Source organism: Asticcacaulis sp. AC402, from assembly GCF_000495835.1.
Classification (GTDB): domain Bacteria; phylum Pseudomonadota; class Alphaproteobacteria; order Caulobacterales; family Caulobacteraceae; genus Asticcacaulis.
Genome location: NZ_AWGC01000009.1, coordinates 54994 through 155837 on the forward strand (window position 1 = coordinate 54994; position 100844 = coordinate 155837).

88 protein-coding genes and 3 tRNA genes (1 of these 91 running past the window's edge) are annotated in these 100844 nt (G+C 59.7%); 46 read left to right on the forward strand and 45 right to left on the reverse strand.

All coding sequences use genetic code 11. The features are described from left to right. On the forward strand, positions 1-543 hold the 3' portion of the coding sequence (locus ABAC402_RS25340; protein ID WP_023448482.1) for a squalene/phytoene synthase family protein. The gene continues 132 nt to the left of window position 1, outside the view; only the last 543 of its 675 coding nucleotides appear in the window; its start codon lies off the left edge, out of view; its stop codon occupies positions 541-543. 65 nt (positions 544-608) lie between these two features. Continuing rightward, positions 609-1322: a hypothetical protein gene (locus ABAC402_RS25345; RefSeq protein WP_155847316.1), complete on the forward strand. Its 714-nt coding sequence runs from the start codon at positions 609-611 to the stop codon at positions 1320-1322. Positions 1323-1589: 267 nt separating this feature from the next. Here the strand turns inward: ABAC402_RS25345 and ABAC402_RS25350 are convergent, their stop codons facing one another. Further along, on the reverse strand, positions 1590-2372 hold the full coding sequence (locus tag ABAC402_RS25350; protein ID WP_031235243.1) for a DUF1353 domain-containing protein: 783 nt from the start codon (positions 2370-2372) through the stop codon (positions 1590-1592). Between the two features lie 10 nt (positions 2373-2382). Continuing rightward, positions 2383-3789 (reverse strand): methylenetetrahydrofolate--tRNA-(uracil(54)-C(5))-methyltransferase (FADH(2)-oxidizing) TrmFO, encoded by a 1407-nt coding sequence (trmFO, locus tag ABAC402_RS25355; RefSeq protein ID WP_023448486.1) that lies wholly within the window; start codon positions 3787-3789, stop codon positions 2383-2385. A gap of 153 nt (positions 3790-3942) precedes the next feature. Here trmFO and ABAC402_RS25360 point away from each other — a divergent pair, with 153 nt between their 5' ends. The 4 genes from ABAC402_RS25360 to ABAC402_RS25375 all read left to right on the forward strand — a co-directional run bounded on the left by ABAC402_RS25360 (position 3943) and on the right by ABAC402_RS25375 (position 7675). Beyond that, on the forward strand, positions 3943-4743 hold the full coding sequence (locus tag ABAC402_RS25360) for a hypothetical protein (RefSeq protein ID WP_155847317.1): 801 nt from the start codon (positions 3943-3945) through the stop codon (positions 4741-4743). A gap of 32 nt (positions 4744-4775) precedes the next feature. Next, positions 4776-5690 (forward strand): hypothetical protein, encoded by a 915-nt coding sequence (locus tag ABAC402_RS25365; RefSeq protein WP_023448488.1) that lies wholly within the window; start codon positions 4776-4778, stop codon positions 5688-5690. A gap of 167 nt (positions 5691-5857) precedes the next feature. After that, positions 5858-6778: a hypothetical protein gene (locus ABAC402_RS25370; RefSeq protein WP_023448489.1), complete on the forward strand. Its 921-nt coding sequence runs from the start codon at positions 5858-5860 to the stop codon at positions 6776-6778. A 48-nt stretch (positions 6779-6826) separates the two neighbouring features. Continuing rightward, positions 6827-7675: a hypothetical protein gene (locus ABAC402_RS25375; protein ID WP_023448490.1), complete on the forward strand. Its 849-nt coding sequence runs from the start codon at positions 6827-6829 to the stop codon at positions 7673-7675. Here ABAC402_RS25375 and ABAC402_RS25380 read toward each other — a convergent pair. Together ABAC402_RS25380 and uvrA are read right to left on the reverse strand one after the other, a co-directional pair. Continuing rightward, entirely contained in the window at positions 7661-8479 is an 819-nt protein-coding gene (locus tag ABAC402_RS25380; RefSeq protein ID WP_023448491.1) for a carbonic anhydrase, read from the reverse strand. The genes ABAC402_RS25375 and ABAC402_RS25380 overlap by 15 nt on opposite strands. A gap of 248 nt (positions 8480-8727) precedes the next feature. Further along, positions 8728-11637, reverse strand: a complete 2910-nt coding sequence (gene uvrA / locus ABAC402_RS25385) for an excinuclease ABC subunit UvrA (RefSeq protein ID WP_023448492.1) — start codon at positions 11635-11637, stop codon at positions 8728-8730. A gap of 235 nt (positions 11638-11872) precedes the next feature. Here uvrA and ABAC402_RS39140 point away from each other — a divergent pair, with 235 nt between their 5' ends. Beyond that, complete coding sequence (locus tag ABAC402_RS39140; protein WP_023448493.1) at positions 11873-12997, forward strand: hypothetical protein; 1125 nt, start codon at positions 11873-11875, stop codon at positions 12995-12997. Between the two features lie 24 nt (positions 12998-13021). On the opposite strand, the gene ABAC402_RS25395 is transcribed toward ABAC402_RS39140, so the two are convergent. From ABAC402_RS25395 to ABAC402_RS25410, 4 genes are all read right to left on the reverse strand, one after another. Then, a complete protein-coding gene (locus ABAC402_RS25395; RefSeq protein WP_023448494.1) occupies positions 13022-14254 on the reverse strand; it encodes a TadE/TadG family type IV pilus assembly protein in 1233 nt (410 codons plus the stop codon). Positions 14255-14329: 75 nt separating this feature from the next. Beyond that, on the reverse strand, positions 14330-14770 hold the full coding sequence (locus ABAC402_RS25400) for a hypothetical protein (RefSeq protein ID WP_023448495.1): 441 nt from the start codon (positions 14768-14770) through the stop codon (positions 14330-14332). Next, the gene (locus tag ABAC402_RS25405; protein ID WP_023448496.1) at positions 14770-15102 is read right to left on the reverse strand and encodes a rod-binding protein; all 333 of its coding nucleotides are present in this window, start codon (positions 15100-15102) and stop codon (positions 14770-14772) included. Before ABAC402_RS25405 ends, ABAC402_RS25400 begins: the two co-directional genes overlap by 1 nt. Before the next feature lie 2 nt (positions 15103-15104). Continuing rightward, positions 15105-16211, reverse strand: coding sequence for a flagellar basal body P-ring protein FlgI (locus ABAC402_RS25410; RefSeq protein ID WP_023448497.1), 1107 nt, complete (start codon positions 16209-16211; stop codon positions 15105-15107). A gap of 262 nt (positions 16212-16473) precedes the next feature. Between ABAC402_RS25410 and ABAC402_RS25415 the strand changes: the two genes are divergently transcribed. The 4 genes from ABAC402_RS25415 (at position 16474) to ABAC402_RS25430 (ending at position 18787) form a co-directional block, all read left to right on the forward strand. After that, positions 16474-16899 carry a flagellar assembly protein FliX gene (locus ABAC402_RS25415; RefSeq protein WP_031235245.1) on the forward strand — a complete coding sequence of 142 codons (426 nt, stop codon included), beginning with the start codon at positions 16474-16476 and terminating at the stop codon, positions 16897-16899. Between the two features lie 194 nt (positions 16900-17093). Further along, positions 17094-17522: an RNA polymerase-binding protein DksA gene (dksA, locus tag ABAC402_RS25420; protein WP_023448500.1), complete on the forward strand. Its 429-nt coding sequence runs from the start codon at positions 17094-17096 to the stop codon at positions 17520-17522. 63 nt (positions 17523-17585) lie between these two features. Beyond that, entirely contained in the window at positions 17586-18056 is a 471-nt protein-coding gene (locus ABAC402_RS25425; RefSeq protein ID WP_155847318.1) for a DUF6265 family protein, read from the forward strand. Then, positions 18053-18787 (forward strand): DUF1080 domain-containing protein, encoded by a 735-nt coding sequence (locus ABAC402_RS25430; RefSeq protein ID WP_023448502.1) that lies wholly within the window; start codon positions 18053-18055, stop codon positions 18785-18787. Before ABAC402_RS25425 ends, ABAC402_RS25430 begins: the two co-directional genes overlap by 4 nt. 10 nt (positions 18788-18797) lie before the next feature. Here the strand turns inward: ABAC402_RS25430 and ABAC402_RS25435 are convergent, their stop codons facing one another. Further along, positions 18798-19424 (reverse strand): TIGR00730 family Rossman fold protein, encoded by a 627-nt coding sequence (locus ABAC402_RS25435; RefSeq protein WP_235079913.1) that lies wholly within the window; start codon positions 19422-19424, stop codon positions 18798-18800. Between the two features lie 107 nt (positions 19425-19531). Here ABAC402_RS25435 and ABAC402_RS25440 point away from each other — a divergent pair, with 107 nt between their 5' ends. Next, positions 19532-20422: a hypothetical protein gene (locus tag ABAC402_RS25440; RefSeq protein ID WP_031235246.1), complete on the forward strand. Its 891-nt coding sequence runs from the start codon at positions 19532-19534 to the stop codon at positions 20420-20422. A 15-nt stretch (positions 20423-20437) separates the two neighbouring features. Here the strand turns inward: ABAC402_RS25440 and ABAC402_RS25445 are convergent, their stop codons facing one another. The 3 genes from ABAC402_RS25445 to ABAC402_RS25455 all read right to left on the reverse strand — a co-directional run bounded on the left by ABAC402_RS25445 (position 20438) and on the right by ABAC402_RS25455 (position 21565). Continuing rightward, positions 20438-21076 carry a 2OG-Fe(II) oxygenase gene (locus tag ABAC402_RS25445; protein ID WP_023448505.1) on the reverse strand — a complete coding sequence of 213 codons (639 nt, stop codon included), beginning with the start codon at positions 21074-21076 and terminating at the stop codon, positions 20438-20440. A gap of 63 nt (positions 21077-21139) precedes the next feature. Continuing rightward, positions 21140-21352: a hypothetical protein gene (locus ABAC402_RS25450; protein WP_155847319.1), complete on the reverse strand. Its 213-nt coding sequence runs from the start codon at positions 21350-21352 to the stop codon at positions 21140-21142. Between the two features lie 137 nt (positions 21353-21489). Then, positions 21490-21565: transfer RNA gene (locus ABAC402_RS25455), tRNA-Asn, on the reverse strand. Between the two features lie 363 nt (positions 21566-21928). Between ABAC402_RS25455 and ABAC402_RS25460 the strand changes: the two genes are divergently transcribed. Together ABAC402_RS25460 and ABAC402_RS40820 are read left to right on the forward strand one after the other, a co-directional pair. Continuing rightward, positions 21929-22294 carry a hypothetical protein gene (locus tag ABAC402_RS25460; protein ID WP_023448508.1) on the forward strand — a complete coding sequence of 122 codons (366 nt, stop codon included), beginning with the start codon at positions 21929-21931 and terminating at the stop codon, positions 22292-22294. A 326-nt stretch (positions 22295-22620) separates the two neighbouring features. Further along, complete coding sequence (locus ABAC402_RS40820; RefSeq protein ID WP_304412590.1) at positions 22621-22794, forward strand: methyl-accepting chemotaxis protein; 174 nt, start codon at positions 22621-22623, stop codon at positions 22792-22794. Positions 22795-23052: 258 nt separating this feature from the next. On the opposite strand, the gene ABAC402_RS25470 is transcribed toward ABAC402_RS40820, so the two are convergent. The 4 genes from ABAC402_RS25470 to ABAC402_RS25485 all read right to left on the reverse strand — a co-directional run bounded on the left by ABAC402_RS25470 (position 23053) and on the right by ABAC402_RS25485 (position 25864). Continuing rightward, on the reverse strand, positions 23053-23358 hold the full coding sequence (locus tag ABAC402_RS25470; RefSeq protein ID WP_023448510.1) for a hypothetical protein: 306 nt from the start codon (positions 23356-23358) through the stop codon (positions 23053-23055). Between the two features lie 269 nt (positions 23359-23627). Next, entirely contained in the window at positions 23628-24614 is a 987-nt protein-coding gene (locus ABAC402_RS25475) for a GSCFA domain-containing protein (protein WP_031235248.1), read from the reverse strand. A 140-nt stretch (positions 24615-24754) separates the two neighbouring features. Next, a complete protein-coding gene (locus tag ABAC402_RS25480) occupies positions 24755-25729 on the reverse strand; it encodes a glycerophosphodiester phosphodiesterase family protein (RefSeq protein ID WP_023448512.1) in 975 nt (324 codons plus the stop codon). A gap of 61 nt (positions 25730-25790) precedes the next feature. Beyond that, positions 25791-25864 (reverse strand) — tRNA-Cys (locus ABAC402_RS25485). Between the two features lie 239 nt (positions 25865-26103). On the opposite strand from ABAC402_RS25485, the gene ABAC402_RS25490 reads away from it, so the two are divergent. From ABAC402_RS25490 to ABAC402_RS25505, 4 genes are all read left to right on the forward strand, one after another. Then, a complete protein-coding gene (locus tag ABAC402_RS25490) occupies positions 26104-26733 on the forward strand; it encodes a protein-L-isoaspartate O-methyltransferase (RefSeq protein ID WP_023448513.1) in 630 nt (209 codons plus the stop codon). A gap of 153 nt (positions 26734-26886) precedes the next feature. Beyond that, entirely contained in the window at positions 26887-28371 is a 1485-nt protein-coding gene (locus tag ABAC402_RS25495) for a TolC family outer membrane protein (RefSeq protein WP_023448514.1), read from the forward strand. A 191-nt stretch (positions 28372-28562) separates the two neighbouring features. Beyond that, on the forward strand, positions 28563-29090 hold the full coding sequence (locus ABAC402_RS25500; protein ID WP_031235251.1) for a DUF2497 domain-containing protein: 528 nt from the start codon (positions 28563-28565) through the stop codon (positions 29088-29090). 130 nt (positions 29091-29220) lie between these two features. Next, on the forward strand, positions 29221-31911 hold the full coding sequence (locus ABAC402_RS25505; RefSeq protein WP_023448516.1) for a valine--tRNA ligase: 2691 nt from the start codon (positions 29221-29223) through the stop codon (positions 31909-31911). A 155-nt stretch (positions 31912-32066) separates the two neighbouring features. Here the strand turns inward: ABAC402_RS25505 and ABAC402_RS25510 are convergent, their stop codons facing one another. Continuing rightward, positions 32067-33158 carry a glycosyltransferase family 4 protein gene (locus tag ABAC402_RS25510; protein WP_023448517.1) on the reverse strand — a complete coding sequence of 364 codons (1092 nt, stop codon included), beginning with the start codon at positions 33156-33158 and terminating at the stop codon, positions 32067-32069. Continuing rightward, a complete protein-coding gene (locus tag ABAC402_RS25515; RefSeq protein ID WP_023448518.1) occupies positions 33155-34240 on the reverse strand; it encodes a glycosyltransferase family 4 protein in 1086 nt (361 codons plus the stop codon). The genes ABAC402_RS25510 and ABAC402_RS25515 overlap by 4 nt, the downstream gene beginning before the upstream one ends. A 117-nt stretch (positions 34241-34357) precedes the next feature. Here ABAC402_RS25515 and ABAC402_RS25520 point away from each other — a divergent pair, with 117 nt between their 5' ends. Next, positions 34358-35539: a glycosyltransferase gene (locus ABAC402_RS25520; protein WP_235079914.1), complete on the forward strand. Its 1182-nt coding sequence runs from the start codon at positions 34358-34360 to the stop codon at positions 35537-35539. 230 nt (positions 35540-35769) lie between these two features. Here the strand turns inward: ABAC402_RS25520 and ABAC402_RS25525 are convergent, their stop codons facing one another. The 3 genes from ABAC402_RS25525 to ABAC402_RS25535 all read right to left on the reverse strand — a co-directional run bounded on the left by ABAC402_RS25525 (position 35770) and on the right by ABAC402_RS25535 (position 37538). After that, on the reverse strand, positions 35770-36222 hold the full coding sequence (locus ABAC402_RS25525; protein WP_023448520.1) for a glycine zipper domain-containing protein: 453 nt from the start codon (positions 36220-36222) through the stop codon (positions 35770-35772). Between the two features lie 166 nt (positions 36223-36388). Further along, a complete protein-coding gene (locus ABAC402_RS25530) occupies positions 36389-36916 on the reverse strand; it encodes a hypothetical protein (RefSeq protein WP_023448521.1) in 528 nt (175 codons plus the stop codon). 157 nt (positions 36917-37073) lie between these two features. Continuing rightward, complete coding sequence (locus ABAC402_RS25535) at positions 37074-37538, reverse strand: hypothetical protein (RefSeq protein ID WP_023448522.1); 465 nt, start codon at positions 37536-37538, stop codon at positions 37074-37076. 224 nt (positions 37539-37762) lie between these two features. Here ABAC402_RS25535 and ABAC402_RS25540 point away from each other — a divergent pair, with 224 nt between their 5' ends. After that, positions 37763-39001, forward strand: a complete 1239-nt coding sequence (locus tag ABAC402_RS25540; RefSeq protein WP_023448524.1) for a class I SAM-dependent RNA methyltransferase — start codon at positions 37763-37765, stop codon at positions 38999-39001. 125 nt (positions 39002-39126) lie between these two features. After that, a complete protein-coding gene (locus tag ABAC402_RS25545) occupies positions 39127-39789 on the forward strand; it encodes a glycosyltransferase (RefSeq protein ID WP_040409833.1) in 663 nt (220 codons plus the stop codon). 344 nt (positions 39790-40133) lie between these two features. On the opposite strand, the gene ABAC402_RS25550 is transcribed toward ABAC402_RS25545, so the two are convergent. Both ABAC402_RS25550 and ABAC402_RS25555 read right to left on the reverse strand, forming a co-directional pair. Then, positions 40134-41993, reverse strand: coding sequence for a lytic transglycosylase domain-containing protein (locus tag ABAC402_RS25550; protein ID WP_023448526.1), 1860 nt, complete (start codon positions 41991-41993; stop codon positions 40134-40136). 182 nt (positions 41994-42175) lie between these two features. Continuing rightward, the gene (locus ABAC402_RS25555) at positions 42176-43012 is read right to left on the reverse strand and encodes a uracil-DNA glycosylase (protein ID WP_023448527.1); all 837 of its coding nucleotides are present in this window, start codon (positions 43010-43012) and stop codon (positions 42176-42178) included. Between the two features lie 108 nt (positions 43013-43120). Between ABAC402_RS25555 and ABAC402_RS25560 the strand changes: the two genes are divergently transcribed. Together ABAC402_RS25560 and ABAC402_RS25565 are read left to right on the forward strand one after the other, a co-directional pair. Next, a complete protein-coding gene (locus ABAC402_RS25560) occupies positions 43121-44803 on the forward strand; it encodes an electron transfer flavoprotein-ubiquinone oxidoreductase (RefSeq protein ID WP_023448528.1) in 1683 nt (560 codons plus the stop codon). Between the two features lie 173 nt (positions 44804-44976). Further along, positions 44977-46461, forward strand: a complete 1485-nt coding sequence (locus tag ABAC402_RS25565) for a DUF1796 family putative cysteine peptidase (protein WP_023448529.1) — start codon at positions 44977-44979, stop codon at positions 46459-46461. 111 nt (positions 46462-46572) lie between these two features. On the opposite strand, the gene ABAC402_RS25570 is transcribed toward ABAC402_RS25565, so the two are convergent. The 3 genes from ABAC402_RS25570 to ABAC402_RS25580 all read right to left on the reverse strand — a co-directional run bounded on the left by ABAC402_RS25570 (position 46573) and on the right by ABAC402_RS25580 (position 51859). Further along, positions 46573-47364 (reverse strand): thioredoxin domain-containing protein, encoded by a 792-nt coding sequence (locus ABAC402_RS25570; RefSeq protein WP_155847320.1) that lies wholly within the window; start codon positions 47362-47364, stop codon positions 46573-46575. An 18-nt stretch (positions 47365-47382) separates the two neighbouring features. Beyond that, positions 47383-48786: a M48 family metalloprotease gene (locus tag ABAC402_RS25575; protein ID WP_023448531.1), complete on the reverse strand. Its 1404-nt coding sequence runs from the start codon at positions 48784-48786 to the stop codon at positions 47383-47385. Between the two features lie 349 nt (positions 48787-49135). Further along, positions 49136-51859, reverse strand: a complete 2724-nt coding sequence (locus ABAC402_RS25580; protein ID WP_031235255.1) for a ribonuclease E/G — start codon at positions 51857-51859, stop codon at positions 49136-49138. A gap of 807 nt (positions 51860-52666) precedes the next feature. On the opposite strand from ABAC402_RS25580, the gene ABAC402_RS25585 reads away from it, so the two are divergent. Beyond that, on the forward strand, positions 52667-53929 hold the full coding sequence (locus ABAC402_RS25585) for an N-acetylmuramoyl-L-alanine amidase (RefSeq protein ID WP_235079915.1): 1263 nt from the start codon (positions 52667-52669) through the stop codon (positions 53927-53929). A 55-nt stretch (positions 53930-53984) separates the two neighbouring features. On the opposite strand, the gene ABAC402_RS25590 is transcribed toward ABAC402_RS25585, so the two are convergent. Then, positions 53985-54884: an ADP-ribosylglycohydrolase family protein gene (locus ABAC402_RS25590; RefSeq protein ID WP_023448535.1), complete on the reverse strand. Its 900-nt coding sequence runs from the start codon at positions 54882-54884 to the stop codon at positions 53985-53987. Positions 54885-55043: 159 nt separating this feature from the next. Here ABAC402_RS25590 and ABAC402_RS25595 point away from each other — a divergent pair, with 159 nt between their 5' ends. Next, positions 55044-57446, forward strand: a complete 2403-nt coding sequence (locus ABAC402_RS25595) for a penicillin-binding protein 1A (RefSeq protein ID WP_369751343.1) — start codon at positions 55044-55046, stop codon at positions 57444-57446. A 21-nt stretch (positions 57447-57467) separates the two neighbouring features. Here ABAC402_RS25595 and ABAC402_RS39145 read toward each other — a convergent pair whose 3' ends face one another. Continuing rightward, positions 57468-57815, reverse strand: coding sequence for a lysozyme inhibitor LprI family protein (locus ABAC402_RS39145; RefSeq protein WP_023448537.1), 348 nt, complete (start codon positions 57813-57815; stop codon positions 57468-57470). Positions 57816-57999: 184 nt separating this feature from the next. On the opposite strand from ABAC402_RS39145, the gene prfB reads away from it, so the two are divergent. Next, positions 58000-59122 (forward strand): peptide chain release factor 2 gene (gene prfB, locus ABAC402_RS0119875; protein WP_155847321.1). Its coding sequence is split into 2 segments (ribosomal slippage): positions 58000-58068 and positions 58070-59122, totalling 1122 coding nucleotides; the frame shifts between segments, so codons are not numbered across the junction. A 365-nt stretch (positions 59123-59487) separates the two neighbouring features. Here prfB and ABAC402_RS0119880 read toward each other — a convergent pair. The 4 genes from ABAC402_RS0119880 to ABAC402_RS25610 all read right to left on the reverse strand — a co-directional run bounded on the left by ABAC402_RS0119880 (position 59488) and on the right by ABAC402_RS25610 (position 63289). Continuing rightward, positions 59488-60501, reverse strand: a complete 1014-nt coding sequence (locus ABAC402_RS0119880) for a YihY/virulence factor BrkB family protein (RefSeq protein WP_023448539.1) — start codon at positions 60499-60501, stop codon at positions 59488-59490. Positions 60502-60892: 391 nt separating this feature from the next. Next, positions 60893-61441: a polymer-forming cytoskeletal protein gene (locus ABAC402_RS25600; RefSeq protein ID WP_023448540.1), complete on the reverse strand. Its 549-nt coding sequence runs from the start codon at positions 61439-61441 to the stop codon at positions 60893-60895. Beyond that, entirely contained in the window at positions 61425-62561 is a 1137-nt protein-coding gene (locus ABAC402_RS25605) for a M23 family metallopeptidase (protein ID WP_031235260.1), read from the reverse strand. Before ABAC402_RS25605 ends, ABAC402_RS25600 begins: the two co-directional genes overlap by 17 nt. Positions 62562-62797: 236 nt before the next feature. Next, positions 62798-63289, reverse strand: coding sequence for a peroxiredoxin (locus tag ABAC402_RS25610; RefSeq protein ID WP_023448542.1), 492 nt, complete (start codon positions 63287-63289; stop codon positions 62798-62800). Positions 63290-63392: 103 nt separating this feature from the next. Between ABAC402_RS25610 and ABAC402_RS25615 the strand changes: the two genes are divergently transcribed. Continuing rightward, positions 63393-67559, forward strand: a complete 4167-nt coding sequence (locus tag ABAC402_RS25615) for an AsmA-like C-terminal region-containing protein (protein ID WP_023448543.1) — start codon at positions 63393-63395, stop codon at positions 67557-67559. Positions 67560-67897: 338 nt separating this feature from the next. Here the strand turns inward: ABAC402_RS25615 and ABAC402_RS25620 are convergent, their stop codons facing one another. Both ABAC402_RS25620 and ABAC402_RS25625 read right to left on the reverse strand, forming a co-directional pair. Continuing rightward, entirely contained in the window at positions 67898-68803 is a 906-nt protein-coding gene (locus tag ABAC402_RS25620; RefSeq protein WP_031235262.1) for an NAD regulator, read from the reverse strand. 4 nt (positions 68804-68807) lie between these two features. Further along, a complete protein-coding gene (locus ABAC402_RS25625; protein ID WP_023448545.1) occupies positions 68808-69440 on the reverse strand; it encodes a YfbR-like 5'-deoxynucleotidase in 633 nt (210 codons plus the stop codon). A gap of 108 nt (positions 69441-69548) precedes the next feature. Here ABAC402_RS25625 and ABAC402_RS25630 point away from each other — a divergent pair, with 108 nt between their 5' ends. Both ABAC402_RS25630 and ABAC402_RS25635 read left to right on the forward strand, forming a co-directional pair. Beyond that, positions 69549-70373 carry a universal stress protein gene (locus ABAC402_RS25630; RefSeq protein ID WP_023448546.1) on the forward strand — a complete coding sequence of 275 codons (825 nt, stop codon included), beginning with the start codon at positions 69549-69551 and terminating at the stop codon, positions 70371-70373. Positions 70374-70404: 31 nt separating this feature from the next. Further along, complete coding sequence (locus ABAC402_RS25635) at positions 70405-71577, forward strand: 2OG-Fe(II) oxygenase (RefSeq protein ID WP_023448547.1); 1173 nt, start codon at positions 70405-70407, stop codon at positions 71575-71577. On the opposite strand, the gene ABAC402_RS25640 is transcribed toward ABAC402_RS25635, so the two are convergent. Further along, a complete protein-coding gene (locus ABAC402_RS25640; RefSeq protein WP_023448548.1) occupies positions 71565-73103 on the reverse strand; it encodes a tetratricopeptide repeat protein in 1539 nt (512 codons plus the stop codon). The two genes, ABAC402_RS25635 and ABAC402_RS25640, sit on opposite strands and share 13 nt — an antisense overlap. A 17-nt stretch (positions 73104-73120) precedes the next feature. On the opposite strand from ABAC402_RS25640, the gene ABAC402_RS25645 reads away from it, so the two are divergent. Next, on the forward strand, positions 73121-73765 hold the full coding sequence (locus tag ABAC402_RS25645; RefSeq protein WP_023448549.1) for a mismatch-specific DNA-glycosylase: 645 nt from the start codon (positions 73121-73123) through the stop codon (positions 73763-73765). Between the two features lie 44 nt (positions 73766-73809). On the opposite strand, the gene ABAC402_RS25650 is transcribed toward ABAC402_RS25645, so the two are convergent. Then, entirely contained in the window at positions 73810-75582 is a 1773-nt protein-coding gene (locus ABAC402_RS25650) for a tetratricopeptide repeat protein (RefSeq protein ID WP_023448550.1), read from the reverse strand. Between the two features lie 246 nt (positions 75583-75828). Here ABAC402_RS25650 and flbT point away from each other — a divergent pair, with 246 nt between their 5' ends. The 13 genes from flbT to ABAC402_RS25715 all read left to right on the forward strand — a co-directional run bounded on the left by flbT (position 75829) and on the right by ABAC402_RS25715 (position 90078). Then, positions 75829-76233, forward strand: coding sequence for a flagellar biosynthesis repressor FlbT (gene flbT, locus ABAC402_RS25655; protein WP_023448551.1), 405 nt, complete (start codon positions 75829-75831; stop codon positions 76231-76233). 33 nt (positions 76234-76266) lie between these two features. Beyond that, positions 76267-76662 carry a flagellar biosynthesis regulator FlaF gene (gene flaF / locus ABAC402_RS25660; protein ID WP_023448552.1) on the forward strand — a complete coding sequence of 132 codons (396 nt, stop codon included), beginning with the start codon at positions 76267-76269 and terminating at the stop codon, positions 76660-76662. Between the two features lie 299 nt (positions 76663-76961). Beyond that, positions 76962-77792 carry a flagellin gene (locus ABAC402_RS25665; RefSeq protein WP_023448554.1) on the forward strand — a complete coding sequence of 277 codons (831 nt, stop codon included), beginning with the start codon at positions 76962-76964 and terminating at the stop codon, positions 77790-77792. Positions 77793-78135: 343 nt separating this feature from the next. After that, on the forward strand, positions 78136-78960 hold the full coding sequence (locus tag ABAC402_RS25670) for a flagellin (protein ID WP_023448555.1): 825 nt from the start codon (positions 78136-78138) through the stop codon (positions 78958-78960). 114 nt (positions 78961-79074) lie between these two features. Next, positions 79075-79416 carry a flagellar protein FlaG gene (locus tag ABAC402_RS25675; RefSeq protein ID WP_040409837.1) on the forward strand — a complete coding sequence of 114 codons (342 nt, stop codon included), beginning with the start codon at positions 79075-79077 and terminating at the stop codon, positions 79414-79416. A gap of 145 nt (positions 79417-79561) precedes the next feature. After that, entirely contained in the window at positions 79562-80395 is an 834-nt protein-coding gene (locus ABAC402_RS25680) for a flagellin (RefSeq protein ID WP_031235267.1), read from the forward strand. 164 nt (positions 80396-80559) lie between these two features. Continuing rightward, the gene (locus ABAC402_RS25685) at positions 80560-83556 is read left to right on the forward strand and encodes a hypothetical protein (protein WP_023448558.1); all 2997 of its coding nucleotides are present in this window, start codon (positions 80560-80562) and stop codon (positions 83554-83556) included. A gap of 119 nt (positions 83557-83675) precedes the next feature. Beyond that, positions 83676-84365 carry a hypothetical protein gene (locus ABAC402_RS25690; protein ID WP_031235268.1) on the forward strand — a complete coding sequence of 230 codons (690 nt, stop codon included), beginning with the start codon at positions 83676-83678 and terminating at the stop codon, positions 84363-84365. Positions 84366-84380: 15 nt separating this feature from the next. Then, on the forward strand, positions 84381-84830 hold the full coding sequence (locus ABAC402_RS25695) for a hypothetical protein (RefSeq protein ID WP_023448560.1): 450 nt from the start codon (positions 84381-84383) through the stop codon (positions 84828-84830). Between the two features lie 222 nt (positions 84831-85052). Continuing rightward, positions 85053-85556, forward strand: coding sequence for a single-stranded DNA-binding protein (gene ssb / locus ABAC402_RS25700; protein ID WP_023448561.1), 504 nt, complete (start codon positions 85053-85055; stop codon positions 85554-85556). A gap of 228 nt (positions 85557-85784) precedes the next feature. Continuing rightward, positions 85785-88577, forward strand: a complete 2793-nt coding sequence (gene gyrA / locus ABAC402_RS25705) for a DNA gyrase subunit A (protein ID WP_023448562.1) — start codon at positions 85785-85787, stop codon at positions 88575-88577. Positions 88578-88595: 18 nt separating this feature from the next. Beyond that, positions 88596-89075, forward strand: a complete 480-nt coding sequence (coaD, locus tag ABAC402_RS25710; protein WP_023448563.1) for a pantetheine-phosphate adenylyltransferase — start codon at positions 88596-88598, stop codon at positions 89073-89075. Between the two features lie 124 nt (positions 89076-89199). Beyond that, complete coding sequence (locus tag ABAC402_RS25715; protein ID WP_023448564.1) at positions 89200-90078, forward strand: peptidylprolyl isomerase; 879 nt, start codon at positions 89200-89202, stop codon at positions 90076-90078. 185 nt (positions 90079-90263) lie between these two features. On the opposite strand, the gene ABAC402_RS25720 is transcribed toward ABAC402_RS25715, so the two are convergent. Beyond that, positions 90264-91370 carry a Ppx/GppA phosphatase family protein gene (locus ABAC402_RS25720; RefSeq protein WP_023448565.1) on the reverse strand — a complete coding sequence of 369 codons (1107 nt, stop codon included), beginning with the start codon at positions 91368-91370 and terminating at the stop codon, positions 90264-90266. 390 nt (positions 91371-91760) lie between these two features. On the opposite strand from ABAC402_RS25720, the gene hspQ reads away from it, so the two are divergent. Beyond that, positions 91761-92090: a heat shock protein HspQ gene (hspQ, locus tag ABAC402_RS25725; protein ID WP_023448566.1), complete on the forward strand. Its 330-nt coding sequence runs from the start codon at positions 91761-91763 to the stop codon at positions 92088-92090. A 188-nt stretch (positions 92091-92278) separates the two neighbouring features. Here hspQ and ABAC402_RS25730 read toward each other — a convergent pair. Then, a tRNA-Lys gene (locus tag ABAC402_RS25730) sits at positions 92279-92355 on the reverse strand. Between the two features lie 206 nt (positions 92356-92561). Between ABAC402_RS25730 and ABAC402_RS25735 the strand changes: the two genes are divergently transcribed. After that, positions 92562-93281, forward strand: coding sequence for a hypothetical protein (locus ABAC402_RS25735; RefSeq protein ID WP_052025262.1), 720 nt, complete (start codon positions 92562-92564; stop codon positions 93279-93281). Between the two features lie 66 nt (positions 93282-93347). Here ABAC402_RS25735 and ABAC402_RS25740 read toward each other — a convergent pair whose 3' ends face one another. The 7 genes from ABAC402_RS25740 to ABAC402_RS25770 all read right to left on the reverse strand — a co-directional run bounded on the left by ABAC402_RS25740 (position 93348) and on the right by ABAC402_RS25770 (position 99970). Then, a complete protein-coding gene (locus ABAC402_RS25740) occupies positions 93348-95561 on the reverse strand; it encodes a TonB-dependent receptor (RefSeq protein WP_031235271.1) in 2214 nt (737 codons plus the stop codon). 186 nt (positions 95562-95747) lie between these two features. Continuing rightward, positions 95748-96863 carry a tRNA guanosine(34) transglycosylase Tgt gene (tgt, locus tag ABAC402_RS25745; protein ID WP_023448569.1) on the reverse strand — a complete coding sequence of 372 codons (1116 nt, stop codon included), beginning with the start codon at positions 96861-96863 and terminating at the stop codon, positions 95748-95750. A gap of 31 nt (positions 96864-96894) precedes the next feature. Then, entirely contained in the window at positions 96895-97983 is a 1089-nt protein-coding gene (gene queA, locus ABAC402_RS25750; RefSeq protein WP_023448570.1) for a tRNA preQ1(34) S-adenosylmethionine ribosyltransferase-isomerase QueA, read from the reverse strand. A gap of 53 nt (positions 97984-98036) precedes the next feature. Next, positions 98037-98447 carry a hypothetical protein gene (locus ABAC402_RS25755; RefSeq protein WP_023448571.1) on the reverse strand — a complete coding sequence of 137 codons (411 nt, stop codon included), beginning with the start codon at positions 98445-98447 and terminating at the stop codon, positions 98037-98039. A gap of 160 nt (positions 98448-98607) precedes the next feature. Then, positions 98608-99003: a hypothetical protein gene (locus tag ABAC402_RS25760; protein ID WP_023448572.1), complete on the reverse strand. Its 396-nt coding sequence runs from the start codon at positions 99001-99003 to the stop codon at positions 98608-98610. A 76-nt stretch (positions 99004-99079) separates the two neighbouring features. After that, complete coding sequence (locus ABAC402_RS25765; RefSeq protein ID WP_023448573.1) at positions 99080-99547, reverse strand: peptidylprolyl isomerase; 468 nt, start codon at positions 99545-99547, stop codon at positions 99080-99082. 75 nt (positions 99548-99622) lie between these two features. After that, positions 99623-99970, reverse strand: a complete 348-nt coding sequence (locus ABAC402_RS25770) for a hypothetical protein (RefSeq protein ID WP_023448574.1) — start codon at positions 99968-99970, stop codon at positions 99623-99625. A gap of 220 nt (positions 99971-100190) precedes the next feature. Between ABAC402_RS25770 and ABAC402_RS25780 the strand changes: the two genes are divergently transcribed. After that, positions 100191-100844: RlmE family RNA methyltransferase (locus ABAC402_RS25780; RefSeq protein ID WP_023448576.1), on the forward strand; the 654-nt coding region annotated here is incomplete at its 3' end.

The window sequence follows — 100844 nt, forward strand, 5'->3', positions numbered from 1 at the left end:
CGCGTAACCGAGCCGCTGATGGGGGAAATCCGTCTGCGCTGGTGGTACGAAGCCTTCGAGGCGATCGGACAGGGGCGCACACCGCATTATCATCCGTTGACGGAGTTGTTTCAACGGTTGATCCCCCAGTATGACTTGCCTGTCGCGACCTTCCTCACCATGGTTGAGGCCCAGATGCCGTTGTTGGATAAGGGCCCGATGCTATTGCGCCAGGCCTTGGATGTGCTGGGTGGCGAGGAAGCCGTCTGGCGCCTGTCGGCACAAATCTTGGCCGCCGCAACGGAGACGGCCCAAGGGTTGCCATGCGCGCGGCTGTTCGGACTCCTTCAGTTGCAACGCGCCGGGCGCCTAAAAGCCGAGGAATTCGGCGATACTGAACTGGCGCATGTGCTGAAAGAGATGCGTGCCGACGTAAAACTTCTGCCGACGCCGCTGGCGCCGCTGGCCTTACCGGCGGTGGCTGCTCTGGGGCGGCGGCGTGGATTCGGACCTCTGCGCCTGCGTTTTAGCCTGTTGTGGACCTATCTGACCGGGCGCATTTGACACCGTTCGCGTCTTCGCGTGAAATTTCATCCTTTTCTGTCGTTTGACGTTGGTGGCGGTTGATCGTGTCCCTTGAGGTGGTGTACGGTCAGCAGGCCACCGATAATCCGGGGCAGGTCCGGATCATCGGTGGCCTGCCGAACCTACACCTTGCACTGGGACACGATCCTTTCATTTTCCAAGACCCGGTGTATCCAAAAGCCATCCAAACCAGATTCCTGATGCTTATGGTCGGGTATAGTGACGTCCGGACACATCAGCTTACATCATGTCACCGTAATCGGAAGCAAGGGAGCACCATATTGTCCGTAAATGCTGAAATGATCGCATTCGAAGGGCGTCTTTCGGTAATGAAAGCCGCAGGTACAGTGTTATTCATGATGTTTTGTTTTTATTCCGTTGCTTTTAGCAATGCTGATAACCACCAGTATTATAAATGGTTGTTTCAACCGTGGGCCCAACCGGTACGGTGGCTGCTCGGAATAGCAGCTGCCTGGCTGACAGTCACCACAACGATACTTCTGGTAAAATCTCTATCAGGTAGTCCTTTGATCAAAGTTGAAGATGGCTGGGTCGAAGTAAATGGTTTGAAGAAAGGCAAGTTCCCCGTTTCAGAAATTGACACTATTTCGATTAGATCTTCTCGCTATACCATTAAAGTAGGTAGGAAAAGGTACCACCTGCCTTTAGTTTTTTGTCGAGATAGAGGATGGTTGATGGAGAGAATGGGAGAACTGGCTGTTATTGTAAATAAAAGCAGCGCATTGGGCGACACATGACCCCAGCAAAGACCGTCTAACTAAAGGTGCGAGAAAGGGGCAAGGCGGTGAAAAACCTGAAGTGCAACACTCGCTTGGGCGCATGGAGCGTATTCAGATATTGATCTTAGACTTCTCTCGGGGTTTGGAAGTCGAGAATTTTTCGGGGGCTGGTGTTGAGTTTGTACGCGACGTCGTCGAGGTCGTCCAGTGTCAGGACGCCAAGGGTGTGCTCCTTTCTGGGAGGTGTTAAATCAGCCTGTTGCACTCGATTCTGGAACGTGACGGTTATTTCTTCTCGTCTTTTTTCTTCTTCGGCCAGGGCAGCTTGTCCTGGACCCAGGTCGCCGGTCCCTTGGTTTCGGTAACCGTGACCGGCGCTGGGACATTGATCATGGGCGTGTTGATCGGATAGGCCCGCCATCCGGTCTGGATCAACTCCTTGAAGCCATTGCACTTCGACATGACACGCACAGCCCCCGTCTTCGGCTTGGCAAAAGGCGCCGGCTGGACCTTGTCAGGCTGGGTCGGGTTTATGAACGACCAGTCGTCCTTTAGGCCGTACCCCTTTTCGCCGCCGGTACGCACGGCGGTGTAGGCTGTGCGGGCCGTCCATTCCGAGACGCCGAAATTGATCATGGCGCGGTAGAAGATGTCGTCGGCCTCTTCGCGCTTACCCTTCTCGCCGATGGCATACAGGTAGTCGTGGATAATAGCGGCGCGCGCTGTTGGCCCCTGCGGGTCGATGACGGTCTGGCCGAACCACGGCACCGAGGCGAAGTCGGTGACGTACCAGCGCGGCACCACGATGACCTTGCCGGTGCTGGGATCGCAATAGGGGAATTCCTCGTTCAGGGTGAACAGCTTTCGGCCGTTCTTGGTCTTGTTGAACAGGATGACCGGTTGCGGTGTCAGTGAACTGGGCGTGACAACGGGCGCCAGCGGTACGAAAACCGTGGTCTGGGTGGTCGTGGTGGTTGCGCAGGCCGTCAGGACCAGGGATGAAGCGGTGATGAGGAGCAGGGAACGCACGGGAAACCTGTGACGAGGAACGGGTACAAAAGCCTGCATAAGGGCAGATTCAGGCAAGATTTAGCCAGTCCTGAACATTGTTCAATGCCCTGAGTGACATAAGGCGTTTTTTGGCCCGGCCACGCTCCTTCAGGGGGATTTTCTGGCCATGTTCGTCGAGCTTGGGCGCTTCCATGGGCGGCAGAAGTCCATAATTGATGTTCATCGGCTGGAAGCTGCCGCCTTCGAGGTGGCCTATGGTGATGTGGTTGAGCAGCGCACCCAGGGCCGTAGTTTCTGGCGGTTCGGGTAAGGTGATGCCCAAGGCCTGAGCGGCGGCAAAACGTCCGGCCAGCAGGCCAATCGCCGCGCTTTCAACGTAACCTTCGACTCCGGTTAACTGTCCGGCAAAACGCACGGATTTTTCGGGTGCAAGCGCCTTGAGCCGCAATTGCCGGTCGAGCAGTTTCGGCGACTTGATAAAGGTATTGCGGTGCAGTCCGCCCAGGCGGGCGAATTGGGCGTTCTCCAGGCCGGGAATCATGCGGAAGACATCCGCCTGGGCGCCGTGCTTCAGTTTTGTCTGGAAACCCACCATGTTGTAAAGCGTCCCCAGGGCGTTGTCCTGGCGAAGTTGAATGATGGCGTGGGCCTTGACGGTCGGGTTGTGCGGATTGGTCAGGCCGACGGGTTTCATCGGACCATAACGCAGGGTTTCGCGGCCGCGTTCAGCCATGACTTCGATCGGAAGACACCCGTCGAAATAGGGGACGTGCTCCCAATCCTTGAATTCGGCTTTCGGTCCGGCCAGCAACGCGTCGATAAAGGCCTCGTACTGGTCCTTATCCATCGGGCAGTTGATGTAGGCGGCCGCGTCTCCGCCCGGACCTTCCTTATCGTAGCGCGACTGTTTCCACGCCTTCGACATATCAATCGAATCGTAGTGGATGATCGGAGCGATGGCGTCGAAGAAGCTGAGATGTCCCTCGCCGGATACGTCCAGCACATATTGTGACAGCGCTTCGGATGTCAGCGGGCCGGTGGCGACCACGACATTGTCCCACGGTTTGTCGGCGAGGGTGGTGACCTCTTCCCGAACGACTGTAATCAAGGGATGATTTGACAGGGTTTGCGTAACCGCGGCGCTGAAGCCGTCGCGGTCAACGGCCAGGGCGCCGCCGGCGGGTACCTGGTGCTTGTCGGCGCAGGCCAGTATCAGCGAGCCGCCGCGCCGCATTTCTTCATGCAACAGGCCAACTGCGTTGTATTCCCAATCATCCGAGCGGAACGAGTTGGAACATACCAGTTCGGCGAAGTCGCTGGTATGGTGAGCGTTCGTTGGTCTTACCCCCCGCATCTCGTGCAGGACGACGGGGACACCGCGCTGGACGATTTGCCACGCGGCTTCAGAGCCGGCCAGGCCGCCGCCAATAACGTGAATGGGTTGAGAACGTGTGGTCTGTAAAGAATCTGTCATGGCCGCGATCTATAGCAGGTGTGACAGCGTAACAAGTCCGGACAGAAATTTGAACGCGCCAACGAAATAAGCTTTTCAAGCGAATGGAATTGAGTCTCAGATCGCTGTAGGGCTGATAGGCGTGACAGCTGCATTCAGGTTGGGTGAATTTATATGCGTAGAAGCGCGTCATTTTCAGTGACGAAGGCGTTAGCGGCGGCCTTTTCGGGTCTGCCGGCGGCGTGGGCCGGCGCAGGTCTCGCCCTGTTGCTACTGTGGGCTCTGATGACCGGCGGGCCGCTGGTGGCAACGTATTTTCATACGTTCTGGGTGTGCGTGGCGTGGATTTTTGCCCTCTGCCTCGCAAAGCTGATGAGCGTCGGCGCACTTTATCGGACGGCCCTTTTCGGCAAGGATGCCCGCAAGGCAGGGCTGGGCATTGGTGGCCTGCAGATCGGCGCCCCGGAACTGCGCCTGGTCGTCGCCAGCCTGCTGGCCGGGGTGTTTTTCGCTCTGATCGCGGGCGCCATTGGCATCGTCTTCACCGTGATGCTCAGGATGAACGAGGTCGACCTTTATCATGGTGGCGCCTGGACCGTGGCCGGAGCCATTGTCGCCAGCGCAATCCTGCTTTTCGTTGTGCTGAAGTTCACACTTTTGCACGCCGCCAATATTGCCCAAAGCAAACTGGTCGTTTTGAATGCGCTGGGACTGAGTTCGGGCCAGGTTGGCAAGCTCTTCGCGGGCATTGTGATCCTGGTCCTGCCGTTCGCTTTGATCTGCGCCGGCCTGGCCCACCACTTCGCTCCTGAGATCCGGCTGGCCCACGCCTTGCCCTATCCTTGGATGAACCAGCGCATGACCCTGCTGCTGCAAGGCGGCCTGCTGTTCTTGAATATCGGACTGCTTCTGCCGCTGCTGACTGGTTTTTTTGCCTCAGCCTATAGGCAAATCGAGAACATACGGGCACAATAGCGGCGAAATTGCCAAAACCCCGGGGGACAACTGTGAACAAGCTCAATATTGATTTTGCGTTTGAAGGCTTCCGCATCATTCGCCAAAAACCCAGCGCTATCTTGTTCTGGGGCATCATTCTGCTTATCTTCAATGGGGGCAGCATGTACGCACTGGCGGCTCTTGCCGGAGACGCGCTTACAGGTTTCGACCCCCAGAGCAGTGATCCGCAGGCTATTCTTTCCCTGTACGCCAAGATGGCACCGGCCTACGCGATCATAATGCCACTGGCCATTCTGCAACATGCAATTTTATCCTGCGCCGTCTATCGTGGTGTCCTCGGCGAAACCAACAGCAGCTTTGGCTGGCTGCGGTTCGGTGGCGCGGAGTTGCGTCAGATTCTGCTGATGATCATCTTCTTCTTTCTGTTCATTGCTCTCTATATCGGCGTCGTTCTGGCGGCTACGATCGTTGGCGGCCTGGTGGCTTTTGCTCTTGGCCTTGTGTCCCAAAATCTGGCTTTTGTCGGCATTGTCGTCGGGGTTCTCGTAGCAATAGGCGCAATCTTTCTGATCATGACTCGGCTGTCGCTGTTTGGCGTTCAAAGCTTTGACCAGAAGAAAATCAACCTGTTCGGATCATGGAAGTTGACGGCCGGAAACGGTTGGGCCCTTTTCTGGGGCTACGTGATCATGGCCATCATGATCCTTTTGGTCTACCTGCTGTGCATGGTGATCTTCACTGTTGTGGCTATCGTGATGTCAGGTGGCAATTTCGCTGCGATGCAGCCGATTTTCAGCGGAAATCTTAACGTCGACATGTTTTTGCAGCCGCTCTACATTGCCTACATGCTGGTGCTGAATCTGTTGGTCATGCCGCTGATGATGGCATTGTCCCTGGGCGCGCCAGCAGCAGCCTACAAGCAGTTGATCGGCTCGACAAAGGCCAAGGTCGAGAACGTTTTTTGACACGCGACATCTAAAGCTCGATGTCAACCGCGCTTGAAGAGGCAGGGGGATGTTGGCGTTCGTTATCGCCGAAAATTCGCAGGCCGAGGCACTATCACCAGCAGCGGTCGCCGCGTGAAGCAGGTCGAAATTTTTTCTGACAGCACGGTCATGAGCAGGGGCAGACTATGAGACTCGATATTGAATTCGTATTCGAAGGGTTTCGCATCATGCGCAAGCGGCCCTGGGCCGTTGCCGAATGGGGGCTTGTTTTTCTTGTCGCTAACCTGATTGGGTTCGGCAGCTTCGCGGCTTTGGCCATTCCGGCCTTTATACAGATGTCAAACCTGTCGGGAACGCCGGATCCGGCTGTTCTCGCCGGGCTTTTCGGCAGTCTGATCCTGCCGTATTTCATTCTCTTTATCGTCATGATCCTCGCCGGCGCCATGGTGTCCTGTGCTATCTTCCGTACCACCCTGAGCGACGACAAACCCGGTTTCGGCTATTTGCGCCTCGGAGGCGACGAAATCCGCTGGATACTCAGCCACATTGTCCACGCCCTTCTGTTTTTCGCCGTCTACGCCGCCTTTGCCGTCGTCGGTGTCGCCCTGGGTTTTGTCTTCCGCCTCATCGACGAAAACCTGTTCGGCCTGGGTATATTTTTGGCTGTGGTTCTGGGCTTCGGCGTCACGGTCTGGCTGATGATCCGTCTGTCGCTCTTTTCGGCGCAAAGCTTTGCTGAGAAGCGGATCAATCTGTTCGGATCGTGGAAACTGACCAAGGGCAATGTCTGGATGCTTCTGGGCGGTTACCTTCTGGCCGGACTGCTGGCGGTCGTTGTTGAGACCGTCGTTATGACCGTGGTGTGGTTCTTCCTGGCGATCTTCATGGTTGCCAATATGGGCGCTCTGCAGACTCTGGGCAGCGCGCCAGGGACACCGGATCTTGCCGCTATCGCTTGGATGGTAGGGCCGATGATCGCGGGCTATGTTGCTGTTTTCAGCCTGGTTGCCTGGCCGGTGATGACGGCGATCATGGTGGGTGCGCCGGCGGCGGCCTATCGGACCTTGAACGGCGCGCGCGCGGGGGCGGTCGAAAAAGTCTTCTGATCTTGCCTGGCCTTGCGCCGGACTGCTGGTGCGTCTATGCCTTGTCGCATGGCCCTATCGCTCGACTTTGCCTTTGAAGGCTTCCGCAGTATTCGTGAACGACCAAAGCTCATCCTTTTCTGGGGAGCTGTGTCCCTGGCGGGCAGTCTCCTTGCCCTGAGCCTGCTGATTGGTGTGTCCGGCCCGTCGTTGGCCCAGATGATGGCGCTGGCGGCAGCTTCCGGTACAACGCCCGACCCCCAGGCCATGGTGGGGCCGCTCGAAGGGGCCTTGCCTGGAATGGCGCTGTTCGCAGCGGTCAACATGGTCACGAACGCCATCCTGGCGACCGCAGCGGCACGAAGCGCACTGACTGAGACGGATGACCGTTTCGGTTTTCTGGGTTTGGGCTGGGCCGAAGCGCGCATGGTGGTTATTCATGGTTTCATGGGCGTAATGACCTTGGTGCTGCTTATGATCGGAAGCGTTGTCGGCAGTATCGGCGGCCAGGCGGGTGCCGTGACCGGCATGGTCGCGGCTGCCGGCGTGATCGTTTCGCTGCGGCTGCGACTGTCGCTCAATGGGCCACAGAGTTTCCATCGCCAGGTCATAGATGTCTTCGGGAGCTTTGCACTGACGCGGCAGGAGGTCTGGCGCCTGGCCTTGGGGTACGTCATGGCTCTGCTGCTGGCTGCTGCTGTCTGGTTCCTGTGCCGGCAAGTCATTGAAACAACCGTGACGCTGGCCTTCGGTGAGATCGCCGCGCCGGATATCACCAGTTTGCGGGCCTATCTGACACCGACCAATGCGGTAATCGTCGTGTTCGGCGGTGCCGTCATCTCGCCCTTGATCGCCGCGATCGTCTACGGTGCGCCGGCAGCGGCCTATCGCGCTTTGAAACCGTCAGGCCCCGCCTGAGACGTGCAGGTAGTCGCGGTCGTGGCGCGCCTGCAAGGGCCGTGAATTGGGCCCGACCAGGCGGCTGAAGGCATCGGCCTGTTCGGCGCTGACGCTCAGCGGCGAAGAAAACACCATCCAGGTCACACCTTCCGAACACGGCGGCGTCGTTAGCGAACCGGCATAGACGTAGAAGTCTTCGGTGCCAGGCATCAGATCCTGCGCGTTGATCAGTATGTCGTTCAGAGGCAGGGCCTGACCGGGATCGGTCGGCAGGTAGGTCCACAACGAGGCCAGCATCGGATCGGCCGTTCCGATATCCGACATGACGCCTATGACCAGCAGTTCGCCACGTTCGTTCTGGTGCACAAAGTGGGTTTCGAGGGCGGTGCGCTGGCCGTTGATGGCATGCTCGCTGGGCGAATGGAAGTGGAACTGCTTCAATGTATAGACCGTCCCGTCGATAATGACGCCGCCGCTGTCTGAAGGCGCAACGACCACGGTGTGACCGTTGTTTTGGATGGTCGCGGTCGAAGATCGGTAGGCGAACTGAATTTTCGCCGCCTTTTGCGGTGTCTTGCCGGCGATGTCGATCGGTGACTGGCGCTTGCCAGCGCTGCACACGGTATTGTCGCCGCCCATGGCGCCCCAATGCTCCGGCCCTCCCTTACCTTCGTAGGTCCAGTGGGCGACGGCTTCGTGCCCCGGCTTGGCACCGTTCGGATCACCGTGTGAGTCGTGGGAGGCAACATCGCCGTGCGCCTCTTTCTTGGCGCAGGCCGACAGCAGGACAAGGGCGGAGCAGGCGAGGGCGGTGAGTCTCATGGCGCTACCCTGCCAAAGGATGGTTAACAGATATTGAGCGCCGGCGCAGCCGTATCAGAATTTACGGTTTTTCGGGTTGATCGCAAGCCGCCGTGCTGCGGCCAGACGGGTCATGGAACCACGGCTGTACACGGAAGAACACGGATTTCCAGGCCGTCCGAAAATGATGATGTCGGCACCAGAAATTCCATGAGTGCGGAGCGCGCGATCTATCCGTGTTTATCCGTGTTTATCCGTGGTTCAGGCCCTTACTGCGCCGGCTCAAGATGACGCTTTTTGTGTTTCGCCAGCATGCCCTTGAGGTATTTGCCGGTCCACGATCTCGGGTTTTCGGCCACTTGCTCGGGGGTTCCGATCGCCACGATCTCGCCGCCGCCATCGCCGCCTTCTGGTCCGAAATCCAGCAGCCAATCCGCCGTCTTGATGACGTCGAGATTATGCTCGATGACGACGGTTGTATTGCCGTGATCGGTCAGTTCGTGCAGCACTTCCAGCAGCTTGCGTGTATCTTCGAAGTGCAGACCGGTCGTTGGCTCATCCAGGATATACAGCGTCTTTCCCGTGGCGCGCTTGGAGAGCTCCTTCGACAGCTTGACCCGCTGAGCCTCGCCGCCGGACAGGGTCGTCGCCTGCTGCCCGATCTTGATATAGCCCAGGCCGACGCGTTTCAGGGTTTCCAGCTTGTCGCGGATCGTCGGCACGGCCTTGAAGATGTCGGCGCCTTCTTCGACCGTTATGTCCAGGACATCGGCGATCGAATAGCCCCGGAACACGATATCGAGCGTCTCACGATTATAGCGCTTGCCCTTGCAGACGTCGCAGGTGACGTAGACATCCGGCAGGAAGTGCATCTCGATCTTGATCAGCCCGTCGCCCTGGCAGGCTTCGCAGCGGCCGCCCTTGACGTTGAAGCTGAAGCGGCCCGGGCCGTAGCCCCGCGCCTTGGATTCGGGCAGGCCGGCGTACCAGTCGCGAATAGGTCCGAAGGCGCCGGTATAGGTGGCCGGGTTGGAGCGCGGTGTGCGGCCGATCGGAGACTGGTCGATCTCGACGATCTTGTCGAAATGCTCCAGGCCCTCGATCTTGTCATGGGCCGCCGGGTGGGCCGAGGCATTGTTCAGCCGCCGCGCCGCCGCCTTGTACAGGGTCTCGAGCGTAAATGTTGATTTGCCCCCGCCCGACACGCCGGTGATGCAGGTCATGACGCCGACCGGGATCTCACCCGTGACGTTTTTGAGGTTGTTGCCACGGGCGCCAATCACCTTCAGCATCTTCTTCTTGTTGATCGGCCGGCGTTCCTGGTCAGTGTCCTTGGAATAGAAGAGCGGGATCTCGCGCTTGCCCGTCAAGTATTGACCCGTCAGCGATTTGGCGCAGGCCTTGATCGCCTCAGGCGGCCCCTGAGCGATGATCTCGCCGCCATGGATGCCGGCAGCTGGCCCCATGTCGATAACGAAGTCGGCCTGCAGGATGGCGTCCTCGTCGTGCTCAACGACCAGCACGCTGTTGCCCAGGTCGCGCAGGCCCCGCAGGCTGACCAGCAGGCGATCGTTGTCGCGCTGGTGCAGGCCGATCGACGGCTCATCCAGGACATAAAGCACACCGGTCAACCCGGAGCCGATCTGGGATGCCAAACGGATCCGCTGGGACTCGCCGCCGGACAGGGTGCCGGAGTTGCGCGACATGTTGAGATAATCCAGACCCACATCATTAAGAAAGCGCAGCCGATCCTTGATTTCCTTGAGGATACGCCGTGCGATATCCATCTGCTTGTCGCTCAGTTTGGTCTCGACCTCGCTGAACCATTCGTGGGCGTGTTTGATCGACAGGCCGGAAATCTGCGAGATGTTTTTGGCGTCAATCTTCACGGCCAGGGCTTCGGGCTTCAGGCGCGCGCCCTTGCAAGCGTCGCACGGCGTTTCTGACTGATAGCGCGCCAGGTCTTCGCGCACCCACGAGCTGTCGGTCTCGCGCCAGCGCCGGTCCATGTTCGGGATGACGCCTTCGAACGGCTTGGTGACATCATAGCGGCGCGTGCCATCCTGATAGGTGAACTTGATTTTTTCGGTACCCGAACCCTGAAGGATGACCTCCCGAACCTTTTCCGGCAGGTCCTGCCACCTCTTGTCGACTGAGAATCCATAGTGGATTCCAAGGCTTTCCAGAGTTTGGGCGTAAAGCGGCGAGGGGCCTTTCGACCAGGGAGCTATGGCGCCGTCCTTCAAGGTCGCCTTCGGGTCGGCGACGATCAGGTCACGGTCAAATTTCAGCTTCACCCCGAGTCCGTCGCAGGCCGGGCAGGCGCCGAACGGATTGTTGAATGAAAAAAGCCGAGGTTCAATTTCCTCGATCGTGAAGCCGGAGACGGGGCAGGCGAACTTCTCGGAAAAGATGATGCGCTTTGGTTCGGTATCGCCTTCGACGACATCGGCAAATTCCGCGACCGCCAGGCCGTCTGCCAGACGCAGCGCCGTCTCAAGCGAGTCGGCGAGACGCGCCATCAATCCGCCCTTAACAACAACACGGTCGACCACAACGTCAATGTCATGCTTGAAGGTTTTTTCGAGCTTGGGTGCGTCCTCAATGGCGTAATACTGACCGTCGACCTTCAGCCGCTGGAAGCCTTGTTTCTGGAGCTCGGCGATCTCTTTTTTGTATTCGCCCTTACGGCCGCGGACATAGGGGGCCAGCAGCAGCAGGCGGGTGCCTTCGGGAAGGGCGACGATCTTGTCGACCATTTGCGAGATGGTCTGGCTTTCGATCGGCAAGCCGGTGGCCGGCGAATAGGGGATGCCGACGCGCGCCCACAGCAGCCGCATGTAGTCGTGGATCTCCGTCACTGTCCCGACCGTCGAGCGCGGGTTCTTGGACGTTGTCTTCTGTTCGATGGAGATGGCCGGCGACAGGCCTTCGATCAGGTCGACATCGGGCTTGGACATGAGTTCCAGAAACTGACGTGCGTAGGCCGACAGGGACTCGACGTAGCGTCGCTGACCCTCGGCATAGATGGTATCGAAAGCGAGCGACGACTTTCCGGAGCCCGACAGGCCGGTCAGGACGACCAACTGGCCGCGCGGGATGTCGATATCGACGCCCTTAAGATTGTGCTCCCGTGCCCCGCGGACCTTGATGAAGTCCTGATCGAAGTGCTTCGCCATACGCGTCCCGTCCCGAAAATTTTACAAAGCCCTGTATATAGGATGCTAAGGGCGATTTGCCAGTTGAAAGCAAGAACATTGTGGCAACATTACCGATTGATCGCTGCGCTACACTCCTGCCTATCGCGCGATGACAGGATTTGTCAGCAGGGTACAAAAACTCCGCACGTGACAAATCGGACAAAGTAAGGCCAATATTCGTGGTCACGGTCGCCATACGAGGGCCAGGCCATATATGCGCGTCACCATAGAGCAGATCAGGGATGAGATCAGCGACCGGCTGGAGGTTGTCAGCGTCTGGATCACATCACGTACGGACCGGCGGTCACGCTGGATCGGTTCCACGGTCATTGTTTTCGGCGTCCACCTGCTTTTTTTCTGGGTGCTGATGGCCAGTAATACCCAGACCATGCAGCTGCCGCCCTTCCAGGAGGAGATCTATCCCGTCGAGCTGTTTGATATCCCGCCGCCCTTGCCAGAGCCCATTCCCGAAGTCGAGCCTGTCGAGCCCGTGCCAGAGGTGGTCGAACAGGTTACCCCGCCGGAAATTGAACCCGAGGTCGAAACCGTGCCGCAGCCGCAGCCGCAGACGCAGCCTGTGCCGCAACCCCAGCCCAATGTCGTTGAGGCGCCACGGAAAAGTTTGACCGTTAAGCCGGTCGATATTTCTGACCTGACGCAAAAACAGTCTCCGACAGCGCGCACCGAGACCCAGCGTGACGTTCAGTTGGTTACCAGCGCCGCGCCGAAGATTTCGGCTGTGCCGGCGCCGAACCTGGGGGTCAAGAAGCGAAATCAGGACGACCAAGTGTCCGCCCGCACCGAGGAGACGGCGAAGACTGACTCGTCGACGCACAATGTCGCGAACCTGAACCTGCATGTGCCGGACAAGGTTATGGCCAATGCGCCGGCCTCGGGGCTTGCGCCGGCCGCCCGCAAACCGGCCGGCGGGGGCGGGGGCGGATCGAACAATGCCGGCTTGCCACCGGGTACGCTGCAGGGGTTAAGCGGCGGGCGATCGGGTGTCAGTCAGGCCATACTGAACCATAACAGCTGCGTCGAAATTCAGCGCAGCGGCAAGCCCATACCCGAAAACTGTAATATGAAAGACATGGCGTCCATGGGAAAGATGGGGCCTAAGCCTGACCGTGATTTCCAGACTGCCGCCAGCAAGCGAGACGCTAACCTGCGTTACAAGACATCGCCGGGCAGCACCGAATACTGGCAGCGGGTCAACAAGTCGCCGACGCCCGGCAGCGGCGGGCGTGATGACAATTTGCCGAAAAAGGGGACCTATGCCAGCGACAAGGACGCGCGGGTAATGGAGGGCGCCAATATCGACCCCATCAACGGCAACTGACGGCTGGGTGAAAGGTGTGGTCGGCTACTTCACCAGCCGGACATGGGTCTTGGCACCGTCGGTTCCGGAGCTTGCACCGCCCATGGGACCGAGGTTCCACGTCGTGTTGTTCAGGATCAAACGCCACACCACCAGGGTCAGGGCGTCTGACTGGACACCGGACTTGGCATTCAGGGTTAGTTCCCGCGATGGCAGCCAGATCAGTCCCGAAAGCTTGTTTGCCACCGAGTCGTTGAGGACAAACTGGGTCTTGGACAAGCCCGATGCCTCATACATCAGCAGATCCTTGTAGGTGCCGCTGGACGGTGCGCTCAGATCGGCGGAGATGCCACTGTTAAACTGTATCTTGGACGTGTCGGCGTAGTAGAAGGTGACGCCCGTGCCCTTCCAGGTGCCGCCATTGACGTTCCAACCGCCGTTCTTGATGACGTAGACGCCTGGCGCAAAAGTAATGTTCGCCGAAGAATTGTTGAAGTTGAACCACCCGCAATAGACGCCGGGCTGCAAGGTCTGGGTGGCTGCGCTGTAATTCTGGTTGGAATAGGTGCAGTTCGACGACGCCGGGGTTGGCAAGGTGCCGGAATAAGGGTCACCCGAGGCAGCGCAACTGGTTGCCAGGTTGGGGACGGTCACCGAATTCCTGATGACATTGGCGCCCTGGATACACAGTTTCTTAAAGTTGAGCGTGCTGCCGGAATTGAAGATAGCGGCCGGATTGGCGGTCGACTTGACATGGATTTCGCAGGTTGGGGCCTGGACATTGGCGCCGCTGTTGACCAGGAGGGCCTGGTTGCCGCTGGGGTCGAGGACGTAGATGCACGGCGCGCCCGATGGTGTCACCGTGGTCGTGCCCTGGGCGACAGATTTTACGCTGACCTTCAGATCGTTCAGCCCGATCAGTTTCATAAAGTAGGTCGGACTCTCCAGGCTGGCCGTCCCGGTGAGAGTCGTGGTGAGGTACGAAGATGACGATGCCGAAGATGAGGAAGCCGCGCTGCTGTAGGATTGAGACGCGCCGTCCAGTTCGTCGGGCACATTCTGCTTGAAGGTGTTGCTGGCCTGGACGGCCATCTGACTTGACGCCCGCACACCGGTCAGAACCGCGGCATCCAGTGCATTCTGCATGCCGTGACGCATGTTCGACGCATTGAAAAGGTCCAGTGTTCCACCGGCGGCAGCAATAACCAGGACGGCCGAAAGGCCGTAGACCATAGCGACGTTTCCGCGCGTATCGCGCCAGAAGTTATTGATCTTCATCCACACACTCGTATATTATTTTCGAGTATCGGATATCGCCGTAAAAATGCCGTTAAGCGGTTGGGTTTTCCGCGGTCAGGCCAGCCTGCCGAAGCTCAGCGACTGAGGGCCGGCGTCGCTGGTGCGGCCGCGGGCACCGTAGGTCGTGGTTTGATTGCGGATCGTGTTGAGGTCCTCGGCCACTGCGGCGATTATACCTTCGGTTACGGTCTTGGCAGCGTTGACGACATGTTCGTAGCGATGCAGACGTTCCTGGAAGAGGGCCGTCGCGTCGCGCAAGGCTGTCTTGTCAGTTGGCGTCATCCCGTCCAACAGGGACGGGTCGGCCTTGATACGCGCGGTCTCCAGACGGTAGAGGGTGGACAGATGCCGGGTTTCCTCGATGCGGTCGTGCAAATCCTGGGGCCGGTGGGCTTCGAACACGTCTATCTCGTGGGCCAGGCGGTCGCCCAGGCGGATGGTCAGGGCCAGAAGCTGGCGGGCGCGATCGGAGCCATTGTGCGCGGACAGAGCCATTACAGACCTCCTTCCTGAAGTTTCAACAGTTGTTTCTGCATCATGTCGGAGATGCCTATGCCGCCTTGGCGGGTAATGCCTTGCGCCATCGCGTCGATCTGGAATGACCGCATGGCGGCTTCGCCTTGGCCGCCGCCGAAGGGGCCGTCCGTCGTCAGGCCTTCGAACATCGGCTTGAGCAGGGCGGACAGGCACATGGCTTCGAAGTCGGCGCCGAGTTTGGCGTTCTGGTCGCCTTTGGCACTACGGGCCAGGGCGCTAAGACGCGTCTGGCCGACGGCACTGGCCTCGCTCTGGGCCGACTGAAGGGTAAGGAGGGCTGAACTGTCCATTATCACATCACCTGTATATCTGCCTGGAGAGCGCCGGAGGCCTTGACCGCCTGAAGGATGGAAATCATGTCGCGCGGACTGACCCCGAGGGCATTGAGGCCGGCGATCAGGTCGGCCAGGGTCGAACCGCCGCCAAGCGTCAACAGTTGTTTGCCCTTCTCCTCCTCGATGCTGATGTCGGTCGCCGGGATGGCCGCCGTCTGGCCTTGCGAGAAGGGAGCCGGCTGGCTGACATCGGGCCGTTCGTCGACGCGGATGGTGAGATTGCCCTGGGCAATGGCGACCCGCGAAATGCGGACATTTTCGCCCATGACGATCACGCCGTTGACCTCGTCGATCACCACCCTGGCGGGGACATCAATATCAACGGAAAGGGGTTCGATCAGGGTGACGAAGTTCATCATCGTCTGGCCCGCAGGCGGGCGAATGAGGACAATAGACGGGTTCTCGGCCACAGCGGTACCCGGATAACTCGCCGTAATGGCGGCAGCGATACGGTTTGCCGTCGTGAAGTCGGGGTTGCGCAGTGTCAGGCGCAGGACCGGTTGGCTGTTGAAGTCGAAGGCGGTCTGACGCTCGATAATGCCGCCCGATGAAATGCGACCTGCGGTAGGGACGCCCTTGGTGACAGAAGACCCGGAAGCGCCGCCCGCCGACACCGAACCGGTCTGGACCGTGCCCTGGGCGACCGCATAGACCTCGCCGTCGGCACCGACCAGTGGCGTCACCAGAAGCGTGCCGCCCAGCAGGCTCTTGGCGTCGCCGGCGGCCGACACAGTAACGTCGAGCCGGGAACCGGGCGCGGCGAAGGCCGGAAGTTCGGCGGTAACCATGACCGCGGCGGCATTCTTGGTATTCAGATTGGCGTCGCGGACATTGATCCCCATCCGCTCCATCATGGCTTCCATGCTTTGTTTCAACATGGGTGAGTTGCGAACCGTGTCCCCCGTACCATTCAGGCCGACGACGATGCCGTAGCCCACCAACTGGTTGCTGCGTACGCCTTCGACCTCGACGACATCCTTGATGCGCGACGCTGCCTGGGCGCCGCTTACGGCCGTCAGGCCCGTCAGGATGGCCGCAAAAGCCCACTTAAAGTTCAAACGCATCGTTCACTCGCCGGTTAACCACGTAAGGTGACACGTGTTTGCTATTTTCATGCCAGCCTGAGCACGGAAAATTTCGTCGTGTAGTCAAAGGCTTGTCGCATTTTGTTTTTCCGGCATGGCTCAGCGGGAAAATCTTGCCGGGCCGTTAAGGCTTCGCTTACCCTCACGCGGCAATAATGTCCTAATCACCAGCAGTAGGTCTGGTTCAGACGCAGAATTCGCGCCGATCATGTTATAAACGGCCCCATTCAACAGGTGCGTCATGAGCTTCAGAATAAATTCCGCGACCGGCATGAACATGCCTGCAGCGACAGGCGGCATGAAGCGCGCCGGCGGTGAGTTTCCCTTGTCGAAATCCGGCGAGGCGCCGAAATCAGCGGCTACGGCCCAGGCTTCCGCAACTTTCGGCATGATGGGTATGGACGCGTTGCTGGCGCTTCAGGGCGAGGAAGATGTCCTGACCGGTCGTCGCCGCCGCCAGATCAAGCGCTCGCACGACATGCTGGATGCGCTCGACGACATCAAGGTCAGCGTCCTGTGCGGCGATCTCAATGACGAGGCCCTGCTGCGGCTGCAAGCCCTGATCGCCCAGCACCGCGAAGACCTGGATGACGACCGTCTCCAGGGCGTTCTAAACGAGATCGAAACCCGCGCCTGCGTCGAGTTGGCCAAACGTCAATTGATGTAGAGGACACAAAAGCTTCACTAATCTCGCAGCGCAGCAAAACAAAATTCACTTCACAGGCTTTCGTGGCGGCACTATAAGCCGCGCACATCCAGGCGGCGGTAAGGGTGGTACTGTTCTTGCTTGAGTAGTTCGCAAAATGTGCGGCGAGCGCATTTTAGGGATTTGGTGTTCGATTTTTGGGGTCCGACAAGCTTATGCCGTCAAATAATGTGCCGGAATTGGTCACGAGTTACAGTCCTTCCGAGGACGAAGACTATATGAGCGCCCGTCAGTTGGCCTATTTCCGCTCCAAGCTGAACGCCTGGAAGGACGAGATCCTCCGCGGCGCCAAGGAAACTGTCAATATTATGCAGAAGGAAACGGAGAATCACCCGGACCTGGTGGACCGTGCGTCTTCCGAATCGGACAGGGCCCTGGAACTGCGCACCCGCGACCGCCAGCGCAAGCTGATCTCCAAGATCGACGAAGCGATTTCGCGCATCGATGACGGTTCCTATGGCTATTGTGAGGAAACCGGTGAGCCCATCGGCCTCGGTCGGCTGGAAGCCCGTCCAACGGCCACCCTGTCGATCGAAGCCCAGGAACGCCATGAGCGTTCCGAGCGAGTCCACCGCGACGACTGAGCCACTGGCTTGCCGCGACGATCAGGACATGAGAGATTGCGCTGCGCAAAAGCGGAGGCGATCGTGGCCCCTGGAAACTCAATTCTGATATCCATCGGCTTGATGGCGGCATCGGCGTCTGCTGTCCAGGCGGGTGACGTCACCGACCTCGGTTGGTTAGCTGGCTGCTGGGTGCAAAAGGCGAGGGGCCTGACCGTCGAGGAAACCTGGCTGTCGCCGTCTGGCGGTGCTCTGTTGGGTGTAGGCCGGACGGTCCGCGACGATGACGGGACTTTGCGCAGCTACGAATTCATGAAGATCGATTCGCCCAATGGCGTCCTCACCTTCACTGCCGACCCATCCGGCCAGAACAGCGCCAGCTTTCCCGTCAAGGCTCGGACCGCCGAAGAAATAACCTTCGAGAATCTGGCCCATGACTTCCCGCAGCAGGTGGTCTACCGTAAGGCGGCTACCGGCCTTCACGCCCATATCCAGGGCGTAATTGGCGACAAGATCAAAACCATCAACTTCGACTACGAACGGTGCCAACCATGAAAAAGGTCCTGATTCTCACCCTTTGGGCCGCGGCGACCGCTGCCTGCGCCCAAAGCGATTACGACAAGTCCCGTGCTACCGAGGTCTATGCGCCGGTCCCCAGGGCCGTTGACACGTCGGGGCCGGTACCTTCGGACGCAGTCGTCCTGTTTGATGGCCGCAACCTGGAGGCCTGGGAGGCGGTCAAGGGCGGTGCGGCCAAATGGAAGCTGGTCGACGGCGCTGTGGAGGCGACCAAAGGCACCGGTGATATCCGGACCAGACAGAGCTTTTGCGATGTTCAGTTGCATGTCGAATGGATGACTCCGGCAGTGCCGGCAGAGAATGCCCCGACCGGCCAGGCGCGCAATAACAGCGGCGTCTTCCTGCAGGAGCGCTACGAAGTTCAGGTCCTCGACTCTTACAAGGCCGAAACCTATGTCAACGGCCAGGCCGGATCGGTTTACAAGCAGTCGGTGCCGCTGGTGAACGCCTCAAGGCCGCCCGAGACCTGGCAGACCTATGACATCGTTTATAAGGCGCCGAGGTTTGACGCTGGCGGCAAGGTCAGTGAAAAGGCCCGCGTAACCGTGCTGCATAACGGCGTGGTAGTGCAGAACGGCTTCGAGATCGAGGGGCCGACCGCCTGGATCGGTCAGCCGCCGTACGAATCGCACGGTTGCGCCCCTATACGGCTGCAGGACCATGGTGATGCCGTGCGATTCCGCAATATCTGGGTTCGGCCGCTGTAAAGGCGCTTACCTACACCACCTTGCGGGTATCGATATCGACGTCGACCCTGGTCATACCGGAGATGGCAGGCAGGACGTCCTCGACCGTATCGACGCTTTGATAGGTATTGCGGAAATTGGCCGGGGTGAACTGCGTCGTCAGCGTATGTTCTATGAGGATAAAGAACGGGTCCCAAAAGCGGTTGACGTTAAGGAAAATGACCGGCTTCTTGTGCAGGTCCAGACGCCGCCACGACATCAGTTCGATGACTTCTTCCAGCGTGCCGACGCCACCCGGCAGCACGATGAAGGCGTCCGATTCCTCGAACATCATCATCTTGCGCTCGTGCATGTTGGTCACGATGCGGGTTTCGACATCGTCATACAGGATTTCGCGCGAGCGCAGAAACTGCGGCATGATCCCCAGGACCTCGCCGCCAGCATCATGGACGGCGCGGGCCGTTTCCCCCATCAGACCAACACCGCCGCCGCCATAGACTAAACGCAGCCCCGCGCCGGCCAGAACCTGACCCAGGTCAAGCGCTGCCTGGCGATAGGCAGTGTCATTGCCGAAAGAGGAGCCGCAAAACACACAAACAGATTTAATATCGGAAGAGTTGACCTCGACAGATTTCATATCGGACTTAGACAGAGACATTTTCGTTACTACCTCATTGCGAACCAGTGTAACTTGCATTGTTTTTTTCGCACAAGCGATATCTAAAGCTCTGGCTGTCAAAACAGAAAACGAATACGGTTGAGGACGTGAAAAGATTTGTTACCCTGGGTGTGCCGGTCGTCGCCGCTGTACTGGTCAGCTTGACGGCGTGCCAGCCGACGCAGAACAAGACGCAGGACAGCGCCGCCGCAGCTCTGCGTCAGGCCGGCTATGCCAGGGCCCCCGAGGTTACCGCAGTCGAGGAAGTTCCGACGGGTTTCATCGTGTCAGGCCTGGCGAACGAGAAGGGTCGCATTCAGATCGTCTATTCCGGGCAGAACGCCATTGGCCAGAACGTCACTTCGACGATCGGTGGCCCTGTTAACGGCAAGGGCCAGTTCAGCGCGCCAGTGCCCTCCGGTCGATACGGCGGGCTTTACGATTTGCAGGCGGATGACCCTGGGCAGCCTGTGGCGGCGGCAGCGAGGTCGCTATTCAGCGAAGCAGCCGACCCATTGCCCCCCCGCGAGGCCCTGGTTGGAGATCGGCGCGGCCGCTGGCTGCATGCTGAAGGCAAGCTTTTCGTACCGCTGGGCCATCCCGACAAGGCGGCGATTTTGCGCGCCGGCGGCGCCAGTTACATTCTCAGCGGTGAAAAATCGTTGGTCGGGGTTGTCGATTACGACGGAGGCGGCGGCCTGTCTGTCACCGGGCAGGTAACGCCTGGCACGACGGTTGAACTCTTGGTCGACAACACCATTATCGGCCAGACGCAAAGCAAGGCCGACGGCCGCTATCATGTCACGGGACAGATTCCAGTACCAAGTGACGCCTTGGCTGTGCTGGCCCTGGAAATCACCGCGGGCAAGGCCACGATGCGGCGCGTTATTCCGGTATCGCGTCCGCAGCCGGGCAACCGAGTTACACCGCTCTCGCCTGGTTGGCGAATCGATTGGGCGCTACCGGGTGGCGGTATGCAGACGACCATCGTATTTTGACGGTCGTCTCCGCCGCTACATCGTCTCGTTCTGCTTATGTTTGGTCGAGGAGAAAAGCTTTTTCAGGAATTCGGTGATGCCGTGGCGCTTGGCCTTGCGGGCGACGGCGTCTTCACTCACCAGCCAGGCAATCTGAACGACGCGGCGCTCGCCTTCGAACGGCGTGTGGCCGTGCCACGAATTGTCGAGGCGTGGGAAGGCGATGAAATGGCCGTAGCCCGGATTGACCTCTGCCGTGCCCGGGCCGTCCTGGTCCGGGCCTTCCAGAAAGCGCAGATTGCCGCCACTGGAGCCTTCACGGTTGAGATAGATCAGAGCCGAGGCCAGCTTGTCGGCGCCGTCGGTATGGGGGCGTCCGTCTTTCAGCGCCGACCATTTGCGCACGGTAACCCACGACGGCTTGCCCTCCAGTTCGACTCCCAGTTTCTCGCCGATCGCCCTGGCGAAGGCCGCACTGCGGACCTCCTCCAGAAGTTTTCTGAACGCAGGGCCCATGGGGAAGTCTTCGGGCCGCATGAAGCCGGTCTTGTTGATTTCGGGGAAGTCGCGCGCAATCTCGTCTTCCAGGTCGGGCGGCAGGATTTCCGAACCAATGATATTGCGAAAGGGGTAATCGGCGGCAGGGGTGGCAGCAATCGAGTCGTAGCGCAACATGGAATTTACCTGAAAGGAACACTGCGTCTTATAACACGGCCTCCACGGCGAATCCTAGAGCGTTCAGGCTTCTTGCCTGGCTTCGATGCGGGCGTCGACCACAGCCGGTTCGTCCGCCGCCGGGACATAAATGGTCTCGGTGTCGATCGTGGGCGCCGCAATCGAAGGCTCCGGCATGTTAATTATCAGGACGGCGGTCACAGCGATGACGACCACAGCCATCAGCGCGAAGACGGACGTTGCAGCAAAATGTTGGGACACGAAACGAATTGACATAGAGGCCTCCGAAGCAAATTCGCGAGCCATAGTGTCGTATTTGGAGCGGTAAATTTGAAATCGGTGGTAGCGACGCGAAATGCAAAGCAACGATGCTTCGCCTCGATCGGTGTGCCTTTCCGAGTAACGAAAAGGCCTGGCTCCCCGAGCAGGACTCGAACCTGCGACAAGTCGATTAACAGTCGACTGCTCTACCAACTGAGCTATCGGGGAACGACCTCAGGCCTTGGCAAGGCGCGCCCTATAGCAAGGGTTCGCGTCTCATGGCAAGCCTCAAAGCGAGATTTTCACAACAAAGATGCTTTTTGCTGTCGGGTTCAACGGCAAGAAAAAAAAGCCCGAACAACTGCCCGGGCTTTTGAGTTTGGTGATGGTGGGTGTCTTAAAAAAAGCAAAGACAACGACGTTATTGCTGGCGCCTGGTTAATGAAGGGTAAATTCTCCTGCTTGGTGAAAAATAAACTGGCGGGGGACCGGTTCATGACAAATTAACCGGGCGGGGAAGAATGTCGCCGAAACAAAACAGAGGAATCGCCCGTTCGTCTCTCCGCTCAAGTGTCTCGCTTTCGCGTCCTATTGGCAGCCGTTACGGCCTGCCTGGTGGTTCTGGGCGTGCTGGCGGTTTTCCCGTTGAAGCCGCTGAGTCTCCTGATGACCCTGGTTGTTATCGCCATCGCCGTTTTGGGCTTGAGTCTGTTGGCAAACCTGGCCAGTGAAGCCGGAGCGACCGACCGCGACAACGAAAGCTTACGCAATAGAGCCGAGGCGCAGGTCCTCCGTGAAGAAGACGCCGCACGCATGGCGGCGGCTTTGGACGATGAACGGCGGACGTCTTTGCAGGCCCTTGCCGGGCAACTGGAACTGCAGGTTTCGAGCCTGATCGAGGCACTGGCGCGCTCGTCCACCGCAATGGCCTCGTCGGCTGATACCAACCCTCGATGACCTTGACTCTTCGCGGGTTGGCAAGCGCGACTGCGCGCCCGAGCTTTTGCGAGGAGCCACGCGGCGTTTGAGCTGAAAAAATGCGAATACCAAGCGTCATTCTTTATGAGGCTTGGTATGAGCATATGAGTCAGTCAGTTTTCACAGCGTCGGAAAGCGCCGGAAAAGTGGCTTCCGTCGCAACTGAAACCTCGCGCAACGCCCAGAAGGTAGCATCGACAGTGATGGAACTGTCCCAGACAGCAAACGAGATTGCCTCATCGACTCACGAATCGACGCAAGTGTCAGCGCGCGCCTCTGCCGAGGCCGAAGCGACCTCGGTCATGATGACACGCCTGGGACGCAGCGCCGACGAAATCACCGCCGTGGTTGACATGATTACATCGATTGCCCAACAGACCAACCTGCTGGCGCTGAACGCGACCATCGAGGCGGCGCGAGCGGGTGAACACGGTGCTGGCTTTGCCGTTGTTGCCGCCGAGGTCACGGTCCCAGAATAGATGGACGATGTTGAAATAGCGGCCGTTGCCAAGTGTATTGATCAGGGTAGAAGGAAAAATCTCTTCACATGGGAAGGCAAACTCGTCCGATAAATAGTCGCTGAGGGCGCGGAAATCGTCGAGACGATCATAGACCTGTTGCCATTGGTCCTGCGCCGCGAAGAAGCCCTCGATCTCGTTGAGGGAGATGTGATCGAGGCCGAACTTCGATTCCACCATGTCCAGAAAGGCCGAGTTCTTCTTGACCTTAGGCCACCACTATGAGCCCGGTAGGTCGCGAATGGCATAGGTCCGTTTGTTGGGCATGGCGCCCTCGAGCTTTCTCACAGCTTCGCGGACGTCATACCGGCGCACGAACAGGTTGTTGGACGCCAGGGTGCAGAAATAGTCGAATTGCCCGATAACGTTCAGGGCAATCTGGAAGGATTCAAGATGGCCGATCAGAAGTGTATGGCCGACGACATGGCGCGGCGTGGCGCCATTGAAAATGAAGGCGCGCCCGGCCCAGTCCTTCGATTCCGGGGGAGTTGCCGGTCTGTCGGGTAGTTGACGACCAGGATACAATTTTCGTCGGTGAAGGCGACGAAATTGCGGACATTAGCCTGAAGGAACTCATCACTCTCGTTGAACAGGGCCGAGAACACTGTCTTGACAGTGGGTTCGGCCAGGACAGGTTTCGCTTTCATTGCAAATCTGTTGGTGCCGGGAGGGAACGCGGATCAACCTGTGGACGACTATTCTCGCCTTCACTCAAGATTCAGTACCATTGGGGTGTCAATCCGGTTAAGGCCGTGTGAAAAATCCGCCGTTAAAAAGCGGCATGGTGCGACAACTCAGTCCTCGAAGTAATTTCGCGAGAAAAAATCTACAACCCGCCCGACCAGTGCAGATTTTACGTGCGCGCCATCTTCTTCCCAGGCATCTTCACGACGCGACATTGTTACCAGTTCATAGGATGGCATGTAGTCGACAAAGTCATAGTTATCGGCCACGGCGACAGCCGCGCCCAACAGCGTACTCTTTGAATAGGCGTTGGCAGAAACCACATCCCTGTCGGTAAAGGTGCTGGCCAACGGGACGGGGGAGACCGTTACAATAATACGCGATTGCTTTTTCCCTAAACCGCGCAGTGCCTGAATGACCTCATCGACCTTGGCAAAGGTTTGCTGCGGCGTCAGGTTGTGGAACTCGAATCGCTCACCGCGCCGGGCTGTCTTGATTGAACTGCCCGGCGAGCGATTGACGTAGATCGAATCTTTTGTGTCGAACCAGCTCTCTGTCAAACCAAGCGTGATAACATGGACATCCGCCTGGGACGCTTCCCCATAGGCACGCAGAAGTGTAGCGCGGGCTGAGGCCAACTCGGCACCGTTAAGGCTGCGCAGCCCCCACAACATCATGTCGACATAGTCGTCGTCACCTACCTGAACCACACCCGCGGTTTCACGATCGTCCCGGTCGCCCAGGCGGATAACATCCAGCATGGAATTGGGCGTAAAAGCATTCAGCGCACCGTTGCGATCCTGTCCTCCCAAGTCGTAATACGGACCTGGAAACGTGTGGCGCAGGCTGATGCAGTCCATCCCTGCCTTGGCCAAATAGATTTCAATATTACGTGCGAAGCAGGATCCGATCGTGAATACCCGATCTGACTTGAGCAACTTGAATTTGGGCTTGACGCGTATATCAGGAAAGCCCGCATGGTAGGCGCGCTCATGTCCCGCGGCGACGCCCGCACTCGATTTCATATAATTACGGTACGGGTTCACCTTTGCAATCTGCAACGTTTTTTCGTACGATATGCGTGTTCCGGAAAACATGATCTTTTGCCTTCTGACTAATTTAGCCGCTTGTGCCTCTGCACTGTATATCTTGGAGCGAGAGTAAGGCCAAGACGGATCGCCCCTGACTTTGGCGTGAACCCATGACCCTGTCAAACCAAAGCGTGGGCGGCTTCCTCTTACCGGCCCTTGGCCAACGGCCCGATGATCTCAATGGAATCTGTGGCGACACCCATACGCCAAGATTTCGGCACCCTGGCGTAGTCTTCCGGCGTATTGATGCCGGGCAGGCCGTTGGTGTTTTGCATGGCGCCGACGAGGTAGATGTAGCTGCCGGCTTTGGCGAAACGGTCCTGCAACCGGTTGGGATAACCCCACATCACCCAGGTCAGATTCTGCGGCACATAGATCACGGTATTGCGGCAGGCCTTGGGCAGGTAGCCGCTCCAGCCCAGGGCGACATAGCGCAAACCGCAGGATCTTAACGACGACTTGCTGACAGGCTTTAGTTCGGGGCGAAGTTGCGCCAGTCGGTTGCCCGGCAGTTCGCCGGCAAAGACGTTCAAGCGCTGTGGCCGCGCCTCGGGATGGGCAGTCAGCCAGGCGTCGAGCTTTTCGGCCTCGCGCGGGCTGTTGCTCTTGATGTTGATCAGAAACGCCTTGTCTGGAAAGGCCGACAGGACTTCCGAAAAGGAAGGCATCTGGCCCTTGAAGCGGCCGCGGAAGGGGAAGGTCTTGCCCGCGTCATGGGTATAGCCGTAGCCGATATCGAGCGCCTTCAGTTGCGCCAGACTAAGCTCCCGCGTCGTGCCCTTGCCGTCGGTGCGGCAATCGACGGTCCAGTCGTGAAAGACGGCAAAGTCGCCGTCGGTTGTCGGATGGATGTCGATCTCGACCGCATCGGCGCCGGCGTCGAAGGCGGCCTGCATCGAAGGGACGGTGTTTTCAAGCAGGTCATGGGTCGGCTTGTAGATGCGCGTGGCCGTGCAGGTGTCGTTTTTCAGCCCCTCCCGGTCGTAGTGCTGATAGACGCCGCGATGCGCCAGCAGTTGGGGTTTGGTGTCAGGCGGCGACGCAAGCCAGGAGGCGTTCGCGAGGTAAAGTACAGCCGCCGCAGCCGTCACGACACCGCCCGCAATATATCTCTTGTGCATCACAGCCTCCCTCGATACGTCAGCTTAGCCGGCGAAGGGTCTAACTGTACAGAGGAGAGCGTGGAGGCCTGACCCGGAGTCGAACCGGGCTTCACGGATTTGCAATCCGGTGCGTAACCGCTCCGCCATCAGGCCTCAAAGGAGCGAGGGCGATCAGCTATCAGATCGTCCCGGTCATCGCAATTGCTTATATAGAATTTCCTGAGGAATATTTACCTCAGCCGCCAGTGGCGTAGTTTTTGTCGCGGCCCATAGTTTTTACCCGGGCAAGCAATTTGACGCCCGAATTACCTTCCCGGAACAATTGCAGTCTGTCGCGCGCATGCCTATAAGGAAGGCCAATGAGTCCGCGTCGCTATTAGAGAATTGCTCCCATGGATTTCCACGCTGCCCGCCAGAACATGGTCGAATCCCAGGTAAGGGTGAACGATGTAACCGATTCCGCGTTGCAACTGGCCATGCGTCATGTCGCCCGCGAACGTCTGTGTGCCCCATCCCAGGCCTTTGCCGCCTATGGTGATGTCGAGGTCGCCATTGCGCCTGGCCGGGTGTTGATGGCGCCGCGCGATATCGCCAAGCTTCTGCAGAGCCTGGAACCACGCGCCGGTGAAACTGGCCTGGCCATCGCTGCACCCTATGGCGCCGCTGTACTTGCCCATGCCGGGCTGAAGGTCACTGCCCAGGAATCCGATCCGCGTGCCATGGCGGTGATTGAGCCCTACCTCAAGGAGATGGGCGTCAAGACCGAGACGGCTCCGCTCAAGACGCCCGCGGGCCGCGACTATGACGTGATCGTCGTCGAAGGAGCTGTTGCCGAACTGCCGGCCGCCTGGCTGAAGGCGCTGAAGGTCGGCGGACGCCTGGCCGTGGTGCTGAAGGACAGCAGAATCGGCCGCGCCCGGCTTTACATCCGCCTCGAGTCCGGTTTCTCGGAACGCGAAGTTTTCGATTCTTCGCCGTCGACCTTGCCGGGCTTCGCGCGCACGCCCAGCTTCGAGTTTTGAATCTCTACTGCCATGTTTGTGGTACAGTGATGCAAGCATGCGACGGAACGCCATTCAGATACGTCTGAAACGGCAAATGAAAAAAGCTTAACTCGCCAAGGCAAAAATTGTCTGGCAGGAAGAGTACGACACGTTTTCGCAACCGCGGGCAGGATGGCCTGGACCATCCGCCCGATCTTCCGGCATCCGCCGGAGCTACTATCGGGGTACATGATGACCATGTTGAAGTTCGGCCGTTCCATTACCTTGCGTCTGGGAGCTTTGGCGACCGCGTCGGTGCTGGCCCTGGGTGCCGCCTCCGCGGTTCAGGCGGAGACGCTGAATGAGGCCATCCGCATGGCGTACAGCCAGAACCCGACCCTGGCGCGTGCCCGTGCCTCCCAGCGGGCTGCAGACGAGCGTTATGTCCAGACCCGGTCCGAATTCGGTCCGTCTCTGAGCGTCGGCGGCAGTGTCAACTACACGGATACCGACACGTCGTTTCAGCCGGGCAATCAGCGTTCCAACACATCCCTGTCGCTCAATGCCGACCAGAACATCTTTACGTCGGGAGGCCTGACCAATTCGCTGCGCGCCTCCGAAGCCAATATCCGGGCCGGCCAGCAGGATCTGCGTTCGACCGAATCCCAGGTTCTGCTCGACGTCATCCAGGTCTATACCGCGGTACGCCGCGACCAGCAGGCGCTGAAGATTTCACAGGACAATTACGATATCCTGAAGCAACAGCTGGAACAAACCCAGGCGCAGTTCGATGCCGGCCAATTGACCCGCACCGACGTTGCCCAGTCGCAGGCGCGCCTGTCGGCCTCCGCGGCTTCACTGGCCCAGGCCCAGGCCCAACTCGACGCCGACCGCGCGCAATACATCGCCATTGTCGGCCAGGCGCCGATCGGCCTGGAGGCGGAACCCGTGCTGCCGGGCCTGCCGGCGGACTTCAATGCCGCCCTTGACATTGCCGAGCGCAACAATCCTGATCTGCAGGCTTCACACTACGCTGAAGACGCCGCCAAGGCCAATCTCGGCGCCGCCCGCTCGGTGTTTGGCCCGACGGTAGCCCTGGGCGCCCAGTACAGCGGCACGACGCCGACCGATGATCTCGGTGGTTTCGGCGACTCCGCCGGGGCTACAGCTACCCTGCGCTTCTCCGTGCCGCTGTTCAGCGCCGGGCTGAACGGATCGCGCGTCCGCGAAGCGGCCGAGAACTACAATGCCCAAAAGATCAGCACGGAAATCACCCGCCGCGCGGTGGTGTCTTCGGTATCCCAGTCCTGGTCGCAGATGATCTCCGCCCGATCGGCCGTGTCGTCGAACCAGGAGCAGGTCCGCGCCGCTCAGGTCGCTGCCGAAGGCGTCAAGACGGAGCAACAGGTCGGCCTGCGCACCAATATCGAAGTCCTCAACGCTCAGCAGGAACTTAAGTCGGCGCAACTGCAACTGCTGGAGGCCGAGCGCACCCAGTATGTCGCTGCCAGCCAACTGCTGTCGGTCATGGGGGGGCTGACGGTTCAGGCCTTCGTGCCGGATATGGACGTCTACGATCCGCAGGAAAACTTCAACAACGTCAAGTCCAAGGGCTGGACGCCGCTCGAGCCGGTAGCGCGCAGCCTCGACGGTCTCGTCGCTGGCGGCAACAAGTAATTTCACTCTGGTTTGTCAGGCGAAACAGGACGGGTCAGCTTCGTCCTGTCATAGCTTAATCACAGAAAAATTAGCCTTTTCGACGAAATTCCGGCAGCAAAACGTGTGTTGAGAGTTGCCAAGGGCGGCGAACACGTGTCACGCTGACCACGACTTAAGTTTTGGAATCCGATTCGCAGGCGCTTAAAAACATGGCAGAACAATCCGCACACGAACCGACCATGGAGGAGATTCTCGCCTCCATTCGCCGCATCATTTCGGAAGATGACGCGCCGGAGGCCGAGAAGCCCGCACCGGTTGCCGCGGCACCCGAACCGGAGCCTGAGCCTGTGTTCGAGCCCATCGTCGATCCGGAGCCCGAGGAGGACGTCCTGGAACTCACCGACACCTATGACGCGCCGTCCAGCGTTTCGATAGGCGATATCGAAGCCTATGAGCCGATCAAGCCGACACCGGCGCCGGCTCCAAAACCCGTTTACAAGGCCGAGCCCCGCATGGAGTCTCTCGTCAGCGAACGCACCGAATCGAGCGCTGCTTCTGCTTTCGGTTCCCTGTCCTCGTCGCTGCTGGTCCCGCACAGCGACCGTACCCTGGAAGACCTCACCAAAGACCTGCTGCGTCCGCTTCTGCAACAGTGGCTTGACGCCCATCTGCCGGCCATCGTCGAAGAAGCCGTACGCACGGAAGTCGAACGCATTGCACGACAGGGCCGCCGGTAAAACTGGATTTCCATTGATCCACCTGATAAGAGCGGCGTCCTGTGACGCCGCTCTTTTGGTTTTCGCGCCTGATCCTTCCGCTTTTTTGCTTCCGCTTTTTTGCTTCCGCTTTTTGACCTCCTGAAAGACCATGCTGGAAAAGACCTTCGATCCCGCCGCCGTTGAACCCCGTCTGTATCAGATGTGGGAAAAGTCGGGCGTATTCGCTCCGATCGACGACCCGAAGGCAGAGGCCTTTTCCATCGTCATCCCGCCGCCCAATGTCACCGGCAGCCTGCACATCGGCCACGCCCTGAACAACACGCTCCAGGACGTTCTGACGCGCTTCGAGCGCATGCGCGGCAAGGCTGCCCTGTGGCTACCCGGCACCGACCACGCCGGCATCGCCACCCAGATGGTGGTCGAACGGCAACTGGCCGCCGCCGGCAATGTCGGCCGCCGCGATATGGGCCGCGAAGCCTTCGTCGCCAAGGTGTGGGAATGGAAGGCCGAGTCCGGCGGCACCATCGTCAATCAGCTGCGCCGCCTGGGGGCGTCGTGCGACTGGTCGCGCGAACGCTTCACCCTGGACGACGGCCTGTCGTCGGCCGTCCGCAAGGTCTTCGTGCAACTGCATCGCGACGGGCTGATGTACCGCGACAAGCGCCTGGTCAACTGGGATCCGCACTTCCAGACCGCCATTTCGGACCTCGAGGTCGAACAGAAGGAGGTCGACGGCCATTACTGGCACTTCGCCTACCAACTCGCCGACGGCATCACCTATCCGCACCCCGTCAAGGACGAGGACGGTAACGAGACCGTCGAGACGCGCGACTATATCGTTGTTGCCACGACCCGGCCGGAAACCCTGCTGGGCGATTCCGGGGTCGCCGTGCATCCCGAGGATGAACGCTACAAGGGCCTGATTGGCAAGGCGGTCATCCTGCCGATCACCGGCCGCCGCGTGCCGATCGTCGGCGACGACTATGCCGATCCCGAGAAAGGTTCGGGCGCGGTCAAAATCACGCCGGCCCACGACTTCAACGACTTTCAGGTCGGCAAGCGCCACGACCTGGAGCAGATCAATGTCCTGGACGAGATGGCACGGATCATCGTCGCGCCGTACGAAGGCCAGGACCGCTTTGTCGCGCGCAAGGCGATCATTGCCCGCGCCGAGGCAGAGGGCTGGCTGAAGGCCGTCGAAAAGACCCGCCACATGGTTCCGCACGGCGACCGTTCCGGCGTGGTGATCGAACCCTTCCTGACCGACCAGTGGTACGTCAATGCCGGCGAACTGGCCAAGGAAGCCGTTCGCGCCGTCGAGGACGGCCGCACCGTGTTCGAGCCCAGGTCGTGGGAAAAGACCTATTTCGAATGGATGCGCAACATCGAGCCGTGGTGCGTGTCGCGCCAGCTATGGTGGGGCCATCGCATCCCGGCGTGGTACGGTCCGGACGGTTCCATTTTTGTGGAAATGTCCGAATCCGACGCGCTTAAGGCCGCCCAGGCCCATTACGGCACGGCGACCCCGCTGCGTCAGGACGAGGACGTGCTAGATACCTGGTTCTCGTCGGCCCTGTGGCCGTTCTCGACCATGGGCTGGCCCGAGCAGACCGATGACCTGAAGCGCTTCTACCCGACCCATACCCTGATCACCGGCTTTGACATCATCTTTTTCTGGGTTGCCCGGATGATGATGATGGGCTTGCACTTCACTGGTGACGTGCCGTTCAAACGTGTCTTCATCAACGCCCTCGTCCTCGATGAAAAAGGCCAGAAGCAGTCGAAGTCCAAGGGCAACGTCATTGATCCGCTGACCATCGTCGACGAGTTCGGCGCCGACGCGCTGCGTTTCACCCTGACCGCCATGTCGGGGCAGGGGCGGGCTATCAAGCTGGCCAAGCCACGCATCGAGGGCTACCGCAACTTCGGCACCAAGTTGTGGAACGCGACGCGCTTTTCGCAGATGAACGAGTGCACCCGTGTGGTTGGTTTCGATCCGGCGTCGGCGAAACTCACCCTTTCCCGGTGGATCCGCGGCGAGGTCCAGAAGACCCAGGACGAGGTTACGGAGGCGCTGGAAGCCTGTGCCTTCGACGATGCCGCCAATGCGCTGTACAGGTTCATTTGGAATGTCTTCTGCGACTGGTATCTGGAACTGGCCAAGCCGATTTTGAACGGCGACGAAGAGGCCGACACGACCGAGGTCCGCGCCATGACGGCCTGGGTGCTGGACCAGGCCATGGTCATGCTGCACCCGGTCATGCCCTTCATCACCGAGGAACTGTGGCAGAAGACCGGCGGAAAAGGGTTGCTGATCGCGCATGCCTGGCCCAAGGCCGATCCGTCTGCCATCGATGCCGAGGCCGACGAAGAGATCAACTGGCTGATCGACCTGATCACCGAGATCCGCTCGATCCGCTCGGAAATGAACGTGCCGGGTTCGGCGCGAGCGCCTTTGGTGCTGACGGGGGCTTCTACGGTCACCCGGTCTCGGATCGCCACGCATGAAGACCTGATTCTGTATCTGGGGCGATTGTCCAAGGTCGAGGCGGCGGAAACGCCGGCGGCCGGTTCAGTGCCGTTCGTGGCCGGCGAGGCGACGGCCCATCTGGCCATTGCCGAGTTTATCGACATCAAGGCCGAGCAGGCGCGGTTGCAGAAGGACATTGCCGCCTTCGACAAGTCGATCGATGGCGTCCGGCGCAAGCTCGACAATCCGGAGTTCGTCAAGAAGGCGCCGGAAGAGGTGATCGAGGAAAACCGCGAACGCCTGGCCGAGGCCGAGAGTGGCAAGGCCAAGCTGGCTGCTGCGCTGGAGCGGTTGAAGGTGGCTCTATAGGTTTTTGAACCTTGGCCTGACACCCCAAAAAGGGGTGGAGGCTAAAGCGCAATACGATAAAGTGTGACGCACTTTTCGGATAAATTGCGCGACAAACTAAACCTTAGAGCGGGATTCTGATTCCATCAAAACTCATCCCGCTCTAGGGCTGGCGCTCAGCGTGCGTATGTCTTTTGTTTTGCCGTCGACGTAATCTCTTCCCGAACGTCGCGCAACTGAGCCGCACGGTGTTCGCGCGTGTGAACGACGCGCACGAAAGCCTGGCCCGATTGCGCCAGCTTCAGGAGCAGATCATCGTTCGCCAGGAGTTGCGCTAAAGCCGTAGCCAGCGCTGGCCCCGTCACGTCCGGGACATAGGCCGCGTGGTCACCCGACGCCTCACGCAGACCGCCGGTGCCCGACGATACCACAGCACAGCCGGCGGCGTGGGCTTCCAAAGCGACCAGGCCGAAGGGTTCCTGCCATACCGATGGCACCATGGCGATGGCGGCGGCCTTCATCTGCGCTTTGACGGCATCCAGCGGCTGATCTTTCAGCACCGTGACCCGTTCCGCCACCGCCGCGAGCTTGTCGATCTGGGCCTGGGCCCAGTCGCCATGGACATCGAAGCGGTTCAGGATCAGCACCGCCTTCCAAGCGGGATACTTCGGCAGAATTTCGGCCAAGGCATCGCACAGCGGCGCCAGGCCCTTTTCCGGCGCTGCGCGGCCGGAGAAGACAATCGTTTTGTCTTTTGCCAGCGGATCGCCCGGCCACAGCGACGCATCGATTGGATTGCCAACGGCATAGGTTCTGCCGGCATTTTGTGGATAGTTGCCGAGGAAATCGGCCTTGGCGGCTTCGCTGACGAAGATGAAGCTGTCGAACGAACGGTTGCGCCAGACATTGCGCCAGCGGTCAAACAGGTGTTTGGGCTTCTTGACGTAGTTGTGGCGGTACAGGCTGTTCGGAATCGCTTTCAAAGCGCCAGCAATCGCCGACGCCGAGATGGCGTGTTGATGGAATTCAACATAGTCGGGCGCGAAAGCCTTGACCGCCTCGATCATCCTTTGGCGCCGGACCAGACGGTTGCCACCGGGATCGATCTCGGTAACCGCAATATCGTCGCGGGCCTTGGCGCCGGTCTCGCAGAAGACGCGGATATCGTTGCGGCTATCGGCCGACAGGGTGCGGATCACCGTCTCGATCGAATTGGGCTCGACGGCGCAGAAGGTATAGCCTGGCGGCAGGACGATGGCGATTTTCATGACGCTTTCCGGGCGGCGACGGCGCCCTCGCGCAGCGTGTTCAGTTCTTCGGCCCGGCGCGGAATGGTGTGTTCCACGCGGGCGCGCGCCTGACCAAAGGCCGCCATTTGCCGGCGCAGGCCCGGATCCGCGATCAGCCTGTCGATGGCCGCGGCGACGTCCGGTCCTTCGACATGATCGAGATACAGGGCATGATCGCCGCTGATGTCGCGCAAACCGCCGGTGCCCGACGAGATCACCGCGGTGCCGGCGGCATGGGCCTCCAGGGCCGACAGAGGGAAGGGGTCCTTCCAGACCGACGGGATGACGGAAATCGCCGCCTTGGCCAGGGCGTCCTGGACGACCTGCAAGGGCTGGTTGGTCAGGATCGTCACCTGGTCGCTTAAGCCCGCCAGCTTGGCGACTTGCGCATGCGCCCAGGTGTTGGCGTCGTCATAGGCGCTCAGGATCAGGACAGCGCGCCAGTCGGGGTGCTTGGGCAAGGCCTCGGCCAGGCCGTCGCACAACGGCTCCAGCCCCTTTTCCGGAATGGCGCGGGCGGCGAAGACGATGGTTTGGTCTTTCGCTTCAGGATCGCCGGTCCATTTGACGGCGTCGATCGGGTTGAAGATCGAAAAGGCGCGCGGCTTGAACTTCGGGAAGGCGCTGAGGAAATGATCGCGGGTATCGTTGCTGACGAACAGGAAGCGGTCGAGCGCGCCATAGCGCCAGGTCTGGTCCAGGCGCTGGAAGATGTTTTTCGGCGGTTTGATATAGTTGTGACGGTAGAGAGCGACCGGAACGGCGGGCAGGGCGCGGGCGATCTGGCTGGCCAGGCGCGCCTCGTGGTGGACCTCGATATAGTCCGGCGCGAAGTCTTTCAACGCTGAGACGGCGGCCTTTAGCCGCGCCGGGCGGCCCGCTCCGGTCGGAAGTTCGGTCACGGCCAGGTCGCAGCGCGCCTCGGCGCCGCCGTCGCTGAAGATCCGCAACTCATGGCCCCACGGATTGTAGGCGGCAAAGGTGCGGATGACGGTTTCGATGGAATGGGGCCGGCGGGCGCAGAATTTGAACTCCGGCGGCAGGACAATAGCGATCTTCATATACGGTACCCACAGGCGCTGTTCTTCCTTAGCCGCCCGGCGTTGCCTGAGCAAGCAGGCCATTGTTTTCCGCCGCTGAAACCATTATGGAGCAGGACGCTTTTGATGGAGCCTTGTTTGTCGACCGATACGCTTGCCACATCCTCGTCTGTTCCGGTCGAACCGAACGCTCCCGACCTCAGCCTGATCATCTGTACGCTGAACGAAGGCGCTGCCATCCGCGCCGTCATCGAAGAAATCTGCGACACACTTGCTGGCATCAGCCACGAGATCATCGTGGTCGACGACAATTCCCAGGACAACACCCATGCCGAGGTTCGCGCCGTCGCTGTGATGCGTCCCAATGTCAGGTTGCATGTTCGCGTCGGTGAGCGCGGCCTGTCGTCGGCGGCGATCAAAGGCTGGGACATTGCCCGCGGCCGTTTCCTGGGCGTCATGGACGGCGACGGCCAGCACGATCCGGCCGCCATTCGCGAATTGGCCGAACTGATCCTGAAGGGCGACAAGGATCTGGTCTGCGTCTCACGCTATATCGGCAAGACCGAAACTGGTTTGAGCGGCCTGCGCGACCTGGGCTCGAAGGCCTTTACCTGGGCGACCGGACTGGTGCTCAAGGTGCCGCTGTCGGATCCGATGAGCGGTTGCTTCATGATGACGCGCGAGTACTATCAGTCGGCGCGCCCCAAGCTGACCGGCATAGGCTTCAAGATCTTGCTCGACATCGCCGCCTCCACCAAGGTCAAGCCGCGCTTTGCCGAGGTCAAGGCGTCCCTGCGCCAGCGCCAGGGCGGCGAGTCCAAGCTGGACCTGCGCGTGGTCATCGACCTGGTTGCCCTGCTGATCGAAAAGGCCACCAATGGCTTGCTGCCGGCACGTTTCGTCATGTTTGTCGGCGTGGGCCTGAGCGGCGTTGTCGTCTATACAGTTGTCCTGATCGCAGCACATCTGTTGTTCCGCAGTGGCGATTACCTGCCAATCTACCGTTTCCGCGTTCTGACCGACGATCTGGTCAGCTATAGCCTGGCCATCTGGTTGTCGATGACGTGGAATTTTTTCCTCAACAACATTCTGACTTTCCGGGACAAGCGGCTGCACGGCTGGGGCCTGGTACGCGGCCTGCTGGGGTTCTACCTTGCCTGTTCTATCGGTGCCCTGATCAGTCTCGGTCTGGCCCTGTTGATGCGCGGTCAGTTGAATATGCACTGGCTCCCGGCGGGTGTCCTGGCGGCAGTCCTGAGCTCGGTTTGGAATTTCTGGGGCGCCACGCTGCTGTCGTGGCGAACGCCAAAAAGCAAATAAAATGAAGCCCGATGCGCGGGGGCTGCATCGGGCTTCCAAAACCTCATGTCGCAAGGTGCCGCAGCGTTAAGCCGCCGGCCTTGGGGATCAGCACGAGGTGTTTCCAAAAAACCTAGAGCGCAATCCGATAAAGTGGACACCACCGCACGGGCGTTCCCGTTTTCGGAAAAATTGCGCGACAAAACAAAAACTTAGAGCGGGGTTTTGATGCCATCAAAACTCACCCCGCTCTAGTAGCTGCGGTCGTAACGATCGTAGCGGTCGTCGCGGCGGTCGTCGCGGCGGTCATGACGGCTGTGGCGGCGGTCATCGCGGCGATCCCAGCGGTCGTCGCGACGGTCATAGTGGTCGTCACGGCGGTCATCGCGACGGTCATAGCCGCTGTCGTAGTAATCATTGTAACTATAGTCATAGCGGCACTTGGTGTTGTTCTTGGCGATCGACGAGCCGACCGCCGCACCAACAACGGCGCCAGCAACTGTGCCAAGGCCCTTGTTACGGGTATTGGAGGCCGTGCCACCGACAGCAGCGCCGATAACTGCACCGGCAATGGCGCCGCTGCGCTGAGCGTCCTTCTTCTGGCCACGGCAGCTTTCGGCGGCGGCTGGCAAGGCGAAGCCGGCAATGGCGACGGCGGTTACAGCAGCGGCGATCAACTTGCGGGTCGCGGTCATGCGGATCATGGGGTGGGTTCCTTCCCGGTTTGCCGGGTCTGGTGACCTCACCTCCGGCTGATATAACCTGTATACAGGAGCCAAGATGAACAGCGCTTGATAGGTTCGTTCATCTTCGTTCAGAAAGCGAAAACGTTGGTCAAGTAAAAACCCTGCCGGATGGGAGCTTTGGGACTCAATAGCCATAATTGAAGAAACGGTACCCGCTCCGTCGGTCACTATAGCCCCAGGCGTTGCTGTTGCTGCTGGCATAGCGTTCGAAATAGCCGTTGCTGCGTTCATTCGGCGCATAGGATGAGCTTCGGTAATCGCTATGACTGCGGCCGTACCAGGCTGAGCAGCCGCAGCCGCGATAGCGGCGCTGGCCGCCGATCCAGCGTACCCCGGCATAGTGTCCGTTATTGGGCTTGGTTTGCAGCACACCATCGCGATAGCCGCTCTGTTCTCGGGCTCTTGGGTCCTGCTGGCGCGGGCCCTCAAAGCGATAATACTCCCCGCTCAGATAGTCATAGGCCAGGTCGGCACCGGCGTAGGGGACGCGATCATCGCGGCGATCATAGTCATAGTCTCGGCGTTGGTCGTCGTCGCGGCGGTATTGGCCGTCGCCGCGTTCCTGGTCGTCCTGCGCCATGGCAAGGGACGGGAAGGCGACAATGAGCGCCAGCGAGATTGCGGCGGAACGAACGAAGGGAGCGAGCGGCATGTCGGCCTCTGGGGCAAGAGCGGAAGCGCGTTAACCCTCTTTGTGTCCGCCTGCGGGCCCCAATAAGAAATACCGACTTTCAGCCCGTGCGCAAAGAATCCGTAAGTCACGAGTCTCATGCCAAAAAGTGGATTGCCACTTTTTGGCATGAGACGTCCTAATAGGCGACGTGCCTATGCCGGCGATCGTGGCAGTCGGGAGCGTGGGGCAGCAAGCGGCCATCGCCGAGCCGGATATAGACGACTCGATGCGACACGACCCGCGTGGTCACTGTCGAGGATTCCCAGGAGGTCTGATACAGGTTGACGCCGGGGCTGCGCGGGCCCTGGTCGTTATAATAGGTGTCGCTGCTGCGCCAGGCGTAGTCGCGCGGCTGTGTTTCAGGCTCAGGGGCTGGGCGGGGTGCCTGCTTAGGTGTCTGCGCGACCTTGCGGGGCTTGTTGACAGGCTTGGCGCAATTGCACGCGACCGCCGTTCTTTTAGCCGCTTTTTTGACCGTCTTCTTGGTCACCTTATGGCTGTGGTCCTTGCCATCGGGGCAGTGGGCGGCTGCGGGGAGCGCGACCGCCGCCACGGTAGCCGACAGGATCATGGTTAACAGCGCGGACTTCAGCGTGATCATGTGCAAACACCTTGAACAAAAAAGGAAGAGACGACACCGAACCGTCGCGGCCATTTTCGTCTGACGGGCAGGTGAGTCAACCGCGTTGCGCCTATACGGGGAATTTGACATGACCCGCCATGGGCTCTATGGGGCGTCTCCCTTTACTCTGCCTCATGTTTATCCAAAAAGTGCCCAGGTACACGTCTTGACACTTTTTGACATGAGGCTGTTGCGGCAGGTTCATGGCAGATTTCGAAGCACATATCGACAAGGTTGGATTTCAGGGTGATGGCATTACTGCCGGCGGCCTGATCGTGCCCATGACCCTGCCCGGCGAGCGCGTCCTGGCGCGTCAGGGCAAGGAACGGCCGGAACTGGTCGAGGTGATAATGGCAAGCCCCGAGCGCGTCACGCCGCCCTGTCCACATTTCTCCGCCTGTGGTGGCTGCACGCTTCAGCACTGGGACCTGGCCGCCTACAGCGCCTGGAAACATGAGGTCGTTGTCGCGCAACTGCGCCGCGGCGGGTTGGAGACTGAGGTTCTCCCTGGTTTCACAACACCGACCCATTCGCGCCGTCGCGTCGGCTTGCACGCGCGAAAACAAGGCAATCAGGTTCAGATCGGCTTCAAGGCGCGGCGCTCATGGTCGCTGGTCCCGATCGAGGTCTGTGTCATCTCCGATCCGGCCATCGTGGCGTCACTGCCGATGTTGCGGCAACTGGCGGCGCCTTTGTTCGAGCATCCGAAGTCCGCGCCAGTCCTCCACGTGACAGCGTCGCTGACCGGGCTGGATATCGATATCTCCGGCGTCGAGCGCACCAAATCAGGCGGGCTGTCGGCCGATGCCCGAATGCAGATTGCCATGGCGGCCGGCGAAGCCGGTTTTGCCCGCGTGACTATGGGCGAGGACATCCTCTATCAGGTGCGCCAGCCCATGATCCGATTCGGCAAGGCGACGGTATCCCTACCCATCGGGTCTTTCCTGCAAGCCACGCCCCAGGCCGAAGCCGCCATGGCGGCCTTAGTCAGCGATTCGGTAGCCGGCGCAAAGAAGGTCGCCGACCTGTTCTGTGGCGCCGGCACCTTCACGTTTCCGCTCGCCGAGACCGCCGTGGTCTACGCTGCCGATGGCGCGGCCACGTCAATCGCGGCACTCAAGAACGCCATGGCCTCGGCACCGGGTTTAAAGACCATCACGCCGGAAGTCCGCGACCTGTTCCGACGACCAATGGTGGCCGAGGAGATGAAGGGTTTCGACGCCATCGTCTTCGATCCGCCGCGCGCAGGCGCCGAGGCGCAAGCCTTCGAAATCGCCCGTTCCGGCGTCGCCCATGCCGTTGCGGTAAGCTGTAATTTACAGACCTTTGTTCGTGATGCTAAAATCCTTGTGAACGCAGGTTTTTCGCTGGACAGGGTGACCCCGATAGATCAGTTTTTGTGGTCAGCCCACGTGGAACTGGTGGGTGTCTTCTCCCGCTAAAAAACCTCCTGCCAAAACGTACAAGTCCTTGCCCATGCACCTTTTTGGACCTACATGAGGTGTTATAATAAGTTCCGAAAAACAAGAAATGTTTTTAGAGAGTGGCGTACGTGATTTCCGTTATCATGCCTACCCTTAACGCCGAAGACCATCTGGTGCGTACCCTGTCGTCTCTCGTACCCGGGGTCGTCGAAGGCCTGATTCGCGAAGTCATCATCGTTGATGGCGGGTCCGATGATTCGACGCTTGAGATCGCTGATTCGACAGGATGCAAGGTCATTCGTACCGATGCGGCGCGGGGATTGCAGCTGTGGCAAGGCTGCCGGGCGGCGCGCAGCGACTGGATTATGATCATGCACTCGGACTCTCAGCTCGGCGACGGCTGGATGGACCAGGTACAGGTCCATATCAACAGCCACGCTACCCAGGCGGGCTATTTCCATCTCAAGTTCGACGATCCGTCCTGGCTGGCTTCGCTGTGGGCAGAGTTGCTGGCTGCGCGGGCGCGTTGGCTGGCCATGCCCAGTGGCGACCATGGGCTATTGCTGTCACGGGCCCTGTATGACTGCGTCGGCGGCTACAAGGACCAGGCGGCATTCGAGGATGTGGCCCTGGCCATGGCGCTGGGAAGGGCGCGGTTGCGGCCCATGGCCGCATCCTTGACCACCAATGCCCGCCGGTTCAAGGCGCGTGGCTGGGCGGTCGGACTGCTGACCAAGGGAGCGCGGTTCATGCTGTATCTCTTGGGGGTACCACCCAAGCCGCCGATGGTGAAACGGCCGGCGTAGGAAGACGATTTGACGACGAACCGCACGAACACCCCTACGGGGCTTCACGAACTTTTGAGCGCATCCCAAAAGTGTGACGCACTTTTGGGATTAAGCTGCGCGACAAAACAAAAACTTAGAGCGCAATCCGATAAAGTGTGTGGCACCCGCACGGGCGCTCCCGTTTTCGGATAAATTGCGCGACAAAACAAAAACTTAGAGCGGGGTTTTGGTTCCATCAAATCATATCCCGCTCCGGACGTTGCTCGTGCTAAGCAAAAAGGCCCACTACGAGGAGCACCTGGCCGCCAGTTTCACAGATACGTCGCTTCGCGTCGGGTTATCACCTTGCCCGGTGACAGATCTTATCTATCTGCCGTGGCGTCGATAATCCGCGCGTCGTTTGCTGCCAGGGTCAAGGTTTTGGTTGGCTGGCCCATCAGTTGGCGATAGATCCAGTAATTGGCGGCAACTTCTTCGACATACTGACGGGTCTGGGCCACAGGGATCGACTCCAGAAACAGCAGGGCATCGGCGTCCGGCCCCAGGCTGTCCATTGCATCCTTCACCGGACGCGGACCGGCATTATAGGCCGCCAGGGTCCGCAGCAGGTCGCCGTCGATCACCTTGGAATCGAACAGACGCGTGATATAGTTTTGCCCGACTCTCAGATTGATCTCCGGTGTCAGCAACTGCTTCGGCTTGGCGGTGAAACTGGCATCGTTCTCGACCAGGGCTGCCGTCGCCGGCATCAACTGCAGCAACCCATAGGCACCGGAATAGGAATAGGCCTTGGGGTTGAACTTGCTTTCCTTGCGCGCCAAGGCAAAGACCAGTGCCTTGGGCACCTTATAGCCACCCGCGGGCGCGAAATCCGGCATAGGATACAAGGATGCGTCGAACAGCTTGTCCGTGCGCTTCAGCTGGCTGACCGGGATCTGCGTCCGGGCCGACAGGGCCAGCCAGCGGTCGCGCTCTTCGCCTGTAGTCGCGCTTTGCACCGCCGCCTGCAATTCGTCCTGAGCATCCTCGAACCGGCCAACCTGGATCAGCGCATTCATCCGCTGCGCCTTGGAATGCGATTGGGCCCACCCGAAGTCGCCTTCCAGAACCGCCGCCATGGCCGTGCGCGACTGACCCGAAAAGGTCGGCAATTCGCCCTTTTTTGACAGGACAACCGCCGGCGTGACGCCCAGGCGCTGCTCGGCAACCAGACCATAGAAGGTGAACGGGAAGCTGGCCGCGATCTTGAAATAGCCCTCGGCCTCATCGGCCTTGCCGAGCTTCAGGGCGGCGCGGCCAGCCCAGTATGAACCTCCCGACTGGCTCCAGGCGTTTTGGCTGGGATCAGTGGCGACGAACCTGAACGCGGCCAGGGCCTGATCGTAACGGCCGAGGCGCCAGTTGGCCAGGCCGGTGACCCAGTGGTCGCCAATCTGCTTGCCCAGCCTGGCGGCCTGCTCCAGTTGGCCGTTATTATAGGCCGACCGCGCTGACTTCGGCGTCAGGTCTTCGCCGGCCGGAGCGCCGGGATTGTGCGTCGTTTGTGGCGCCGCGTTCAGCAATCCGGTACCGCTCAGCCGGACCGCCGTACTTGCGGCGGAGGCAACTTCCCCGGCTGGAACAGCGCCCAACAGCGATGGAAACGCCGGATCTGGCGCACCGTCGGGCTTCTTGCGCTTGGCAAGTCCCCAGACGCGCATCGCCATCGGCTGGTCGCCGTACGTATCGAGCCAAGCCATCAACTCGTCATAGGTCGAGGTATATTTGCGGTGGAACAGCTTGCTGAACGTGGCGTAGCCCATCAGGCGCTGGTCCTTGACCTGGGCCAGCCTGGCGTCGGCGTCGTCGAAATCGCCGGCCTTGATCATCGCGAAGGCTGCCTGGTACAGCTCCGCATCCCGCGGCGCCAGCGGTAAATTCTGGGCGACGGCCTTGGTCGGTGCCTGAGCCTGACCGGCAACCAGAGCATAGGGCAGGGGGGCAGCATTGACAATAATCGTGGAGTCAGCCGCCTGGGTGGCAGCTTGTGTTGCGGTCAAGGGCGCAGGGAGTTGAGCGGCAAGGTGCCGGGAAGCAAGACTGGGGGAAGCAAGGCTGGAGGCGGAAAAGTCGGGAGTCAAGACGTCCTGCGCCATCGCGGACGCGGACAGGGCCATCAGCGCAGTGCCGGTGGTCAGAAGGCGGCCCAGGAGACGGGCCTGAGTTTGGCGGTTGGACGTCAAAACTGCACCTTAAAGCGGCGACCGGCTGGCCGAAAGGACGGGACACTAATGAAACTTTTGTGCCTGGGCAACCCCTTGCGCATTGGCCAAAAGTTGCCTGGTGACAATGTGACAGACAAGGTGACGGAGCAAGCTACATTTCCTGACAGTTGAGTCACTTTATTTTGAGTCGACTTTGCGCGTTACAGCTCCGCCTGCACGGTGAGTTGCAGCAGATCCCGCCAGAACAACCCCTTCGCCAACGGCTGCTTCAACAGGAAACTAGCCGGATAGCTGGCCATGGACGGTACATTCGGATCGCCATGATAGCCGACGACACGCCCACGCAGCTCGCTCAAACGCTGATCCAGGTTCAAGACCACCGACACGGCGCCGGCGCCCAACAGCAGGATGGCTTTGGGCGACGCCAACCGAATCAGGGCCTGCATGAAAGGCGTCGTCAGCGAAATATCTTCGGCCATCAAAGGCCGCCCGCCGGCTGGGCGCCAGAAGACGCATGGCGTCAGCAGGGCGCGGTCCTTGACACCCGCCGCCTGCAAGGCCGCATCGATCAAGGCGCCGGGTTTACCGGCAAACGCCTGGCCAGAGAGATCCTCTTCGGCATCGGGGCACTCGCCGACCACGATCAGGTCGGGGGTGTCGCTGCCGCGAAACCGCACCAGCTGCGTGGCACCTTCGTGGCGCATAGGCATATGCTGGAACGCCTCCAGTTCGGCATAGAGCTCATCCAGCGAGCGCGCGGCGGCGGCGCGCTGCTTGGCTTCATGTAACACGGTACCGATATCCAGCCCGGTAAGGTTTTGCGGCTTGAGCGCATTGACGGCCCCGCCTTGCGGCCCCGAAGCCACAGGGGTCACACGAATTTGCGTGACTGCCGCAGCGGCACGCGGATTTGGTGATTTATTTTCGCTGAGAGTCCGATTAAGAGGCGCATTCGCGTAGGACTCTTCCAACTCATGGTCGATGAGAAAGCCGAGGTAGCTCTCTAGTTCCTTGGTTAGATCGTCGGACGGGAACATGTGGGGCCTTCAAAAACGCGCAACCTGTCATAGCGGGCTGCGCGCCTGAGTTCAAAACAAAACGGGGAGCCCCCTAACGGGGTAACCCGTCGGGAGGTAGAACAGATTATGGTCGATATGCCGGTTGAACGCGAGGCGATGGAATATGATGTGGTCATCGTCGGAGGAGGTCCGGCTGGACTGTCTGCGGCTATCCGGCTGAAGCAGCAGGCTGCCAAAGCCGGCATCGAGGTCACCGTCGCCGTGCTGGAAAAAGGTTCGGAGATCGGCGCCCACATCCTGTCGGGCGCGGTGTTCGACACCTCTGGGCTGGCGAAACTCTTTCCCAACTGGAAGGACCTTGGTGCGCCGCTTGACACCAAGGTGTCAGACGACAAGTTCATTTATCTGGGTCCACAGGGCGCGCTCGATATCTCGTCGCTGCCCATGCCGGGCTATATGAGCAACCACGGCTGTTATGTCGGCTCGCTGGGCAATCTGACGCGTTGGCTGGCCGAACAAGCGGAAGGGGCGGGCGTCGAAATCTATCCCGGTATGGCCTGTTCTGAGGTCCTGTATGACGAGGACGGCGCTGTAAAGGGCGTGGTCGCCGGTGTCGCCGGCGTAAGCCGCGACGGCCACCATAAACCGGACCATGTGCCCGGTATGGACCTGCTGGCAAAATATACCTTCTTCGCCGAAGGCGCGCGCGGTTCACTGTCGCAGCAGGTCATCCGCAAGTTCGAACTCGATGCCCAGGCCGACGTGCAGAAGTATGGCATAGGCATCAAGGAACTGTGGAAGGTCCAGCCTTCAAAGTTCAAACCGGGTCTGGTCCAGCACACTCTGGGCTGGCCGCTGGATGAAAAGACGGGCGGCGGCTCGTTCATGTATCACTTCGGCGATCACTATGTGTCGATCGGCTTCGTGGTCCATCTCAACTACCAGAACCCCTATATCTCGCCCTATGACGAGTTCCAGCGTTTGAAGCATCATCCGGTGATCGCCGAGGTTCTGGAAGGCGGCCAGCGCGTCGCCTACGGCGCCCGCGCTATCAGCGAAGGTGGCTATCAGTCGGTGCCGAAACTGGTCTTCCCGGGGGGCGCTTTGATCGGCTGCTCGGCTGGGTTCGTTAACGTGCCACGGATCAAGGGCTCGCACAACGCTATCAAGAGCGGCATCCTGGCAGCCGATGCAGCGGTCAAGTCCCTGGCCTCGGGCACACCGGCGCGGACCCTGGACGGTTATCAGACGGCGTATGACCATTCCGATATCAGGCGCGAACTGAAGCTGGTGCGCAACGTCAAGCCGCTGCTCAGCCGCCTCGGCACGACCTTAGGCACGGTTGTCGGCGGCATGGAGATGTTTGTCACCAACCTGCTGGGCGGGTTCAGCCTGTTCAGTGGTTCGGGCACCTTGAAGCACGGCAAGTCGGACGCCCATTCGATCAAGCCTGCGGCGGAGTTCAAGCCGATCAAGTATCCCAAGCCTGACGGCGTGCTGTCGTTCGACAAGCTGTCGTCGGTGTTTATCTCCTCAACCAATCATGAGGAGGATCAGCCGGTTCACCTGGTGCTGAAGGACCCACATATCCCGATCGACATCAACCTGGCCAAGTATGCGGAACCGGCCCAGCGCTATTGCCCCGCCGGGGTGTATGAGATCGTCGGGCAAGATATCGGTAAGCCGCGGCTGCAGATCAACGCCCAGAACTGCGTCCACTGCAAAACGTGCGACATTAAGGACCCGACCGGCAATATCGTCTGGGTCACGCCCGAAGGTGGTGGCGGCCCGAACTATCCGAACATGTAACGGTTTCTTCTCTTTCCGTTCCCGTTTCCGGTGGGGGGCGAGGTCAGAGCAAGGTGAGGCCGATTGGGTGAGGGGCCTTTGCAAACTGAGTTTAACCGAAATTAAGCCGTTGGCGGTTATGTCTGGTTCCCAAGGGTGCGCTGAATGGCGCCCCACCGGGAAATCAGAAAGCCATGGCACCGACGCGTAAAACGTCCTCGCTTTTTAAAACCAAACACGATTCCAGGCGCGGTCCCGACGACCGCCGTCTCGTCAGTCTCGGCCTGCGCTGGGAAGTGGCCTTTCAGTTGCGCATGCATTCGGGCGACAACACAGCCCAACTTTTCGACTGGATGGCGGTGCCCGCCCAGGGACTGATCGAAATCCTGCGCAAGGATTTCGACGTCTTTGCTCCGGAGCAACTTTATCTGGTCGACACGGCGCAAGGCTCCCTGGTCGCTGACCGTGGTACCGGCGTGCGCTTCCACCATAGCTTCGCCCATCCGGCCCACTATCTGGCCGACTATGCCGCCTTCATCGCGCGTTTTCGCCACCTGGCGGCGCGCTTTCGTGAACAGGCCCGCACCGAAGCCGTCACCTATGTCCGCCGCGACCTGAGCGAGGCCCAGGCCGTGGATCTGGAAAAGGCTTATTTCGAGCGCTTTCCCAATACCGATGCGCAGTTCCTGTATCTCAACGACCGGATAGCGCCGTTCGCGACGCCGAATGGCCAGGGTGTGTTCTTTTCTCCCGAAACCCATTTCGGCGACCCAGCGGCCTGGGCCGACCTGCTTAGCGAAGAAAAACTGATCGGCGAGCCTTACCGCTTGTCGCCGCTGGATATCCTGGCGACCGAACCGGAAGGCCGCAGCCTGATGCGGCTGCGCGGTCTGACGATCGATCAGTTGGAAATCGCCATGGAGGTCAATCCCGACAATCCGGGCTTTCCGTATGAATTGGGGAAACAGTATCGCCTGGACGGGCAACTGGTCGAGGCTGAGGCAGCGATCGAAGTCGCCTTGCGGCGGTCACCCGATCATCCCGTGCTGCGCCGTGAAAGCCTGGCCATACGACGCGCTGCCAACCGCATGGGAGAGCGTGCCTATGCCGATGCCCTGCTCGAACTGGGCGCCCATGACGATGCCGATGCCATCCTGATGGCGGCCGATGCCTTGGGCGCCTTGCAGGACTATGACGCGGCAGCCGCGGCTTACGGCCGTTATCTCGCCATTCATCCGATGGATGCAACTGCCTGTTTCGGCAAGGCGGCCTGTTTACGCCGGTTGAACCGGTTCAGCGAAGCCGAGATGGCGGTAACCCTGTGCCTGCAACTGGCGCCGGACCTGGCGCGCGCCCATGTGCTGCGGTCGCAGATCCTGCTGGCCATGAGTCGGCACTGGGATTCGATTGCAGCTGCCCAACGGGCGTGCAAGAGCGATCGGTCGCCGCGTGGCTTGTACAATCTGGCGGCGGTCTATGAATCGCTGCAGCAGATGGAAAAGGCGGTCGAGACCTATGAAGAAATCGAGCGTCTGGGCACTTCGGTCAACGCCAAAGCGGTCGAGCGGTTGCGGCAACTTCGGGGCGAACCGGTCGTGGCAGCCAATGCCGAGCCCCTGGATCCAGCGGCCAAGCCGGCGAGTCGCACCTGGGGCAAGCGGGTCTTCGGGGCGCGGTAGACTTTTTACGATGCGGGGTACTTCGAGACTACGACGGCCCTCCGTCTCGACGCGCCGCACCCTGCGGGCTTGCTTGCTCGCCTCCTCGCCCGCGAACGAGGAAGGATGATCTTACGACTTCTTCCGCAGTTTTTCTACCGCCGCGGTCATCGCCGGGATATTGGTGCCGTTGTACGGCTCGCCATCGATGATGAAGGTCGGCGTCCCGGTTATGGCTAAATCGTCGCCCAACACCAGAGTTTCGGTGATGTAGTTCTGGATGTCCTCGGACGACATCCTCGCCTGGATCGTCTGCGGGTTCAACCCGGCCTTAGCCAGGACGGCGTGCGCCTCCGCCTCGCTGTCGACGCCGCCGCTCATAAAGGCGTAGTGCACAGCCTCGTACTTGCCGGCTTCCGCTGCTGCCAGGGCATAGGCCGCCAAGGGTCGCGAATTCTTGCTGATCACCGGATACTCTTTGATGATGATCGCCACGTCCGGGTTGGCCTCCAGGAAGGCCTTCACCAGCGGTGCACCGGAACGACAGTAGGTGCAGTTGTAATCCAGGAATTCGACGATCTTGATCGGCGCAGCCGGATTGCCGAGGATCGGGTCCATCTTGCTGCCGTACAGGGTCGTCTTCAGGCTTTCCGCCCGCGCCTTGAGCGCCTCGCGAGTCTTGGTGGCGACGGCGGCATCGGCCTGGGCCTGAAGCTTTTCGCTGGCTGCCTGCAGCATGGCCGGCCGCTCCAGCAAGCCTTGCTGAGTCTGCCACGCCTGGACTTGCGGCAGGACATAGGGCGCGCCCGCCAGGATGACAGCAAACACTGCCAGGCCAGTGGTGATGTGGCCCTGGATGTCGCGCCAGCCGCCGTAAGAGGACTGAGACGAGGATTCTGGCATCGGCAATTCAGGTTCGGACACGTAAAACACTTTCGGGGGTTAGGGACGGCGCTTGGTTTCGCCTTCGACCGGGTTGATGCCCATTTCGGATGAAGTCACCATGACCAGGTCGCGGGCGCGGCGAAATTCCGGCGAGGTCGTAGGGAAAAATTTCTGAGCGCGCACGGCTGTTGTTCGCGCACCTTCATAGTCACCGTTGTAGAACTGAGCCTCGGCTGTAGCCAGCCGCGCCATCCCGGGCTGGTTCAGCGAGTCATAGGCCTGCGCCAGTTGCGACCAGGTGAAGCTGTTGTCCTCTTCGTACTTCAACGACTCGCGCAGCACGACGACGGCCTGATCCAGGTTCTCCTTGTCGCCGATGGCGATCAGGGTTTGGCCAAGGTTCAAGTGCAGAAGGGGCGCCTGCGGCATCAGTTGGACCGATTTCAGATGTTCTGGCTTCGCCAGGACGGCACGGCCGGTCTCGAAATAGATCTGTCCCTTCAACTCATGGAGATACGCGTTGTCTGGCTGCTCAGTGATGAGCGTATCGAGATCGGTCAGGGCCTTGTCCCAGTTGCCCTGCTTGTAGGTGGCGATAACCCGGGCGTAGCGCGCCGGATAGGAGGTGTCGCTTTCGGGATAGGTGCGGAAGGTCTTGACCGGGTCTTCCATGAAGCCGGCCAGCTTGGCCTGGACGATCTTGAACGCCTCCACGACTTCGGGCGGATCGACCTCGCCATAGTGCGACTGGCGCTTGGCCAGGCTGGTGATCGATTGAATGCGTTCACGCGACAACGGGTGGGTGCGGAAAAAGGCGTAGCGCTCGGCGTTCGAGAAAGTCTCGACATTGCGGAAATTGTAGAAGAAGTCGACCAGACCCTTGCCGGACATGCCGGCCTTCTCCAGCGCTTTGATGCCGGCGACGTCGGCAGCGGACTCCTGCGTTTGCATGTACCGAAGGGCGTTCAATGTGCCAAAGGTGCCGGAGCTGCCAATAATGCCCATGGCGCCGTCGGGGGAGCCGGCCAGGGCTGCGACGATGCCGAGGCCCAGCGCGATGGCCATTGGAGCCCGCGCGGCGCGCTCGATCTCGTCGGTGCGCATCATGTGGCCGCCGGACAGGTGGCCGGTTTCGTGGGCAATGACGCCGAACAACTCGTTGGGGGTCTTGGCTTCCAGGATCAGGCCGGTGTTCAGCCCCATGCGCAGGCGGAAAGTAGCGAAGGCGTTCAGATCGTCGCTGGCCACCAGCAGATACTGGACGCGGTCGGCATCGAGGCCGGCGGCCTCGAGGATCGGCCGGGTACGGTCATGCAGAAAGCGTTCGACCTCGGTGTCGCGGATGACGCTTTGGGCGTGGGCAGCGGCCGACGCGGCCAGCATGGCAAGTCCGGCAGCAATGCCTGTCGCGGCTTTCAGCAGGCGCCGGGCCAGGGACGTGTGAGATGGTTTGTCGTGCATAGGCATAGACCCCGAGAACGCGCACTTTAGATAGGCATCAAGCGTGACAAATCTAAGGCCTGTACTTGAACCCTGAATGAATAAGAACCACGAATTCATGGGACTCTCCAACCGCCGCGAAGCAGCACCATCTTGAAGTTGGAACCACGGATAACGTCGGATGAACACGCATGAAAAAGTGCCGGCGCTTGAAACCTCGGACCGGGCTGTTCTTGACAGAAGAGTTAAGAATATTCGCGTCTATTCGCCATCATTCGCGGTCTCAAACTTGCCTTGATTCTGCTTCGCGGGAAGTTCGGGATGGAAACGGATATCCATGTTTATCTGTGTCCATCCCTGGTTCAGAACCTTACTTTCGCCACCAGCCACGCTTGGGCTTTTCAGGCGGGGCCGTGATTTCGTTCGGATCCGGTTCGGCGGCGACAGGTTCAAGAACCTTGACAGGTTCGGCTTCCAGGACCGGTTCCAACACAGGCTCAGCCAATACCGGGGGCAGGGCTTCTACCGCCGTCTCCTGGGCTTCGACCACCGGAGCGGCCTTCTTGCGTGAACGGGGCTTTTTTACCGGTGCTTCCGGTTCGACCATAGTCACGGCCGGCGCCGCTTCCGGCTCCAGGTCAGGCGCAACACCGGAATCGACGTCGGTCGAGGTCGGCATGGGCGCGGTGATCAATGGTTCCGAATGGTCGGGGGGCACGGGATCAGCGGCTTCGACGCCCGTCTTGCGGCGGCGCGTTGGGCGCGGACGCTTGGGCGCCGGCTGGTCGCGCAGTTCTTCGGGCACCAGCGAGGTCGGGGACGTCACCTCGGCGCCAAGCACCTGAATGACGGCCGCAGCAACAGAGATTACCGGCGATACGGCGATGTTTGTCGCCGCAATGTCGCGAGTGCGTTCGGTCTGTTCGAAGCGTTTCGCCTGTTCCTCGAACGGATCGATCCAGACATAAGGCGCTTCCAGTGACGGCGTGCGGGCACGGACCCAGCTGTAGGTTTCGCGCGGACGGTTATCGAAACCGGCGCGTCGGCCGCCACGGCGACCACGGCGGCGGCGGTTGCGGCCGTGACGCGGATCTGATCCGTCTCCTTCATCCTCGTCGTCGCCTTCGTCGCCCTCTGCGTCTTCACCGGCATCAGCCCCAGCGTCCACGCGACCTTCACCCGCGGCCAGGCCTGAGGCGCGGTCATCGCTTTCAAAGCGGTCACGGCCACCACGGCGGCGGCGGCGGCGCTTGTTACCTCGGGCATCGCGGCTTTCGCCGCTTTCACGATCGCCGCGTGGTTCGGCACTTTCGGCGCCGTCTTCGCCGTCCTCATCGGTGGCGACCACGTCGTCCTCGTCATCGCCAAGCGCCTCGTCTTCGGCGATTTCTTCCGGCGTCGGATCGAAGGCAATCGGTTCCGGGCGAATGGGCGCAACGAAGTCGACCTCAGTGGCCAGGACGGTGCGTACAATCTGCAGGTCGGTATGGCCCAGGTCGTTGTCAATTTCGATATTGACCTTCAGGCCCCATTCCAACCGCAACTTGGCGAGGTGGATCTGCTTTTCGTTCAGGATATAGAGGGCAACGGCGGTCGGCAGCTTAACGGTAATGGCGCCGGCCCCGTTTTGCATGGCTTCCATATCGATGCGCCGCATGGCCGAAAGGGCGGCCGAGTCGATCGAGCGGATGCGTCCCATGCCCTCGCAGTGCGGGCAGGTGACGGTCGTGCCTTCCAGGAAGCCGGTGCGGCGGCGCTGACGGCTGATTTCCATAAGGCCGAAGCCGGAAATCTTGCCCATCTGGATGCGGGCGCGGTCCTCGGCCAGGGCGTCCTTCAGCTTCTTTTCGACCGAACGGTTGTTTTTCGACTCGTCCATGTCAATGAAGTCGATGACCACCAGGCCGGCCAGGTCACGCAGCCGCATCTGACGCGCAGCTTCTTCCGCGGCTTCCATGTTGGTCTTGAGAGCGGTCGCCTCGATATTGCGTTCCTTAGTCGACTTTCCGGAGTTGACGTCGATGGCGACCAGGGCCTCGGTCTGGTTGATGACCAGATAGCCGCCGGACTTCAGCGGCACGACCGGAGAGTAGATTTTCGAGATCAGGTCCTCGACGCCGTAACGGGCAAAGAGGGGAGCATTGGCCTTGTAGAGTTGGATCTTTTTGGCCTGCGACGGCATGATCATACGCATGAAGTCCTTGGCGGACTTGTAGCCATCGTCGCCCTCGACCAGCACGCCATCGAAATCCTTGTCGAACATGTCGCGGATGGCACGTTTGACCAGGTCCTCTTCTTCATAGATCAGCGCCGGCGCATTCGATTTGAGCGTCGTCTCGCGGATGGTCTCCCACACCCGAAGCAGATAGTCGTAATCGCGCTTGATCTCCTGCTTGGTGCGCTTGGCGCCGGCAGTGCGGACGATCAGACCCATACCGTGCGGCACGTCCAGTGACTGGGCTACCGCCTTCAGGCGCTTGCGGTCGGGGGCATTGGTGATCTTGCGCGAAATGCCGCCTCCGCGCGCCGTGTTCGGCATCAGCACGCAGTACCGGCCAGCCAGCGACAGGTAGGTGGTCAGGGCCGCGCCTTTGTTGCCGCGCTCTTCCTTGACGACCTGAACCAGCAGGATCTGGCGGCGCTTGATGACCTCCTGAATCTTGTAGCGGCGGATCAGGTGCTGACGCAGGCGGCGCTCTTCATCGGGCAGATCGTCGCCATCGTCCTCATGATGATCGTCGTCGTCATCGTCGCCAAGGCCGTTGTCACGGGCGCTGTCGCGGCCGCTGTCCTTGGCGTTTTGGGCCTGGGCCGCCAGTTCCGCCATCAGCTTTTCACGATCGGCGATCGGGATCTGATAGTAGTCGGGATGGATTTCGTTGAAAGCCAGGAAGCCGTGACGGTTACCGCCATATTCCACGAAGGCCGCCTGCAACGACGGCTCTACCCGTGTGACCTTGGCAAGATAGATATTGCCGCGAAGCTGCTTCCTGGCGTGGCTTTCGAAATCAAATTCTTCAACTCGCGAGCCGTTCAGCACGACGACACGGGTCTCTTCCGTGTGGGTCGCGTCGATTAACATAGTCTTTGACATTAACAGTATCTCCGGAGCGCTCGAACGCACGTCCCGGCGGAGCCGGACGGACAAAGGCGTGGCGCTTAAGGTTCAGGTGAGGGCGCGCGGCCACCGCGGCGAAAACGCCGGCAGTGACAAAAGTTCCGTTGTGGAGGCTCAAGGCGCAGCCCATGGATTCTTTTCTACTCTATGGCGCGCGATAGGGCGCGCCGGACTACTCTGTGGTGCGATATAGACCGCGCCGGTTCATTTATGGACGTGACATCTGTTCCGGGCGAGAACTTCCGCCAGGCGTCTGGCAGGGAGATAAGACCGCGGACCGATTGTCACAAGGTTCGCAGGCGCGGAACGGCTTCCACCGGTGTCCCGTTTATCAAATGCGCTCGCCCCCTAAATCTGGGGCGGGCGAATTTCAGAAACGATGGACGCGGGCAAGTTTTATAAACCGGCGTCATTTTGCTTTCGAGGTTTGCAATCAAGGCGATATCCCCGCCAGGCAAACTTCGAAAACACGACACCCGTCACAGCCGTACTCGCAAGAGAGCGATACCAATTTGCCACATGTCGGCAAATTGCGTTTCACGTCAACTGTTTTTATTGACGGGCAACAGCAGGGCGTGTCGTTGCGATAAGGTTGGTCGCGAAAACTTCAGGTTGCGGCAACCGTTTCTTAACCGGCTGGAAACCACAAAGATTAAATGGGGGGAAACCCTGTAGTTTAATCGTATTTCCATCCGTGCCTGCCATAGTCACCCAACAAGGTCCTACGACTAAATTCAAGGTCTTACGGCTAAAACATAGAACATGTGGTGCGTGGAGTAATGAATGTCCCGACGGTATAATACCTTGGTACATCGTTTGCGTGTAGTAAGCGTTCTGAACCTTTCACGGATGCTGGCAACAGGCGTCGTGAGCGCTTTTGCGCCAGCGGCGTTGGTCATAGCAGCCCCGGTCGTTGCGGCGCCCGTAACGGCATCGGGCGACGTGGTCAAGGTCCGGCTCGGCGGTGACGCCTCTCAAACCCGTATCGTTATCGAACTCAACAAGGCCGTCGACGGCAAGGTGGTGACGCGTGAGAACGAAGCCGCCCAGCAGGTCATTGCCCTCCCGGACGTCGAGGTTAGCAAGGCCTTGTCCGGCACCGGCCTGGGCCTGATCGCCGACTGGAAGGTCGAGAATGTCGCCGGCAGCACCCGCCTGAAAATCAACTTTAAGGGGAAGGGCAAGGTCTATCGCCGCTTCCTGCTGCCCCCGGCGGATGGAATTAGTGTCTACCGCTATGTCGTCGATGTCGTGCCAGGCAATGCCGACACATCGGTTGAAAAGCCGGCACCGGTTCCGGTAATCGCCGCTCCGGTTTCGGGCAAGACGCAACTGGCCGCCAACCCAACCCGTACCAAGAAGGTCATTGTCATCGACGCCGGCCATGGGGGCAAGGATCCTGGAGCGGTCGGAGCGCAGTCCTACGAAAAGGACGTCAACCTGGCGGCAGCAAAGGCGCTGAAGACTGCTTTGGAAAAGACCGGCCGCTACACCGTCATAATGACACGGGAGACCGATAGCTTCGTCGACCTGCCGGCACGGGTACGCATTGCCCGCAACGCCAATGCCGACCTGTTCATTTCGCTGCACTCGGATGCCGGTGGTTCGGGTGACACCCGCGGCGCCTCCATCTATACCCTGTCGGATTCCGGTACCGAGCGCGCCGCCAGGAAGGCCCTGATCAAGGGTGACTGGTCGCTGCCTGACATGCCGCAGTCGGACGCGATCGTCAGTCGCATCCTGATCGACCTGACCCAGCGCGCCACCAAGAACCGTTCCGCGACGTTCGCCCAACTGGTCATGGACCATATCAGCGCCTCGACTCCGCTGCTCAAGACCAATCTGCGTCAGGCCGGGCTTTTCGTCCTGCTGGCGCCGGATGTCCCGGCCGTCTTGCTGGAGATGGGCTTCGTCAACAACAAGGAAGACGAGGCTATGCTGAACGATTCGCGCCACCGCGAGGTGATGATGGGGCAGGTGGCCCGTGCCATCGATGTCTACTTCGCCAACGAGGTGCGCTACGCTTCCTTTGCCGGGTTGCCTTAGTCAGTAGCGTAGAGTGTTGATCAGAGCCTTGAGGCCCCTGTCGCAAGACTGGGGCTTATTTTTTGTCAAACAGCGCTTCAGCGCGGCGACATATATCGGCTTCCCAGGTCAGTTTGGCGCGCCAGCCAGCGGGGATGGCATTGTACCCCCAATAGGCGCCTGCGATCTGGCCGGTTACGGCTGCGACCGTATCGGCATCATCACCCAAATTCGCGGCCAACAGCACAGCCTCCTCAAAGGTTTCGCTGTGCCAGAACGCCCAGAGTGCCGCTTCCAGAGTATCAACGACATAACCGGAAGACTTAATCTCGTCTCGTCGCTTTTCGATCCAGTCGGGTTGGGTGAAACGTGCAAAGTTCGCGTGCGAAAGACCCGAGATCTTTGAAACAATCTCAGCCTTGTCCGCACCATGCATGGCGGCGCACAACATCCGGGAGAAGACATCGCAAGCCTCTAGACAAAGAGGTGATGCATGAGTCGTGCAGCTCTGTTCGCGCGCGCGTTTTGCCGCTTCGTCCGGCTGATCGTGCCAACGGATTGCTACAGGCGAAACCCTCATCAGCGACCCGTTACCCGAACTGCGTATGGCGGGGTCGCCAGCCCAAGGATTACCCGAGTCGAGGTAGTCCTGCAGTGCCATTCGTGTGGCGATGCCGATGTCGAAACAGGTGCCGTTTGACGCATTACGGCCGTCCAAATGCCATTGGCAAAACCGCTCCATCAGGTCTCTTGCGTCGAATTCGTCCGCAAACAACAGCGAATCGGCCAGGCAAAGGGCCATGGACGTGTCGTCGGTCCATTGACCCGGCGAGAGATGAAAAGGTCCACCACCCACCATATCGGTGACCGGATCAAAACTGTCGCGCGTCCGAAACTCGACCGTGGTACCGACGGCGTCGCCAGCCGCCAGGCCGACTAGGGCGCCGATCGCCTTATCTTTCAAGGTGTTGGTCATGACGTTCGTCCCCTCTATCTCACGTTTGTGTTCTGCTTACCCCTAAATGGTGCCGAGCGGACGAAATTTCATCGAAGTCCTTTGCCTTAGTGCACCACTTTGGTAAACGTGTTGGGTTACCCGCGCTTCGAGCGGCAGGGGGTGTGGTTCGGAGGTTGCTTGCTTAAGTCGTCTGAGCGTTGGTTTGAAATGGCAAGCGTTGCCCTGATGACGGTCGTGGCCATTGCCGGATTCGCGGTGACAATCTATGCCGCATGGCTGTTTCATGACATGCCCGACGGTTCCGAACTGGCCGACTTCCGGCCGGTCAATTCGGCGCGCGTCTTCGCCTGGGAAGGCACCCTGATTGGCGAATACGGCCAGGAACGCCGTGTCAACGTGCCCTACGACCGTATCCCCGAGCGCCTGCGCAATGCCTTCCTGGCCGCCGAGGACCGTTCTTTCTTCAGCCACAGCGGGGTCGATGTCAGCGGCGTGTCGCGTGCCATGCTTAAGAATGTCCTGAATTTCATCACCGGGCGCCGTTTCGAAGGCGGATCGACCATCACGCAGCAGGTCGCCAAGAACCTGCTGCTGGGAAATGAGCGCACTTTGGGCCGCAAGCTCAAGGAAGTCATCCTGGCGCGGCGGTTGGAAAGCTCGCTCAGCAAGGAGCAGATACTCGAACTGTATATGAACGATATCTATCTCGGCTATCGTTCCTACGGCGTCGGTTCAGCGTCCTTTAACTACTTCGGCAAGCCAGCCGATCAATTGACCCTGGCTGAATCCGCCTATCTGGCGGCCCTGCCCAAGGGACCGGAAAATTACCGTCCGACTACCCACAAGGCCGCCGCGATTGCCCGGCGCAACTGGGTGATCGGTGAAATGGTTCAGGCCGGCTTCGTCACCCGCGCTGAAGGCGATGCGGCCATGAAAGAAGATCTGATCGTTCAGGCCAAGCCCCAGCGCGCCCATTATCACGACGCCGACTACTTCGTGTCGGAGGTGGAATTGCGGGCTCGAAAACTTTTCCCTACCGACCCTGCGGCTATCTACACCGAAGGCTACTACATCAAGACGACCCTGGACCCGAAGTTGCAAACCTATGCTCGCCAGGCGCTGATGAATGGTCTGGAGACCTACGACCGGCGCCACGGCTGGCGCGGTGGCTGGGGCAATGAGCGCGTTGCCTCCAACTGGCAGAAGATCGCCGCCGAAAAAGAAGCGCCCGCGGAACGCGCCAAGTGGGTGCAGGCCATTGTCACCTCTGCGGCCAAGGGCAGCGTGTCGGTAGAAACGGTCGATGGCGCCAAGGGCAGCCTTGTGGCCAGTGATGTAGGCTGGGCTTTTGCCGGCAAGGGCTTGAAGACGGGTGACCTGATTTTTGTCGAGCCTAACCCCCAGGGCAGCGGGTTCCGCCTGCGCCAGGTCCCCAATGTCAATGGCGCGCTGGTCGCTCTGGATCCCTATACTGGTCGCACCCTGGCTATGGTTGGCGGCTATTCCTTCTCGGTATCCAAGTTTAACCGGGCCACCCAGGCCAACCGCCAGCCTGGCTCCTCGATCAAACCATTCGTCTATGCGGTTGCCCTGGAGCGCGACTTCACACCGGCCTCGATCGTTGAGGATGGCCCCATCACCATGATGGGGGGCGACGGCAAGATGTGGACACCGCAAAACTACGAACACGACTTCATGGGACCGCAACCGATTCGTCGCGGTATCGAATTGTCGCGCAACCTGATGACCGTGCGCCTTGCGCAAAAGGTCGGCATCAAGCCGATCACCCAGAAGATTGTCGAATATGGTGTTTCGCCCAAGGTTCCGGCGGAAATGTCGATGGTTCTGGGCGCCGGCGAGGTGACGCCGTTCAATCTGACCGGCGCCTATTCGATCTTCGTCAATGGCGGCCGCAAGATCCGGCCGCACCTGATCGACCAGGTCCTGGATCGCGACGGCAAGGTTATATACAAGTCCGAGGACCGTGAATGCCCGGCGTGCAGCCAGCCATTTAACGGCTTGGAGAGCCCTCGGCTTCAGCCGGCAGGCCAGCAGGTGATGAACCCGATCACCGCCTATCAGGTTAACAGCTTCATGCAGGGCGTGGTTGAACGCGGGACAGCGCGGTCTGCGGCGTCTCTAGGGATTCCCATGGGCGGCAAGACCGGCACGACCAACGACTATCGCTCGGCCTGGTTTGTCGGATTTACTGCCGATATGGTCGTGGGTGTATTCGTCGGGTTCGACGACAACCGCACCCTGGGCGACAAGGAAACCGGCTCAGCGGCGGCCTTGCCGATCTGGGTCGACTTCATGCGCAACGCAAATGCGGGCAAACCAAAGAAGGATTTCCTCAAGCCGCGCGATGCTGTCTTTGTATCGATTCGCGGCCGCGAAGAGGCGTTCAAGCCGGGCACTGAGCCGAAGTATCAGGCCGGCTCGGACGATGACGGCCCCCGGCCGTATCTCGACACCTGGACCGACGGTGAATTGCAATCGGCTCCGGCGGAAGCACCTGTCATTCAGCAGCCGCCGGCGCCGAAGAAAAAGACGCTGGAAGACGCGAGCCAGCTGTATTGATCGCTGAAAAGGCGGGGCGTGTCACTTCCGGCCTGGAAACTCAACGGGTTTGCCGCCAGGGCCCCAATAGAAAGAATCTCGCAACTGCTGCTCACGTTCATCCGTACGCGTGATGAGGCAGTCGCGGGTATCCGCCCAGCCAACTTCGCAGTCGGCGTCACGAAACGCTATCCATGCGCGTTGCGCCTTGCGCAGGGCAGCCTGATCTTCCGGCGACAATTGACGAATGAGCGCCTGATAGGTGGCATTTAGGGTTTCGTTCGAGTGCGCCAGTTCGGCGTCCCGGGTATCCCAAAGCGCCCTCTGAGCCGTTGCGGTTAGTGGCGCGACGATGCAGGCGAGTATGATAAAGAGCTTGACTGGACGCATAACAGTCCTCCGGATGGCCGTCAGGCGCGGTCGACTGTAAATTGCAAGACCCGGCCGCATTTACAATCGAAATTCCCTGTGAGGCGTCAATTCCTCCGGCTCATTAAACCTCGTGCTTGCCATGTCGGCCCGGCAGGGATAAACCCGCACCTCCGGGAATTACGCCAGGACATTAGGAAGCACCATGCGTTTGGATATCGAGACCTCCGCGTCCGAAATCGAGCAGTCCATCGGACTGCTCAGGAGGCGTCTTTGACTGGGAAGTCGCACTGCGTCGTCTCGACGAACTGAATGCCCGGGTCGAAGACCCGACCCTGTGGGACAAGCCCGAGGAAGCCCAGAAGATCAACCGGGAACGCTCCAAACTGAGCGCCTCGATCGAGGCCGTCCGCACACTCGAAAAAGACCTCAAGGACGCCATCGAATTCGCAGAACTGGGCGATATGGAAGGCGACGAGAGCCTTATTGAAGAGTCACGCGCCATGCTGAAGGGGCTGAAAGCCCATGCCGGCCGCGCCGAACTGGAAGCCCTGTTGTCGGGTGAAGCCGATGGCAACGACGCCTATGTCGAAATCAATTCCGGCGCGGGCGGCACCGAGTCCTGCGACTGGGCCGGCATCCTGATGCGCATGTACACCCGCTGGGCTACGGCTCACGGCATGACCGTCGAGGTCGAGGAAGAGACGTCGGGCGAACAGGCCGGTATCAAGTCGACCACTCTGATGATCAAGGGCGAAAACGCCTATGGCTGGCTGAAGACAGAGGCCGGTGTCCACCGGCTGGTACGTATCTCCCCGTTCGATTCCAGCGCCCGCCGCCACACCTCGTTTGCGTCGGTCTGGGTCTATCCGGTGGTCGACGATACCATCGTTATCGATATCAACCCGGCCGATGTCCGCACCGACACCTATCGCGCTTCGGGCGCTGGTGGTCAGCACATCAACAAGACCGACTCGGCCGTCCGGCTGACGCATATCCCGACCGGTATTGCGGTTGCCTGTCAGGCCGGCCGCTCCCAGCACGCCAACCGCGACGAAGCATGGAAGATGTTGCGGGCGCGGCTGTATGAGCAGGAACTGCAAAAGCGCGAGGCCGCCCAGCAGGCGCTGGAAGACCAGAAGACCGACATCGGCTGGGGACACCAGATCCGGTCGTATGTCCTGCAGCCCTACCAGATGGTCAAGGATCTGCGCACCAATGTCGAAACTTCCGACAGCCAGGGCGTGCTGGACGGTGATCTCGACGCCTTCATGGGCGCTTCTCTGGCCCAGCGCGTTGGCGTGACCCGCGGCAACGCCGACGCCTGATATTGGGCTGTTTCTCCCTTTTCATGGATCGATCATAGCGACGGGCCCGGCCCATGGCTCGCGGACCCGTATTCGGACCACGAATGAACACGGATTTCCAGTTTGACCGGACGCGACCGCGCAGCGACAGATGGCAGATTTTTTGAAACCGCGAATGAACGCCAATAGACCCGAAAAGGGATCGCCAAAGGCGTACATGCATACTGTCAGTTGTCGTCACCGTCGGAGTTGGCTAAGAGCATTCGCGCTTATTGGCGTTCATTCGCGGTTTCAAACCTGTGTAGATCCCGCTGCACGGAAGTTTGAGGGGGACAGGAAATCCGCGTCTATCCGTGTTTATCCTCGGTTCAAGACTTTTCCAGTCTTTACAGGTCTGGTTTAGCCGGCTGCGGCTCGGCCTTTGCGATATTGACGACCTCGGCATTGTCAGCGGCGTTGGCGTTGTCGGTCGCCGTGATGTGGGCGGGGGCCTTGCGGCGGCCTTTCTTAAGGATGATCTGCGCTCCCATGTAGCGCGAGTAAACCTGGGTGAACTCGGCGCCCAGGAAGAAAATCTGCGTTGAATAATAGATCCACACCAGTACGACGATCAGAGATCCGGCGGCGCCGTAGGTGCTGGTGAAGGCGCTGTGGGCCAGGTAGGTACCGATCAGAAGCTTGCCAAAGGAAAAGAGCAGGGCGGTTATGGCGGCGCCGATCCAGGTGTCGCGCCATTCGATGTGGACGTCCGGAAGGACCTTGAACACCATGGCGAAGACCAGGGTTATGATGACGAACGACACCAGGGTGTGCAGGAAATGGACGGCAAAACTGAGCGGGATCAGATTCCCGAAAGCTGACGTCACCGCCGGCAGTACCGCCGAAATGACAAGGCCGATCAACAGGATGACACCGCCGCCGGCGATCATTACGAAACTGAGTAGCCGCTTTTGGATAAACCAGGTCCAGTGGGCGCTTTCGCGCTCCTCGATGTTCCAGATGGCGTTGAGCGCATCCTGAAGCTGGGCAAAAAAACTGGTTGCCGAGGCCACGAGGGTTACGATTCCAATGATGGAGGCAATGATATTGGCCTTGGGGTTGCTGGTATTGGCCAGGATGGATTGAACAGCGACCGCGCCAGCATCGCCGATCTGTTTGCGAATCTCTTCGAAAAGATAGCCTTCGACAGCTTCGCGCCCGAATGCCATGCCGGCGAAGGCGACCACGATCAGCAGCAACGGCCCCATGGACAGCATGGCATAGAAGGCCAGCGCTGCGCCCAGGCGCGGCACCTTGTCGTCGTTCCATTCGCGCCCGGTTTCCTTCAGGATGAACCAGAAGGCTTGAAGCGTCAGGGGCGGGCGCGTCTTGGCTTTACGGGCGCGGGGCTTGGGGGGCATGGGAGGATTCGCAGGCGATGAAGCGCAACGGGTAGCATGGTCCGGGCATACTTCTGAACATGAATCGCCCGACGGTAACGATGCCATCGGCCGGTCGCGTTGGTGGCAGACCCTGGCCCTGGCCCGGCGCAAGGACCGCATGGCGGTGGCTGGAGTGACGACCCGGAACTGGGGCACCGATGATCCCGATCATCCTGGCGGTTCGTGCGATATCAATTTTCTGATTGGCAAGGGCACGGTCGACGGCAAAACTGGCAAGGTTGCGGCCGGCGGCGTTCCCCTGGCCGACTGGACTGATGACAAGGTGCCGGCGCGCTGCTTCTCAGACGAAAAAAGCCGGGAACCTCAAAAGGTTTCCCGGCTTCCTTCACAGATTGTGTCAGGTGAGGTTTTACTTCAGGTCACCCAGGGCGCTGATGTCGTAGGTGCCCAGCGACGGCGAACCGTAGTCGCTGGTCGAAGCGGCAGGCGAACTGACCAACGGGGTCGTGCCGGCCGCAGGCGCCTCGACGCGGCGCGATTGCAGGCAACGGCCCTGGAAGTAGGCGCCCACGTCTATGGCAAGAGCCTCATGGGTAATGTCCCCTTCGACATAGGCCGTGGCTTGCAGCTTGATCTGCTTGCCGGTGATCGAACCGACGATGCGACCGCGGACTTCGATGGTGTCGGCCTCGACCTTGCCTTCGATGCTGCCGGACTCCCCGACGATAAGGTGGCCGCACTTTACGTCGCCGCGGACGGTTCCGTCGAGGTGCAGGTCGCCGGAGCCGGTGATGTTACCGTCGATGACCAGACCGGAGCCAAGTCCGGACAGTTTGGCGGCGGCGCGAGGCTGGGTTGCCTGGCTGCGGTTGAAGTTGACCTGAGGCGTCTCGGGGGTCGGCGCCGGGGCCTGCGGCTTGGCAGCCGGCGGGGCCGGCTTGTTAGTTTTGCTGAACATAATCTCCTGCCTTCAAAAAGCGTGCGGGGTTTTGCGGGCGACCGTTCAGCCACACTTCATAATGAAGGTGGACGCCGGTCGAACGTCCTGTCGAGCCCATCGAACCAACGCGTTGGTCGACGGCCACCTTTTGACCCGTCTTGACGGTAAAGGCAGCCAAGTGAGCGTAGCGGGTCTTGAATCCGTTGCCGTGGTCAATCTCGACGCACTTGCCGTAGCCGTTACGTACGCCAACAAAAGAGATAACTCCCGGGGCGGTGGAATAGATCGGCGTCAGGTAGGCGCCGGAAAAGTCCTGACCACTGTGGAAGCGTGGCGCATGGTTGAACGGGTCGAAGCGAACGCCGAAACCGGAGGTTTCCCGAGTGCCCAGGGTCGGCCGGCCAAACGGCAGGCGTTCAGCATTGGTTTGCAGGCCACGCATATCCGAGAGATCGTTTGCCGCTCTGGAAACGCGTCGGGCGAAGTCTTCGTCAACATTGAGCACGGCGGCCAGGGTTTTTGCGTCTTTACCGGCCAATGGGCCGCCCTGTGCACCTGCGAACAAGGTCGGGTTCAAGCCGGCGAGACGATAGGCGAGACGCAGGCGCTCGGCGCGCGTCTTGGCGAAGGTTTCAGCCTGGCTGACCATCCGTTCCTGCTCGGCACGGATCGCGTAAATGCGCTCCACAGGCGGCAGAGAATCGTCGACGGGCGCGGGACTTAGCGCCACGGCGGCACCGGGCACACCCTTGAAGTCCTTGAGCAGGCTGACCAGTCCGGCGTGACGGTTTTCGACGGTCGTCGCCAGGTCTTCCAGCGAGCCCGAGTTGGCGGTTGCCTGGTTGGTCGCCATGTCAAGACGGGCCTGGCGGTCGGCGATCCAGCGTTCCGACTGGCGCTTCATCATCAACATCTGGCTTTCGGCGCCACTGCCGTTGGCAGCAGCGAAGAACAGGCTGATGCCGGTTGAGATAGCCAGCCAGGTCACCAGGGCCGACGCGACAAAGATCATGAAAAACTGTTTGCCAGGACTTAGGACATAGCCCCTGGTCTCTCCGCCGGTGCGGATAAAGAGATGGCGTTCCGGCAGGATGGATTCCATCCAGTCGCCTAAGCCTTCAGAGCCGTTTTCACTCATAACTGCCGCCACCTAAACCGTTTATTAATTATGCCTTGGTGATTCGCAGGGCGCAAGGTTTAACTCGCTTGGCAGTCAAGCCATGCGTCAGGAAAATCATTAAGCTCATCAAAAACAGGAGGTTGATCATAGCGGTTCTTGCTTTCCGTCCCAATTTGAATGTCGTCTTGTTCGACCTTCAAAATCGATGCCGCCGCCCAGTCCCGTTACTCACATAAGGAAAGCATAAGGGTAATTCAAGGCTGCAAAGACGTGATGACGGTCAACACTTCGGTGACATGGTTCTTGACCCGAACCTTGCGCCATGCATAGCGCACGCAACCTTCGGGATCGACAATGAAGGTAGAACGATCCGTACCAAGATATTTTCGACCATAAAGTGATTTCTCCCCCCAGGCGCCCAATGCATTGATAACCGACGTGGTTTCATCTGAAAGCAACGGCATTTTGAGGCCGTACTTTCGGATAAATTTCTCGTGTGAGGCGAGACCATCTTTGGACAGTCCGAACAATTTCACCCCACGAATCTCGAATTCGGGCAAGGCTGCGGAAAATTCGCAGGCCTCGCGGGTGCAGATTTCCGTGTCATCGGTCGGGTAGAGAAACAACACGACCCAATGCCCACGGAGGTCCTGCATGCGGACGAGTGTGCCATCCGAGGACGGCAGTTCGAAATCAGGAGCCGGGTAGGGCGCAAAAGAAGTTGCCAATTGTGACGATTTCGCCATGACATTGCCTCGCTTAACTGTCTAAAGACGAAAATCCCTTATAGAGAGTCATTGCAACTTAACTGCACTGCTTTGGCGGCGCGCGTCCAGACGAAACACCACATTGCTGCCCCAGCCGGTAAAGAAGATATTCGATATCCTGCACAAACGCCCGCGGCTGTTCGTTTTCGGCTGGCTGCTGGTGATGTTGACGGTCTTTGCCTGGCGTTTGGCGCAGGGGCCAATCCGCGTTGACGGCATCCGTCCGGTCATTGTGTCGCGTATCGAAACAGCTTTGCCGGGAACCCATGCGGCGATCAAGCACCTGGACCTGGTCTGGTTCGGCGACGCCCGTGCCGTCGGCTTCCGTTTCGAAGACGTCGACATTCGCGATACCTCGAACCGCACCATCTTCCGCGCCGCCCGCATGGAAACCGCACTGGCCGCTGACAGCCTGATCCTGGCCCATTTGGCGCCGGCCCGTCTGACCGCGAGCGACGTCGTCCTGGTCGCCTCCGTCTCGAAGGATGGACGCTATGAGCTGGGTTTCGACGCCCGCGGCAAGCCGGGTCAGGGACCGGCCGGACTGGACCGCTTTTTTTACGATCTGACGGGACAGGAAAAACTGGGCCGCCCGATCAGCTTCGCGCGCCAGATTAGTGTCCGCAACGGTCATTTGCGGTTGATCCAGGAAGGCTCCGGGCTGGACTGGACGGCGAAGATCACGGCCATCGATTTTTCCAAACTCAGGGGCAGACTGCAAGCGCGTGCCGACCTGAGCATTGGTGGCGCCGACAGCCGCGCCAGCTTCCAGGCCCAGGCCAACGGCCTTGTTGGGCTTAAACAGGCCAGTATTTCTGCTAATCTCAAACACCTGGTTCCGGCGCGTGTCTTCCCGTCGGTCGGTATAACGCGCCACCTGTCGTCTATCGATGCACCGGTCAACGGCCTGGCACGCATCGATTACGGCGTTGCCAAGGGGTTCGAAGGCGCCTGGGTAGATCTCGACGCGGGCGCCGGCCACGTCAAGTTCGGCGGTAACCGTCAGGTCTTCGACAGCGCCCGCATCCGTGCCAGCTATGCCTCGTCCGATCGCACAGCCCTGTTCCAGACATTCCAGTTGCGTTCGCACCTGCTCGACACTGACTTGTCTGGCAAGGTGATCATTGAGCCGGCTGATCTCAAAAACAAACGTGACCTGCGCATCACCTTCGATTTTTCCGGGCCGCGCCTGACCGGCCGTCTTGCTGATGACTTCTCGCGCCAGACCTTGACCGATGCCCATTTCAAGGGCGCCTATATTCCGCGCCAGCGGCGGCTGGAAATCGAAACCGGTAAGGGCTCGCTCAACGGCGCGCCGTTCGAAAGCCAGGGAGTGGTGTATACGGATGATAAGGGCCGTCTTGGCGCCGACCTGACGGCCCGGATCGATGGCCACTTTACCAAGGACGAGGTCTTCGCCTTCTGGCCGGAAGACCTGTCTCCCGGTACCCGCAGCGAACTGATCAAGCGGATTCAGGGCGGTGACTACGCCAATGCCGACTTTGTGCTGAAGGCGCCGCCGGGCCATTTCGAACGGGACCAGCTTCAGGACGAGGACTTGCGTCTCGATTTCGACTTCGACGATCTCGGCCTGATGATCGAGGAACGCATGGCACACGCCACAGGCCTGCGCGGCCACGGCACCCTGCGGGGCAACAGCTTTATGATGAATGTCGACGGCGGTCGGCTGGTCGATGTTGTATTGACCAAGGGCGCGCTGCGGGTGCCCGATTTCCACGACCAGGCGACGCAGACCACCATCTGGCTGGAGGCGCAAGGCAGCGCTGTTGACATCATCGAAGCGGTCGACCCCCTGGCCGACGGAAGCCTGGCCGGTGCCGGTCTGACGCGTGAACGGATGCGCGGCCAGGCGACGGTCCGTATCGATATCGCCTTCCCGACGTTCGGTGTCACCGATGACAATTTCGACCTGCGTTTCGACGGCAAGATCGCCGACGCCGCCCTGACCCAGGCTGCCCTGGGCTGGGATCTGAGCGACGGCGACCTGACCGTAAGCGGTGACCTGATGGCCGATCGCATCGTGGTTTCAGGGCAGGCAAAAGTCGGACCCTATGCCGGTGACATTGCCTATAGCACCCATTTCGACGATCCGGGCGCGGCGGTCGATTTCACGGGCAGCTTCAACGCCGCTCAATTTGGTGGTTCGCCCCGCGTTCCCGTCGCCATAACCGGTCATTTCGCCATGTCAGGCGGCAAGGGCGAGGGGACGGTCGACGCTGACATCTTCCGCGGAAACGTGACCTGGGAGGGCGATGAACTGGAAACCGAGCACGGGCGCCCGTCGCATGTCGTTATCGAAGGCGTAACCCTGGGCACCGGGATGGAGGCTCAGGGTTTGCCGGTGTTCGAACTCCTGAAGCGCGAACTGCCGACGCGCATTTCTCTTCTGCGCTCAGGGGATATCTGGGCTGGCGAGGTCGACGCCGAGGCCTTGTCCGGCGACATCGCCTATATCGAAGGCGAGCGCCCGCGTCTGGTCTACAAGTCCATCATTACTCCGGATGAGGCCCGCGAGCTTGGCTATGGCGGGCTGCCGGTATTCAACGAATCGCGTCACCTGACTGTCAATGTGGCCCTGGATGACCAGTCCAAGGAAGCCTTGGTCAAGCTCGACGATATCAATGCCGTCCTGGGCTGGTCCGAAGTCGAAGGCAAGGATCAGCTATTGCGCCGTCTAAGAATGACGGTCCGGCCGGAAGACTGGGAAACGCTCGGCCTGCCTGTGGCCTTCTTTACCCCGATCCGGCCAATTGATGTCACTGCTCTGTGGCAACAGACCGGCGGGCACCTGCGCGGCGAGGTGAGACTCCTTGGGGAAGTAGTTGATTTCGAGATGTTTTCTCAAGACGCTCGGGCGATCGACGATCCTTATGGTCTGCGCGTCCAGGGGCACGTGACCGACGAGGTGCTGCGTGTACTGGGCTACAGCCACGATCCCCTCGAGGTTGCCGGAGATGCCACCTTCGTCTTCAGCCTCTACGAAACCCAAGGCCATCCGGCAGCTGTGGTCAATGTTGATGCGATGGGCGCTGCGCTGAGCGTCAAGGCAACCGACTGGGATAAGCCGGTGGGCGAGGCGGCACGGTTTTCGATCTCCATGGACGACAAGGGCGTAGGCCAGGCCGGCGTCAATCTGTCGCGGATCGTTGGCGCCGGTGACCAGATACGCATAGACGGCCGGGCGTCGTTCGATTCTGAAGGGAAGCTGGAATTCGCTGATTTTTCTGATCTTTATCTCAGGGATTTCATAGATGTTCGCTACAAGTATTTCGCAAGTGACGCCTCTGACGTGATCTCGATCACCGGACGGCAACTGGACTTGAGGCCTTGGTTGAAGGGGGCCGACAAGGACGGTAAGCCGATGGCCGGGTCGGTCCCGGCGCGGGGCGTGACGCGAACCGTCGACGTTCGGCCGGTTCACATTGTCGTCGACCTGGATCAGGTAAAAATGTCGTCCGAAGGCGCTTTCAGCGGCCTTGCCGCAGATTTGACCTGGGACGGCCGCAGCGGCATGACCGGCGAAGGCCGGGCGGTTACGGCGGACGGAAAACCGGTCACCCTGGCGATGGAATCTCAGGGCGCCTATAGCCTCTTTAGTATTGTGACCGAGGACCTGGGCAGCGTTATTCGCACCGCGTCAGGTGGGCGGAATGTCTGGGGCGGCGAGGCGGTAATCGAGGGCGCCTACATGGCTGGCCAGATTGACGCAACGCTGAGAGGTGAGGACATACGCGTCAAGCAGATCCCGGTCATGGCGCAACTGTTGACAGTGGCATCCCTGCAGGGGGTGGCGGATACACTGACCGGCGAGGGCATAGCCTTCTCGGATTTCGAGTTCCCGATACGTTACCGCGATCATACCTTGTTCATTGATGACGGTTGGGCCGAGGGCGAGGCCATGGGGTTCAGCTTGCGCGGCACAACCAATTTCGAGGCCAAGACCATGGATTTTCGTGGCACTTTGATACCGGCCTACCGTGTCAACGCCATTTTCGGCGACCTGGGTTCGAATGGTCTGGGCTTGCTGGGCCTGAAATATGGTTTGGCCGGAACCTATAAGGCGCCAACGCCGATGGTCGATCCTTTGTCGGTCATTATGCCTGGGTTTATCAAGGTGTGGGAACGCGACCAGATCAAGACAGATCCAATTACGGCTTTGGATCTACCATCGCTCAAGGGCCGCCTTGCCCAAATACGCGAAGAAAACGAAGCACGGTCAAAGAATTAGAGCTGACAGTTCAGGTACAATGTTTACGATTTTCCCAGGCAGCCAGCCTGGACCGTCTTTGCCGGGTCTGGTTAAACATTAGAGCTGGACGAGGTTAGCTGGAGCCAAAATGCGGCTCTAATACCAATCCACGATGACCTTGACTCATCGTGGATTGGCAAGGGCGACTGCCCGCCCGAGCTTGTGCGAGGAGCCATGCGGCGCTTGAGCTAAAAAAAAGCGAATACCAACCGCACCTTATCCGGCAGGATGTGTCAGTCTTTTCGTGGGTTGGTATAAGTCTTTGTTTTATAGCGTAATTTGTCCGAAAAGTGGCGTCCACTTTATCGGATTGCGCTCTAAACCCTTGGCAGGCTCAGACCCGATGAGGGGCTGAAACGGAAGCGGTCGCGGTCGTAGCGGTAAAGTTCCGCCGGGCGGCCGCCGGTATCCTCGCGCAATATGCCCAAAGCCTCAACGAATCCTGTGCGTTCCAGGGCGCGCCTAAAGTTTTGTTTGTGGAGTTTAACGCCGGTCAGGGCCTCCAGCGATTTTTGCAATTCCAGCAGCGTGAACCGTTCCGACATCAGTTCGAAAATCACTGGCCGGTATTTTACCTTGCCGCGCAGACGTGACAGAGCCGTTGCCAGGATACGGCGATGGTCAGACGCCATGGGTTCGCCGCTGTGCGGTGGCAGGGCCCCGTGGCCGGCCTCGGCGATCAGGCCGGCCTCGTACAACAGCTCATAGCGATCGAGGACCCGTTCCTCATTCCAGTTATCGAAGTCGGTCGGCAGCAGGGTCGCCACACGGCTGCGGCGCAGATCGGTGTCCGCCCAGGCATCCAGGGCCGGGCGCAGGGCATCAAGCGCGGCATTGAGTTCGCCGCTGCGCCAATCCTCCCATGGGAAAAAGTGGTGGAACGGCACCCAATCGGCATTGATCCGGCCGGTGAAATCGCCATCCGGCGTCAGGGCCAGGTAGCTGATCGAAATGACCCGGTCAGCCCCTGCCACGGCCGTGGTCTCGCGGCCTTGGTCGCCAAAACTGTACAACTGCTCGACATAGCCGAGGTCGAAACCGGTCTGGTCGTGAACAAAGGCGCGCAGGGCGAGGTCGAAGGTCCGGTGGCTTTGCGGGGCGAAGGGACCGGACGGCAGGGCGCGGGCCGCGGCGCTGCCTGCCGGCAGGTTGAGGCACAAGACCATGGCCTCGTTGGCCCTGACCGTCACCACGACCGCCGATAACTCTATTGCTAATCCCATGTCGTCAGGCCTTCATTTGGCGGATGAGGGCATCGAACCGGGCCAGAAAGGCCTCGGACGCCGCTTTCGCAGGCAGGGGATCGAGGCGCAGTTTGTAGCCGTCGGGCGGTTCACCGAAATACTGCCGCGCCTCGGTATCGCCGAACCCGGCTAATTGCGTCGCTTCGAAATAGGCGCAGGCGTGATCGGCCTGCTTGATCAGCCTTTTGACCGCGGCAGGCATAAGGGCCGGAAGGCCGAAGCGAACATGGATAGCCTGTTCAAGGTGGGCTTCGAAACGCTTGTAATCCAGGCCCAGTGCGTTTTTGAACGGCGAAATCATATCGCCGATAACGTATTCCGGCGCGTCGTGCAGCAGGGCCATAAGTCGGTGCGGAACGTTGATCTTGGGGTCAATATGACCGCAGATGTCTTCGACGATCAGGCTGTGCTGGGCAACGGAAAAACCGTGCTCGCCCTGGGTCTGGCCGTTCCATCGCGCCACCCGCGACAGACCCAGAGCAATGTCGTCGATCTCGATATCGATGGCGTGGGGATCCAGCAGGTCGAGGCGGCGTCCCGACAGCATACGTTGCCAGGCGCGCGGCGCAGTATCGCGAACGGACTTTCTGGCGGTTTGGCGCTGTCGCGTGGACATAAGACCCTTCGTGTCATATGGGGATTTTATGGTCAGCCATGTATAGTGCGGGCCTTGACCGCCGTCGCGGTCTGATTCTTGTCTATGCACAAAAAAGCGGAGCCTTTTATGACCGATTCGAACCGCCAGGCGTGGTCGCGTATCAGCTTACCGGTCAGTGGCGCGGCCACCGAAACCATCGTCCTGGAACTGGGCGCGCAGATCGCCGCAGCCTTTGCAGCGCGATTGAACGTCTTGTTTGCGCCGCCGGATCCCGCCGAACTGGCACCCTGGCTGGGCGAAGGCTTCATGGGCACCGTCCAGATGTCGACGATTGACAGCTTGAAAGTCGCCGCGGAAGAATCCGAGGTGACCGCCCGGTCGCATTTCGATGCCGTTGCCTATGCCGCCAAGACCTTTACCGTTCTCCATTCGCCGGTTTGGCAGGACCTGGCGCTGGAAACACGCTTGTCGGACCTCGTGGTGTTCGGTGAGACCAGTGCCAAGGGCCAGGGTCTGCTGTCCGAAGCCTTCCAGCAGGTGTTGATGGAGGAGCGGGCGGGGGTGTTTATCGCCCGCAAGCCGTTCAATCTGGGCGGCACGGCCCTGGTTGCCTGGGACGGCAAGGAACCGTCGTCGCGCGCCGCGCGACGTGCTGTGCCTCTATTGAAAAAGGCCGGCAAGGTGGTGATTATCGGCGCGCCGGTCGGCGACAGCCCGGCCGACCTTCGTCGCCTCGCCGACTATTATGGCGCCCACGGCATTCTGGCGCAAACCGATCCTTTGCCAAAGGGCGATGTCGTCCCCCTGCTGCTTGACGCCAATGAACGCCATGGTGCCGATTTCATGGTCGCCGGGGCGTTCGGCCGGTCGCGTCTGCGCGAATTCGCCTTCGGGGGTACAACGCGTGCCCTGTTGCACAACACTTTGCTGAACCTTTACATGGCGCATTGAAAGCCGAAAAGAAGCCAGCTAATTTGGCGTCATGACTGTGCAATCTGATACCACCGAACATGTCCTGAGCGACACCATCGCCGATGTAGCGCCGCCACGCCCGGTGTACCGTAACCTGCTGACAGGCGATCCCGTTCCCTGGTTTCATCAGGTCAGCACCAGCCACCCGAACTATGCCTTTTCGTCAGTTGGTGGCCGTTATGTCCTGATGGGCTTTTTTGGCACGGCCGGCGACCCTGTGGTGCAAAATGCCCTGGCGGCGATCATGGCTAATCGTGGCCTGTTTGACGATGCCAAGATCTGTTTTTTCGGTGTCAGCGTCGATCCCCAGGACCGCGAGCAGGAACGGCTGAAGGAATACATGCCGGGCCAGCGCCATTTCTGGGACTTCGACGGCAATGTATCGCGCCTGTATGGCGCCCTGCCGACCTCGGGCCCTTTGGCGTATCGCCGGTTCTGGCTGCTGTTGGACCCGACCCTGCGCGTTCTGAAGGTCTTTCCGATTATGGAGGACGGCAGCAACCTGGCCACCCTGTTTGCGGTTATCGAGTCTCTGCCGCCGCCGGAGCGTTTTGCCGGAGTCGAAATCATGGCGCCGGTCCTCTACCTGCCCCGCGTCTTCGAACCAGAATTCTGCCGCAAGCTGATCAGCATCTATGAGGACGGCGACCACGAAGAAAGTGGCGTCATGCGCGAGATTGACGGCGTCACCAAGCCCGTTCACGACCATAGTTTCAAACGCCGCCGCGATGTCACCATCGAGGATCGTGAACTGATCAAGCAGCTTCAGGCGCGGGTCATACGCCGTATCGTCCCAGAGGTGAAGAAGATCCACAACTTCGACGCAACGCGCATGGAGCGCTACATTATCGGCTGCTACACCGAAGAGGACGGGGGCCATTTTCGTCCCCACCGCGACAATGTCACCAAGGGCACGGCGCATCGCCGCTTTGCCGTGACGATCAATCTCAACGAAGACTTCGAGGGCGGAGAACTCAGTTTTCCGGAATATGGTCCGCGCAGCTTCAAGCCGCCGGTCGGTGGCGCCGTCGTCTTCTCATGCGCCCTGCTGCACGCTGTGTCGAAAATCACCAGGGGCCGGCGTTACGCCTTCCTGCCATTCTTGTACGATGATGCCGCGGCCAAGGCGCGCGAGGCCAACAATGCTTATCTTGATCCTGATATGGAACCCTACAAGGCCTGAGCCAGGCCGGTAAGCTCATCGCGGACGTGCTCCAGGGCCGGCTTCCACTCGCCTGGGCCGGGCGTGTCGAAATAGCGGACTTTCGGATACCAAGGAAATGGTTCCATCCCCAGGCGCAACCAACTGTACCGACTGCCGATCAGCCAGGTACGCGCACCGCAGGCGGCGGCAATATTGGTCGTCGCGTTGGATGGCCCGATAACCACATCCAGCGCCGTGCACAGCGCCCCAAGATCGTCGAGATCGTCCTTCAGATTTACACCTTCTGGCGTGTGAACATCAAGGCCGGCAGCGCGTGCAGCCGCCATTTCGGGCGCAGAATCGCCGTACTGAATATTGACGAAGGTTATGCCAGGCGTGGCCAGAAGATCCTGCCACAGATCGAAGCCGGCAAAATGGCGGTCGCGCTCGGCGCCGGTTTTCAGGCTTTTCCATAGGACGCCTGCCTTGGGCTGGCTGCCCAGACGCGAAAAATACTGCCGCCACCATGCCTGGCGTTGCGGATGTGGCTTCAGGAAGGCCCTTGGATTTCGGAAATCTCCGGGCTCGCCCCGAAAGGTCGCCAGAAAATCGCCCAGAAGAGCATAGGAGTCGAAGGGTTTGGGGTCCAATTCCGGGAAGTGGCGGATGATGCGGGCATTGATTGTGCGGGTTTGATGCGCCACGACAGTGGCGTTGGGGAAGCTTCGGGAAAACAATGCAACCAGCCTTGGTTCAACCCCGATGCCCAACCGACCCTTGGGGCCGATGGCGGCTTCGATGTCCGGGAGCAGCGACCCAAACAGCACTTCGTCACCCAGGCCCTGTTCCGCCGAAACGAAAAGGTGTTTTCCACTCAAACCTTCGATGGCGGTCAGACGGGGCATTTTGAGGTCGTAATGGACCTGGCCGTTCGTGCCACGTTTGTGCCGTGCCTCGAACCACGCCCAGCCGTTCTTGAGGTCACCCTGCGCCAGGGCGGTGTGGGCGCTGACCAGGACGGCGCTGTTGCAGTTGCCAGGATTGCGGAACAGTTCGGCGCAGGTGCGGACATCGATCAGACCGGCCCGAAGGTCGCCAGCGTCGATCAGTGCGCAGCCGCGGTTGAACAGGGCATGGATATTGTCAGGATCTAACCTGAGGGATTCGGCGAAGAAGATTTGGGCCATGGCCGCATCGCCTTTCGCCGCCATCACACAACCCAGCCCCTCCCACAGTGTCGATTCCCCGGGCGATTGGCCGACGACGGTCTTGAGCAGATCGATGGCTTCGTCATAGCGCGACTGTTCGCGCAAGGTGGCGGCATAGGCGGTAACTGTGACGGTATCGCGCACCCCCCTGAGGATAAGGTGGGCCAGAATCTTTTCGGCCATGTCCCAAAGATGCAGGCGAAAAGCGAGGTCGGCGAGGTGGCGGGCGATTTCGATCGATTCCGGTTCCGCTATCAGTGCCTGCTGCCAGGCGTCGAGTGCGCCGGGCAGATCTTGATTCGCCTCGTGCTGGCGGGCCAGTTGCCAATAGTCGGTGCGGGCGGCGGCGGCGGTCATAATGTACGACTCTGGGTGTGCGACTTTGGGCGCGCGATTCGGGTGATTCGTCCTGTCTTGGGTTTTACGCCTTTGCGAAGGTATCGTCACCGGGTTCTTGCCATTCGCCGCGGACCACCTACATCCGGACCATAACTGAACTTGCGAAATTCGGCACCCTTCCGCCTGACCATTGTGTCCCCGATGTCCTGGCACCGGGCCTGAAAGTCGTCTTCTGCGGCACGGCGCTTGGCCGGGTGTCGGCTCAGTCACGTGCCTACTATGCACATCCCGGAAACTTCTTTTGGCGGACGCTGTTCGCAACCGGTCTGACGCCGGAGTTGATCGCGGCCAGGGACTATAGCCGCGTGCTGGAGTTCGGTATCGGTCTCACGGACTTGTGCAAGCTGCATTTTGGCAATGACAACCAACTACCGTCGATTGCATTCGATACCTCAGGTTTGCGCGGTAAAATAATGAAGGTTCAGCCGAAAATCCTGGCTTTCACCAGCAAAACGGCAGCTTCAACCTTTCTGAACCGGCCGACGGGTTTCATTTCATTGGGCTTTCAGCCGGATAAGGTCGGAGCAACGCGCATCTGGGTGCTGCCGTCCCCCTCAGGACAGGCACGACTCTTCTGGGACCAGGAGGTCTGGCAGCAACTGGCCGATGCAGATTTGTGAAACATAGTTCCCAGGAGCGGCGGTCCACTTTTGGGCGTGAGGCTTCAGTTCAGAAATTCCTCGATCAGGGCGTCACGCATGGCCTGCATCACCGGTTGCCAATCCAGCGCATTGTCGGCGAAAAACAACCGCGTATCGGCGTACCAGGGCAGTCGGCCGGTCCCAAGACTGATCCAGGTGTTGGCCAGGCTGGCAATCCAAATCTTGACGCCGGCAGCGGCGGCAATATTGCTGGTGGCGTTGGCCGGACCCAGGATGCAGTTCATTGCCATACACAGAGCACTGAGGTCGTCCAGATCGTTCTTCAGGTCAATGCCCGGCGGTGTCCAGATGTCCAGACCCAGGTTGCGAGCCTCTTCCATCTCGGCTTCGGTGTCGCCGTATTGCAGATTGATGAACTGGATGCCGTCCAGCGACAGGACTTCCTTCCAGTCGTCGAAGGGCGAGTAGTAGCGGTTGCGGCGCGAGTGACTGATGGCCGATTTCCACAGGACACCGACCTTGGGCTTGTCGTTAAGTCCACTGAGAATGGCTTTCCAATAGGCAACCCGCTCCGGATCGGGGCGAAAAAAGGTTTGGTGCTGCGTGAAGTCTTCGATTTTCGACCGGTACCGTGGCAGGAAATCGCACATAAGCGCGTAGGCATCCCAGCTTCCCCAGTCCTTGATATCCGGGAAGATACGTACCGTGTGGCCCTGGTGCTTGACGGTATGGTGGTGCACGACGGTGCAGTCGGGAAAACCCTTTTGAAACAGAGGCACTAAGCGCTTCTCGACACCTATTCCGACGTGTCCGGAAGGGCCGACCTCGCGGATCAGGTCAGGCAGCAGGCTGCCGAACATGATTTCGTCGCCCAGGCCCTGTTCGGCCGAAACGAAGATGCGCTTGCCCTCCAGAGGCATGTCAGAATCCCAACGCGGGCGCTGCACCATATAAACCGTATGTTCGGGCGTGTTTTCCTTGGTGCGAGCCCGATACCAGGTCCAGCCGTTTTTGAGATCGCCCTCGGCCAGGTAGGCAAACGCCATGCTCAGCTTACAGGTATAGACATTCATCGGGTCGGTGAAGCGGGGCAGGGCGTGATCGAAGTAACGGCGCGCGTCCTCGAACTGCCCCAGCGACGTCAGGACGTTGCCGTAGTTGTAGTTGCCGTGACAATGGTCAGGGTCGAATTTCAGCGCTTCCCGATAGAAGATACCCGCGGTTTCGGTATCGCCGCGGGCGTTAATGACCGTACCGATCGCGTTCCACAGTTGCGGGTCCTCCGGATGCGCCGCGATAGCGGTCTGCAGCACCTCAATAGCGCCGTCCAGATCGTTCTTTTCGCGAAGCACAGAGGCCAGGTTGTTCATAGCCTCCGGATGGTTGGGGTGACTGGCCAGAAAATGGAGGAAGAACTTCTGCGCCAGGTCGTTGAGGCTGAGCCGGAAAGCCAGGCGGCCAAGGTCGTTGGCGATATAGGCGTCTTCCGGAGAGATTCGCAGCGCCGTTTCGAAACAGGTAATGGCGGTTTTCAGGTCGCCCGCCTTTTCACGCGCGATTGCGAGGACGTGCCAGGCCTGCGCGCTCTTTTCATCGACATGCAGCGCTTTGAGAGCCAGTTCACCACCCTGGATCCAATTCCCCCGTTTGAACATCACCAGGGCTTCTTTGAGCAGGATCAGCGTGTCGATCTGCTTGATACGGTCGGTACTTGAGATGAGGCGTTTCAGCGATTCGGACGATGCAGAATCACCCAGGATTTGCGAAGCCGGATCGACCAGACCGGCGCCGACAAGTGGAACCGCATTTTCGGCTCCGAGCGGAATCGCTGTCACAACTGGCTTTGGTGCAAATACAGGGTTGCCCGTCTTTATGCGGGGATTTCTCAGATAGTTGGACACGACTCCTCCGCGCGCGCATTTCGTGTCATGGTTAATACGAGATTCGTTTAATTGGCCTTAAGAAATCCGTCCCATGTGGGCGCGTTACCGGCAGGCCGGCAACCTGATGTTAACTCCGTGTGATCTATAAGCCTTAAGCATAAGGTTTGCGGGTCGCACCAGCAGACCGAGAGAAAGTCAATGCCGTTAAAACTGTCGCTGAAGCCTGGGGAAAGATTCGTCCTGAACGGGGCCGTCGTGCAAAACGGCGACCGCCGTTGTTCTCTGGTATTGCAAAACAAGGCCTCCGTCCTGCGTGAGAAGGACATCATGCAGCAGGCCGAGGCCAATTCACCGGCACGGCACGTCTATTTCCCGGTGATGATGATGTACCTGGATGAAGCCGGCGCCGATAAATACTATGACGAATTCCTGCGCCGCATGACCGAGTTCATGAGCGTCATTGCGAACCCTTCCGTCCTGCAGGAATGTGTCGCCGTTTCCCGGTCGTTAATGACCAAGGAGTATTATAAGGCGTTGATGGGCTGTCGTAAGCTCATCGACTACGAAGACGAACGATTGGGGAGAACCACAGGCTCAGTGTGAGCTTAAGGTTCTGACGTAACAGAAAGAGTCCTGATGTCCCTTAAGGCGTACCAGACCACAGCCGCCCGTGCGGAGAATCCGCGTCAGACCGAATATCGCCTGTTCGGGCAGGTGACGCGCGCATTGATGGAGGCGGAAAAGATGGACCGCTCCCTGATCCGCGAGCGCATGGACGCCCTGGATTGGAATCGCCGCATGTGGTCCGCGCTGGGCGCGGATTGTTCCGTCGATGGCAACGGCCTGCCGGACATGGTCCGTGCGAACATTATTTCTCTGTCGATCTGGGTTAACAAGCATACATCGATGGTGATGCGGAACCAGGAAGAGATCGGTCCGCTGATCGAAATCAACCGCATTATCATGCAGGGTCTGGCACCGCAGAACGAAGACTCTTCCACCGCGCCGCGCCAGGTGGGCGGCGGATACTAGCCGACCACATTTTTTTGAGATTTGAAAGCCCGGTTTAAAAGCCGGGCTTTTTTGCACCTGGGGTCTGGTCAGAAATTGCCGGGCCGGGCATGTTTTGCCGTGCAGTGGTGGAACGACCGGAGCCACATAGCCTGATTCGACTCCTTGGCAAGGAAATTAAAATCAGCAATTTCAACGTCGTAAGATTCTATTTACCATAACTCTTCATTGGCATCGTGTTTGCTTTCCATCGGGTAGGCCAAAATGGCTACACGGCAAAATGTCCGCTTGAACCCGACCAGAATGGTAAGGAAAATCAAATGTCTCTTTCGATCAACACCAATAAAGGCGCCATGGTGGCGCTGCAAAACCTCAACAGCACGAGCAGCCAGCTGGCGGCGACCCAGACCCGAATTTCGACGGGCCTGAAGGTGGCGACGGCGAAGGACGACGGGGCAGCCTATGCGATTGCGCAAAGCCAACGCGCATCGGTGGCCTCGCTGGACGCGGTGAAGGACTCGCTGAACCGGGCTACGTCTTCCATCGACGTGGCCATGTCGGCGGGTGAAGGCATCTCGGACATGCTCACGCAATTAAAGGAGAAAGCGCTCGCGGCGTCTGACACGTCTTTGGACACCACCAGCCGGGATGCCCTGGCGTCCGACTTTGAATCGATCCGTGACCAGATCACCAAGACGATTTCGAATGCGGAATTCAACGGCATTAATCTGATTGACGGCAGCATCACCGGTATCGGTGCGCTGGCCAATGCCGACGGTTCGTCAACCCTGACCGTCGACACCGAAAATCTGAGCCTGGCAGGTACCATCGTTACCCTGGCCACCGACGCGACCTTCGCGACGGCGACCTCGGCCAACGGCCTGCTGAGCACGCTTGATGATTCGATCAGCAACGTATCGGCAGCTCTGGCCCGTATGGGTACCGATTCCAAGGCCGTTACGGCGCACATGACCTTTATTGGCAAACTCCAGGATTCGCTGGAAGCGGGTATCGGCAATCTGGTCGACGCCGACATGGCCAAGGAAAGTGCCAAGCTCCAGGCTCTGCAAACCAAGCAGCAGCTGGGCGTGCAGGCACTGTCTATCGCCAACCAGGCTCCGCAGACGGCCCTCAGCCTCTTCCGCGGCTAATCCAACTAACAGCCGGAGCGGTTCGCCGCTCCGGTTTTTCTTTGTTTATGTACGCAGAGCCCGGACATTTGTCCGGGCTCTTTTGTTGCCGGGTTGGCGTCCTCCAGAGGCCGAAGGTGAGTTTGCGGCAAAAAATGCCGGGTCGGCAATTATTGCCTGCGGTCGGCAAACCTTGCCGGGGCATCAGGTGTTCGACGTGCTTAAATTTGCTTTAAAAACAATTGCATGGATAATTTCCACATGGCTCGTCTGGTGGCCCGATATTTGCAGCGGTGTGCGTAGGCAAAATGCCACCGGTCGACAAAATGTCACCGGAAAATTCCAGAATGAAGGATTAGACTGAATGTCTAGCATCAATACTAATGTCGGGGCCATGGTTGCCCTGCAAAACCTGAACCGCACCTCCAGCGAACTGGCCTCCACTCAAAGCCGCATCTCGACCGGCCTGAAGGTTGCCAGCGCCAAGGATGACGGTGCGGCCTACGCCATCGCCCAATCCCAACGCGCCACTGTTTCGTCGCTCGACGCCGTCAAGGACTCCTTGTCCCGCGGCGTTTCGGTCGTTGACGTGTCGATGTCGGCCGGCGAATCCGTCTCGGACATGTTGACCCAGCTGAAGGAAAAGGCCCTGGCCGCTTCCGACACCTCGCTGGACACCACCAGCCGTGATGCCCTGAAGGCGGACTTTGACTCGATCCGTGATCAGATCACCAAGACTCTGTCGAACTCGACCTTCAACGGGGTTAACCTCGTCGACGGCACGAACACTGATATCGCGGCTCTGGCCAACGCTGATGGGTCTTCGACCATCACTGTTGCCGGCGAAGATCTGTCGCTGGGCGGTACCGTCGTTACCCTGGCCTCGGACGATTCCTTCGACACCGCGACCTCGGCCAACGCCCTGTTGTCGACGCTGGACGATTCGATCAGCAACGTCTCCGCGGCTTTGGCCCGTCTGGGTACCTCTTCGAAGGCCCTGGATAACCACATGACTTTCGTGGGCAAGCTCCAGGATTCGATCACCTCCGGTATCGGCAACCTCGTCGACGCCGACCTGGCCAAGGAAAGCGCCAAACTCCAGGCTCTGCAAACCAAGCAGCAGCTGGGCGTTCAGGCCCTGTCCATTGCCAACCAGTCCACTTCGACTGTCCTGAGCCTGTTCCGTTAATCGGAAGGAGGGGCGGTCGAAGGGCCGCCCCTCTCTCATTTCGCCGCGTAACTTCCGTTGCGCGCAGTTTTAGAAGGAGGGCGTTCGTGCCAAAGGGCCGGGCGTAAGATGGAGATGATCAATAATATAGTCAGTTTCCCCCAGTTGCCCGACGTGACTCAGGTCAAGCCGGTGTCGGATGCGGCCAAACCGGTTGCTGCTACGGAGCCGGCTTCCGCTCCCAAGGAGCAGAATCAAGGCAACGATCTGTCGCAAAAAGGCCAGGATAAGGGTCCGGCTCCGGAATACTCCCTGCGTCTGACCGTCGATAAGGACCCCAATACGGGGGACTGGGTTTACAAAGCGATTGATCGTTACACCGGAGAGGTGGTTCGTCAGTTGCCACGTCAGGAACTTCTCGACATGAAAAAGTCCGGTAACTATGAAGCCGGTTCCGTCATAAAAACAGACGTTTAGGCGTTCGTTCTAAGGTTTTAGATTGTAAGTTGTCCCCGTGCATTATCTTAATGTGCGGCAAAATGCGTTTGCGCTCGTTAACCCTTTGCTTACCATAACCGTTAAGACTTGTGTGAGTCGGCAGGTCCTCGGAGGTAAGCAAGCTATGGCTGCAAGCGTACATACCAACACATCAGCAATGATTGCGTTACAGAATTTGAACGCAACCAATCGCAACATGGATGAAGTTCAGAAACGGATCAGTACCGGTCTGGACGTATCCACAGCAAAAGATAATTCGGCGGTCTACTCGATCGCCCAGAGCCAGCGGGCCGATCTTTCCGGTTTGAACGCGGTTCGCGACAGCCTCAATCGTGCCAATTCCATTGCCGACGTTTCTATGGCGGCAGGTGAATCGATCTCGGATCTGATGAACCAACTGCGCGAAAAGGTCGTGGCGGGGATGGACAGTTCAATTGATACGGCGTCCCGTAACGCGCTCGACAGCGACTTCCAGGCCATTGTAAAACAGATCAAGCAAATCTCGGACAATGCGACCTTTAATGGTAGCAACCTGTTCGACGGCACGATCACGAATGACATCCAGTTCATTGCCAACGCCGATGCCGATGCCACGATTACGTTGTCCGTAAAGGATTTGACGTTCGGTGGCGCGATTATAACCTTGGCGACCAATGCAAACATTCTGACAGCGACAACTGCGACGGCGCTCCTCTCGAGTCTTGATACGTCGATTTCCAATGTGAACGCAGCCTTGGGTGAACTGGGCTCTCAAGCTCGCCAGATCGAGGGACATTTGTCGTTTATTGCAAAACTGGACGATGCGATCAGTTCCGGTATCGGCAACCTGGTCGATGCCGACATGGCCAAGGAAAGCTCACGGCTTCAGGCGCTTCAGGTACAGCAGCAACTGGGTACGCAGTCCCTGTCGATCGCCAACCAGGGTCCGCAGCAGATCCTGTCCCTGTTCCAGGGCTGATACAGAACCTTCACCGACTTCCGAACCCGGCGGGAAAAAGGCGAGCGCAGGCTCGCCTTTTTCTTTGGGTTGTATCGGGTAGACTCCAAACGTTTACGCTTCTTAAGCTTTGTTGCCGGATACTGGGGTAGACTCAACCTCTTGACCCGGCAAGAATTTCCCAAGTGATTTCGTTCGACAGCTCATTTCTGACGAGTTACTACAACGCCAAATCTGGCCTGGGGACAGGTGCGTCAGGTGGTTCGGGCCTTGTTCTGGGCAAGACGACGTCGCCGACGGGCAAGGCCGAGGCGCCGCGCACCCCGTGGGGCACCGGCTCAGGGATGATGGACGACAAGGCCCTGGTCAAAAACGTCCTGGCCGGTCAGCGTTTCATCCAGCCGAATGCCTCCGTATCCAATATCAATGGAGCCTCGCCAGACTACACCAAGCTGTTCACCCTGTACCAAGGTCTCAACGCCCTGGAGGGGCTGGCCCAGAAGGCCCAGGACAGCACCCTCAGCGACCTGACCCTTGCGGCCGTACGGCGTCGTTTCCAGACTGGCATGGGTGAGGTCCAGAACTACATCAAGGACACGAAGTTTGACCACATCAGCCTTACCGAAGGTACACTGACGGAAAAGCTGAAGAACGAAGTCGGGGTCGGGCGGACCAATTCGGCCTATGTTGGTCCGTCGATCCATACCGGTTCGGCCACCACCTCGGTCAAGGCCTTCGAAGGCGACGTCAAGTTCAGTATCGCGGTCAAGAAGATCGGTACCGCGACACCGTTCAATGTCGATATTGACCTGGCCGATATGTCCGGAACGCGATCAATGTCGAACGTGGTTGGCTTTATAAACTCCAGGCTGAAAGAGCAGGGCCTGGCGACCAAGTTTGTCGTCAACCGCACGCCGGCCGTCGCCGAGACGCAGGTGGTCAACGGCAAGACGATCACCCTGTCCAAGGGCGTCGACAGCTATGGTCTGAAGATCCAGGGCGTGTCCTATGAAGACATAACGATGAGCGCGCCGACGACGGCCGATGCCGTCTATGTCGTCCAGACCACGGGCGATCCGGAAAAGAAAACCGTCGTCAAGGATGACGCCGGGAAGACCAAAAAGGGCGAGGACGGCAAACCGGTCACCGAAGTCGGCAAGGATGTCAGTTCGCAACTGGTCAAGTTCCAGGCCGACGAAAGCGATCTGGTCGCCGATCCGTCGTCCAAGGTCGGAACCAAATTCTGGGTGGAGGGGCAGGAGGCCAATGTCGCCCTGTCGCCGAACATCACGGCTGTGCGTCAGACCGTGTCGGGCGCAGACGGTTCGGTCTACGTCCTGGCGGATGTCGAAGGCGACATCAACGGCCAGGCCATCAAGGGCAAACAGGACGTCGCCCTGATCAAGTACGACTCCGCCGGCAAGGTCGTCTATACCCGCACCCTGGGCGCGTCGGAAACAGCGTCCGGCTATGCCATGTCGGTGTCGGACGATGACCGCGTCGCCCTGGCCGGCTCGGTGACCGGCGCCTTCAACATATCCAAGACCGAAACCAAGACCTACGGCACCGGCGACAAGGCGACGACCGCCACCGTGACCACCAATGTCAGCACCAACGGTGTCAATGAGTCTCTCAGCGACAGCTTCGTCACCGTGTTTGACAAATATGGTGTCGAGGAATGGACCCAGCGCCGCGGCGCTACCCTGGAGGACCAGGCGACATCGGTCGCTTTCGGCGATGATGGTTCGGTCTATGTCGGCGGCAAGACCAAGTCCTTGGTGCCCGGCGCCAGCAGTGGCGCGGCTGGCGGCTATGATGGCTACATCATGGGATTTTCGAAGACCGGCGACGCCCGCTTTTCGGTTCAGACCGGAACGGCCAACAGCGACACCACCTCGCAGTTGGTCGTTGACGGGGACATAGTATACGCCGCCAGTGTTGAAGACGGCAATGCCATCATTCGCAGCTATGACGTCAGTTCGAGCACAACGACGACCGACGGCAAGACCACGACGACGTGGGCGGCAGATGTCGCCAATACCCGAAACCTGGGCGGTATCGGTGGCGGTAATATCAGCGGCTTTTCTCTGATCGACGGCAAGATCTATCTCGGCGGGTCCACCGGCAATGGCAAACTTATGGAAACCACAGCCAGTGTGACCAAAGGCTATTCGGGCGGGCAGGACGCCTTTGCCCTGTCGATCGATGCCGATCTGACCAACACCGCGGACGATAAGCTCGCCTATTATGGCGGTGCCGGCATCGAAAAGGACGCCAAGGTCCAGTTCGCTGACGACGGCAAGGCCTGGATCGCTGGCAATACTGACAGCGAGATCGCCGGGACGACGGCGACCAGCACGCGCAAGGGCGTCAGGGACGCGTTCCTGGCCAAGCTGGACATCGAAAACGGCGATGTCGAGTTCCAGAAACGTTACACCGGCCAGGACGGCGTCGTGTCGGCCAATGCGATCGCCATCTCCAAGGGTGGCTCCAGTGTGCTGGATCGCATGGGCCTGCCCCAGGGCGCCATCATGCAAAAGGACCTGGGTGTCGACGTCAAGGGCAGGATTGAAGCCAATACCCGTATCGTGTCATCGACGGCTGTCCGCACTGGCGATCAGTTTTATATGGTCGATCCGTCGTCGGGCGCCCGCAAGACCATCACCATTGATGCCGACGAAACCCTTGAAAGTCTGTCGAAGAAGATCGTCCGCGGCTCGGGTTACCGGCTCAAGGTCGACATCATGAAGATGACGGGTGAGCCGCTAAGCCAGCTAAACATCCTGCCATCGAACAAGTCCAGCAAGATGGAATTCGTCGCCGGGCCGTCCGGCCGTGACGCGCTGGAGGGCCTGGGCCTGGCGCCTGGGATCGTCTCGGCCGACGCCAATAAGGTGATGGACGCCAAGGCCAGCAACTATACCAAGACCCAGAAGATGATGGGGCTGGAATTTGACGGTTCGCTAAACCTGGCGACAGAAGCCAATGTCAAATCGGCCCTGGAGTCGCTTCAGGGGGTCATGAAGAACGTCCAGAAGGCGTACAACTACCTGAAGTTCGGTGATCCGCAGGAAACCGACGGCAAGAAAAAGGGCAAGTCGTCGGGGCAGGCGCCAGCCTATCTGACCAATCAGATACAGAACTATCAGGCCGCGCTGAACCGCCTCACCGGCGGCGGCTGAGTCCTGCGCTGATACTCTTGACAGCCGCACCATAACAAGGCCTTTAGTGAAACCTGACGACGGGCGAAGTTTGGCTTCGCCGCGTCGCGTGATGGCAGTTATCTCGGTGGGGGAAGGTTATGGCAATGAAGGGTAATTCACGCTGGCAATTCATTGCGATCGGCGCTGTGGTCGCCGTCCTCGCGGCCGTTGTTCTGGGGCTGGCGTTCAGCAAGGGCCATAAGGACGATCCCAAGATGAATGGCCAACTTCCGGGTATGGTCTTCAAGGTCGAAGACCCCAATCCGCAACTGGATCCCAAGAAACCTCTGCGCTGCTACGTCAATGGCGCCGATGTCGGGGAACTGACCCTGGCCGAATGTGCCAAGAAGAACGGTGTTGCCACGGGCGCGCTGGATGTTGGCGTCGACGACCAGGGCAATGTTACCGCCGCTCCGACGGGGTCGCTGGCGCCTGTGCCGGGTGCTCCGTCCTCGGCTGCGCCTGGAACTCCGGCCAAAGTGACGGAACCCGAACCCACCGAAGAGATCATTCCCGAAACGCCTCAGGCCACAGCCGGGCCGACAGCGCCTTGTTTGCGCTACAATTCCAACACATGGAACCGTCTGTCGGACAACCTGACTCTGGGTCAGTGCGTAAAGCAATTGTACGACGGCCGGTGCGTCTCGCCCGGCAATGCCTCCTATGGCCGCTGGGGTGACAAGACACTGCGCCTGGTGCCCAAGCGGGTTGAAGTTTCCGACGATAATGCCAATTTCCGCACCCTGGTCGAGCAGGGGCAAGGTTGCTCCGTGGCAACGGTGCCGTAGGAAGGAACAACGAGGATGAACTGGAAGCTGATGGCCATGATGGCCTTTGCGGCAACCGCCGGGCTTGGCCTGGCTGCGTGTGAGCAGCGCTTGAAGGCGCCATTCGAGGCGGGGACGTGTTTCTCGATCGGGCATCCCGCATCGGGCGAACCCAAGTTTAATGTTGTGGCCAGGGATGTGCCAAGCCTGGAGCATTGTGCCGTCCACATCTACAATTTGCGCCAGACCCGCCTGGCGACGGGTACAGCGGGTGAGGTGACCGAAGGCAGTTACGGCGGCAGCTTCCTGTGGGCCAACAATCGCGAAGTCCGCTATTCCCAGCACTACGAAGGCCCGCGTATGCCGTTCCTTGTCCGCGCTCCTGGCAATCGTCTCGTTCAACCGGGGGCGATCGTTGTCGAGGACACGGCACCGTCGGGGCCGGTCACCGTTGAAATGCCGGACAATCTGCCGAAAACCAACTGACCGAAAAATTCCGGCAGGTCCGCCGTTAGCGGGCCTGTTGACATTTGGGGAACAAAGTGAGAACAAGGGCTGTAAAGAAAGTGTTAACTCTCGCCGCGACCTGGCTGTAAAGCTTGGCTTGAGCGGGAGAAGTCTTTAATGTTCATCCCAACGAGTCGTTGCCGCTTCGTGCGCAAAATTGCGCCGGAAACCGTGCGGCAGAGAAAATAAAGGCGAAATCCCATGGCAGGCAGTGTCAACAAGGTCATCCTTATCGGTAATCTCGGCAAGGATCCGGAAATCCGTACCCTCAATTCTGGCGATCGTGTCGCCAATCTGACCGTTGCGACCTCGGAACAGTGGCGCGACAAAGCGACCGGCGAGCGCAAGGAAAAAACCGAATGGCATCGGGTCGTCATTTTTAACGACAATCTGGCGAAGATCGCCGAACAATATCTGCGCAAGGGCTCGACTGTTTATCTGGAAGGCAGCCTGCAGACCCGCAAATGGACCGACCAGAGCGGCGTTGAAAAGTATTCAACTGAAGTTGTGTTGCAGAAGTTCCGCGGCGAACTGACCCTGTTGGGCGGGCGCGGCGATGGCGGAGGCCGCAGCGAAAGCGGTGGTGGCGGTTACAACGAATATGAAGACAACGGCTACGGCGGTCCGCCGGCGTCGGCTGGTCAGAAAGCTCCGGCCTCGGGGCCGGCGCAGAATTTCGATCTGGACGACGAAATCCCGTTCTAAGGAAAGGCAGTCACTGTTCACGCATAACCCGCAGGGAATTGTCGGCACGACAGGCGAACACGTTGGTGAACCGCGGCCGGTAATCTCTCGCATCCCCCAAAGGCTGCCGAGACGTGACGGAAACGACCTGGGTTATGGCGTCCAGGTAGACCCGTAATCGCGACCGATACAAAAAGCCGATTTGTCCCGCCAAACCCTAAGCCCGACAACACCTAAGATAGCAGTTTCATGAACGATTCTACGAACGGCGACGCACAGCTTCCCGTACCTTCCGGTGGCGGTACGCCACCGCCTCCTCAAGGTATCGCTTACGTCAACATTGAGGACGAACTCAAACGTTCCTATCTCGACTACGCCATGAGCGTGATCGTTTCGCGCGCACTTCCCGATGCTCGCGACGGCCTGAAGCCGGTTCATCGTCGTATCATTTATGCAATGCACGAGGAGGGAAGGACCTCCGACAAGAAGTATGTCAAATCGGCCAACATCGTCGGTGACGTTATGGGCCGTTACCACCCGCACGGTGACAGCGCCATCTATGACGCTCTGGTGCGGATGGCCCAGCCCTTCTCAATGAGCCTGCTGCTGGTCGACGGCCAGGGCAATTTCGGTTCGGTCGACGGCGACCCGCCTGCAGCCATGCGCTACACCGAAAGCCGGATGACCAAGGCCGCCGAAGCGCTGGTCGCCGATATTGAAAAGCAGACGGTCGATTTCCAGGATAATTACGATGGCAGCCGTCGCGAGCCGACCGTGGTGCCGTCGCGGATTCCAAACCTCTTGGTCAACGGCGCTGGCGGCATCGCCGTCGGCATGGCGACCAATATTCCACCACACAACCTGGGTGAAATCGTCGACGCCTGCCTGGCCGTATTGGACGATCCTTCGACCTCCCTGGAAGACCTGCTGAACATCGTGCTGGGCCCGGATTACCCGACCGGTGGCGAGATTCTGGGTCGTTCCGGGGCCCGACTGGCCCTGATGACCGGCCGTGGCTCGGTGGTTACCCGCGGCAAGGCCACTATCGAAACGATCCGCAAAGACCGCGAAGCCATCATTGTCACCGAGATACCATATCAGGTGAACAAGTCGTCGATGATCGAACACATCGCCGAGTTGGTGCGCGACAAACGGATCGAGGGTATTTCCGACGTTCGCGACGAATCTGACCGGCAAGGGATGCGCGTGGTCATCGAGTTGAAGCGCGAGGCCTCGGGCGACGTCATCCTGAACCAGCTCTACCGCTTTACTGCGCTGCAAACTTCTTTCGGCGTCAACATGCTGGCGCTGGACCATGGCCGGCCGCAGCAGATGGGTCTGCGCCGGTTGCTCGACATCTTCCTGGAGTTCCGCGAAGACGTTGTTGTCCGCCGCATCCGCTATGAGTTGAACAAGGCGCGCGACCGTGGCCACGTCCTCGTCGGCATGACCATCGCCGTCGCCAATATCGACGAGGTCATCCACATCATCCGGTCGTCGGCAGACCCGAGCGAGGCGCGTGAGCGCCTGTCCGCCCGGACCTGGCCGTCGGGCGACATGGCGCCGCTGATCGACCTGATCGCCGATCCGCGATCGATCGTGCTGGAAGGCGCGCAGGTCCGCCTGACTGACGAACAGGCGCGCGCTATTCTGGCCCTGACCCTGTCGCGCCTGACCGGGCTGGGCCGTGACGAGATCGGGGACGAAGCCCGGTCTCTCGCCAACTCCATTGCCGGGTACCTCGAAATCCTGTCGTCGCGCGAACGTGTGCTGAGCATCGTGCGTGAGGAACTGGTCGAGGTCAGGGCACAGTTTGCCGTCCCCCGCCGTACACAGATCGCCGAATCCGAAGGCGATATTGAGGACGAGGATCTGATCCCACGCGAGGACATGGTCGTCACCGTAACCCATTCGGGCTATGTCAAGCGCACACCCTTGTCGATGTACCGCGAACAACATCGCGGCGGCAAGGGCCGCTCCGGCATGGCCATGAAGGACGAGGACGCCATTATCGGCGTCTATACCGCTTCGACTCACCAGCCGATGCTGTTCTTCTCGTCGACTGGCAAGGCTTTCAAGCTGAAGGTATGGCGTTTGCCGGTCGGCAATCCGCAGTCCAAGGGCAAGGCCTTCGTCAATCTGCTGCCAATCGAACCGGGTGACAATATCAGCAACATCCTTGCCCTGCCCGAGGAAGAGGCCGCCTGGGACAAGCTGGACATCATCTTTGCCACCCGCTCGGGTGATATCCGCCGCAACAAGCTTTCGGATTTCGTCAATGTCAACCGCGCCGGCAAGATCGCCATGAAGCTGGAAGACGGCGATGCTATTGTCGGGGTTGCGGTCTGCAGTGACGACCAAGATGTTCTGCTCTCGACCTCGGCCGGCCGTGCGATCCGTTTCGCCGTGGATGAAGTTCGCGTCTTCAAAGGGCGCGATTCTACCGGCGTCCGTGGTGTGCGCCTTTTGGGCGACGACATGGTCATCTCCATGGCCATACTGAAGCGGTCTGATGCGAATGCGGCCGAACGGGCTGCCTACCTGAAACGGGCCAACGTCGAACGCGCTGCCCTGAACGGCAATGGCGAAGACGAGGTTGTTGTCGCGCTTGAAGACGACGCCGAAGAGGTGGTGGACGACACCCAATTGACCGATGATCGTTTTGGCGACCTGAAGGGCCAGGAAGAATTCATCCTGACGATTTCGGATATGGGCTTTGGCAAGCGCACGTCATCGTTTGAATTCCGTCGTACCGGCCGGGGCGGGCAGGGTATCGTCGCCATGGACATGAGCAAGCGCGGCGGCAAGTTGGCCGCCTGCTTCCCGATCGAGGCGACAGACGGAATCCTGCTGGTGACCCAGGGCGGACAGTTGATTCGCACCAGTGTGCGGCAGGTCCGCATTGCCGGCCGCAACACCCAGGGCGTAACGATTTTCCGTACGGCGGGTGGTGAGCGCGTTGTGTCGGTTGAGCGACTTCCGGACAGCGGCGAGGATGAGGCCGGAGCGGACGAAGCGCCGGTGATTGGCAACGAAACCTAGATTGAGGACAAGGGGCGCATGCGGGTAGGGCTTTATCCGGGGACTTTCGACCCCATCACCAACGGCCATACAGATATCATTGGGCGAGCGGTCAAGCTGGTCGACAAGCTGATCATTGGTGTGGCGTGTAATCCCGGCAAGGGGCCGATGTTCAGCCTCGATGAGCGCGTCGAGATGATCGCCGAACAGACAGGGCATTTGCGCAATATCGAGGTCCGGCCGTTTTCCAGCCTGCTGATCCACTTCGCCCAGGAGGTCGGCGCATCGGTCATCATCCGGGGCCTGCGCGCCGTCGCCGATTTCGAGTACGAGTTTCAGATGACGGCGATGAATCAGCAACTGAACCGCGAAATCGAAACGGTTTTCCTGATGGCCGACCCGCGTCATCAAGCCGTCGCGTCGCGTCTGGTCAAAGAAATAGCTCAATTGGGCGGCAGTATCCGACCGTTCGTGGCGGAAAGTGTTGAAAAGCGCCTCCTTGCCAAGGTAAGAAGCTAAAGGCCCGTTGAAAAATAGCTGGAGCGGCTCACGTCAGAATTTGCAAGCGATCTTGAGATGGCAACCCATGACGTGAAGCCGTTGTTTTTCAACAAGCCCTAAAACAGTTGCAGCGGGACAAAATATGTCAGTTTTGAAAAAGGCGCTATTTGTGGGGGCGGCGGCCTTTGCGGCTCTGGTTGGCGGAGCGGGCATGGCCGGCGCGCAGACCCTGGAGCCGGGGTACCGGCTTCTGGATGCGGAAAACACTCTGGTGATCGACACCACCAAGGGCCGGGTGATCGTCGAGATGTCGCCGCAACTCGCACCAGGCCATGTTGAGCGCATGAAGACCCTCACTCGTCAGCATTTCTATGATGGCTTGATTTTCCATCGCGTCATGGAAGATTTCATGGCGCAGACCGGCGACCCGCAAGGCACAGGCCTGGGCGCTTCGGAATTGCCGGACTTGAAGGCCGAATTCAGCACGCGTCGTGACGCCAGCTTCCCGATGGTTGTGGCCGCCCAGCCGGTCGGCGCCCAGGTCGGTTTCCTTGGCGCCATGCCGGTAAAGTCTCAGGTTAACGAACTGATGGCCATGTCTGCCGACGGCAAGGTCAAGGCCTGGGGGTTATTCTGTCAGGGTGCGCTGGGCATGGCGCGCGATTCTCAGCCCGACTCCGCCAACAGCCAGTTTTTCCTTATGCGCGGCGCCAGTGCCTTCCTTGAAACCCGCTATACTTCGTTGGGGACGATCGTTTCCGGGCTCGACGTGGTCCGTAAGCTGAAGATCGGCGAACCGCCGGTCAACCCCGACAAGATGCTGAAGGTGCAACTCCTGGCCGACATGCCGCAAGAAGAACGCCCGCAATTGATTGTTATGGATACAAGTTCACCGCAGTTCAAAGCCGTCCTCGATGGCGTGCTGAAGGAAAAGGGCGATGGTTTCTCGGTCTGTGACGTAACCGTTCCAGTTAAGGATCTGGCGCCGCCCCCCGCCGCCGCACCGGTCGCTTCAAACTAAGCTTGCCAAAAAGGCGGATCAAAGCGATCCGCCTTTTTCACGCCTAGGCGTGACAAATCCCCTTGATGATTTTTGCTTCGCATAGTCGGCGAGTGAAAATCTGCAGAGATGCATCCCACGAAGACGAGACGAGAGGATACTCACCGCCTCGCCACGCGAACAACCGTCCTTTGCCTGAGAGATGTTTACTGGGCTGCCTGGGCTTTTCCGGGACGGCCGCGACGGCGGCGGCGCGCCTTCGGTTTGGCCATCGACAGCAGCAGCCCTTCGCGCAGACCGCGGTCGGCCACACGCAACCGGGTACACGGCCACTGGCGCTGGACGGCTTCGAGGATGGCGGCGCCGGCCAGGACGAGGTCAGCGCGGTCGCGTCCGATGCAAGGTTCCAACTCCCGCCCGGAGCGTCCGATTTTCAACAGGCGGTCGATCACCGTGCGGCAGTGACGGTGCTCCATCCAAAGACCGTCGACCTGGGAGCGGTCATAGCGCTCGAGGCCGAGATGTATACCGGCCAGGGAGGTAATGGCGCCGGACGTGCCGACGATGTAGGCTTCGCCAGCGGCGAAATGCGGCCGTAGCCCGTCCGCGGCGCTGAAATTATGCAGGCGCTGGCCGACCTCAGCGACCATGGTCTCGAACCAGGCTTCAGGATCGCCGGTCTCCGGCTCAGGGAATCGTTCGGCCAGGTTGACGACGCCGACCGGCAGGGAAATCCAGTGGCGCGGCCGCGGCATATGCCGTGTCATGTGCAGGGTGCGAAGTTGGGCATCCAGTTGTGAACCATCGCCTTGACCTTCGCCGCGCTCGCCCAGTTCGACCCAGCTCAGCTCTGTCGAACCGCCGCCGACGTCCATCACCAGGGCGGTGCGCGCCACTGGAACGAGGTCGCGGCCATCCAGTAAGGAGGCGCAGCCCATGACCGACAGGTGAGCTTCTTCCTCGGGGCTGATTATGGTCAGTTTCAAGCCGGTCTCACGCTCGACTCGGGCAATGAAGTCGCGGCCGTTGCGCGCAATGCGGCAGGCCTGGGTCGCGACGGCGCGAATCCTGGCGGCGCCGCGTTTCTCAATCTTCTCGGCACAGATTTTCAGCGCTTTCAGCGCCCGGTCCATGGCGTGGTCGTGGAGACGTCCGGAATGGGCCAGGCCTTCGCCGAGACGCACGATGCGCGAAAAGGCCTCGACGATCTTGAACTGCGAATTGTGGAAGGAGGCTATCATCAGCCGGCAATTGTTGGTGCCAAGATCGAGCGCTGCATAGATACCGCCGTCGCGCCCGCCCTTGGCCCCCAACTCACGACTCCGCGAATCGGGGCGCCCCGAATCGTGACGTCCCGAATCGTGACGTCCCGAATCGTGATGTCCTGCATCACGGCGCCCTGCGGCGGTGTTTCGCCGCATATGTGAGGGAGCCCCGGTCATGGCTCATACCCCGCTCGTGGTCGGATGCCCGCGGCACCCCTTCTCGTTCACCTTAGGGCGCAGAGGTTACAAAGCCAACCGTTTTTTGAAAGATTATGAGATTCAGCAGGATAGGACTGGTTCTTCAGAGCTTTGACCTTAACCATAGTCCGCCATTCATGAAAATGAAAGAAAGGCGACAACCGAGTGGGGAAGGCGCATGAAATCTGCGACCGACCGGGTGCACTATGGTCTGGCTCAGGGGGAGTACGGGTTCCAAACATGCAACAACAGCGCGCAAAATTTGGTATCGGTCAGATTGTGAAACACAATCTGTTCGATTTCCGTGGCGTCATTTTCGACGTCGATCCGCAATTCGCCAACACGGACGAATGGTGGGAAGCCATTCCCGAAAGCGTGCGCCCCAGCAAGAACCAGCCGTTTTATCACCTGCTGGCGGAGAATGGCGACAGTTGTTACGTCGCCTATGCCTCAGAGGGCAACCTGTGCTCGGACGACACCGGCGCGCCGTTGCAGCACCCTCAGACCGGGCTTCTGTTCGATCGTTTCGAAAACGGCCGCTATCTGCCGAAAATGCGCCTGGCCAATTGAGCCATAAAGCTTTGGAGATGGCCTGATTGGTCGCCAGGTAAAGCCCCTGCCCAACCCATGCTCACGATGGACCAACATCTGGCGCCGCCCCGCCGGTCAGGTTCCGCCCGGTTACAACTGGCTACAAATTGTAGGGATTAGATATCGTCTTTGCCATGATTATGTCACGCAAGCCGCCTTAGTTGGCTTGGTGAGCCCGCTGGGACTCGAACCCAGGACCCTCTGATTAAAAGTCAGATGCTCTAGCCAGCTGAGCTACGGGCTCATGCCAAAGACGTAACGGCTTGACCCGGAACCGAAAAGGGTGGATCAAAACGTGGACGATTACATAGAGGGGAGTTCTGCATTGCGCAAGCGCGCGAACTGTTTTTTGTGTATTGTTTTTTTATGCCCCAAAGCTGCTAAAAAAGCAGCTGGGTTGGAGGCGGGTGTATGAACTTACAGCCAGATCAGGCTAACGGGGGGCGAATTATGATTCGACGACAGGCCGGCAAGTTGGCGGCATGCGTAGTGGCTTCCGCGCTGACACTTTCTGCGTGTGCGTCCTCACCGCAATATCCGGTGAACACCTCGGCACCGCGCGAAGATGGGCGCGGCCGCGAACAGCCCGCCAACGACCGGATGCGGTCCAGCTCCGAGAAAAATAACGATTGGGGCGATGCCTTTACGGCCCCGCTGGAAGACTTCAACCTGAAGCGTCAGGACATTCCTGAAATCCTGCGAAGCGCCGTCCTCAAGCCGTACGACCTGACCGGCATGGATACCTGCGAGGCCATTGCCTCCCAGGTGGTCCAGCTTGATGCCCTGCTGGGGCGGGATTTCGATGAACCGCCCCCGCCGAAGGACACTCGCTCCAACTCGGAAAAAGGCAAGGCTTTCGCCAACGAACAGGCTGTAGGTGCTGTGCGTGGCGCAGCGCGCGGCATCGTTCCGTTCCGCGGGGCGATTCGCTATCTGTCGGGCGCTGACAAGCACCAGAAGCAGATGGACAACGCCATTCAGGCCGGCAAGGTTCGCCGGGCTTATCTGAAGGGTGTCGGCATGAACAAGAACTGCGCGCCACCGGCAGCGCCGTCGTGGTTCAAGCCGCGCGTCTATGTCGAGACCTATGTCCAGCCGTCGAAACCGGCGGCTCAGGCACCCGGCAAGAAGCCGGCGCCGAAAAAGCGGACCAGCAAGAAGCACAGATAAGAAAAAACGGCCGGGATTGCTCCCGGCCGTTTCGCCTTGTTGTTACGCTGGCCCGTTAAGCTGGGATCAGAACGATTTTTTGATCGATAGACCGAAGGTACGCGGATCGTTGACCATACCAGTCAGGTTGTTGAAGTCGATGGCACTTTCGGCGCGGATTTCGTCTGTGATATTGCGTACGAAAACGGCGAATTCGGTGCCGTTGTCGCTCAGATAGCCCAGACGCAGGCCGCCGATGAACTCGGGCTTGCCTTCGAACTCGACAGCTTCATAGAGAAAGAAGTTGACCTCGGAACGATAGAACCAATCGGTGTAAGCGAAGACCTGGCCGCCATTGTCCAGCGGCCAGGCATAGCGGGCCGTGAAGTTGGCGACGTATTTCGGCGCCTGAGGCAGGGGATTGCCGTCGATCATGGCCAGCCCGCCAACGATCGGGTCCTTTACCGTACACATGCCCGAACCACAGGGACCGACGCCAAGGGTTGGGTCCTGGATTTCCGTAAAGTTGTAGCTGGCGCCGGCCGTCAGGAGCAGGTTTGGCATCGGCTTGGCTGTCATATCGAACTCAACGCCGTAACCGATCGCCTTGTCGGCATTGATCAGTTTGGCCGAGTTGTTTGTGCCGCCGACAGCGGTCAACTGCAGGTCCTGGGTTTCAAAGCTGTAGACAGAGGCGTCGAGGCGAAGCTTGCGATCGAAGAAGACGGACTTTACACCGGCTTCGTACGAAACGGTTGTCTGTTCCTTCACTGTCGGAACCGTCGGCGTGAAGACGAAGTTGACGCGATCCTGGATCGCCGGTCCAAGGTAACCCGTGGCGAAACGGCCATAGAGATTGATGTTCTCGGACAGTTCATAAGTCGCGCTGAGATCGCCCGAAACATTGTCCCCGCGGACGGTGTTTTCCACTGGAAGGGTTACACCGGTCAGGACGGGTGTGCCGGAAATCTCGTCGGTCTTGCGGTCGGCCGAGAAACGCAGGCCGCCGCGTAACGTCAGCAGGTCGGAGGGCTTGTATTCGCCCGAGACGAACAGGCCCATATTGGTCTGGTAGTTTTCGTGCGCGACATTGGCATTGACAGCGCCGGCGCCATCATAATTCAATTCATTGTAGAACAGCTTCTGTTCGAAGAAGTAGAGGCCAACCTGGGCGCTGAAATTGCCCCATGGGTCGAATTCAAAGCGCACTTCCTGACTCAGTTCTTCCGGCTTGGAGACACCGCCGGTGCTGCTGGGGAAGAGGGCGTTGTTCAGGCCCAGAGGCGGAAAGACGTAGGTATCACCGCCGTCGATGTCGCCAGAGCTTTCGACCTTGGCCGTCTCATAGCCGGTGATCGAGCGAAGGGTGCCGAGTCCGTCAAAATAGTAATTCAATTGCACGCCGATGCCTGACGACGACAGGGACTGGGACGTCACGCCATCCAGTGCCACCTTTTCGACGTCGAAATCGTCGACGAAGTCATTGGTGCCCTGCTTGAAGATGCCGGCACGAAATACGCGCGGCGTACCCTCCAGGTCGCGGCCATGGACGCTCAACAGGGCGTCAAAACTGCCACTTTTGTACGAAATCTGGGCGCGTGCCGCTTGGTCATTGTAGCCTTCCAGCATGGGGTCGGCGAGGCCAGTCGTATTGGTGTTTTCAACCCAGTCGTCGCGATGCTGTATCTGGCCCGACAGGCGGAAGGCCAGACCTTCGGCGATTGGACCGGTCATAGCGGCTTCAATATTGGTTGTACTGTAGGTGCCGACCGAGACGCTGCCGAAGCCACCAAAGGTGTCCGATGGCTTAGCCGAGTTGATCTTTACCACGCCGGCGGGCGTGTTGCGGCCGAACAGAGTGCCCTGCGGACCGCGCAGGACTTCGACCGAGTCGACGTCAAAGATCGGGAAGGACTTCAGCATCGGACTTTCCAGCGCGACATCGTCGTAGACAACCGACACGGGTTGGGCGGCATTGACGTCGTAGTCGGTGTTGCCCAGCCCGCGGATATAGAAACGCGGAAAGGTCCTGCCGAAGGAGGATTCGGCGATCAGGGACGGCGTCCGTCCAGACAGCATGCGGACATCCTGGCCTGAGGAGTTCAAGATATCGAGCTTTTCGCCGGAAATGGCAGTGACAGCGACAGGCACATCACGAGCAGCTTCGGTGCGCCGCGTAGCAGTGATGGTCACCTCTACCGTGTCGCCGTCCTGCGCGTAGGCGGGGACGGCAAAAGCCAGGATGACTGTGGAAACACCGCCCATAAGAGCGAGGGCGTGTCTGGATTTACGATACAGCATGGGCAGATTCCCTAAGGTGAAAGAGATTGCCCCTTCCTTGGTGTCGCTTGCCCTGATTGTTGATTCAGCCCCGTTGTGAGGTCTGCAAAGGGGAACGGATGACGCTGATATGACGCATTTGCAACAGATTTGTGGTCTGGACGTGACAAAACTCGCGACTGTGGCGAATTTACAGTTCACGTTAGGTCAGTCAGTCGTCCATCGGCTAAGCAGGTCGGCGCGCAGGCGGTCGAAAGTGCCGCCGGCAATGGCTAGGCGCATCCGGATCATCAGCGACTGGAAGAAAGCAATGTTGTGCCACGACAACAGGATCTGGCCGAGTATCTCCTCGGATCGCACCAGATGGTGCAGATAGGCCTTGGAATAGTCACGGCTGGCCGGGCAATCGCTGGCCGCGTCCAAAGGGGTGTCATCTTCGGCGAAGCGGGCGTTCTTCATATTGATCGGGCCGTCCCAGGTCCATACCTGGCCATGGCGGCCCGATCGCGTCGGCAGGACGCAGTCGAACATATCGACGCCGCGGGCGACGCCTTCCAACAGATCTATGGGCTTGCCGACACCCATCAGGTAACGCGGCCGCTCCCACGGCAGAAGCGGGGCACAAAAATCGAGCGTATCGCACATGGCGCGATGGCCTTCGCCGACCGCCAACCCGCCGATCGCATAGCCTTCAAAGCCTATGTCGAGCAGGCGATCGCTCGATTCCCGGCGCAGATTTTCGAAGGTTGAGCCCTGCTGGATGCCGAACAAAACCTGACGGTCGCGGGTGCCGAAGGCCTGTTTTGAGCGCAGGCCCCAGCGCGCCGACAACTGAAGGGCTTCCTGGGCGCGCTTTTCCTCGCTCGGCCATGAAACACATTCGTCCAACTGCATGACGATGTCGGAGCCCAGCAGGTCGGCCTGGATCTCGATTGAGCGTTCCGGTGACAGGACATGCTTGGATCCGTCAATATGCGAGGCGAAAGTGACGGCATCTTCCTTGACCTTGGCTATCTTGGACAGGCTCATGACCTGAAACCCGCCGCTGTCGGTCAGGATCGGTCCGTCCCAGCCCATGAATTTGTGAAGGCCTCCAAGGCGTTTCACGCGCTCCGGACCCGGTCGCAGCATCAGGTGATAGGTGTTGCCGAGGATGATCTTCGCATGGCTCTGGCGGACCATGTCAAGCGTCAAGGCTTTGACCGTGGCGGCCGTGCCGACGGGCATGAAGATAGGGGTCGGTATATCGCCGCGCGGCGTCTGCAGTACGCCGGTGCGCGCCTGGCCTTGCGAGGCATGGATGGTAAAGGGAAAAGCACTCATCCGCGCCTCTTAGCGGGGTCGCTCGGGCAAGTCAAAGTCCTGACGATTCTGAAATATCGGAAGTGTTGGTCAGCAGGCAGGCGTCGCCATAGGAGAAGAAACGATACCCGCTGTCGACGGCGTGGCGGTAGGCCGCCTTCATGACCTGCGTCCCGGCGAGAGCGCAGACCAGCATGAACAATGTCGATTTCGGCAGATGAAAGTTGGTCATCAGCAGGTCGCACGACCGTACCCGGACGCCCGGAGTGATGAAGATAGAGGTCTCGGCGGCGAAGGGCTGGATCATGCCATCGGCATCGCAGGCGCTTTCCAGCAGGCGCAGCGAGGTTGTGCCGACGCAGACGATCCGCCCGCCGGCGGTGCGGGCCGCATTGATACGGTCGGCGGAGGCCTGGGTGATGACACCGAATTCGGCATGCATGACATGGTCGTTTGTGTCGTCGACCTTGACGGGTAGGAAGGTGCCGGCGCCGACGTGAAGTGTAATCCGCTCAATGGCGATGCCGTCGCTTTGCAACTGTTCCAGCAAACTGGAAGTAAAGTGCAGCCCGGCGGTGGGGGCCGCGACCGAACCTTCTTGGTTGGCGAAGATGGTCTGGTAGTCGCGCTTGTCCTGGTCGTCTTCGAGGCGCTTGGAGCGGATATAGGGCGGCAAGGGCATGGCACCTATGATGTGCAGGCGCTCTAACAGGTCTGCGGGGACATGCAGGAAGTTGAGCGCATAGAGCCCGTCATCTTCCTTGCCAGCAACAGTGGCTTGCAATTCAACAGTCGAAAAATCGCTTCGGAAAAGCAAGCTGTCCCCTATGCGGACCTTGCGGCCGGGCTTGAGGAAGGCCTGCCATTGTGACCCGCCCGTGGCCTTGATCAGGGTGGCTTCCACAGACACGTCGCTGCCATCGCGCCGCCGGAAGCCGTGCAGTTGCACCGGCAGAACTCGGGTGTCATTGACCACCAGCAGGTCGCCCGGACGCAGGAAGCGGCCGATATCGCCGATATGGGCGTCGCTGAGGTTGCCCGCGGCGTCGACACGCAAAAGTCGAGCGGATTCCCGCGGTTCGGCGGGACGCAGGGCGATGCGATCGTCGGGAAGATCAAAATCGAAGTCGGAAACCAGCATGTCGCGTCTCAAACGCGCAAACGCCGTTCAGGTCAAGATGAAACCGCCATCAGTTAAACCGCTAGCGCTTTCTGCAGATATCTGCGCTGGACATTGATCCAGTCCAGGCCTTCGTCGAAATTGGCAAACAGTTCGATCGTGCGCGTCGGAAACAGCGACTGGGTTACGGGCAGGCGGGCCTTGACCAGCGTGTCATCGCTGATAATGGCTGTGAAACAACCCAGGTCGCGGCCGTTGGCGAAGGCCGCCCAACGATTGCCCAGATCCTCGATTTCACCGATCAGGACCGTGCCTTCATAACGACGCATGTCGATGATGCAGTCGTAGGTCCAAATACATTCGACATGGAGCAGTTGATCCATAAGGCCGTGATTGATGTCTTCGCCTTCAATTTCACCGAAATAGCGCGCGACAAAGATACGGCAAGAATCGTCAAAGGTTATGGTAAGGCGTGAACGGCTCATGGGCGTGCGATTGTCCTTGCAGAAAGGTCACCCTGCCACACGGGCCTTAAGGCTTGGTTGAGACGGTCGTCCATATTGCGCAAACTTTTCTAGACCGTGTCGTCGGAAAAAAGGGGAGCACCCGACCGGGCAGCCTCCTTTTGTCGGTACGCACGCATGGTCAGGCTGCGACCGGCCGCGCGGTTCTTAGCCAGTCCAGACCTTCGTCGAACGATTCAAAGACGACGGTACCGTGGTCCGGCACGACGCCGCGCATTTCGCGCAATTGCAGATGAAGGACCGGGCAGGGACTGACCAGGGCCATACGGCGGCCGCGGTCGCGGCCTTCGTACATTCCAGTCCACGTCTGTGTCAGGAAAGCCAGATATTCGCCGGAAAGGTCGGCTTCATAGCGACGAAAGTCGAACAGGGCGTCATAGCGCCAGGGCTGCTCCACACCAAGCAGGCAGTCGTTCAGGTCGGGTGTTTCGTGTTCGTGGCGCAGACTGTGCAACCGGATGAACAGGATGCGGTTGAGGGCGTCGACATTAAGGCTTATTCTCGAACGCTGGGACATCTGACAAAGCTACTTTTACGCTACTGGAACCAAGGCCCACACCTTAGCGGCGTGGGCCTTAAGAAGCCCTTAAACGTTAGCTGGCATCGGCAGCGACGCGCATGGTGACGATCTTGCCGGGCGTGCGCGGCGGCTCGCCCTTGGGCAGGGCGTCGACGTTTTCCATGCCTTCGGTAACTTCTCCCCAGGCAGTATATTGCTTGTCCAGGAATCGGGCGTCGTCGAGGCAGATAAAGAACTGGCTGTCGGCCGAATCGGGGTTTTGCGAACGCGCCATGGAGCAGACGCCGCGGACGTGGGGCTCGGCGTTGAACTCGGCCTTGATTTTCTGGCCGGAGCCGCCGTAACCCTTGCCTTCCGGATCGCCGCCCTGGGCCATGAAGCCCGGTATGACACGGTGGAAGACAATACCGTCGTAGAAGCCCTCGCGCGCCAGTTCCTTGATGCGGGCGACGTGCTTTGGCGCCAGGTCAGGACGCAGGCGGATCGTCACCGGCCCAGTGTCGAGTGTCAGTATGAGGGTGTTTTCGGGATCATCGGCCATGGGTAAGGCTCCTTTTGGGCAGCAAAATGCGGCCCTGACATAGGCGTAAGGCGCAGGGATTGCAAACCGGAATCGTCAGCCGCATTCTGCCGGCAGTTGCCGGTTGATCGGAAGCTGCGCGCAGGAACGCTTGATTTCGTCGCGGATCATCTTGCAGGAATTGTCGACATGGCAGAGCGGATGGGTGGCCGGCGACAGCTTGATGCAGCGGGCGGCCAGGTCCTGGGCGTCAGCGTCGCCAATCTCCAGGCGGCATGAGCCGGCCAGTTCCGAGGAGTCGACAAAGGACAGGGCGCTTTGGTCGGACGTGACGGCCGCTTCGGCGGCCCGGGCTTCGGCTGCCGTGGCGATATCGGCTGGCTTTTCGGACGGGCCGCAGGCCGACAGTATCAGAAGCGGGATCAAAAACAGGGCAGGGTGCATGGTGAGACCTCCTCGATGGCTGAGCATAGCGGCGTGTTCATAAGGAAAGAATTGGAACCGCGAATGAACACGAATAAGCGCCAATTTCATGATCTTTCGGAAGTCTTTACAGATGTTCATGCCATTTTTCGAGCGCTTCGCGCTCACTATTTGCGCATATTCGCGTTCATTCGCGGTTCCAAACCTTTCTTGTACCTGACGGCACTGATATAGACGCGCCATGAACGATACCCCCGAAGAGCCCGAACGCCGCCGTATGGTCAAGCCGCCCGAAGGTGGCACCCTGGCGGGACGTGGCAAAGGCCATACCGCCGTCAAGACCGCCAAGTACCGGACGCAATCGTCAGCCAAGTGGCTGGAGCGGCAATTGAACGACCCCTACGTCCAGCAGGCCAAGGCAGAAGGCTGGCGGTCGCGCGCCGCCTTCAAGCTGATCGAGATCGACGAACGCTTTCACCTGCTGAAGCGCGGCTCGCGGGTTATTGACTTGGGCTGTGCGCCCGGTGGCTGGGTCCAGGTCGCCAAGGCCCGCGGCGCCGCCCATGTGGTTGGTGTCGACCTGCTGCCGGTCGATCCGGTACCAGGCGCCGATATCCTGGAGGCTGACTTCACGGACCCGGCGATCGGCCCCCGGTTGATCGAACTGATGAGCGGTAAGCCCGACATTGTGCTGTCGGATCTGGCGCACAATACAGTCGGACACAAACAGACAGACCACCTGAAGATCATGGGACTGCTTGAGATGGCCGGCGAGTTTGCGCTTGAAAACCTCAAGCCAGGCGGTGCATTTGTCGCCAAGGCCTTCCAGGGTGGCGAGACTGAACAGCTGCTTTTGAAGCTGAAACACGCTTTCGATGTCGTCAAGCACATGAAG

Excerpts from the sequence above, each read along its gene's own strand:
- ABAC402_RS25350 (WP_031235243.1), bottom strand. The coding sequence starts at position 2,372 with ATGCAGGCTTTTGTACCCGTTCCTCGTCACAGGTTTCCCGTGCGTTCC.
- trmFO (WP_023448486.1), bottom strand. The coding sequence starts at position 3,789 with ATGACAGATTCTTTACAGACCACACGTTCTCAACCCATTCACGTTATT.
- ABAC402_RS25360 (WP_155847317.1), top strand. The coding sequence starts at position 3,943 with ATGCGTAGAAGCGCGTCATTTTCAGTGACGAAGGCGTTAGCGGCGGCC.
- ABAC402_RS25370 (WP_023448489.1), top strand. The coding sequence starts at position 5,858 with ATGAGACTCGATATTGAATTCGTATTCGAAGGGTTTCGCATCATGCGC.
- ABAC402_RS25375 (WP_023448490.1), top strand. The coding sequence starts at position 6,827 with ATGGCCCTATCGCTCGACTTTGCCTTTGAAGGCTTCCGCAGTATTCGT.
- ABAC402_RS25380 (WP_023448491.1), bottom strand. The coding sequence starts at position 8,479 with ATGAGACTCACCGCCCTCGCCTGCTCCGCCCTTGTCCTGCTGTCGGCC.
- uvrA (WP_023448492.1), bottom strand. The coding sequence starts at position 11,637 with ATGGCGAAGCACTTCGATCAGGACTTCATCAAGGTCCGCGGGGCACGG.
- ABAC402_RS39140 (WP_023448493.1), top strand. The coding sequence starts at position 11,873 with ATGCGCGTCACCATAGAGCAGATCAGGGATGAGATCAGCGACCGGCTG.
- ABAC402_RS25395 (WP_023448494.1), bottom strand. The coding sequence starts at position 14,254 with ATGAAGATCAATAACTTCTGGCGCGATACGCGCGGAAACGTCGCTATG.
- ABAC402_RS25400 (WP_023448495.1), bottom strand. The coding sequence starts at position 14,770 with ATGGCTCTGTCCGCGCACAATGGCTCCGATCGCGCCCGCCAGCTTCTG.
- ABAC402_RS25405 (WP_023448496.1), bottom strand. The coding sequence starts at position 15,102 with ATGGACAGTTCAGCCCTCCTTACCCTTCAGTCGGCCCAGAGCGAGGCC.
- ABAC402_RS25410 (WP_023448497.1), bottom strand. The coding sequence starts at position 16,211 with ATGCGTTTGAACTTTAAGTGGGCTTTTGCGGCCATCCTGACGGGCCTG.
- ABAC402_RS25415 (WP_031235245.1), top strand. The coding sequence starts at position 16,474 with ATGAGCTTCAGAATAAATTCCGCGACCGGCATGAACATGCCTGCAGCG.
- dksA (WP_023448500.1), top strand. The coding sequence starts at position 17,094 with ATGCCGTCAAATAATGTGCCGGAATTGGTCACGAGTTACAGTCCTTCC.
- ABAC402_RS25430 (WP_023448502.1), top strand. The coding sequence starts at position 18,053 with ATGAAAAAGGTCCTGATTCTCACCCTTTGGGCCGCGGCGACCGCTGCC.
- ABAC402_RS25435 (WP_235079913.1), bottom strand. The coding sequence starts at position 19,424 with ATGTCTCTGTCTAAGTCCGATATGAAATCTGTCGAGGTCAACTCTTCC.
- ABAC402_RS25445 (WP_023448505.1), bottom strand. The coding sequence starts at position 21,076 with ATGTTGCGCTACGACTCGATTGCTGCCACCCCTGCCGCCGATTACCCC.
- ABAC402_RS25450 (WP_155847319.1), bottom strand. The coding sequence starts at position 21,352 with ATGTCAATTCGTTTCGTGTCCCAACATTTTGCTGCAACGTCCGTCTTC.
- ABAC402_RS40820 (WP_304412590.1), top strand. The coding sequence starts at position 22,621 with ATGACACGCCTGGGACGCAGCGCCGACGAAATCACCGCCGTGGTTGAC.
- ABAC402_RS25475 (WP_031235248.1), bottom strand. The coding sequence starts at position 24,614 with ATGTTTTCCGGAACACGCATATCGTACGAAAAAACGTTGCAGATTGCA.
- ABAC402_RS25480 (WP_023448512.1), bottom strand. The coding sequence starts at position 25,729 with ATGCACAAGAGATATATTGCGGGCGGTGTCGTGACGGCTGCGGCGGCT.
- ABAC402_RS25490 (WP_023448513.1), top strand. The coding sequence starts at position 26,104 with ATGGATTTCCACGCTGCCCGCCAGAACATGGTCGAATCCCAGGTAAGG.
- ABAC402_RS25495 (WP_023448514.1), top strand. The coding sequence starts at position 26,887 with ATGGCCTGGACCATCCGCCCGATCTTCCGGCATCCGCCGGAGCTACTA.
- ABAC402_RS25500 (WP_031235251.1), top strand. The coding sequence starts at position 28,563 with ATGGCAGAACAATCCGCACACGAACCGACCATGGAGGAGATTCTCGCC.
- ABAC402_RS25505 (WP_023448516.1), top strand. The coding sequence starts at position 29,221 with ATGCTGGAAAAGACCTTCGATCCCGCCGCCGTTGAACCCCGTCTGTAT.
- ABAC402_RS25510 (WP_023448517.1), bottom strand. The coding sequence starts at position 33,158 with ATGAAAATCGCCATCGTCCTGCCGCCAGGCTATACCTTCTGCGCCGTC.
- ABAC402_RS25515 (WP_023448518.1), bottom strand. The coding sequence starts at position 34,240 with ATGAAGATCGCTATTGTCCTGCCGCCGGAGTTCAAATTCTGCGCCCGC.
- ABAC402_RS25525 (WP_023448520.1), bottom strand. The coding sequence starts at position 36,222 with ATGATCCGCATGACCGCGACCCGCAAGTTGATCGCCGCTGCTGTAACC.
- ABAC402_RS25530 (WP_023448521.1), bottom strand. The coding sequence starts at position 36,916 with ATGCCGCTCGCTCCCTTCGTTCGTTCCGCCGCAATCTCGCTGGCGCTC.
- ABAC402_RS25535 (WP_023448522.1), bottom strand. The coding sequence starts at position 37,538 with ATGATCACGCTGAAGTCCGCGCTGTTAACCATGATCCTGTCGGCTACC.
- ABAC402_RS25540 (WP_023448524.1), top strand. The coding sequence starts at position 37,763 with ATGGCAGATTTCGAAGCACATATCGACAAGGTTGGATTTCAGGGTGAT.
- ABAC402_RS25545 (WP_040409833.1), top strand. The coding sequence starts at position 39,127 with ATGCCTACCCTTAACGCCGAAGACCATCTGGTGCGTACCCTGTCGTCT.
- ABAC402_RS25555 (WP_023448527.1), bottom strand. The coding sequence starts at position 43,012 with ATGTTCCCGTCCGACGATCTAACCAAGGAACTAGAGAGCTACCTCGGC.
- ABAC402_RS25560 (WP_023448528.1), top strand. The coding sequence starts at position 43,121 with ATGGTCGATATGCCGGTTGAACGCGAGGCGATGGAATATGATGTGGTC.
- ABAC402_RS25565 (WP_023448529.1), top strand. The coding sequence starts at position 44,977 with ATGGCACCGACGCGTAAAACGTCCTCGCTTTTTAAAACCAAACACGAT.
- ABAC402_RS25575 (WP_023448531.1), bottom strand. The coding sequence starts at position 48,786 with ATGCACGACAAACCATCTCACACGTCCCTGGCCCGGCGCCTGCTGAAA.
- ABAC402_RS25580 (WP_031235255.1), bottom strand. The coding sequence starts at position 51,859 with ATGTCAAAGACTATGTTAATCGACGCGACCCACACGGAAGAGACCCGT.
- ABAC402_RS25585 (WP_235079915.1), top strand. The coding sequence starts at position 52,667 with ATGTCCCGACGGTATAATACCTTGGTACATCGTTTGCGTGTAGTAAGC.
- ABAC402_RS25590 (WP_023448535.1), bottom strand. The coding sequence starts at position 54,884 with ATGACCAACACCTTGAAAGATAAGGCGATCGGCGCCCTAGTCGGCCTG.
- ABAC402_RS39145 (WP_023448537.1), bottom strand. The coding sequence starts at position 57,815 with ATGCGTCCAGTCAAGCTCTTTATCATACTCGCCTGCATCGTCGCGCCA.
- ABAC402_RS0119880 (WP_023448539.1), bottom strand. The coding sequence starts at position 60,501 with ATGCCCCCCAAGCCCCGCGCCCGTAAAGCCAAGACGCGCCCGCCCCTG.
- ABAC402_RS25600 (WP_023448540.1), bottom strand. The coding sequence starts at position 61,441 with ATGTTCAGCAAAACTAACAAGCCGGCCCCGCCGGCTGCCAAGCCGCAG.
- ABAC402_RS25605 (WP_031235260.1), bottom strand. The coding sequence starts at position 62,561 with ATGAGTGAAAACGGCTCTGAAGGCTTAGGCGACTGGATGGAATCCATC.
- ABAC402_RS25610 (WP_023448542.1), bottom strand. The coding sequence starts at position 63,289 with ATGGCGAAATCGTCACAATTGGCAACTTCTTTTGCGCCCTACCCGGCT.
- ABAC402_RS25620 (WP_031235262.1), bottom strand. The coding sequence starts at position 68,803 with ATGGGATTAGCAATAGAGTTATCGGCGGTCGTGGTGACGGTCAGGGCC.
- ABAC402_RS25625 (WP_023448545.1), bottom strand. The coding sequence starts at position 69,440 with ATGTCCACGCGACAGCGCCAAACCGCCAGAAAGTCCGTTCGCGATACT.
- ABAC402_RS25630 (WP_023448546.1), top strand. The coding sequence starts at position 69,549 with ATGACCGATTCGAACCGCCAGGCGTGGTCGCGTATCAGCTTACCGGTC.
- ABAC402_RS25635 (WP_023448547.1), top strand. The coding sequence starts at position 70,405 with ATGACTGTGCAATCTGATACCACCGAACATGTCCTGAGCGACACCATC.
- ABAC402_RS25640 (WP_023448548.1), bottom strand. The coding sequence starts at position 73,103 with ATGACCGCCGCCGCCGCCCGCACCGACTATTGGCAACTGGCCCGCCAG.
- flbT (WP_023448551.1), top strand. The coding sequence starts at position 75,829 with ATGCCGTTAAAACTGTCGCTGAAGCCTGGGGAAAGATTCGTCCTGAAC.
- flaF (WP_023448552.1), top strand. The coding sequence starts at position 76,267 with ATGTCCCTTAAGGCGTACCAGACCACAGCCGCCCGTGCGGAGAATCCG.
- ABAC402_RS25665 (WP_023448554.1), top strand. The coding sequence starts at position 76,962 with ATGTCTCTTTCGATCAACACCAATAAAGGCGCCATGGTGGCGCTGCAA.
- ABAC402_RS25670 (WP_023448555.1), top strand. The coding sequence starts at position 78,136 with ATGTCTAGCATCAATACTAATGTCGGGGCCATGGTTGCCCTGCAAAAC.
- ABAC402_RS25675 (WP_040409837.1), top strand. The coding sequence starts at position 79,075 with ATGATCAATAATATAGTCAGTTTCCCCCAGTTGCCCGACGTGACTCAG.
- ABAC402_RS25680 (WP_031235267.1), top strand. The coding sequence starts at position 79,562 with ATGGCTGCAAGCGTACATACCAACACATCAGCAATGATTGCGTTACAG.
- ABAC402_RS25690 (WP_031235268.1), top strand. The coding sequence starts at position 83,676 with ATGGCAATGAAGGGTAATTCACGCTGGCAATTCATTGCGATCGGCGCT.
- ABAC402_RS25695 (WP_023448560.1), top strand. The coding sequence starts at position 84,381 with ATGAACTGGAAGCTGATGGCCATGATGGCCTTTGCGGCAACCGCCGGG.
- ssb (WP_023448561.1), top strand. The coding sequence starts at position 85,053 with ATGGCAGGCAGTGTCAACAAGGTCATCCTTATCGGTAATCTCGGCAAG.
- gyrA (WP_023448562.1), top strand. The coding sequence starts at position 85,785 with ATGAACGATTCTACGAACGGCGACGCACAGCTTCCCGTACCTTCCGGT.
- coaD (WP_023448563.1), top strand. The coding sequence starts at position 88,596 with ATGCGGGTAGGGCTTTATCCGGGGACTTTCGACCCCATCACCAACGGC.
- ABAC402_RS25715 (WP_023448564.1), top strand. The coding sequence starts at position 89,200 with ATGTCAGTTTTGAAAAAGGCGCTATTTGTGGGGGCGGCGGCCTTTGCG.
- hspQ (WP_023448566.1), top strand. The coding sequence starts at position 91,761 with ATGCAACAACAGCGCGCAAAATTTGGTATCGGTCAGATTGTGAAACAC.
- ABAC402_RS25735 (WP_052025262.1), top strand. The coding sequence starts at position 92,562 with ATGATTCGACGACAGGCCGGCAAGTTGGCGGCATGCGTAGTGGCTTCC.
- ABAC402_RS25740 (WP_031235271.1), bottom strand. The coding sequence starts at position 95,561 with ATGCTGTATCGTAAATCCAGACACGCCCTCGCTCTTATGGGCGGTGTT.
- tgt (WP_023448569.1), bottom strand. The coding sequence starts at position 96,863 with ATGAGTGCTTTTCCCTTTACCATCCATGCCTCGCAAGGCCAGGCGCGC.
- queA (WP_023448570.1), bottom strand. The coding sequence starts at position 97,983 with ATGCTGGTTTCCGACTTCGATTTTGATCTTCCCGACGATCGCATCGCC.
- ABAC402_RS25755 (WP_023448571.1), bottom strand. The coding sequence starts at position 98,447 with ATGAGCCGTTCACGCCTTACCATAACCTTTGACGATTCTTGCCGTATC.
- ABAC402_RS25760 (WP_023448572.1), bottom strand. The coding sequence starts at position 99,003 with ATGTCCCAGCGTTCGAGAATAAGCCTTAATGTCGACGCCCTCAACCGC.
- ABAC402_RS25765 (WP_023448573.1), bottom strand. The coding sequence starts at position 99,547 with ATGGCCGATGATCCCGAAAACACCCTCATACTGACACTCGACACTGGG.
- ABAC402_RS25770 (WP_023448574.1), bottom strand. The coding sequence starts at position 99,970 with ATGCACCCTGCCCTGTTTTTGATCCCGCTTCTGATACTGTCGGCCTGC.